General features: G+C 39.9%; 81 protein-coding genes, 1 tRNA gene and 7 pseudogenes. 62 read left to right on the top strand and 27 right to left on the bottom strand.

Annotated features, from left to right (window positions below; all coding sequences use genetic code 11):
• The 4 genes from C228_RS0103860 (at position 1) to C228_RS0103845 (ending at position 4,528) form a co-directional block, all read left to right on the top strand.
• Positions 1-76, top strand: a tRNA-Val gene (locus C228_RS0103860).
• A 253-nt stretch (positions 77-329) separates the two neighbouring features.
• Entirely contained in the window at positions 330-1,511 is a 1,182-nt protein-coding gene (gene rlmN, locus C228_RS0103855; RefSeq protein ID WP_018651381.1) for a dual-specificity RNA methyltransferase RlmN, read from the top strand.
• 54 nt (positions 1,512-1,565) lie between these two features.
• The gene (gene pilW / locus C228_RS0103850; protein WP_018651380.1) at positions 1,566-2,114 is read left to right on the top strand and encodes a type IV pilus biogenesis/stability protein PilW; all 549 of its coding nucleotides are present in this window, start codon (positions 1,566-1,568) and stop codon (positions 2,112-2,114) included.
• Between the two features lie 74 nt (positions 2,115-2,188).
• Positions 2,189-4,528, top strand: a complete 2,340-nt coding sequence (locus tag C228_RS0103845) for a Tex family protein (RefSeq protein ID WP_018651379.1) — start codon at positions 2,189-2,191, stop codon at positions 4,526-4,528.
• 195 nt (positions 4,529-4,723) lie between these two features.
• On the opposite strand, the gene C228_RS0103840 is transcribed toward C228_RS0103845, so the two are convergent.
• The 4 genes from C228_RS0103840 to sppA all read right to left on the bottom strand — a co-directional run bounded on the left by C228_RS0103840 (position 4,724) and on the right by sppA (position 9,382).
• Positions 4,724-6,004 carry an NAD(P)/FAD-dependent oxidoreductase gene (locus C228_RS0103840; protein WP_039770751.1) on the bottom strand — a complete coding sequence of 427 codons (1,281 nt, stop codon included), beginning with the start codon at positions 6,002-6,004 and terminating at the stop codon, positions 4,724-4,726.
• A 111-nt stretch (positions 6,005-6,115) separates the two neighbouring features.
• Complete coding sequence (locus C228_RS0103835; protein ID WP_026313180.1) at positions 6,116-6,634, bottom strand: SprT family zinc-dependent metalloprotease; 519 nt, start codon at positions 6,632-6,634, stop codon at positions 6,116-6,118.
• On the bottom strand, positions 6,635-7,405 hold the full coding sequence (locus tag C228_RS0103830; protein ID WP_018651376.1) for a ribonuclease T2 family protein: 771 nt from the start codon (positions 7,403-7,405) through the stop codon (positions 6,635-6,637).
• Positions 7,406-7,525: 120 nt separating this feature from the next.
• A complete protein-coding gene (gene sppA / locus C228_RS0103825) occupies positions 7,526-9,382 on the bottom strand; it encodes a signal peptide peptidase SppA (RefSeq protein ID WP_018651375.1) in 1,857 nt (618 codons plus the stop codon).
• 111 nt (positions 9,383-9,493) lie between these two features.
• Here sppA and C228_RS0103820 point away from each other — a divergent pair, with 111 nt between their 5' ends.
• Together C228_RS0103820 and C228_RS0103815 are read left to right on the top strand one after the other, a co-directional pair.
• Positions 9,494-10,057 (top strand): nitroreductase family protein, encoded by a 564-nt coding sequence (locus tag C228_RS0103820; RefSeq protein WP_026313179.1) that lies wholly within the window; start codon positions 9,494-9,496, stop codon positions 10,055-10,057.
• A 26-nt stretch (positions 10,058-10,083) separates the two neighbouring features.
• A complete protein-coding gene (locus C228_RS0103815) occupies positions 10,084-10,905 on the top strand; it encodes an SDR family NAD(P)-dependent oxidoreductase (RefSeq protein ID WP_018651373.1) in 822 nt (273 codons plus the stop codon).
• Positions 10,906-11,013: 108 nt separating this feature from the next.
• Here the strand turns inward: C228_RS0103815 and C228_RS0103810 are convergent, their stop codons facing one another.
• Complete coding sequence (locus tag C228_RS0103810) at positions 11,014-13,164, bottom strand: heavy metal translocating P-type ATPase (RefSeq protein WP_018651372.1); 2,151 nt, start codon at positions 13,162-13,164, stop codon at positions 11,014-11,016.
• Between the two features lie 85 nt (positions 13,165-13,249).
• A complete protein-coding gene (locus C228_RS0103805; RefSeq protein ID WP_018651371.1) occupies positions 13,250-13,450 on the bottom strand; it encodes a heavy-metal-associated domain-containing protein in 201 nt (66 codons plus the stop codon).
• 78 nt (positions 13,451-13,528) lie between these two features.
• Here C228_RS0103805 and C228_RS0103800 point away from each other — a divergent pair, with 78 nt between their 5' ends.
• The 18 genes and pseudogenes from C228_RS0103800 (at position 13,529) to C228_RS0103705 (ending at position 30,477) form a co-directional block, all read left to right on the top strand.
• Positions 13,529-13,915, top strand: coding sequence for a Cu(I)-responsive transcriptional regulator (locus C228_RS0103800; RefSeq protein WP_018651370.1), 387 nt, complete (start codon positions 13,529-13,531; stop codon positions 13,913-13,915).
• Between the two features lie 130 nt (positions 13,916-14,045).
• Positions 14,046-14,249 (top strand): annotated as a pseudogene (locus C228_RS15145) (phosphate ABC transporter substrate-binding protein PstS); the annotation flags it as partial.
• Positions 14,235-14,525: pseudogene (locus C228_RS15045) on the top strand (ATP-binding cassette domain-containing protein); the annotation flags it as partial. The pseudogenes C228_RS15145 and C228_RS15045, both read left to right, overlap by 15 nt.
• Before the next feature lie 127 nt (positions 14,526-14,652).
• Positions 14,653-15,086, top strand: a pseudogene (locus C228_RS13275) (response regulator); the annotation flags it as partial.
• A 92-nt stretch (positions 15,087-15,178) separates the two neighbouring features.
• Positions 15,179-15,697, top strand: a pseudogene (locus C228_RS13270) (ATP-binding protein); the annotation flags it as partial.
• A gap of 77 nt (positions 15,698-15,774) precedes the next feature.
• A complete protein-coding gene (gene parE / locus C228_RS0103765; RefSeq protein WP_018651365.1) occupies positions 15,775-17,688 on the top strand; it encodes a DNA topoisomerase IV subunit B in 1,914 nt (637 codons plus the stop codon).
• 241 nt (positions 17,689-17,929) lie between these two features.
• A complete protein-coding gene (locus tag C228_RS0103760) occupies positions 17,930-19,321 on the top strand; it encodes a DASS family sodium-coupled anion symporter (RefSeq protein ID WP_018651364.1) in 1,392 nt (463 codons plus the stop codon).
• 247 nt (positions 19,322-19,568) lie between these two features.
• Positions 19,569-20,966, top strand: coding sequence for an SLC13 family permease (locus C228_RS0103755; RefSeq protein WP_018651363.1), 1,398 nt, complete (start codon positions 19,569-19,571; stop codon positions 20,964-20,966).
• 258 nt (positions 20,967-21,224) lie between these two features.
• Positions 21,225-22,613, top strand: coding sequence for an SLC13 family permease (locus C228_RS0103750; RefSeq protein WP_026313176.1), 1,389 nt, complete (start codon positions 21,225-21,227; stop codon positions 22,611-22,613).
• Positions 22,614-22,769: 156 nt separating this feature from the next.
• On the top strand, positions 22,770-23,945 hold the full coding sequence (locus C228_RS0103745; protein WP_018651361.1) for a phosphoglycerate kinase: 1,176 nt from the start codon (positions 22,770-22,772) through the stop codon (positions 23,943-23,945).
• 150 nt (positions 23,946-24,095) lie between these two features.
• Entirely contained in the window at positions 24,096-25,172 is a 1,077-nt protein-coding gene (gene fbaA, locus C228_RS0103740; RefSeq protein ID WP_018651360.1) for a class II fructose-bisphosphate aldolase, read from the top strand.
• 124 nt (positions 25,173-25,296) lie between these two features.
• Complete coding sequence (locus tag C228_RS0103735) at positions 25,297-26,091, top strand: peptide ABC transporter ATP-binding protein (protein ID WP_018651359.1); 795 nt, start codon at positions 25,297-25,299, stop codon at positions 26,089-26,091.
• Positions 26,092-26,172: 81 nt separating this feature from the next.
• A complete protein-coding gene (locus C228_RS0103730; RefSeq protein WP_018651358.1) occupies positions 26,173-26,820 on the top strand; it encodes an AzlC family ABC transporter permease in 648 nt (215 codons plus the stop codon).
• Positions 26,820-27,113: an AzlD family protein gene (locus C228_RS0103725; protein WP_018651357.1), complete on the top strand. Its 294-nt coding sequence runs from the start codon at positions 26,820-26,822 to the stop codon at positions 27,111-27,113. The genes C228_RS0103730 and C228_RS0103725 overlap by 1 nt, the downstream gene beginning before the upstream one ends.
• Positions 27,114-27,272: 159 nt before the next feature.
• Positions 27,273-27,911, top strand: coding sequence for a nitroreductase family protein (locus C228_RS0103720; protein WP_018651356.1), 639 nt, complete (start codon positions 27,273-27,275; stop codon positions 27,909-27,911).
• Positions 27,912-28,065: 154 nt separating this feature from the next.
• Positions 28,066-28,300: pseudogene (locus C228_RS13265) on the top strand (YqhA family protein); the annotation flags it as partial.
• Positions 28,301-28,411: 111 nt separating this feature from the next.
• Complete coding sequence (gene gorA / locus C228_RS0103710) at positions 28,412-29,782, top strand: glutathione-disulfide reductase (RefSeq protein ID WP_018651354.1); 1,371 nt, start codon at positions 28,412-28,414, stop codon at positions 29,780-29,782.
• Positions 29,783-29,856: 74 nt separating this feature from the next.
• Positions 29,857-30,477: a hypothetical protein gene (locus tag C228_RS0103705; RefSeq protein WP_018651353.1), complete on the top strand. Its 621-nt coding sequence runs from the start codon at positions 29,857-29,859 to the stop codon at positions 30,475-30,477.
• Between the two features lie 47 nt (positions 30,478-30,524).
• Here C228_RS0103705 and C228_RS0103700 read toward each other — a convergent pair whose 3' ends face one another.
• The 6 genes from C228_RS0103700 to malE all read right to left on the bottom strand — a co-directional run bounded on the left by C228_RS0103700 (position 30,525) and on the right by malE (position 39,055).
• Positions 30,525-31,319, bottom strand: coding sequence for a TatD family hydrolase (locus C228_RS0103700; protein ID WP_018651352.1), 795 nt, complete (start codon positions 31,317-31,319; stop codon positions 30,525-30,527).
• A gap of 66 nt (positions 31,320-31,385) precedes the next feature.
• Positions 31,386-32,972 carry a carbon starvation CstA family protein gene (locus C228_RS0103695; protein ID WP_018651351.1) on the bottom strand — a complete coding sequence of 529 codons (1,587 nt, stop codon included), beginning with the start codon at positions 32,970-32,972 and terminating at the stop codon, positions 31,386-31,388.
• A 218-nt stretch (positions 32,973-33,190) separates the two neighbouring features.
• Positions 33,191-35,239: a 4-alpha-glucanotransferase gene (gene malQ / locus C228_RS0103690; RefSeq protein ID WP_281109861.1), complete on the bottom strand. Its 2,049-nt coding sequence runs from the start codon at positions 35,237-35,239 to the stop codon at positions 33,191-33,193.
• Positions 35,240-35,299: 60 nt separating this feature from the next.
• Entirely contained in the window at positions 35,300-36,190 is an 891-nt protein-coding gene (gene malG / locus C228_RS0103685) for a maltose ABC transporter permease MalG (RefSeq protein ID WP_018651349.1), read from the bottom strand.
• Between the two features lie 53 nt (positions 36,191-36,243).
• Positions 36,244-37,794 carry a maltose ABC transporter permease MalF gene (gene malF / locus C228_RS0103680; RefSeq protein WP_018651348.1) on the bottom strand — a complete coding sequence of 517 codons (1,551 nt, stop codon included), beginning with the start codon at positions 37,792-37,794 and terminating at the stop codon, positions 36,244-36,246.
• A 76-nt stretch (positions 37,795-37,870) separates the two neighbouring features.
• The gene (gene malE / locus C228_RS0103675) at positions 37,871-39,055 is read right to left on the bottom strand and encodes a maltose/maltodextrin ABC transporter substrate-binding protein MalE (protein WP_018651347.1); all 1,185 of its coding nucleotides are present in this window, start codon (positions 39,053-39,055) and stop codon (positions 37,871-37,873) included.
• Positions 39,056-39,386: 331 nt separating this feature from the next.
• Between malE and malK the strand changes: the two genes are divergently transcribed.
• The 4 genes from malK (at position 39,387) to malT (ending at position 45,656) form a co-directional block, all read left to right on the top strand.
• Entirely contained in the window at positions 39,387-40,526 is a 1,140-nt protein-coding gene (gene malK / locus C228_RS0103670; RefSeq protein WP_018651346.1) for a maltose/maltodextrin ABC transporter ATP-binding protein MalK, read from the top strand.
• Positions 40,527-40,594: 68 nt separating this feature from the next.
• Positions 40,595-41,866: a maltoporin gene (locus C228_RS0103665; protein ID WP_018651345.1), complete on the top strand. Its 1,272-nt coding sequence runs from the start codon at positions 40,595-40,597 to the stop codon at positions 41,864-41,866.
• A 69-nt stretch (positions 41,867-41,935) separates the two neighbouring features.
• Entirely contained in the window at positions 41,936-42,823 is an 888-nt protein-coding gene (malM, locus tag C228_RS0103660; protein ID WP_018651344.1) for a maltose operon protein MalM, read from the top strand.
• Positions 42,824-42,938: 115 nt separating this feature from the next.
• Positions 42,939-45,656: an HTH-type transcriptional regulator MalT gene (gene malT / locus C228_RS0103655; protein WP_018651343.1), complete on the top strand. Its 2,718-nt coding sequence runs from the start codon at positions 42,939-42,941 to the stop codon at positions 45,654-45,656.
• A gap of 169 nt (positions 45,657-45,825) precedes the next feature.
• Here malT and glgP read toward each other — a convergent pair whose 3' ends face one another.
• The 4 genes from glgP to serB all read right to left on the bottom strand — a co-directional run bounded on the left by glgP (position 45,826) and on the right by serB (position 49,987).
• Positions 45,826-48,225: a glycogen/starch/alpha-glucan family phosphorylase gene (glgP, locus tag C228_RS0103645; RefSeq protein WP_018651341.1), complete on the bottom strand. Its 2,400-nt coding sequence runs from the start codon at positions 48,223-48,225 to the stop codon at positions 45,826-45,828.
• Positions 48,226-48,332: 107 nt separating this feature from the next.
• The gene (locus C228_RS0103640) at positions 48,333-48,530 is read right to left on the bottom strand and encodes a DUF5363 domain-containing protein (protein ID WP_018651340.1); all 198 of its coding nucleotides are present in this window, start codon (positions 48,528-48,530) and stop codon (positions 48,333-48,335) included.
• A 48-nt stretch (positions 48,531-48,578) separates the two neighbouring features.
• On the bottom strand, positions 48,579-49,070 hold the full coding sequence (locus C228_RS0103635; RefSeq protein WP_018651339.1) for a YajQ family cyclic di-GMP-binding protein: 492 nt from the start codon (positions 49,068-49,070) through the stop codon (positions 48,579-48,581).
• A gap of 56 nt (positions 49,071-49,126) precedes the next feature.
• Positions 49,127-49,987 carry a phosphoserine phosphatase SerB gene (serB, locus tag C228_RS0103630; protein ID WP_018651338.1) on the bottom strand — a complete coding sequence of 287 codons (861 nt, stop codon included), beginning with the start codon at positions 49,985-49,987 and terminating at the stop codon, positions 49,127-49,129.
• Between the two features lie 93 nt (positions 49,988-50,080).
• On the opposite strand from serB, the gene C228_RS0103625 reads away from it, so the two are divergent.
• The 5 genes from C228_RS0103625 to infA all read left to right on the top strand — a co-directional run bounded on the left by C228_RS0103625 (position 50,081) and on the right by infA (position 53,683).
• Complete coding sequence (locus tag C228_RS0103625) at positions 50,081-50,752, top strand: YtjB family periplasmic protein (protein WP_018651337.1); 672 nt, start codon at positions 50,081-50,083, stop codon at positions 50,750-50,752.
• 619 nt (positions 50,753-51,371) lie between these two features.
• On the top strand, positions 51,372-51,551 hold the full coding sequence (locus tag C228_RS0103620) for a hypothetical protein (protein WP_018651336.1): 180 nt from the start codon (positions 51,372-51,374) through the stop codon (positions 51,549-51,551).
• Between the two features lie 315 nt (positions 51,552-51,866).
• Positions 51,867-52,331, top strand: coding sequence for a haloacid dehalogenase-like hydrolase (locus C228_RS0103615; RefSeq protein WP_169334417.1), 465 nt, complete (start codon positions 51,867-51,869; stop codon positions 52,329-52,331).
• Positions 52,321-52,845 carry a hypothetical protein gene (locus tag C228_RS0103610; protein ID WP_018651334.1) on the top strand — a complete coding sequence of 175 codons (525 nt, stop codon included), beginning with the start codon at positions 52,321-52,323 and terminating at the stop codon, positions 52,843-52,845. Before C228_RS0103615 ends, C228_RS0103610 begins: the two co-directional genes overlap by 11 nt.
• A gap of 619 nt (positions 52,846-53,464) precedes the next feature.
• Positions 53,465-53,683, top strand: a complete 219-nt coding sequence (gene infA / locus C228_RS0103600; protein ID WP_005598198.1) for a translation initiation factor IF-1 — start codon at positions 53,465-53,467, stop codon at positions 53,681-53,683.
• A gap of 157 nt (positions 53,684-53,840) precedes the next feature.
• Here the strand turns inward: infA and C228_RS0103595 are convergent, their stop codons facing one another.
• From C228_RS0103595 to C228_RS0103580, 4 genes are all read right to left on the bottom strand, one after another.
• Positions 53,841-55,028 (bottom strand): BaiN/RdsA family NAD(P)/FAD-dependent oxidoreductase, encoded by a 1,188-nt coding sequence (locus tag C228_RS0103595; RefSeq protein ID WP_018651332.1) that lies wholly within the window; start codon positions 55,026-55,028, stop codon positions 53,841-53,843.
• Entirely contained in the window at positions 55,028-55,378 is a 351-nt protein-coding gene (locus C228_RS0103590) for a DsrE/DsrF/TusD sulfur relay family protein (protein ID WP_018651331.1), read from the bottom strand. Before C228_RS0103590 ends, C228_RS0103595 begins: the two co-directional genes overlap by 1 nt.
• A 97-nt stretch (positions 55,379-55,475) precedes the next feature.
• Positions 55,476-56,771, bottom strand: a complete 1,296-nt coding sequence (locus C228_RS0103585; protein ID WP_018651330.1) for an NCS2 family permease — start codon at positions 56,769-56,771, stop codon at positions 55,476-55,478.
• 61 nt (positions 56,772-56,832) lie between these two features.
• Positions 56,833-57,834, bottom strand: coding sequence for an oxidoreductase (locus C228_RS0103580; protein WP_018651329.1), 1,002 nt, complete (start codon positions 57,832-57,834; stop codon positions 56,833-56,835).
• A gap of 89 nt (positions 57,835-57,923) precedes the next feature.
• Here C228_RS0103580 and ybaK point away from each other — a divergent pair, with 89 nt between their 5' ends.
• The 7 genes from ybaK (at position 57,924) to C228_RS0103545 (ending at position 65,278) form a co-directional block, all read left to right on the top strand.
• Positions 57,924-58,397, top strand: coding sequence for a Cys-tRNA(Pro)/Cys-tRNA(Cys) deacylase YbaK (ybaK, locus tag C228_RS0103575; protein WP_018651328.1), 474 nt, complete (start codon positions 57,924-57,926; stop codon positions 58,395-58,397).
• A gap of 208 nt (positions 58,398-58,605) precedes the next feature.
• Positions 58,606-58,899 carry a LexA regulated protein gene (gene ybfE, locus C228_RS0103570; protein ID WP_018651327.1) on the top strand — a complete coding sequence of 98 codons (294 nt, stop codon included), beginning with the start codon at positions 58,606-58,608 and terminating at the stop codon, positions 58,897-58,899.
• 10 nt (positions 58,900-58,909) lie between these two features.
• Positions 58,910-59,434, top strand: coding sequence for a flavodoxin FldA (gene fldA / locus C228_RS0103565; RefSeq protein WP_018651326.1), 525 nt, complete (start codon positions 58,910-58,912; stop codon positions 59,432-59,434).
• A 27-nt stretch (positions 59,435-59,461) separates the two neighbouring features.
• Positions 59,462-59,911, top strand: a complete 450-nt coding sequence (fur, locus tag C228_RS0103560; protein WP_014990964.1) for a ferric iron uptake transcriptional regulator — start codon at positions 59,462-59,464, stop codon at positions 59,909-59,911.
• Between the two features lie 178 nt (positions 59,912-60,089).
• On the top strand, positions 60,090-62,762 hold the full coding sequence (locus C228_RS0103555) for a PqiB family protein (protein WP_018651325.1): 2,673 nt from the start codon (positions 60,090-60,092) through the stop codon (positions 62,760-62,762).
• 56 nt (positions 62,763-62,818) lie between these two features.
• Positions 62,819-63,328: an S-ribosylhomocysteine lyase gene (gene luxS / locus C228_RS0103550; RefSeq protein WP_018651324.1), complete on the top strand. Its 510-nt coding sequence runs from the start codon at positions 62,819-62,821 to the stop codon at positions 63,326-63,328.
• A 105-nt stretch (positions 63,329-63,433) separates the two neighbouring features.
• Positions 63,434-65,278 carry an ABC transporter ATP-binding protein gene (locus tag C228_RS0103545; RefSeq protein ID WP_018651323.1) on the top strand — a complete coding sequence of 615 codons (1,845 nt, stop codon included), beginning with the start codon at positions 63,434-63,436 and terminating at the stop codon, positions 65,276-65,278.
• 76 nt (positions 65,279-65,354) lie between these two features.
• Here the strand turns inward: C228_RS0103545 and hxpB are convergent, their stop codons facing one another.
• Positions 65,355-66,005, bottom strand: a complete 651-nt coding sequence (gene hxpB / locus C228_RS0103540) for a hexitol phosphatase HxpB (RefSeq protein WP_018651322.1) — start codon at positions 66,003-66,005, stop codon at positions 65,355-65,357.
• Positions 66,006-66,217: 212 nt separating this feature from the next.
• Between hxpB and C228_RS0103535 the strand changes: the two genes are divergently transcribed.
• The 3 genes from C228_RS0103535 (at position 66,218) to C228_RS0103525 (ending at position 68,683) form a co-directional block, all read left to right on the top strand.
• Entirely contained in the window at positions 66,218-66,781 is a 564-nt protein-coding gene (locus C228_RS0103535; protein ID WP_018651321.1) for a flavin reductase family protein, read from the top strand.
• Between the two features lie 78 nt (positions 66,782-66,859).
• Positions 66,860-67,534: a UPF0149 family protein gene (locus tag C228_RS0103530; protein WP_018651320.1), complete on the top strand. Its 675-nt coding sequence runs from the start codon at positions 66,860-66,862 to the stop codon at positions 67,532-67,534.
• A gap of 108 nt (positions 67,535-67,642) precedes the next feature.
• Complete coding sequence (locus C228_RS0103525; protein ID WP_018651319.1) at positions 67,643-68,683, top strand: Gfo/Idh/MocA family oxidoreductase; 1,041 nt, start codon at positions 67,643-67,645, stop codon at positions 68,681-68,683.
• 168 nt (positions 68,684-68,851) lie between these two features.
• Here the strand turns inward: C228_RS0103525 and C228_RS0103520 are convergent, their stop codons facing one another.
• The gene (locus C228_RS0103520) at positions 68,852-69,745 is read right to left on the bottom strand and encodes a LysR family transcriptional regulator (RefSeq protein ID WP_018651318.1); all 894 of its coding nucleotides are present in this window, start codon (positions 69,743-69,745) and stop codon (positions 68,852-68,854) included.
• 202 nt (positions 69,746-69,947) lie between these two features.
• Between C228_RS0103520 and C228_RS13260 the strand changes: the two are divergent.
• The 8 genes and pseudogenes from C228_RS13260 to argH all read left to right on the top strand — a co-directional run bounded on the left by C228_RS13260 (position 69,948) and on the right by argH (position 76,537).
• Positions 69,948-70,243 (top strand): annotated as a pseudogene (locus tag C228_RS13260) (YciI family protein).
• Between the two features lie 10 nt (positions 70,244-70,253).
• Positions 70,254-70,460 carry a hypothetical protein gene (locus tag C228_RS0103510; RefSeq protein ID WP_018651317.1) on the top strand — a complete coding sequence of 69 codons (207 nt, stop codon included), beginning with the start codon at positions 70,254-70,256 and terminating at the stop codon, positions 70,458-70,460.
• Between the two features lie 79 nt (positions 70,461-70,539).
• Positions 70,540-71,223 carry a type 1 glutamine amidotransferase domain-containing protein gene (locus C228_RS0103505; RefSeq protein WP_018651316.1) on the top strand — a complete coding sequence of 228 codons (684 nt, stop codon included), beginning with the start codon at positions 70,540-70,542 and terminating at the stop codon, positions 71,221-71,223.
• A 191-nt stretch (positions 71,224-71,414) separates the two neighbouring features.
• Positions 71,415-72,437, top strand: a complete 1,023-nt coding sequence (locus tag C228_RS0103500) for an amidohydrolase family protein (RefSeq protein WP_026313173.1) — start codon at positions 71,415-71,417, stop codon at positions 72,435-72,437.
• A gap of 8 nt (positions 72,438-72,445) precedes the next feature.
• Positions 72,446-73,147: a carboxymuconolactone decarboxylase family protein gene (locus C228_RS0103495; RefSeq protein WP_018651314.1), complete on the top strand. Its 702-nt coding sequence runs from the start codon at positions 72,446-72,448 to the stop codon at positions 73,145-73,147.
• 45 nt (positions 73,148-73,192) lie between these two features.
• Complete coding sequence (locus C228_RS0103490; RefSeq protein ID WP_018651313.1) at positions 73,193-74,143, top strand: aldo/keto reductase; 951 nt, start codon at positions 73,193-73,195, stop codon at positions 74,141-74,143.
• 86 nt (positions 74,144-74,229) lie between these two features.
• Complete coding sequence (locus tag C228_RS0103485) at positions 74,230-74,925, top strand: putative quinol monooxygenase (RefSeq protein WP_018651312.1); 696 nt, start codon at positions 74,230-74,232, stop codon at positions 74,923-74,925.
• A gap of 235 nt (positions 74,926-75,160) precedes the next feature.
• Complete coding sequence (gene argH / locus C228_RS0103480) at positions 75,161-76,537, top strand: argininosuccinate lyase (RefSeq protein ID WP_018651311.1); 1,377 nt, start codon at positions 75,161-75,163, stop codon at positions 76,535-76,537.
• A gap of 142 nt (positions 76,538-76,679) precedes the next feature.
• Here the strand turns inward: argH and C228_RS0103475 are convergent, their stop codons facing one another.
• Complete coding sequence (locus C228_RS0103475; RefSeq protein ID WP_018651310.1) at positions 76,680-78,236, bottom strand: SulP family inorganic anion transporter; 1,557 nt, start codon at positions 78,234-78,236, stop codon at positions 76,680-76,682.
• Positions 78,237-78,500: 264 nt separating this feature from the next.
• Between C228_RS0103475 and C228_RS0103470 the strand changes: the two genes are divergently transcribed.
• From C228_RS0103470 to pnuC, 5 genes are all read left to right on the top strand, one after another.
• Positions 78,501-79,481 (top strand): RodZ domain-containing protein, encoded by a 981-nt coding sequence (locus C228_RS0103470; RefSeq protein WP_018651309.1) that lies wholly within the window; start codon positions 78,501-78,503, stop codon positions 79,479-79,481.
• 9 nt (positions 79,482-79,490) lie between these two features.
• Positions 79,491-80,603, top strand: coding sequence for a flavodoxin-dependent (E)-4-hydroxy-3-methylbut-2-enyl-diphosphate synthase (ispG, locus tag C228_RS0103465; RefSeq protein WP_018651308.1), 1,113 nt, complete (start codon positions 79,491-79,493; stop codon positions 80,601-80,603).
• 129 nt (positions 80,604-80,732) lie between these two features.
• Entirely contained in the window at positions 80,733-82,004 is a 1,272-nt protein-coding gene (gene hisS, locus C228_RS0103460; protein WP_018651307.1) for a histidine--tRNA ligase, read from the top strand.
• Between the two features lie 36 nt (positions 82,005-82,040).
• Positions 82,041-82,664, top strand: a complete 624-nt coding sequence (locus C228_RS0103455) for a YfgM family protein (RefSeq protein ID WP_026313172.1) — start codon at positions 82,041-82,043, stop codon at positions 82,662-82,664.
• A 125-nt stretch (positions 82,665-82,789) separates the two neighbouring features.
• Positions 82,790-83,482, top strand: coding sequence for a nicotinamide riboside transporter PnuC (gene pnuC / locus C228_RS0103450; RefSeq protein WP_018651305.1), 693 nt, complete (start codon positions 82,790-82,792; stop codon positions 83,480-83,482).
• A 95-nt stretch (positions 83,483-83,577) separates the two neighbouring features.
• On the opposite strand, the pseudogene purD reads toward pnuC, so the two are convergent.
• Positions 83,578-84,865 (bottom strand): annotated as a pseudogene (purD, locus tag C228_RS13255) (phosphoribosylamine--glycine ligase).
• A 277-nt stretch (positions 84,866-85,142) separates the two neighbouring features.
• On the opposite strand from purD, the gene rpsF reads away from it, so the two are divergent.
• From rpsF to rplI, 4 genes are read left to right on the top strand one after another with little or no spacing between them, the layout of a single operon-like run.
• Entirely contained in the window at positions 85,143-85,517 is a 375-nt protein-coding gene (gene rpsF, locus C228_RS0103440; protein ID WP_005598107.1) for a 30S ribosomal protein S6, read from the top strand.
• Positions 85,492-85,866, top strand: a complete 375-nt coding sequence (gene priB, locus C228_RS0103435) for a primosomal replication protein N (RefSeq protein ID WP_026313171.1) — start codon at positions 85,492-85,494, stop codon at positions 85,864-85,866. The genes rpsF and priB overlap by 26 nt, the downstream gene beginning before the upstream one ends.
• Positions 85,841-86,068, top strand: a complete 228-nt coding sequence (gene rpsR / locus C228_RS0103430; protein WP_005598105.1) for a 30S ribosomal protein S18 — start codon at positions 85,841-85,843, stop codon at positions 86,066-86,068. The genes priB and rpsR overlap by 26 nt, the downstream gene beginning before the upstream one ends.
• A gap of 17 nt (positions 86,069-86,085) precedes the next feature.
• Positions 86,086-86,535, top strand: a complete 450-nt coding sequence (gene rplI, locus C228_RS0103425) for a 50S ribosomal protein L9 (protein ID WP_018651304.1) — start codon at positions 86,086-86,088, stop codon at positions 86,533-86,535.
• 117 nt (positions 86,536-86,652) lie between these two features.
• Here rplI and C228_RS0103420 read toward each other — a convergent pair whose 3' ends face one another.
• Positions 86,653-86,868: an HP1242/YdcH family protein gene (locus tag C228_RS0103420; protein ID WP_014990986.1), complete on the bottom strand. Its 216-nt coding sequence runs from the start codon at positions 86,866-86,868 to the stop codon at positions 86,653-86,655.
• A gap of 193 nt (positions 86,869-87,061) precedes the next feature.
• Here C228_RS0103420 and C228_RS0103415 point away from each other — a divergent pair, with 193 nt between their 5' ends.
• A complete protein-coding gene (locus tag C228_RS0103415) occupies positions 87,062-87,988 on the top strand; it encodes a hypothetical protein (RefSeq protein ID WP_018651303.1) in 927 nt (308 codons plus the stop codon).
• A complete protein-coding gene (locus C228_RS0103410) occupies positions 87,988-88,926 on the top strand; it encodes a LacI family DNA-binding transcriptional regulator (RefSeq protein ID WP_018651302.1) in 939 nt (312 codons plus the stop codon). Before C228_RS0103415 ends, C228_RS0103410 begins: the two co-directional genes overlap by 1 nt.
• Here C228_RS0103410 and C228_RS0103405 read toward each other — a convergent pair.
• Positions 88,913-89,668 (bottom strand): class I SAM-dependent methyltransferase, encoded by a 756-nt coding sequence (locus tag C228_RS0103405; protein ID WP_018651301.1) that lies wholly within the window; start codon positions 89,666-89,668, stop codon positions 88,913-88,915. The two genes, C228_RS0103410 and C228_RS0103405, sit on opposite strands and share 14 nt — an antisense overlap.
• A gap of 1 nt (position 89,669) precedes the next feature.
• A complete protein-coding gene (locus tag C228_RS0103400; RefSeq protein WP_018651300.1) occupies positions 89,670-89,873 on the bottom strand; it encodes a glutathione S-transferase C-terminal domain-containing protein in 204 nt (67 codons plus the stop codon).
• Positions 89,874-90,128 lie beyond the last annotated feature (255 nt).

Genomic DNA, 90,128 nt, shown 5'->3' with positions numbered 1-90,128 from the left:
GGGCGATTAGCTCAGTTGGGAGAGCACCTCCCTTACAAGGAGGGGGTCACTGGTTCGAGACCGGTATCGCCCACCACTATTTCTTATCTTACTTCTTTAATTTATCATCAAATAACATTTAAAATTTGCTATTTTACCTTCTATCTTTGCATTTCATCACTTTTTTTGCGATCTTGATCGAAAATTTCAGATTAAAAACTTCCCATTTCGTTTAAAAATCACTAGCCTTAAACCCTATAGACGAGTAAAATTTGCGGTCTTTTTATTTTATCAACCTGCAAAACTAATCCTTTTGCCGTAAACCGTGTAACAACGAGGCTTTTACTCTCATGTCAGAACAAACCCAAACTTGTACGAGCGAAATTCAAGCAACGAATGCCGCAGTACAGCACCCTAAATCAGAAAAAATTAACCTCATGAACTTAACTCGCCAAGAGATGCGCGAGTTATTTGCCGAAATGGGTGAAAAAGCGTTTCGTGCCGACCAATTAATGAAATGGATTTACCATTTTGGTGAAGACAATTTCGATAATATGAGCAATATCAATAAAGTATTGCGTGAAAAATTAAAACAAATTGCAGAAATTAAAGCACCGGAAGTGTCTGTTGAACAGCGTTCAAGTGACGGCACAATCAAATGGGCGATGCAGGTAGGTGATCAGCAAATTGAAACCGTGTATATTCCAGAAGCGGATCGTGCGACTCTATGTGTTTCTTCACAAGTTGGTTGCGCATTAGCCTGTAAATTCTGTTCAACCGCTCAGCAAGGTTTTAACCGTAACTTAACCGTTTCTGAAATTATCGGTCAGGTATGGCGAGCTTCGAAAATCATTGGTAACTTTGGTGTGACCGGTGTGCGTCCGATTACCAACGTGGTAATGATGGGGATGGGTGAACCGTTACTCAACTTAAATAACGTGATTCCTGCAATGGAAATTATGTTAGATGATTTTGCGTACGGTTTATCAAAACGCCGTGTAACACTTTCAACTGCGGGCGTAGTGCCGGCGCTTGATATCATGCGTGAAAAAATTGACGTGGCATTAGCGATTTCATTACATGCACCGAACGATGAGTTACGTGATGAAATTATGCCGATTAACAAAAAGTACAATATCAAAATGTTAATGGATTCCGTGCATAAATACCTTGAAGTATCGAATGCGAACCACGGTAAAGTGACGATTGAATACGTTTTATTAGATCACGTTAATGACGGCACGGAACACGCACATCAATTAGCCGAAGTCTTAAAAAATACCCCGTGTAAGATCAACCTGATTCCATGGAATCCGTTCCCGGAGGCCCCTTACGGTAAGAGTTCAAATAGCCGGGTGGATCGTTTTCAAAAAACTTTAATGGAATACGGTTTTACGGTAATTGTGCGTAAAACACGTGGTGATGATATTGATGCTGCTTGCGGTCAGCTTGCCGGTGATGTCATTGACCGAACCAAACGTACCATGGAAAAACGTAAGTTTGGCAAAGGTATTGCGGTACAAAACCATTAACCAATTTCTCCCTAAGCAACTCAAGCGAAGGGAGTATATCTTGAGGAGAACAATATGAACCTTGCAAAATTTTTGCGAAATTTGACCGCTTGTATGCTGTTATCCGTGTTGTTCGGTTGTTCTTCTAATTCTCCGACCTCCCAAACTACTTTTAATCGCTCGGAAGCGGTTAAAGCCCGTATCAATTTAGCCTTAGCGTATCTCGATCAACATGATTTACCCAAAGCGAAAGAGAATATTGATAAGGCACTAAGCCACGATCAAAACGATTACTTACCCCACTCCGTTTTAGCTTATTACTATCAGCAAATCGGTGATCAAGTTCATGCAGAACAGGCTTATCAGCAAGCATTGAAATTAAGTGATAATCGTCCGGACGTATTAAATAATTACGGTACTTTTCTGTGTAAACAAGCCAAGTTTGATCAGGCATATCAGCAGTTTGAGCAAGCGGTGAAAAGCGAGCAGCCTTACTATCATCAAGCGGATAGCTTAGAAAATATTGTATTATGTGCCAAACAAGAGCCGAATTTAGCTAAAGTAAACGAAGCGTTAAGCCAATTAGAAAAGCTGGATAAAGCAAGAGCAGCGGTACTGCGCTAGCTCGAACTTTTATTTTTGGGCATTGTCTTTTTTACTGCTAAAATAAAGCGAATTTTATTTGTTAGGAAAACGCAATGTCAGAGCTCAATACACAAATTAGCCAGATTATTGCCACAGAACTTTCTGTTGGCTCACATCAAATTCTCGCTGCAATCAAATTACTCGATGAGGGTAATACCATTCCATTTATCGCACGTTATCGTAAAGAAGTCACCGGCGGTTTAGACGACACTCAATTACGTCATTTTGAAACACGTTTAATTTATTTACGTGAGTTAGATGATCGCCGTCAAACGATCCTTAAGTCAATTGAAGATCAAGGTAAATTGACAGATGAATTACGTGTCAAAATTGAAACGACTGAAAGTAAAACCGAATTAGAAGATCTTTATCTGCCTTATAAACCAAAACGCCGTACTCGTGGGCAAATTGCGATTGAGGCGGGGCTTGAGCCGTTGGCAGATAGCTTATGGAATGATCCGAGCCAATCACCGGAAGTGTTAGCAGAATCTTTTGTTGATGTGGAAAAAGGTGTAGCGGATGTTAAATCTGCGTTAGACGGTGCGCGTTATATTCTGATGGAGCGTTTTTCAGAAGATGCCGAATTACTTGCAAAATTACGCCAATATTTAACCGATTACGCAACGTTGGAATCAAAAGTGATTGAAGGTAAGGAAGAAGAAGGCGAAAAATTCCGAGATTATTTTGTCCATAGCGAACCGTTTAAATCAGTACCTTCGCACCGTGCGTTAGCGATGTTCCGAGGCAGAAATGAAGGTATATTATCGCTTTCGTTAAATGCGGATCCTGAAGCGGAAGAAGGCGCTCGAACAAACCATTGCGAAGAAATTATTCGCCAGCATTTAGGCGTGATATTCAATCAACAACCGGCAGACAAATGGCGTGAGCAAGTGATTGCTTGGACGTGGAAAATTAAAGCGGCACTTCATTTGGAAACCGAATTAATGGGTGCATTGCGTGAGAAAGCGGAAGAAGAAGCGATTGACGTATTTGCTCGCAATCTGTCTGCGTTATTAATGGCTGCGCCGGCAGGAGCAAAAAATACCATGGGTCTAGACCCGGGCTTACGCACCGGTGTGAAAGTGGCAGTGGTAGATAATACCGGTAAATTATTGGCGACCGACACCATTTATCCGCATACAACAGGCAAAGCGGCAGCGGAAGTTTCGCTGTATAAATTAATTAAGCAGCATAATGTTGAGCTGATTGCGATTGGTAACGGTACGGCTTCTCGTGAAACGGAGCGTTTTGCGAAAGATGTGTTAAAACAGATCAAGGAAAGTAAACCGGATATGTTGATTCCGCAAACTGTAGTGGTAAGTGAGGCAGGTGCTTCGGTTTATTCAGCTTCCGAATTAGCGGCAAATGAATTCCCTGAGTTAGATGTTTCATTACGTGGTGCAGTGTCGATTGCTCGCCGTTTACAAGATCCACTCGCGGAATTGGTAAAAATTGAACCGAAAGCGATTGGTGTTGGGCAGTATCAACACGATGTAAACCAGTCACAACTGGCTCGCAAACTGGATGCAGTGGTTGAAGACTGTGTAAATGCGGTTGGCGTAGATCTTAACACTGCCTCTGCGCCATTACTGGCTCGTGTTGCCGGTATGAGCAAAACATTAGCGCAAAATATCGTGGCGTTTCGTGATGAAAACGGACGTTTTAACGCACGTTCCGACCTGAAAAAAGTGCCTCGTTTAGGACCGAAAGCCTTTGAACAGTGTGCCGGTTTTATGCGAATTGTCGGTGGTAAAAATGCGTTAGATGCTTCAAGCGTGCATCCTGAGGCTTATCCGGTAGTAGAAAAAATTCTGCGAGCGACTGATTCGACTCTTACCGAATTAATGGGCAATACAACTCGTATTCATCAACTGAATGCAAAAGATTTTGTTGATGAGCAATTCGGTTTACCGACTGTAAACGATATTTTCAAAGAGCTGGAAAAACCGGGACGCGATCCACGTGGTGAATTTAAAACCGCAACCTTTATGGATGGCGTAGAAGATATTAAGGATCTGAAAGTCGGAATGATCTTAGAAGGGACGGTAACCAATGTTGCGAATTTCGGTGCTTTTGTGGATATTGGAGTACATCAAGACGGTTTGGTGCATATTTCAATGTTATCGAACAGCTTTGTAGAAGATCCGCATAAAGTGGTGAAAGTCGGTGATTTGGTGAAAGTGAAGGTCTTAGAAGTGGACGTACAGCGTAAACGTATTGCGCTAACTATGCGTTTAGAAGACAAGCCGACCGACAAACCGACAAGCGGTCGAAATCCGCAAGAAAATCGCAAAAATAGCGAAAAATCTGACCGCTTCTCTGGCAATAAATCACAACGTAATCAGTTCGCCAACAATGCGTTTGCCGATGCGTTAAAAGGTTGGAAGAAGTAATTCCCCTCCTCTCTCTGCTTGTTTTCGCTAAACGATTCAACAAGCTGTCTCTCTCCCACAAGGGGAGAGAGTAAGATATAGACCAAATAAAACCACGGAATACACTGATTACACAGAATAAAATTTCCGAGTAATCTGTGTATTCCGTGGTTAATTTTTTGCAACATTTTGCGGAAATATGACCGCTTGTTTTGCTTAATGTAACTTCATTGACGGTCTGAGGAAGCGGTTAATTTGACCGACTAATAAAATCAGACCGGTTTTTACCCAGCCGTGTAAAGCAACTTGGTGCATACGGTATAACGAGAGGTAAGCAAGGCGTGCAATTTTACCTTCGATAAACATATCACCGCTCATTAAGTTACCCATCAAGTTACCGACCGTACCGAAGTGAGAGAACGAAAGTAGAGAACCTTTATCATTGAATTTAAACGGTTTTTGTTCTTGGCCTTCAAGTACCGCCACAATGTTTTTACCGCATTGTGTCGCCATTTGGTGTGCGGCTTGCGCTCGTGGTGGAATCGCTTTGCCATCTTGGATAAGCGATGCGCAATCACCAATTACATATACCGAGTCATCTACCGTTGTTTGTAAGGTATCTTTGATTTCAATTTGGTTTAGACGATTAGTTTCAAAGCCGAATTCTTTTACAAAATCAGGCGCTTTAACACCGGCAGCCCAAACCATTAGGTTAGCTTCAATTTTGTCACCGTCTTTAGTGATTAAGCCGTTTTCTACCGCTTCAGTAATCATGGTATTTAAGCGAACGTCTACACCAGCTTTACGTAATTCAGCGAGGGCGGAAGCCGATACTTTTTCAGTTAATGCAGGAATTAAGCGTGAGCCAGCTTCAACTAAGGTGACTTTTAGACTCGCTCGATTCAATTTACCAAAACCGTATGAGTTTAAGTGTTTTACCGCATTATAAAGTTCTGCTGAAAGTTCAATACCGGTTGCACCGCCACCTACGATCGCAATTTTTACATCTTGATCTTCACTGTGAGAGAACTGTAGGAATAATTCCATCATACGCTTTTGGAATTGTTGCGCCTGTTCCGAACCGTCTAAGAAAATACAGTGTTCCGCCACACCTTTAGTATTGAAATCATTCGATTTACTGCCGATTGCAATCACTAATTTATCGTAAGCGATATGGCGTTCTTCCACTAACAGCTGATTTTGTTCGTTATAAATTGGCGCAAGCGCGACTTCTTTTTTATCACGACTTACTGCGGTGAGCGTGCCTTGTTGGAATTCAAAACCGTGATTTTTAGCGTGTGCACGATAGCTGAGTGCATCGGTGCCCTCATCTAAGGAGCCGGTTGCCACTTCGTGTAGCAGTGGTTTCCAAAGGTGGGTTGCATTACGATCGATAAGAATAACTTTTGCTTTATTCTTACGGCCTAATTTATTGCCGAGGTAGGTAGCAAGTTCTAAACCTCCAGCACCGCCACCGACAACAACGATAGTTTCCATTGTCATAAAATACTCCAAATGATAATAAATTGATAAAAGTCAAAAAATTGCGTTAATTTTAGGCGCTTATAGAATAATGTCTAGTACCTTTTAACGTTATTTTAACGCTTGTTACAAATTGTCTTTGGAAGTGAGGATTTGTTTACACTGCTTACAGAGGTAACGGCGACCGTCTCGTACGATGGCATTATGACGACGTAAAGAAAGTAGATGCGTTTGACAGCCGCATTGATAGGCAAATTGTTTGCCGATGACATTTTGTGTATCAAAACAGTGATAGGTTTCCGCCGGTACACCGAAAACTTGTTCCATCATCATTTTCCATTCTTTACCGTGTGGTTGGACTCGCCCGAATTGTTGATAAACCAAAGCGTGAGCAAGTTCATGCGGTACAACCTGCTGAATAAAAGATTGCCCGTTTTCTACCAATAAAACAGGATTGAAACGAATTTCATTACGTTGTAGATAAGCGACACCGGCTTTTACACCACGCACGGCATAGCTGACTGTCGGCGGTGTAAAAGTTTTATTGAAGTGAGTATTGGCTTGCTCCAAATTGCGTTTAAGCTGACGCTGAACCTGCATTTTGAGCTGACGCATGAGAGCAGTATTTGAGACTGATTCCGTCATTTATTTCGGGCAGTCCATTGGCTGCCATTGTTTATCGTAGCAAACGTAGAGTTCGGTCTTGCTTGCGCCTAAATAAACGCCGCGTAGCTGCGGATTATGTTTACGCATCCATTGGAATAAATCATTTCGGCGTAGATTTTTTGCCGGTAGTTTCAGGCTGTAAAACAACTCTTTTTGTTTGGCAAAATACCTTTCCGCACTATCGAAAGCGCAGCTGCCGTGTTTTTCCCATTCGCCTTGTAATAATGCAGCACCCGGTGATTCCGGTAGATATTGCTCAATAATTTTTGCTGACACTTCCGGTAAATCGCCTTGGCAATAGCGAGGATGCTGATCAACCGAACGTGCTTTAGCATTTTGTGGCCATAAACCGTGAATAACCCAGCCGAAGTTTTGACTGCCGGCGCATTGATAAGCTAAACGTTGCGGCACATCACCTTGGTTTTTATTGCGTTGTGATTCACAAAAAGCCGGTGACCAAGAAAGTACCAGCATATAGTAATCAACCGGTGCGTGCTTGTTTTGCCCAATTTTATCTTCATACATTTTGGCATCATAATTCATCGAAAGCGCTGCTTGAGTCGCTGAAGCGGATTGTGCCTGCGGTGCTTTGGCAATCGGCGTATCGGTTTCCGTTGCGTAGTCGTTTTGTTGCTGCTGCGGCTGTGGTTGTTTAACCGGTTCTGACTTATTACTTTGATTACCGAAAAAATAAGAGATTGCCGAAACAATCAGTAATACAGCTAATTTTATAAGTTGCTTTTGGTTCATATTTAATGGCGTTGGATCACTAGAAAGGGCGCTACTATAAACAAAAAAGAGAAGTGAGGGAAGAAAAAATAAGCGGTTAAATTTGTAAAAAAATTTGCAAATTTAACCGCTTGTAACAAGCTATTTTATCGTGCCGCAGCTGAGGCAATATAAATAGGCGTGTTTAGGATCGTTAAACTGTTGTAGTAACTCGAGTGATTGCTGAGCTTGAGTTGCAACTGGAAGTCCTAACCATGAACTCAATTGGAATTTGAGTTTAGAGCCTTTTAGGAATGAACCTAGTAGACTGTCATCACTGTCAATAAACCATTGCGCTCTAAAGTGTTCGATTGCGGCTTCGCCTTTCGCTTTGCGTTGTTGATTGACTAATTCGGTGATAACGTCATAAGCGGTGTCAAAATCACCTAATTCATCCACTAAGCCGTGTCTTAACGCATCTTCACCCGACCAAACTTGTCCTTGTGCCATTTTATCTACAGCCTGTTTAGGGATATTTCGCCCGCGGCTGACCAATTCTAGGAATCGGTCGTAGCCATTTTCAATGCTGATTTGAATCACTTCCGCTTGTTCTTTCGGCAATGTTTTTAACGAGCTGGAAGAGGCAAATGGTGAAAGTGAAATACCGTCTTCCGTTACACCTAAATTTTTAGCGGTTTTTTCAAAGCTAGTGGCTAAGCCGAAAATCCCGATAGAACCGGTAATGGTAGTCGGGCTGGCGATAATTTTATCGCTGGTTGCCGAAATCCAATAACCGCCAGAAGCCGCCATACCGCCCATTGATGTCACAACCGGTTTACCGGCAAGTTGAATCGCTTCTAATTCTTGGCGAATAATTTCCGAAGCCATTGCGCTGCCGCCGGGGCTATTTACTCGTAAAATAACGCCTCTCACATTTTTGTCTTCACGTGCTTTACGCAACTGTTTAACAATGGTGTCGCTGCCCGCTGAATTTTGAGAGCTTTTGCCACTTACGATTTGACCTTCTACGTTAATAATCGCAATTTTGTTTTCGGCTTTAACATGAAAACGATCTGTAAGCCCGTGAGCATAATCAAAATAATCAATGTGATTATAGTTACCCTCTTTATCTTCTCCGAATTGTTGAATTAAAGCGGTTTGAATTTGACTTGGTGTGGTAACTTCCGTAATTAATTTTTGATTCAATGCATATTGCGCATCATCGCCTTTTAGCTGTTTATATTTTTCGATATAAGTTTGGCTGTCCGGTAGAACTTGTTCCGGCTGAATTTGGCGATTGCGAGCAATGTCTTGGCGGACATTATTCCAAATTGATGTGAGCCATGTTTGTGTGTTTTGTTTTGCTTCTGGCGACATATCATCACGAATAAACGGCTCTACAGCCGATTTGTAAGTACCGACACGGAAAATATGTGGCACGGCTTCGATTTTATCGAGCAAGGCTTTGAAATAGATATTGCTATAGCTAAGTGCATGAATATCAACAAAACCGGCTTTATTCAGGTAAATCTTATCGGCAAAACTTGCCAAATAATATTGTGCTTGGCTGTATTGTTCGCCAATTGCAATAACCGGTTTGCCGGATTGTTTAAAATAGTTGATTTGTGCACCGATAAATTGTAATGATGCAATGTCCCCACCTTGGAAATAACCTAAATCAAGCACCAAGCCGGTAATACGCTCATCTTTCATGGCTTTATTGATACTACGAGCCACATCAAAGGTTGAGATTTTTATCGGCTCATTATTACCTAATTCGCTTTGAATTAAGCGGTGTAAATCACCGTATTCGTCATGATTATCGGCTAAGTAACCATCTAAATTGAGTTGTAATGCCCCTTTTTCGAAAAAAGGTTGTTGATTTTGATGTTTTGATTCTTGTTGTAATAATGTGGTAAGTGCAAAACAAATCAGTACGAAAATAATAAAGAATAGGCTTAAGACAAATTCTCGAATACAGCGGAAAATCTGATAAAGCCCTTTCAACATTTTTAACATAGTAGTCCTAATGAGTGTAAGTATTTTGTGGGATAAGCTACCATAAAAACGGCTTAGAATTAATAAAATATGTTATTCTTAATGCAATTTTTACATAAAGTACAGCAGACTATGGAAATTTTAGATTTATTACATCGCCGTCGTTCAAATAAAAAATTTGGTGAAATTGCGCCCTCTGCGGAGCAAGTTGAAAATATGATTAAAGCGGCATTGCGTGCGCCGGATCACGGCAAAATGAAGCCTTATCACTTTGTGGTGATCGAAAAAAGCGGAATGTCGAAATTACGAGAATGTTTAGCTGCTGCCGCAGTGGAATTTAATATGGATGAGAAAAATGCGGCTAAGGCGGATAAACTTTCCAGCCAAGCGCCGATGGTGATCGGCATTGTGGCAAAAATTGATCACGAATCACCGAAAGTACCTGCATGGGAACAAATTGTTAGTGCAGGTTGTGCAACTTATGCAATGCAATTAGCTGCTAACGCTCAAGGTTTTGAAACGGTTTGGATCAGCAAAAAATGGGTGGACGGAACGCTATTACGTGAAACGTTCGGTTGCCGTGTCGGTGATAAAGTGATCGGCTTATTGTTAGTCGGATCACCGAAAGAGGATGAAGGTATTTCGTTAGCCAGAGAAGCGGAAGCTACCGAAGGTTTTGTGAGTGTGATTCGTTAACGATTGCAGAAAGTATCGAGGAAAGTATGAAAACGATTCTAATCACCGGTTGTTCTTCCGGTATCGGTTATGCCACCGCTAAATTGTTGAAAGACAGTGGCTGGCGAGTGATTGCCAGTTGCAGAAAACTGGCGGATATTGACCGCTTGCAAGCGGAAGGTTTCGAATGTATTCAGCTTGACGTGCAGGATTCAGCACAAATTGTCGAGGCGTTTGACTATATAAAAGCAAGTGGCGGTTTAGATGCAATATTTTGCAACGCAGGGCAGGGGCAACCGGGCTGTGTGGAAGATTTACCGCGTGAAGCATTACGTGAATTATTTGAAATCAATGTGTTTGGCGTGTGGGAAGTGATGAATCATGCACTTAAAATTTTCCGCGCGCAGAACCACGGACGTATTTTACTTACCAGCAGCATTTTAGGCTTTGCCGCAATGCACTTTCGAGGTGCTTATAATGCCTCTAAATTTGCGGTAGAGGGAATGGCGGATACGTTACGTCACGAATTACACGGCTCAAATATTTATGTCAGTTTGATTGAGCCGGGCCCGATTTTAAGCGATTTTCGCTCAAATTCTTTGGATAAACTCACCAAATATATTGATGTGGAAAATACTGCTAAAACGGCATTTAACCAAAAGCAATATCAGCGTTTGGCAACTAAAAAGAATGATAATCCGTTTGCTAAACCAGCATCAGCAGTGGCGGAAGCCTGTCTAAAAGCGTTAACCGATCAAAAACCAAAAGCTCGCTATCAAGTCACATTCCCAACTAAACTGTTTTGGTGGCTAAGACGCATTTTACCAACTACATGGTTTGATTTTGTGTGCCGTAAGTCGGGGGGCTAGTGGCAGAATAAAACCACGGAATACACAGATTACACCGAATAATATTTCCGTGTTGTTCCGTGTATTCCGTGGTTAATTTTTTTTAGAATTTGACCGCTTGTTTATAAGCTACTTCAACAATCTCTGACTATTCAGTACTACGGTGATGGAAGACATTGTCATTGCAACGGCGGCGATCATTGGGTTGAGTAGCCAGCCGGTAAACGGATAAAGCACGCCAGCGGCAACTGGAATGGCGATCACGTTATACATAAATGCCCCGAGCAAACTTTGCTTCATATTGCGTAGTACGCGTTTGGCAAACGGCAGAATTTGTACTACCGGTGTTAAGCCGTGTTGCATCAGCGAGAGATCGGCGGTTTCGACCGCAATATCCGAACCGTTGTGCATCGCAATGCCCACATTTGCTTGAACGAGAGCCGGTGCATCGTTAATCCCGTCACCAATCATCGCCACTTTTTTGCCTTTGGCTTGTAGTTCACGAATTTTATCCGCTTTTTGTTCCGGTAAAACTTCGGCAATCACGCCGTCTAAACCGAGTTGTTGTGCGAAATATTCCGCAGTCGCTTGGCGGTCGCCGGTTAGCATTAAGCATTGATAGCCTTCTACTTTAAATTTTTCGATCATCGCTTTGGATTCATTACGTAACTGATCTTCCACCGATAAAATACCGGCTAATTGCTCATTTACCGCCACAAAAATTTGCGTGGCTCGAGAAGCGATTAAATTTCCGGAAAAATTGACAAACTTCGCATTACCCACCTTGATTTGATCTTCGCCTAAGTTGGCGATAATCCCTGCACCTTTTACCACTTGAACGTTTGTGACTTCACAAGTGGTCTGATTTTCAGCAAATTTCACAATCGCTTTGGCAATCGGGTGAGAAGCGTGGACTTCTAAGCTTTTTGCTAGTCGTAACACACGATTCAGATCGAAACCGTTAAAGGTTTGAATATCCGAAACCGTCATTTTGCCGGTGGTTAGTGTGCCGGTTTTATCGAATACCAGCGTGTCGATTTCAGAACCTGCTTGCAAAGCCTCGATATTCCGCACTAATACACCGAATTCAGCGGCTCTCGCCACGCCGGCAATGGTGGAAAGCGGAATCGCCAAACCGAGCGCACACGGGCAAGCGATAATTAACACGGTGGTAAAAATCGAGAGGACAAATGAAAATTCTTTGCCTAAAAACAGCCAAATCAGACCGCTTATCAATGCAATCGCAACTACAACCGGTACGAAAATACTTGCCACTTTATCGACAAATTGTGCGAGCGGCGGTTTACTTGATTGCGCGTGACGCACAGCATTAATTACACGGGCAAGGGCGGTTTGGCTGCCGACTTGTTCGGCGATATAGATGCCGGCTCCGTCTTGAATCAGCGTTCCGGCACGTACTTTATCGCCAACTTTTTTCTCAATCGGTAACGCTTCGCCGGTCAGCATTGATTCATCAACCCAAATAGAACCGCTTTCCAATCTGCCATCTACCGCAAGGCGGTCGCCGGTGAGTGCCTGCACACGCATTTCCGGTTTGATGCCTTTGACTGGAATGGTTTGAGTTGCATTATTTTGATCAAAAATGACCGCTTGTTGTGGAGCAAGATCGAGTAATTTTTCTAAAGCGAGTGAGGAACGCTGTTTGGCTTTTAATTCAAGAAATTTGCCAAGATTTATAAAGCCGATAATCATCACGCTGGCTTCATAGTAAACGTGTGCTTGCGGTTGGGGAAAAAGCGTTAGCCAGAAGGAGTAAAGCCAAGCGACACCGGTACTGAGTGTGACTAAAGTGTCCATGGTGGAGGCTTTATTTTTTAAGCTGATCCACGCACCGACAAAGAAATCTTTACCGGTAAAATACATGGTAAATAAACTGATCGCAGCGGCAATAAACCAATAGATTAAATTGGTTAAATTTGGGATCATGCCGATAACTAAACCCAATGCCACCAAACCAAAGCCGACAATTAACGCTACAATAAACTGCCATTTTTTATGGCTTAAGGTGCGTTGGGTTTGGGCTTGTTGTTTGGCTCGGCGTTCTTGTTCGCTTTCTAAAATTTCCGCACCGAAACCGATTTTTTCGACCGCTTGTACCATTGCATTTGGATCCGCTTCGCCTTGTACAAATGCAGTTTGATCGGCAAGATTGACCGAAGCAAAAGTGACACCTTCCACTTTCATCAAGATTTTTTCAATCCGACGCACGCAAGCGGCACAGTGCATTCCGTCAATTAAAAGTTGTTGTTCTTTAACCATATCTTTTATTTCTAGTGAATTTAACCACGAAATACACGGATTTCACGGAAATGTTCAGTGTTTTCTGTGTATTCCGTGGTAATAGTTAAATAACTTCCGCTTCAAAGCCAATGTCATCAACGGCTGCGATAAGGGCTTCGGCAGTGGCGGAACCTTCAACAATCGCTTGTTGCGGATCTAAAGTTACGGTCGCTTTGGTTACACCTTCCACGGCATTAAGCGCTTTTTCCACACTTTTTACGCAGTTACCGCAATGTAAGTCGTCAAGTTTTAAAGTAATACTCATATGAATTCTCCTATTTATAACTAAAGATTTTGGCGTATCATAGACCTTAACCCTAGGTTAAGGTCAAGAGGTAATAATATGAATATCAGTCAAGCTGCGGAGCATTCCGGATTATCGGCTAAGCAAATTCGTGATTATGAAAAAGCCGGTTTACTGCCACAGGCAGCCCGTTCAAGTAGTGGCTATCGAGTTTATTCGGCGGCGGATTTAGAATGTTTACATTTTATCAGTAATGCACGTAAGGTCGGATTTTCTTTAGTGCAGATCGGCGAGTTACTAAAGCTAAATGATTATCCGCATCGCACCAGTCGAGAAGTGAAACGGCTTACCGAGCAACATATTGAAGAACTTCAGCAGAAAATTGCTGATTTACAACAAATGCTTTCTTTACTGAAAAGTTGGAGTAAGTCTTGCTGTGGCAATGATAGCCCGGAATGCTCGATATTAAGCGGTCTAAAACGATAAATTTTTTGCAAATTGCTGGTTTTATTTATTTTTAAATTGTCATCAAACCGTCATATTGTTTTTTTAGAATGTGCATAAACTAAATAATCTATTCCAAACGGCTGTTTCAAACATCTATGAGGAGAGCAATATGTTATTGGTAAAAGCAGCTAAAAAATGTGTAGTATTCGGGCTTTCATTAGGCGTAATAGTATCAAGTTATGCGGAAATAATTACTGGTGCAGGTGCTCCATTTCCCTATCCGATTTATGCGAAGTGAGCTTCACTTTATGAAAAAGAAACGGGCAATAAAGTAAATTATCAATCTATCGGTTCCGGTAGCGGTCAGCAACAACGTTTATGTATTGCGCGCAGTATTACGGTTAAGCCGGAAGTCTTGTGGCTAGATGAGTTTTGCTAACCTCTTGCTCCAATTTCAACAATGAAAATTGAAGAATTGATTTGTGAATTAAAACACGATTACACGGTGGCGATTGTGACCCATAACATGCAACAAGCGGCACGCTGTTCGGATTATATGTATTTAGGCAAGTTAGTCGAATTTGGTGAAACAAAGCAAATCTTTGATAAACTGAGATTTCAACGTACCGAAGATTATATTCGAGGTTAAATGGGTTATTCTGCTGAAATTTTGTAAATTTTTTGCCAAATTTGGCCGCTTATTCGTAGCAAAAGGTTAGGAGCCGGAGATGAATGAAAAAATCTTGATTGTCGAAGATGAAAAAGCGATTCGAGAAATGATTTCACTGTTTTTAGGGCAGAAGAATTATCAAGCTATTGAAGCGGAAGACTATTAGAGCACGGTAAAAAAATTGGATGAAAAAACTAAACTGATTTTGCTGGATTGGATGTTACCGGGGCGTTCGTTCCGGTATCCAATTTATTCAATATTTAAAAAAATCGGAAGACGATTGCATTACTTGCCTTAATTCCGGTGTGGACGATTATGTGACCAAACCTTTTTCTCCCAAAGTGTTGATTGCTCGTATTGAAGCTTTGTTTAGACGTACCTATCAAAATAATGACATGATTAATATTGATGATTTGATTTTTTAATCAAAATGCCAAACGAGTGACTTTTTAGAAAAAAGAAATTAGTTTAAGCGGCACCGAATATAAATTATTACACTTCTTTATGATCCATCCGGAAAAAGTCTATAGTCGAGAACAATTTAATTGATTCAAACCGGAAAAGTAGCCGTAAAGTGTTCACCACTTGGGTACATATTTCGCAAGCTTTATGAAGAGTTTAAAAAGTATTTTCTGAATTTATTGGTGAAAATCGAAATGTCTTCCAGTAAAAAAACATTATGTAGTTGAAATGTCGGCAATGATTTTGGCATTACAAAAAATGCGGATTTTTTAAAGTACAGTAAACAACAAATTATTTTTAATATCACTCCGAATATTACCGTGTTAGGCGATGAAAGCCAGCTACAAAGTGCGCTTTCCAATCTAATTTATAATGCGGTTAAACACGCTGGTGATGGTTCGATTATTGAAGTGGATTGGCACTGGTGTAGCGGAGGAGCTGAGTTTAGCGTGCGAAACAATGGGGGTGGGATTGAAGAAACACACTTACCGCATTTGACCGAGCGCTTTTATTGAGTGGACGAATCACGCAGTAATCAAACCGGCGGAAGTGGTTTAGGGCTGGCGATTGTGAAATATACCTTAGAGCAACACGGCTCGCAATTACAAATCAAAAGTGAATTAGGTAAGGGGAGCCAGTTTAGTTTTATCATCAAAAAATCTTTGCTTGGCGAAACAAAAAATCATTAAAACAGTATTTTTTACTCAACAAATGGGGAATTTGCCAGTAAAATACCTGTTTTTCTGTCCATTAAGAGAGTTTAGTCATGTCTGATAAACGCTACGGTGCTGATGAAATTACCGTTTTAAAAGATCTTGAACCCGTCCAACTTCGTCCCGGAATGTACACGGATACCACTCGTCCGAATCATTTAGGGCAAGAAGTTATCGATAATAGTGTCGATGAAGCGCTATCCGGCTACGCCTCTCAAATTGACGTGATTCTCCATGCGGATAATTCGTTGGAAGTAATTGATAACGGCCGAGGAATGCCGGTTGATATTCACTCTACGGAAAAAATTTCCGGTGTGGAATTAATTCTCACTAAGCTACACGCAGGCGGTAAGTTTTCCAATAAAAACTATACGTTTTCAGGCGGCTTGCACGGGGTGGGTATCTCGGTAGTAAATGCCCTCTCGCAACGTGTGGAAATCAAAATTAAGCGTAACGGTGAAATTTATACGATTGCCTTTGAAAACGGAGTAAAAGTAGAAGAATTAACTGTAATTGGCAGTTGTCCGAAAAAACAAACCGGTACGACCGTTCGTTTCTATCCAAATCCGAAATACTTTGATTCGCCGAGATTTTCGGTAAGCCGTTTACGCCATTTATTACGTGCCAAAGCGGTACTTTGTCCGAAATTAACCATCAACTTCGTTGATCATATCAATAATAATAGTGAAACCTGGTATTACGAAGACGGTTTATCCGATTATTTAAGCGAAGCGTTAAAAGAATTCGAATGTTTGCCGAATCCGCCGTTTATTGGTGATGTTACCGCCGAAACTGAAGGGGTAAGTTGGGCGTTAACTTGGTTGCCGGAAGGTGACGAGTTATTAGCTGAGAGTTATGTGAACTTGATTCCGACTGCACAAGGCGGTACGCACGTAAACGGTTTACGTAATGGCTTATTAAAAGCAATGGTGGAATTCTGCGAAATTCATAATTTATTGCCGAAGAGTGTTAAATTAACCGCTGATGATGTGTGGAATCGCTGTGCTTATGTGCTTTCGTTAAAAATTCAAGAACCGCAATTCGCAGGGCAAACTAAAGAGCGTCTTTCGTCTCGTCAAGCGTCAAGTTATGTGGATGGTACAATCAAAGATGCGTTCAGTTTATGGCTAAACCAAAACGTGCAAACCGGTAAATTGATTGCCGAAATGGCGATTTCATCAGCGCAAAGTCGTTTACGTGCGGCGAAAAAAGTGGTGCGTAAAAAATTGGTGAGCGGTCCTGCGTTACCGGGTAAATTAGCTGATTGTACTTCGCAAGATTTAAGCCGTACCGAGCTGTTCTTAGTGGAAGGGGATTCTGCGGGTGGTTCGGCAAAACAGGCGCGTGATAAAGATTATCAAGCGATTTTGCCATTACGAGGTAAAATTCTGAATACGTGGGAAGTGTCTTCCGATCAAGTGCTTGCTTCGCAAGAAGTGCATGATATTGCGGTAGCACTTGGGATTGATCCGGACAACGATAATTTAGATGAATTGCGTTATGGTAAGGTATGTATTCTTGCCGATGCGGATTCGGACGGTTTACATATTGCGACTTTATTATGTGCATTGTTTTTGCGTCATTTCCCGAATTTAGTCAAAAACGGTCACGTTTATGTGGCAATGCCGCCGCTTTATCGGATTGATATCGGTAAAGATGAGGTGCATTACGCACTTGACGAAGCGGAAAAAGAAGCGATTTTAGCTCGCTTAGTCAAGAAAAAAGGTAAACCGAATGTGCAACGTTTTAAAGGACTAGGCGAAATGAATCCAAGTCAGTTACGTGAAACAACAATGGATCCGAGTACGCGCCGCTTAGTACAGCTTACACTTGATGAGTTGGATACAACCGAAGAAAATGAGCCGAATACGTTTGAAATTATGGATATGTTGCTGGCGAAGAAACGTGCGGAAGATCGTAAACAATGGTTACAAAATCGTGGTGACGAAGCGGATCTTAGTGTGTAGCACCCAATAAAAATAAGCGGTCGATTTTTACTGAATTTTTGCAATTTGGCAGGCTAAAATGATAGAGCCTTCCGCTTGTAAAATATTAGCGAAAATCGACCGCTTTTATTGTTATAGAAATGTTAATAAAAAGCTAAAAATATTTTTGATAAAGTTCACATTTTTATTACATATCTATTTCTTTCCTTAAAATTTTGTGTATAGTGCCTCTGAATTTTAATTGTCCGATTGTGGGGGCGCTATGGACGCAACTTCTTTATCTATCAAGAAAACCAATATGCGTAATAATGTGATTTTTATTGCAAATGTTGCATTGTTTTTCATTCTTCTCAATACATTACCTTTTGCGCCTGAAGCGAATAAAGGTTTAGCGCTGTTAATCTTTGTTGCTGTGTTATGGCTTACCGAAGCCTTACATGTAACCGTAACGGCGTTACTTGTGCCGATTCTCTCAATTGCATTAGGGCTGGTTAAATCTAAAGATGCGTTAGTAGCGTTTGCCGATCCAACAATTTTTCTTTTCTTTGGTGGTTTTGCCTTAGCGACCGCATTACATATTCAGCAATTGGATCGTCTCATTGCGAATAAAATTATGGCAATGGCAAAGGGTAAATTTTCTGTTGCGGTGATTTATTTGTTTACGGTGACGGCATTCCTTTCAATGTGGATGAGTAACACTGCAACCGCTGCAATGATGCTACCGTTGGCGATGGGGATTTTAAGCAAATTGGATCGCTCTCAACATCATAATACTTATGTATTCGTATTACTGGGTATTGCTTATAGCGCAAGTATTGGCGGAATGGGTACTTTGGTCGGCAGTCCGCCAAATGCGATCGCGGCGTCACAATTGCATATGTCATTTGCAGACTGGATGAAACATGGTTTACCGATTATGTTTATTTTGCTGCCATTAATGGTGGGTGTGCTATATGTGGTGTTTAAGCCTAAATTTAATGTACAGTTTGAGCAAACCTTTGAAAAGATTGAGCTTAATCGTGATCGTATTCTGACCTTGATTATTTTTGCCTTTATTGCTTTAAGTTGGGTATTTAGTTCACAGCTTAATCCGTTGCTTTCAGGCTTATTAGGTTTAAAAGGCAATATTGGTAGCTTTGACAGTATTATGGCAATGGTCGCTGCCGCATTAATTTGTATTACTCGTGTGGCAACTTGGCAACAGGTTCAAGAGAATACGGAATGGGGCGTGTTATTCCTATTTGGTGGCGGTTTAACCTTGAGTGCAGTGCTCGGGCAAACCGGTGCAAGTAAAATTATGGCGGATGGTATTGTCGCATTAATTGACGGCAGCCATTTTTATGTAATTGGACTTATTGTTGCCGCATTTATTATTTTCTTAACCGAATTTACTTCAAATACGGCAAGTGCAGCGTTATTAGTGCCGATCTTTATCTCGATTGCACAAGCACTTAATATGCCACCGCTTGGTTTAGCGTTAATCATTGGCTTAGGTGCAAGCTGTGCCTTTATGTTGCCGGTAGCAACGCCGCCGAATGCGATTGTATTTGGTACGGGGCAAATTAAACAAAATGAAATGGTTAAAGCCGGTTTCTGGTTAAATATCATCTGTATTATTGTGATCGCAACAGTCGGTTATCTATTTTGGTTATAAATATAGCATTACAAAAAGCTAGTTAAAATCAACCGATTACGCCTTATTACTTGGTTAAAATATAAACCGGAATAGGGCGTTTTTTTATATAAATTGGTAGTACCTATTTAAATTTCTTACTAAAAATTATGATATACCTCATATTTTTGTATTTTGGTTATTTTTTTGAAATGATTTTTTGATATAGTCACTTTGTTTTAAATAAATCGTAACATCCTAATCAAATTCGAAACATGAGGGACATTGAATGCCAGAAGCTAAGCAATTTAAAGAAGACGTGGCTAAAAATCGTCGGAATACCATCATTTATATTCTTGATGTTATTTTATTTTTAGCATTACTTAACTTTCTACCTTTTGATCCTGCTCCGACTAAAGCACTTGCTTTACTTGCTTTTGTTGCGGTGTTATGGCTTACCGAAGCAATGCACGTTACTATAACTGCATTATTTATTCCGGTTCTTTCCGTTTTGTTAGGATTAGTTGAATCTAAGCAAGCTCTCGTAGCATTTGCTGATCCGACAATCTTCTTATTTTTTGGTGGCTTTGCATTAGCTACAGCACTGCATATTCAAAAAATTGATAAATTAATTGCAAACAAAATTATGGCACTTGCCAAAGGTAATTTATTTGTCGCAGTACTTTACCTCTTCCTTGTAACCGCAGTACTTTCCATGTGGATGAGTAACACTGCAACGGCGGCAATGATGTTACCGCTGGCTCTCGGCTTATTAAGTAATATGGATAAAGAGCGTGATCATAATACTTTTGCGTTTGTGATTTTAGGTATTGCTTATAGTGCAGGTCTTGGCGGTATGGGGACTTTAGTGGGGAGCCCCCCGAATGCGATTGCCGCATCACAGTTAGGTATTGGCTTTGCCGAATGGTTACTCTATGGTTTGCCGATGGTGGCTATCCTATTACCAATGGCATTAGTGGTGTTGTATTTTAATTTCCGTCCGAAGTTTTCAGGTAGTTTCGAGTATCATGCAGAAGATATTCCAATGAACCGTAAACGTCTGATTACCCTAAGTATTTTCGTGGTGATTGCGCTTTGTTGGGTTTTCGGGCAACAAGTAAATAGTTTTATTTCGCCATTGTTAGGACTATCAAAAAATATCGGTAATTTCGATAGTATGGTTGCAATGGTGGCGGCACTTGCTTTATGTGCTTCACGTGTCACCACTTGGAATCAATTACAAGAGGGAACTGAATGGGGCGTGTTGTTCTTATTCGGTGGTGGTTTAACCTTAAGTTATGTGTTAAGTCATACTGGTGCGAGTAAAATTATGGCGGAAGGTATCGTTTCATTAATTGAAGGTAAACACTATTACATTATTTGCTTGATTATCGCAGCGTTTATCGTGTGTTTAACCGAATTTACGTCAAATACGGCAAGTGCGGCGTTGCTTGTACCGATTTTTATCTCAATTGCAGAGTCATTAAACCTTGACCCTCGTGCATTCGCTTTAGTTATCGGCTTTGGTGCTTCATGTGCCTTTATGATGCCAGTGGGGACGCCGCCAAATGCGATTGCATTTAGTACGGGTATTGTAAAACAAAGCGATATGTTACGTTCGTATAAACTCAGTATCGTTTGTATTCTAGTCATCTCTCTTATCGGTTATTTCTTCTGGTTGAAATAAATTGATTTAATTCTGAAAAGCGTAGCGTATCGGCTACGCTTTTTTGTTTTGTGAAATGAATATTTATTGGTTTATTTTGAGTTTATATTCAATTTTATAGTAAAAAGATAATTGTTTTTGCGTAATTAGTTAATTGAGTACTCTAGATAAAATAATTGGTTGATTTTCCGTTTTATCTCTTTACTTTTGATAAAAATACGCTATTGTCGAATTTAGCGTCTATAACAGACCAATATGCAAACAATAAGAGGTATAACTATGTCAAGAACAACCAAAAGCCCAATGAGGGGCATGATAATTTTATTGCTGGATCTGATACTATTTTTTACGTTAATTAAACTGCTACCCTTTAATCCGCAAGAGAATCAAGGACTGGCATTGCTTATTTTTGTCGGAATCTTATGGCTAACCGAAGCTTTCAATATTACTGTTACCTCTTTAATGGTGCCTATTTTTGCCATTTTCCTGAATGTCTTATCAACCAAAGCGGCTTTCGCTCCTTTCTCTGAACCTATTATCTTTATGTTTTTTGGTGGTTTTGTTATTGCTGCCGTACTTAATTTGCAGAAAATCGATTTATGGATCGCAAACCATGTGATTCGTTTAGCCAAAGGTAATTTAAAACTTACCGTTATCTATTTATTTGGTGTTACGGCAGGGCTTTCATTATTTATTAATAATACGGCGGTTGCGGCGTTAATGTTGCCTTTAACGCTTGGGATTTTGCATCAGTTAGATTTTCAACAACATCGCAGATTATATGTATTTGTATTGCTTGGCATTGCTTTTAGCTCAAGTATCGGTGGGATGGGAACATTAGTAGGTTCTGCGCCAAATGCGATTTTAGCCTCTTATATTAAAGTGTCATTTTCTGAATGGCTTGCGTATGGTATGCCTGTCGCTGTGTTATTAATGATTGCGATGGTGTTTTCATTATTAGTTGTGCTACGCCCGAACTTTAATGTGCCGTTTGAAGCAAAAGTTGAACAAATTCCATTAACGGCACAACGTTTAACGACATTAGCTGTTTTTTGCGTGACCGCAATTTTATTAACCTTTAGTAGCGTGATTGAACCTGTTGTACGCCAAGCTTTTGCATTAAAGGAATCAATTAAAAGTTTTGATGCGGTGATTGCAATGGTTGCAGTTGTCGTGCTTTGCATTACGAATACGGCGACATGGGCGCAAATTCAAGAACGCGCAGAGTGGGGGGTATTAATGTTATTCGGCGGCGGTTTAACCCTTGGGATCGTATTGAAAGATACCGGTGCAAGTAAAATTCTGGCTGACGGTATCGTAAATTATATCGGTAATAAGCATTGGCTGATTATGACGCTTTCTATGGCAGCGTTTATTGTGTTTTTAACTGAATTTACTTCAAATACCGCAAGTGCTGCATTGATGATGCCGATTTTTATTTCGGTAGCAAACTCTCTCGGTTTACCACCGATTTCACTGGCGGCAATTATTGCTTGTGGTGCTTCCGCTGCCTTTATGTTGCCGATTGCTACACCGCCAAATGCCATTGTGTTTGCTACCGGCTATATAAAACAAAGTGAGATGGTTAAAGTCGGGTTAATTATGAATTTCGCTTGTGTGTTAATTCTTGGCTGCTTGTCGTATTTCTTCTGGACCACTTGGTGGTAGTGCTCCATTTGGAGTGGAAGAGGTCAAATAAGCGGTCAAAAATCGATTGTTTTTTGCAAAATTGTGCAAGAATTTGATCTACATTCGCCCAAAATGGGTAGAAAATGATATAATCATGCTGTTTTATTTTTGAAACTTAAAAAAGAGGAACTTACTATGTCAGTTATTAAAATGGCAGACCTTGATCTTGCTGGCAAACGTTTATTTATCCGTGCTGATTTAAACGTACCGGTAAAAGATGGCAAAGTGACATCTGACGCACGTATCCGTGCAACCATTCCTACCTTAAAATTAGCATTACAAAAAGGTGCTAAAGTGATGGTAACTTCTCACTTAGGCCGTCCAACTGAAGGTGTTTTCGAAGAAGCAAATTCTTTACAACCTGTAGTTGATTATTTAAATGCATCAGATTTAGGTGTGCCGGTGCGCTTAGTACGTGACTACTTAGACGGTGTTGATGTTGCGGAAAACGAAATCGTAGTGCTTGAAAACGTACGTATCAATAAAGGTGAGAAGAAAAACGATCCTGAGCTTGCGAAAAAATATGCGGCGCTTTGTGACGTTTTCGTAATGGACGCATTCGGTACAGCACACCGTGCTGAAGGTTCTACTTACGGTGTTGCACAATTTGCACCGGTTGCATGTGCTGGTCCGTTATTAGCGGCAGAATTAGATGCTTTAGGTAAAGCGTTAAAAGAACCACAACGCCCGATGTTAGCAATCGTAGGCGGTTCAAAAGTTTCTACTAAATTAACTGTTTTAGACAGCCTTTCAAAAATCGCAGACCAATTAATCGTTGGTGGCGGTATCGCAAATACTTTCATCGCAGCAGAAGGTCATGCTGTAGGTAAATCTTTATATGAAGAAGATTTAATCGCTGAGGCAAAACGTTTAGCTGCAGCAACTAATATCCCAGTTCCAGTTGATGTACGTGTAGGTACAGAATTCTCTGAAACCGCTCCGGCAACAGAAAAAGCGGTATCTGAAGTTCAAGCAGATGAATCAATTTTCGATATCGGTGACAAATCAGCAGAAGAATTAGCAAATATCATCAAATCTGCAAAAACTATTCTTTGGAATGGTCCAGTTGGCGTATTTGAATTCCCTAACTTCCGTAAAGGTACTGAAGTGATTTCAAACGCAATCGCTGAAGCAACGGCAAACGGTGCATTCTCTATCGCAGGCGGCGGTGATACGTTAGCAGCGATCGATTTATTCGGTATTGCAGATAAAATCTCTTATATCTCAACAGGTGGCGGTGCGTTCTTAGAATTCGTAGAAGGCAAAGTATTACCAGCAGTTGAAATCTTAGAGAAACGTGCAAACGGCTAATGCTTAATGATAAGCGGTCAAAAATCGCAAAATTTTTGCAAAATTCGACCGCTTGTAGGGACATGAAATTTCGTGTCCGTTACAAAATTTAAGAAGGACGCAATGCTTTGCGTCCTACCAAATCTATCAAACACTATAGGAAACTTAAAAATGGCATTATTAGACATCGTAAAACCGGGTGTAGTAACAGGCGATGACGTTCAAAAAGTATTCGCTTATGCTAAAGCAAACAACTTTGCAATTCCGGCAGTAAACTGTGTAGGTTCTGACTCTGTAAATGCAGTATTAGAAACGGCTGCGCGTGTTAAAGCACCTGTTATTGTTCAGTTCTCTAACGGTGGCGCACAATTCTATGCAGGTAAAGGTATCAAACCAGCATCAGGTGCTCGTGCAGATGTTTTAGGTGCAATCGCAGGTGCGAAACACGTTCATGCATTAGCAGAAGAGTACGGTGTACCGGTAATTCTTCATACTGATCACGCTGCGAAAAAATTACTTCCATGGATTGACGGTTTATTAGATGCAGGTGAAAAACACTTTGCAGAAACAGGTAAACCTTTATTCTCTTCTCACATGATCGATCTTTCAGAAGAGCCAATGGAAGAAAACATGGCAATCTGCCGTGAGTACTTAGCTCGTATGGACAAAATGGGTATGACACTTGAAATCGAAATCGGTATTACCGGTGGTGAAGAAGATGGTGTAGATAACTCAGATGTTGAAGAGTCTAAATTATATACTCAACCTGAAGACGTTTTATACGTTTACGACCAATTAAACCCAGTAAGCTCACGTTTCACTGTTGCTGCGGCATTCGGTAACGTACACGGTGTTTACAAACCGGGTAACGTAAAATTAAAGCCTTCAATCTTAGGCGCATCACAAGAATTCGTTTCTAAAGAACGTAACCTTCCTGCGAAATCAATCGACTTCGTATTCCACGGCGGTTCAGGTTCATCACGTGAAGAAATCCGTGAAGCGATCAGCTACGGTGCGATCAAAATGAACATTGATACAGATACGCAATGGGCATCTTGGGACGGTATTCTTCAATTCTACAAAGCGAACGAAGCATACTTACAAGGTCAATTAGGTAACCCAGAAGGTCCAGATTCTCCAAACAAAAAATACTACGATCCACGTGTTTGGTTACGTAAAATGGAAGAATCTATGTCTAAACGCTTAGAACAATCTTTCGAAGATTTAAACTGTGTAAACGTTTTATAATTTCAGATTGTAAAAAGTTAACCAAAAAAGACCGCTTATCGGCGGTCTTTTTCATTGATAATTGAAAAAGGATAATCAATAATTATTCGTTCAAATTATCTTTTTTCTATTATCTATTACTGTTATGGCATTATTAGAAATTCAAAATCTCAGTAAACGTTTTACTGACCGAATAAGTTTATTTCGCAAGCAAGATTTTTATGCGGTAAAAGAAGTCTCTTTTAGTTTAAATAAGCGTGAGACGCTGGCGATTATTGGTGAAAATGGTGCAGGAAAATCGACTTTATCAAAAATGATTGTCGGCTTAACGAAACCGACTTCTGGAAATATGCTATTTCGTGGCAAAAAATTAAAATTCGGTGATTACCAATTCCGTACTCGTCATATTCGAATGATGTTCCAAGACCCGAATTACGCCTTTGATCCTAACTATAACATTGGGCAAATCTTAGATATACCGCTACGTTTGGCAACAGATCTCAGTGAAGCCGAACGTAATGAACGTATCTTTCATATCCTAAGATTAGTCGGAATGTATCCGGAACACGCCTTAATTCATATTAAAGACACCTCAAGCAGCCAGAAACAACGTATTGCTTTGGCTCGGGCGCTGATCTTAGAGCCTGAAATCCTGATTGCAGACGATACGCTAAGTACATTAGATTTTTCGGTGAGAACACAATTAACCAATCTGATGCTTACTCTTCAAGAGCGTCTTGGCATTTCAATTATCTATGTCGGACAGAATTTAGGTTTAATTAAACATATCGCTGATAAACTAATGGTCATGCACGAAGGGGAAGTGGTAGAGTACGGCAAAACCAAAGACCTCCTGTTAAACCCACAAAGTGCGATTACCGCCCGTTTAATTGAAAGCCATTTTGGCAAGCAACTTACATCAGAAGCTTGGGCTGAATAGCCTACTTTCATAAATTAATAAAATAAAAAATCACTTATGCAACATCATGAATTTTTACGCGGAGTAAAGGAAGTCTCTCCGATGACTCTTGGCTTTATTCCATTAGGGCTTGTGCTTGGTGCTCAAGCTTCACAAAAAGGTATGCCGTTTTATGAAATCGGGTTGTTAACCGGTTTGAATTTTGCCGGTGGTTCGGAATTTGCCGCCGTGAATCTTTGGACTCATCCGCTTGCCATCAGCGTTATCGTTGCTGTTTCAACGCTGATTAATAGTCGCCATATTATTATGGGGGCTGCATTATCTCTTTATATGAAAAATATCGGTCGTTTGAAATCGCTCGGTTTGCTCTTTTTTATGACGGACGAAGTATGGGCGATGAATTTAGCCGATGCGCAGAAACGCCCGCAAAAAGCAATTAGTATTCCCTATTATATGGGAACGGCAATCAGCCTTTATATCATGTGGGTGAGTTCCAGTATGTTAGGCGCTTATATCAGACCTTTTGTCGATGATCTGGAAAAATACGGTTTCGATATGTCTTTTACCGCCATCTTTTTAGTAATGTTAAAAGGAATGTGGAAGTCATTTTCATTTGCTCGACCATGGTTTGTCAGTCTATTGGTAGCGGGATTGGTTTTCCATACGGTTGAGGGTGCTTGGTATGTGTTGGCAGGAGCATTGTCGGGGATTTTATCCGCCTATTTCTTTGCATCAAGGGAGGATAAATAATGGCATCAAGCGTTTTCTTTACGATTATTTTAATGGCATTCTCGACTTATCTTACTCGCATCCTTGGTTTTCTAGTGTTACGAAATAGAAAGTTAAGTCGCACGACGGAGCAAGTGATGGAAGCTGTTCCAGGCTGTGTTTTAATATCCGTTATTGCTCCGACTATTATGTCTGGCGATATTGCCAATACGATTGCTGTAATCCTGACTTGCTTGGCAATGATGAAATTTTCTTTATTTCCAACGGTGATCATTTCAATTATCGCCACAGGACTGTTGCGAGCGGTCTTCTAGCTGAACAAGCGGTTAAATTTGCGAAAAAATTTGCAAATTTAACCGCTTGTTTGGTTTTTGATCTAGTTCATAAAAAGCTTTAAATACCTCATTTAGACTATTTCTCTTTATTTTAGCTAAACGTACACTGATAAAAATAATTTGTAGAAGGAATGAAAAATGGAACTCAAGAATGTTATTGAACAGCGCAAAACCATCAAAGTTTTTAATCCTAATGTGAAGATTGAGCGCCAAGAGCTGGAAGAAATGTTAGTACTGACACAGCTTGCGCCCTCTAAAGCGAATTTACAACCATGGCGCTTTGTAGTGGTGGACGATGCTGTGCAAAAAAATAAATTACTAGGTTCTGTTGCATTTAATGCACCGCCATGTGAAACGGCTTCAGTAGTGATTTTAGTACTAGCGGATTTACAATATCAGTTGTTACTGGATGATATTTTGGAACGTTCGATTGAGACAGGTTGTTTACACCCGCAATTTAAACAACGTTCATTGGATTTTCTGCTCGGTGTACATAATGCTTCGAGCGAACAAGATATTCGTGATCAAGTGATCACCGACACGAGTTTAGCCGCTATGCAGTTTATGCTGATTGCTAAAGATAAAGGCTATGATACTCATGCGATTGGAGTATTTGATCGTCCTGCCGTATTGGAAGCACTTGAGGTAGATGCCGAGCGCTATTTGCCGGTGATGTTATTAGCGATTGGTAAGGCGGCAACGGCAGCACTACCAAGTAGCCGTTTACCTTTGGAATATACGGTTTCTTGGAATAATGGGAAAGGCTTTAAAAAATAATTGTAATATTTGTTAAACAAGCGGTCTTTTTTGTTAAAACTTTTGCAAAAAGTTATTAAAATTAGTCCTCTTTTTTATTGATTGCTTATATTGAGGAAGTATGCAACCTGTGAATAATTCAATTTTGAATAAAATTATTTTTGCAAGCCGTTAGCTGCAATTAGCCAATTTATTTAGACTTAATTGTCGTGCAAGGCATTTATGCTTATAAGTTTATGAAATTACTTTATAGCTTAATCGTGAACATTGGGGTAATGGATGAAAATACGATTATGTTAACGGTATTAAACCTGATTGACGTGGTGATGATTGCTAATTTATTAATTATGGTAATTGTCGGCGGTTATGAAACATTCGTGTCAAAACTTCATGTGGATGATCATCTGGATCATCGGCAGTCAGTTCAAAGCAGCATTAGGCCTATCACAATAATTTAATGCATTTTTACAAAAAGCGGTTAGAATTAAACCGCTTTTATTTTATTTATAGTAGGGAAGATTATGACAAAACATTATGACTATTTAGCCATTGGTGGTGGTAGCGGTGGTATCGCTTCAATCAATCGTGCGGCAAGTTATGGTAAAAAATGTGCGATCATTGAAGCGAAATATCTCGGCGGTACTTGTGTGAATGTGGGCTGTGTGCCTAAAAAAGTGATGTTTTACGGTGCGCATATCGCAGAAGCAATTAACAGCTATGCGCCTGATTACGGTTTTGATGTCACGCTGAATAATTTCGATTTTGCGAAATTAATCGAAAGTCGTGAAGCCTATATTTCTCGTATTCATACCTCATACAACAATGTCTTAGCTAAAAATAATGTTGATGTGTTTAACGGCTTTGCTAAATTTGTTGATAGCAAAACAGTGGAAGTCACTTATGCAGACGGCAGTACAGAACAAATTACTGCGGAGCATATTTTAATCGCAACCGGCGGTCGTCCGTCGATTCCGGCGGTTAAGGGCGCGGAGTACGGTATTGATTCTGATGGGTTCTTTGCATTACGTGAATTACCGAAACGTGTTGCGGTAGTCGGTGCCGGTTATATTGCGGTTGAAATTGCCGGTGTATTAAACAGCTTAGGTTCTGAAACGCATTTATTTGTACGTCAACACGCTCCGTTACGTAATCAAGATCCTCTGATTGTTGAAACGTTAGTGGAAGTATTAGCGCAAGACGGTATCACGCTACATACTCAAGCGATTCCGCAAGAAGTAAGTAAGAATGCGGACGGTTCGCTAGTATTAAAATTAGCGGATGGCAGAGAAACAACCGTGGATTGCTTAATTTGGGCAATCGGTCGTGAGCCGGCGTGCGATCAAATCAATCTTGATGCAGTAGGTGTGAAAACCAACGCTAAAGGTCAGATTATCGTAGATAAATTCCAAAACACCAATGTGCCGAATATTTATGCGGTTGGAGATATTATTGAAGGCGGTATTGAATTAACACCGGTAGCAGTGGCTGCAGGTCGTCGTTTATCTGAACGTTTATTTAACAATAAACCGAATGAACATTTGGATTATAATTTAGTGCCAACGGTTGTATTTAGCCATCCACCTATTGGCACGGTCGGCTTAACTGAGCCTCAAGCAATTGAAAAATTCGGTGCCGAGAATGTGAAAGTGTATAAATCTTCATTTACGGCAATGTACACGGCAGTTACACAACATCGTCAACCTTGCCGAATGAAGCTAGTTTGTGTCGGTCAAGAAGAGAAAATTGTCGGCTTACATGGCATTGGTTTTGGGGTTGATGAAATGATCCAAGGATTTGCAGTAGCGATTAAAATGGGAGCAACAAAAGCTGATTTTGATAACACTGTGGCTATTCATCCAACAGGATCGGAAGAATTTGTAACTATGCGCTAATTATAATAATATATGAGGTAAGTAAACCTTTTGTTTACTTACCTTTTTTTGTCTTATTAGGAATGAAATTTAAAATGAAAAACTTATTAGCCGTTTTAGGGGTAAGTTTTCTCTTAGCTGGATGTTTTGATGATCCGAAAAAGCAGGATGCTGATTCTAGTCAAATGCCCGTAGAGCAAAAACAGCCTCAAACAGGAGAAAAATCTTTGGAGCAGAGGAGCGAAGAAAGTAAAATATCTTCGGAAAAAGTTGATAAATCTGAGAAAGTTGCTGAGGCAGAGCACGAGAAAGATAAATCAATAACTCATCTTGGAGAAGAAGAGAAAGCAGAATTAGTGAAAACCAATAAAACTGCTGGCTCAAATAAAATTATTGAAAAACGCCATAAGCCGGAAAAGAGCGTTACGAAAAAATCATTTGTTGCAGTATCTCATGAAAAGAAAGTTGAGAATAAAACGAAGCATTCAGTCGTAAAATCTAAATCAGCTAAGCGCCGTCAAGATGTTAATGGTACTTATGAGAACGATAAGTTAGTAAGTAACTTCTCTCCTGAGGAATTACGCGTAGGTGCGCAAGTACCTATGTCGGATAATGAAATTCGCCAACAAAAAATGCAATGTCGTTATCCGTTTATGTCTCAGCAAGAGGTCGCAGAGAATAATTGTGGCGTGAAAACCGTGACGATTTCATATTAATTGGTCCGTTATCGTATGAAAAAGAGGGCAAATTTTTGCCCTCTTTTTTATTTATACCAAAATAATTTCTCACTGGTTTGCCAGATGGTCTCTGCAATTTCTTGTGGCGATTCATGGCGTAATTCACAAAGAGATTGGAAAGTCACAGCCAATCGCTCCGGACGGTTTAGTTTTCCTTGAAAGCCACAAACAGGCATATCGGGCGAGTCTGTTTCCAGTAATAAACTTTCTAAAGGCAGCTTACGCATAGCCTCTCTAGTTTTATTGGCTCTTGCATAGGTGATTGTGCCGCCTACCCCGATTTTATAACCTAAATCAACAAAGCGTTTTGCTTGGTCATAACTTCCGGCAAACCCATGAATTACTCCCGTATGCGATAATTGGGCTTTTTTCAGAAAGACCGAAAGTTGGTCATGACTTTTCCGAGAATGTAAATTTACCGGCAAATTGAACAGCTTGGCAAAAGCAAGTTGTGCCTCTAAATATTCACACTGCTTATGCCAAAATTCGGGGGTACAAAGCGTTTCTACCGCTCTTTCTAAACCGATTTCTGCGATAGCAGTACATTGTGGGTCTTGTTGTGCTAATAACGATTCTAAATAATCTAAATGAACTGTTTGGTGTTGTTGAATATAAAGCGGATGTAACCCTAATCCATAAACTAAATTATGAGGCATTTGTTTGGCACAAGCGGTCACTTTTGCGAAATTTTTTGCAAATACAGACACAACTAAAACGCGAGTGACATTTGAATGTTTGGCATTTTTAACAAGTTGATCAACGGAAAGATTGAGGCTTTCTGCCACATAATCCAGATGAGTATGGGTATCAAAGAATTGCATATAAAAGAATGGTTAAAATAAAAAAGCGAGGAAATTATCCCCGCTTTTAAAATATCAATCAATGGATTAATTTGTTACATAAGCATCTTCATCACGTTCGCCTAGTGGTTTAAGCATTGTGAAGAACAATACGATACAAACAGCAGTTGTTGCAAAACCTAAGTAAACAGAAAGTTGATAATCTAAACCGAAGCCGATTTTGTTATAGAACAAGTAGGTTGTGCATACGGTTGTAATAAACCATGCTGGGATTGAACATACCCAGTGGGATTTTTTGTAACGATATAAATATGCCGCCGCAGTCCAAAGCATTACCATTGCTGTCATTTGGTTTGCCCAAGTGAAATAACGCCATAAGATACTGAAGTCAATTTTTGATACCACGAAGCCTAATGCAAATAGCGGTATCGCAATCATTAAGCGTTTAGTTAATGAACGTTGATCAATTTTAAAAAGTTCAGCTAATTGTAAACGAGCTGCACGGAATGCAGTATCACCTGAGGTAATTGGTAACACAACCACACCTAATACGGCGAAAATACCACCGATAAAGCCTAAGAAGTGTAATGAGCTGTCATAAACCACTTTAGACGGAGAACCGGCAGAAATTGCATCTTGTAACGCTTGTGGGTTTTCATAGAATGCAAGACCCACCATACACCATACTAATGCGATAACACCTTCAGTAATCATTGCACCGTAGAAAATAAAACGACCTTCGCTTTCATTTTCTGCACAACGAGCCATTAATGGCGTTTGTGTCGCGTGGAAGCCTGATAACGCACCACAAGAAATTGTTAAGAATAATAAAGGCCAAATCGGAACATCACCCTTCACTTGGAAGTTTTGTGTGAATTTTTCCCACGTCAAACCTTGACCGTCTGCATTAATTGTACGGAAGAATTCAATTGGATCCGTTGCACTGAAGTGTGCAGTGATTAAACCGTAAACCATACCTACAGACATAAACAGTAATAATGCACCGAAGAATGGGTAGATTCGGCCGATGATTTTATCAATCGGAAGTAAGGTTGCTAAGATATAGTAAGCAAAGATGATTAAGGTCCAAACAGAGATAACTGTTGCTTTATCCATACCCCAAACCGTTAAGCCGCCTGCTTCAACCGCGTGATGAAGCGCTTCCGCATCGTTTAGTTGTAATGTGCCGCCTGTCGCACCGAAGACATCCATTGTAATAGTTGCCATTAATTGTGCCGGACTCGCTACGAATACCACGCCAACAAGTAAAAGAAGAACAAGTGCCATCACGTTGATGAATACTTTAACCGGGCGACCTAAGAATTTACCTGCTAAGGCAGGCATTGTTGCGCCACCGTTACGAATACTTAACATACCACAGAAGTAGTCATGTACCGCACCAGCAAAAATACAACCGATTACGATCCAAAGCATTGCAACCGGACCATATAGTGCGCCGAGGATTGGACCAAAAATAGGGCCTGTGCCGGCAATATTTAATAATTGAATGAGCCAAATTTTTGTTTTTGACATTGGCATATAGTCAACACCGTCGTTCATCGCATAAGCCGGTGTTGTTTTTTTCGGGTTGATCACGAAGATTTTCTCAATGATCTTCCCGTAGATAAAGTAGCCTAGTACGAGAACTGCTACACAAAAGAAGAACCACAACATAGAAAGGTAACCTTATAAAAGTTTGAATAATTTGGATATTACAAATCGCCAAAAGGCGTTGTATTTTAGTGATATACGTGAATAAAGTAAATTAAGTTCGTTACGATAAGTGGGTGTTTATGTAATAAATGTGAATAACTTCAAAGTTTTATCCAAGTCCTCCTTTTTAAATAAGTTATAATTTATAAAAATAGCCACAATAATTTGTGGCTATTTTGTTATCTATTCCGTTTTTGTTCGAAAGCATCAAGTAGTTGATTGATTTGCTCGTGGTTAAAAATCTCATTAATTGTATGGCTTAATTTTCTACGCCAATTCGGATATTCATTACTTGTTCCGGGAATATTTACCGGCTCGAGCATATTTAGCCAATCTTCCGGCTGGGTGCCAAATAAGGCAGAATTGGTATCCGCTACATAGCGTTGTAATTGGTGCACAAATTGTAGGTTTACGCCTTCGCTATCTTTTGCAAGATCTTGGACTTTTTCGACCGCTTGTCTAATCGCTTCTTTATTGAAATGGCGACTCTGTTTCAGAATATTAAGCACTTTTTCACTTGGGTAAACACCAAATTTTTCGCCTAAATCAAAGTCGTAGCCTTTCCAGTAGCCTTGTACGGTCGGTAAATCATGCGTACTGAGTGTAGTCATCGCTTGGTATGGATAATTAGTTAATGGCTTACTGCCGTGCTGATCCCATTCAAAGTAGAAAATGTTATAAGCAAGAATTCCTTTGTTCTCTAATTTTTGTAGCATGCCTTTCGGAACGGTACCAAGCGCTTCTGCGATGATTAAACATTGGTTTCGTTGGCTTTCTAAGGCAAGAATTGCTAATAAATCTTCTAGTGGATAACGCACATAAGCGCCGTTTTTAGCCGAATCGCCTTTTGCCACCCACCACATACGTGCAAAACCAAGAATATGGTCGATACGCAATGCACCACAATCTTTCATATTGGCACGTAATAAATCAATAAACGGCTGGTATCCTCGGCTTTGCAATACTTCCGGATGCATTGGCGATAATCCCCAATTCTGTCCGTTTGGCGCCATAATATCCGGTGGTGCACCGACAGAGGCATCTAGCACAAATAACTCTTTATCCGCCCAAGTTTCCGCTCCATTATCGGCAACACCTACCGCTAAATCACGGTAGAAGCCAATAGGCATATTGAGTGTTTTTGCCAATTGATTACACGCTTTTAATTGTTGTTGAGCCACAAATTGCAACCACATATAGAACCGAACTAATTGGCTGTGTTCTGTTTGAAATGCTTGTACTGCATTTGAAGCATAGTCTTGATATTCCTGCGCCCAGAAATTCCAGCCCCATTGCTCGCTAAATTGGTTTGATAACCAATAATGTAGAGCATCAAATGTACCTTGTACTTTTAGGCTTTCGCCGTATTCATTGATAAAGCGTTCGAAAGCTTGTTGGTCTTGCTGAACGAAAGTGGCATAAGCTAAACGTAGTCCTTCGAGTTTTAAGCGCATCACTTGTGAATAATCTACATAGTCTTTTGCTCTTGCCTCAATAAGTTGTTGTTGAACTTCTGCGGAATGAAACCAAGCTTGTGCTTCGGCAGACTGCTGGAAGGCATCAATTGCCGTTACATCAATATAAATAATGTTTTGCCATAAACGAGAAGACGGGCTATAAGGGCTGGCACTTTCCGGATTTGCAGGGAAAATGGCATGAATCGGATTTAAGCCGACAAAATCTCCCCCCTTGGCTGCAAGCTGAGTGAGGAATATTTTTAGATCACTAAAATCGCCAATCCCCCAGTTATGTTCAGAACGAAGCGTATAGAGCTGTAAAATTGCTCCCCATAACTTTTGTTTTTGTTGTAATTCTTTCGGTTGGAAAGCGGTTTTGGGCGTAATAATAATACGGCAATTTAGTGAGTGATGTTCACTTTCAAGTTGTAATTGATGATAGCCCAGAGGCAGATCTTTAGGTAAATTGATCGCATTGCGTTTCACTTTACCGCTAAGGATTTCACCGCTTTCTAAGTGAAGTTGCCAGCATGCTTGTAAATTTTTATTACTATTTGCAAGATTTAATCGAATATAGACCGCTTGTCCTTCTGTCGTAACTTTTACAGGAGGGATAACTGGCTTGCTTTTAGGAGAACCTAAGCGCTTTGCAATTTTGCGACAGACCGCTTGGCTGGCATAACGGCGTCTGCCATATTCATCAGAGAAATAAGAATTAAGGTATGGGTGAAGCGATTTCATTGTGATCTTCCTTTTTTGCTTAGTGAGCATAGCCTCATAAGCGGTTATTTTTTACTTATTTTTTGCAAATCGGAGAAGTTCCTCCGATACTTATCCTTTTACACCACCAGCGGTTAAGCCGCCGACTAACCAACGTTGTGCTAGTAAGAATACTAATGTGATTGGAATCGCAGACAAGATGGCGGCAGCGGCAAAGTCACCCCAAAGATAGTTTTGCGGATGTAAGTACTGTTGCATACCTACTGCAAGCGTGTAGTTTTCAACATCTCGTAATAAGAGTGAGGCAACTGGCACTTCGATAATGCTTGAGATAAAGGAAAGGATAAACACAACCGCTAAAATCGGTACGGAAAGCGGCAGTAAAATTAAACGGAAAGTTTGCCACGGACTTGCTCCATCAAGCGCAGCCGCTTCTTCAAGCGATTTATCAATAGTTTCAAAATAACCTTTGATTGTCCAAACGTGCATTGCGATACCACCTAAGTAAGCAAAGATTACCCCGCCATGTGTATTTAACCCTAAGAATGGAATGTAATCGCTTAGACGATCAAATAAGGCATACAATGCAACTAATGAAAGTACAGCCGGAAACATTTGGAAAATTAACATTGATTTCAGTAATAAACTTTTACCGGTGAAACATAAACGAGCAAAGGCATAGGCAGCAGTTGTCGATAAAGCGAGAGTGATCATAGCGGTAATACCTGCAACTTTAACTGAATTCCATAACCAGAGTAAAACAGGGAATGGCGGTGGTGTTACACTTCCGTCCACATGAGTAACGCTAAGACCTAAGGCAAGTTTCCAGTGTTCAAGTGAAATTTCACTTGGAATCAATTCACCAATTGCTAAGTTTCCGGGGCGCAATGAAATCCCGATAATCATCAGCATCGGGAATAAGATAATTGCGCAGAAACAGATTAGAAAAAGGTGAGTGGAAAATAAACGCAATTTCATTGATTTAGGTTGAACAATAGCCATAGTTGATATCCTCTTTGCTCCTTCTGTGCAGAGAGAAGAAGGAGCAACTTCAATTAATCCTGTGATAATTTCGTCATTCTGATTTGGAATAATGCTAATCCGCTTACTAGCAAGAAGATGATGACAGCGATTGCAGCCGCTAAACCAAAGTCTTGTGTACCGCTACCTTCAAAAGCAATACGATAAGTATAACTGACCAGTAAATCGGTATGTCCTGCCGGTGTTGTTGTGCCTACCATATTTGGACCACCGTTAGTTAATAACTGAATTAATACAAAGTTATTAAAGTTAAAGGCGAAGCTGGCAATCATTAACGGCATAAGCGGTTTAATTAACAATGGCATGGTAATTTTCGTGAAATTTTGCCATACACTTGCGCCATCAATCGCAGAAGCTTCATATAAATCGTGCGGAATCGCTTTGAGTAAGCCCATGCAAACAATCATCATATACGGATAACCTAACCAAGTATTCACAATCAGTAACATTGCTTTGGCTAAGAACGGATCATTAAACCATTCCGGACGGATACCGAATAATTGGTTTAGAATGAGGTTGATTTCACCGAAACTTTGGTTAAATAACCCTTTAAAAACTAAGATTGAAATAAAGCCCGGTACGGCGTAAGGTAAAATTAATAACAGACGATAAATCGCTTTACCTTTTAATGCTTCCCATTGTACGAGCGAAGCAAAAATCATCCCGAGTAATGTAGTAAAAACAACGGTTAAAAGGGCAAATACGACAGTCCAAATAAAGATTTTAATAAAGGGTTCTTGAACACCGTCATCGGTTAAGATTTTGATGAAATTCTGCCAACCTACTGAAACGGTATAACCCGGTTCTAATCGATTGCCTGTAAAATTACCCTGTTCGTCAATCGGTTGGAAAAAGCCGATATCATCATTCGGTTTATAGCGTTCACCACTCTCATTATTTGTTAAGATCTGATTTTGTTCATCAAATGTATAGCGTGCTTTTTGTTCAGCAAATTGGCGGAGAGAACTCATCGTAACGATTTGTTCGCTTGGTAATAATACTTTTATTACCTGTAATCTAGTTCGGTTTTGCGTAATTGCTTTTAAAGGGGCAACTGATATGTTAGGGAGTTGCTCTACTTCAGTTACAGCCAATTCAGCAGGAAGGGTATCTAATACAAGCGGTTCAGAAAGATAATTTTTTTGCGAATTAGGGTTACTTAATGCAAGTTGATATTGATTTTCGTTGGTTTGCAGCAATTTGAAATTCAGATGATCACCTGCAGCGTAAGTTTGATTTTGTAATTGGCGGACGACTTGTTCAAAGTTAAGTTGATTGGAGCCACTATAATTTGTAAAGGCGATAACGACAGTACAAATTAACGGGAATAACACAAAAATCCCCATAGCAGAAACACCAGGGTAAACATAGCGCCAACGGTAGGTCGATTGATTTGAGAAAATATAAATACCTGTCGTTACTACGACTAAAACAAGTAATGCAAACAGTATTTCACCTTGCAGATAAATGGTAAAAACAAGGTAAAAAGATAATAGATAAAGTAATCCGATAAATAGACGTTTAGCCCAAAGCTGGGAAGGGGGTGTTGTATTTAATGTTGGCATAGTGTTTCCCCTAAATTGGTAAGCCGGAGGTATAGGACGCCTATTTGAGGCGTCCTAACAACGAGGTTAGCAAAAATTATTCTTTTCCAATTTTTGCTTGCGCTTCATCAAGCGCTGCTTTTACAGATTGGCGACCGCTGGTTGCATTACCGATAGCGGCTTTTTCTGAATACCAGAAACGGCTCATTTGTGGAATATTCGGCATAATTTCTCCGTTTTCCGCATTCGCCATCGTTGCAGCAATGCGTGGGTCTTTAGCCAGTTTAGCTTGGAAAGATTTCAAGGCTACAGCGCCTAGCGGTGCATCTTTATTAACAGTTGTTAAGCCTTCATCGGTTAATAAATGATTTTCTAAGAATTCTTTGGCTAAGTCTTGGTTCGGGCTAGAAGCATTTACCGCAGCACTTAATACACCAACAAATGGTTTAGAGGCTTTGCCGTTTAATGTTGGGAGAACGGCTACGCCATAGTTGATTTCGCTTTTCTCAATATTAGCCCAAGACCACGGGCCGTTAATCGTTAAAGCGGTATTTCCTTTATTGAATGCAGCTTCTGAAACGGCATAGTCCATATCGGCGTTAATCACTTTTTTATTTACTAAATCAACAACGAATTGTAAGCCTTTTTGTGCGCCTTCATTATTTACGCCAATATCTTTCACATTATAACCGTTTGGTGTGACTTTAAATGCATAAGCGCCTTGAGATGAGATAACAGGCCAAGTGAAGTACGGCTCTTGTAAATTCCACATAATGGCACTTTTGCCTTTAGCTTTTAACTCTTTATCAAGCTTTTCCACTTCTTCCCATGTTTTTGGCGGTGTTGCTACTAAATCTTTATTATAAATTAATGAGATTGCTTCAATTGCAATTGGGTAAGCAATTTGTTTACCGTTATATTTATTAGCTTCCCAGCCGATATCAGACAGCTTCGCTTTAAATTCAGCGCTCGGTTTTACTTCTGCTAATAAGCCTGCTTGAGCGTAGCCACCAAAACGGTCATGGGCAAAGATAATTACGTCAGGACCATCGCCGGTTGAAGCAACTTGTGGGAATAATTCTTCTAATTTCCCCGGATGTTCCACTATAACTTTAACACCGGTTTCTGCTTCAAATTTTTTACCTACTTCGGCTAAACCGTTATAACCTTTATCTGCACTAATCCAGATATTGAGTTGACCTTCCACAATTTTTGCATTGACACCTTGAGCAACACAAAGCCCTGTTAATACAGCTAATGCGGTTTTAGTGAGTTTTTTCATAGAGTTTTCCTCATTTAATTTTAGAGATAGACCGACTTTCTAGTCTTTTACACAGAGCATAATAAAAAATTTACCCATCATTTCATCATCCCCCATCCTCCTCCCCATAACCGAATTTATTGATATAGTTCACAGATTTTGGGGATATCTCAGTTTTTTGTGAAACAGATCACAAAACTTCAGGTATTTTTTGTGATCTGTTTCACAAAAAACAAGAAAAAATGGAATAAAAACATTGAGTTGCGTAAAGAAAAAATTTACTGAAAGTATGATGTGGAAAAAAGAGAAATGCGTAAACTACATAGCAAATTTAAAGCGAGAGGACAAAAACATGACAGATGTTCGATTAGTAAAGGTATGCAAATCGTATGGCAATGTACACATTTCTAAGGATGTTAATTTAGAAATTAAAGACGGCGAATTTGTTGTTTTTGTTGGTCCGTCAGGTTGTGGTAAATCAACAGTATTACGAATGATCGCAGGCTTGGAAGAAATCACCTCCGGTGATTTATTTATCGGGGATAAACGAATGAATGATGTACCGCCAGCGAATCGAAATATCGGTATGGTATTCCAATCTTATGCATTATATCCACACCTTTCAGTCGCAGAAAATATGTCATTCGGCTTAAAACTTGCTGGCGCTAGAAAAGAAGAAATCGACCAGCGTGTTAACCAAGTTGCAGAAATTCTACAACTCGCTCATTTACTAAATCGCAAGCCGAAAGAATTGTCGGGCGGTCAACGTCAGCGTGTTGCGATTGGACGTACCTTAGTTTCACAGCCCGAAGTGTTTTTATTAGATGAACCTCTTTCAAACTTAGATGCAGCATTACGTGTGCAAATGCGCGTAGAGATCTCAAAATTACATAAAAAACTTGGCAGAACAATGATTTATGTAACGCATGACCAAATCGAAGCGATGACACTCGCTGATAAAATTGTTGTTTTACAAGCGCTTTCTGCGGGCAGCAATCTTACAACGAACGTTGCACAAGTGGGTAAACCATTAGAGCTTTATCACTATCCGGCAAATCGTTTTGTAGCAGGTTTTATCGGATCACCTAAGATGAATTTCTTGCCGGTGCGAGTGATTGATGTGCGTGAAGGTGGGGTGAAAATTGAATTACCGGATTCAACCCATTTAAATTTCTGGGTACCGGTTGAAAGTGGTGGTGTAAAAGTAGGAGATAACCTTTCATTAGGTATTCGTCCAGAACATTTATTACCGTGTGAACAAAGCGAAGTTTGTATTTCCGGCACGGTCAAAGTGGTGGAACAACTAGGTAATGAAACGCAAATTCATATTGAAATGCCACCGATTAAACAGAGTTTGGTCTATCGCCAAAATGACATTGTATTAGTGAAAGAAGGCGATTTAATGTCGATTGGTATTAATCCGAATCGTTGTCACCTTTTCCGAGAAGATGGCACGGCATGTAAACGTTTATTTGTCGAGCAAGGTGTATAAATGTTCTTAAGGGTTTCCCTTAAATTTTAATAATGAAAAAACTGTCTGAAAAGAGAAAGGAGTTTCCTATGAACCTCAATAAAACGATGTTAGCAACTTTAGTTTCAAGTGCTTTACTCTCAACCAGTGCATTAGCGGTTGATTTCCATGGTTATGCACGTTCCGGTATCGGTTGGACTTCAGGTGGCGGCGAGCAATCGGCATTTACTGTGAATGGTGGCGGTTCAAAATACCGTTTAGGTAATGAAGCTGAAACCTATGCAGAATTAAAATTAGGTCAAGAGCTTTATAAAAACGGTGAGAAATCTATTTACTTAGATACCAATGTAGCTTATTCGGTAAATCAACAAGTAGACTGGGAAGCGACGAATCCAGCACTTCGTGAAGTGAATGTTCAGTTCAAGAATTTTGCAGACAGCTTACCGGGGGCAACCTTATGGGCAGGTAAACGTTTCTACCAACGTCACGATGTACATATGAATGACTTCTACTACTGGGATATTTCAGGTCCGGGTGCAGGGGTTGAAAATATTGATGTCGGTTTCGGTAAACTCTCTTTAGCGGTAACTCGTAATACTGAAAAAGATGGTGCATATAGCTGGAACTATAATCCTATTACTAAAAAATGGGAAAGCAGCCAAGATAAAAATAAAGATGTTTATAACGATGTATTCGATGTTCGTTTAGCAGGTATTGAAACGAATAAAGACGGTTCATTAGAAATCGGTTTTGACTTTGGTAATGCACATACTAAAGACGGTGCAATCTATGAAAAAGATGCGACGAAACGTGGCTATATGGCGACCATTGAGCACACTCAAGGTAACTTCTTCGGCGGTTTTAATAAATTTACCGCACAGTATGCCAAAGATGCAATGACATCATGGAATACTGGGCATTCACAAGGTGGGTTAGCGAATAATAAAGGCGATATGCTTCGTCTAATCAACCAAGGCGTTGTGCAAGCAAGTGATAAAGTAGAGGTAATGTATGCGTTAATCTACGAAAAAACAGACTTGGATAACAAACAAGGTAAAACTTGGTATTCTGCAGGTATTCGCCCGATGTATAAATGGAACGATACAATGAGCACCTTACTAGAAGTGGGCTATGACCGTATTAAAGATCAAGCAAGCGGTAAGAAAAATGATCTGATGAAATACACCATTGCGCAACAATGGCAAGCGGGGAATAGCATTTGGGCGCGCCCGGCAATCCGTGTATTCGGCACTTACGCACACTGGAATGACAAATTTAACACGGCACATCGCACAGACGCTGGTTATAAAGCGAAAGACGGCGAGTTTATCGGCGGCGTTCAATTTGAAGCATGGTGGTAATTAAATCATCTGGGGCGTATGTATTACGTCCCTTTGCGATGTAACAAATAATTTTTTAGAGAGGCATTTATGAAAACCAAAATTGCAGCATTTTTATCAAGTGTTTTATTTGCATCGGTTGCTATGGCAGCGACACCATCAAAGACAGAACTAAGCCGTTTTGGTTGGCAAGATGTTACTTTCTCACAAAAGATTGTTAATGAACTTTCAGAAAAACAAATCCGTACATTTAGCCAAATGCTAGCAGGCACAAATAGTGCGGTAATCGGTTATAAAATTCCGGCAAATCAAGGCACACTCAAGATTAAAATCAGCAGTTTAGTAGTAGATAATGACCATATTTTTGTACCGAATGTCTTAGTTTTGGATGCGAATTTTAATGAGTCTCTAACATACCCCGCTTCGCAATTTAAAGTTGTGGAAGAACGAGGTTTTGAAGGCGGGCAAATTCAAGCGGAATTAAGTTTAACGCCAGCAACCGGACAAGATTTTATTTATTTACTGCTCTACACCACTGAAAAAGATCTCGCAGGGCAAACGACATTTACCCACCCAGTGAAATTATATGAAAAAGCAAAAGGTAACCAACCACCTGCAATTGCAGATTTACTGGTAAAACATACTAATTCCGGACAAATTCAAATTAATGTAGATGGTATTCAGAGTACTCAATTTGTCGGTTTAGGTAATGTGGCTAATGGCGAGGCATTATTTGAAGCAAAACCGACAGTTGCCCAAACAGTGGGGGCTGAAATACAAGCGGTTAAAAATCCGCAAAAAAATGCAAAGCCGAAAGCAGTAGAGAAGACCACAGAACAATACTTTAATGAAGCAGTTACGCAAGCATTAAAAAATAATGATATTAGTAAAGCAATGAATTTAGTAACTGAAGCGGAGCAATTAGGGCTTTCTTCACCTCGTCAAATCTTCTTAAAACAAGTTTCTGCTAAAAAATAGATGTTTTTTTATCTTTATCCTTTTGCCACTGAATTTTCAGTGGCTTTTTTTATTTCCACTAACTAAATAAGGAGAAAATTGTTAGAATCTCCATATCGTATGTAATGGAGGAAACATGCAAGCAACATTTTCAAGATTGATTCCAACTAAGTTAATTTCTAGTAAAGTCAATCGAACCGTCAAAGAGACAGAAACCGTTGAACGAACATTACTCTTAAATGAATTAAATCGAGCGGAATTTTATCCGATGACGCTTGTTATTGCGCCGGCAGGCTACGGCAAAACAACGCTGGTTTGCCAATGGAAGGAAAAACAATTAGCGAAAAACCAGCGTATTGGTTGGTACTCACTTGACGAAAGTGACAATAAAATAGAACAATTCTCCGCGTATTTTACCGCTGCACTCTCGCAAGCGACCGACCTCTCTTTTTCCGGAATTGTTTACCAAAATAATTTGGTAGATTATTTCTCTCAGTTATTGATTCAGCTTTCTCAGGTGCGTAGCCACTTTTACTTAGTGATAGACGATTATCACCATATTGAAAATAGTAAAATTCACGATGCACTTCGTTTTTGGTTAAAGCATCAACCACAGACGATGAGCCTGATTGTCTTATCACGTTTAATTCCTCCGTTAAGTATTACTAATTTACGAATTCATGAACAACTCTTAGAAATTGATGTGCATCAGCTGGCATTCACGCCGACCGAAACTCGCCAGTTTTTAGCGTTAAAATTTAACGAGTCGCTGACAGATGATGAAGTTTTCTCACTTTGTGATCGTGTTGAAGGCTGGGCAACTGCATTACAATTAGTCAGTTTTGCCGTGAAGCAAAATCCTGAATTATTGCGTTCGCCGGAAAAATTATTTGCCAAGCTCAATCAACAACATATTGCCGATTATCTGAATGAAGAAGTATTCCATTACGTTGAGCCGGAAATTAAGTTATTTATGCAACGTTGTGCGATTTTACGTTCAATGAATGAAAAATTAGTACTGGCTCTCACTAAGGATGAAAACGGCGTGAAAAAGCTTGATGAATTAGAAAAAATGGGGCTTTTTATTCAACGGATATTGCATGACGATGGTGAAATTTGGTGGAAATTTCATCCGATCTTAGCATCTTATCTTGCGCAAAGTTGTCGTTTAGAACTGCCTTGTGAATGGCAAGAGCTACATAAAATCGCAGCGATGATGTGGCTGAAATTAGGCTATGGATCCGAGGCACTTTATCATGCGCAGATGTTGGAAGATTCTCAAACGCTTTATACCATTTTGCAAGAACATGGCTGGTCGTTATTTCATCAAGGTCAGCTTAAGTTATTGGAAGATTGTTTGGCATTACTTTCAGCACAGCAACTTTGGCAAGATTCAAACTTAGTGCTGTTAAAAGCGTGGCTTGCACAGAGCCAGCACCGTCATCAAGAAGTGTCGGGTATTTTGCAAAAGTTTCAGCCAAATCAACCACTTGTTGCTGATTTACAAGCACGTTTTGATGCATTAAAAGCACAGGTAGCAATTAATGAGGGCAATGATGAGCAGGCCTATAACTTAGCAAAACAGGCGCTTGTTCATTTGTCGTCCGATTTCGGTTATGCGCAAATTGTTGCAAATTCCATTATTGGAGAAGCACAACATTGTCGGGGTTATTTGAAAGAAGGTTTGGCTCAAATGCAGAAAGTGGAGAAAATGGCATTAGAGCAAAGAGCCTATCATCAGTGGTTATGGTCGAAACTGCAACAAGCAGAAATTTTATCGGCACAAGGCTTTTGGCAGTCTGCCTATGACTTGCTAAAAGACACCACGTTACAAGCGCAGCATTTGCACCAAATTCCGATGCACGAATTTTTATTGCGTTTAAAAGGGCAGATCCTATGGGAATGGCATCATTTAGACCAAGCGGAAGCGATGGCAAATGCTGGTATTGAAGTCTTAGAAAAAGAGGGCGAGCAAGCGCATTGTTTGGCTTTGTTGGCAAAGGTGTCTCTGACCAAAGGCGATTTAAATAACGCCGGACGTTTGATAGAACAATGTCGCAATTTAATTATTGCTCAGGCGGTGCATTGGGATTGGCGTTCAACTTTTGACGAAGTACAAATACTGTATTGGCAAATCAGTGATGATAAGTTGCATTTAGAAAGCTGGTTAACGCAAGTCAGTTTTCCTGAACAAGACAATAATCACTTTTTGCAACGTCAATGGCGTAATATTGCTCGTTGTTATTTGCTACAGGATAATTTTGAACAAGCGTTGAATATTTTGAATCGCCTGTTACAAACTTCTGCAACCTTTAATTTGATCAGCGATACGCAACGAGCGCTGATTTTGCGTAACCGAGTGTTTTATCGTCAGGGAAGAGCAGATCTGGCACAAAAAGATTTGATCCGAGCGTTAAATCTAACTCAACAAACCAATTTTATTAGTGCTTTTGTGATTGAAGGTGATTTGATGGCACAGCAAATTCGCCAATTGCTACAAATCAATGTATTGGATGAACTTTCAACCCATAAGGCACAATTTATTTTGCGGAGTATTAATCAGCACAATCGCCATAAATTTGCCCATTTTGATGAAGAATTTGTCGCTAACTTGTTGAAGAATCCACAGGTGCCGGAATTACTTAAAATCAGTCCGCTTACAGCGAGAGAATGGCAGGTGCTCGGCTTAATTTACTCAGGCTACAGTAATGAACAGATTTCACAAGAATTGGTGGTGGCGATCACTACGATTAAAACGCATATTCGCAATCTGTATCAAAAAATCGGAGTGGCAAATCGTAGCGAAGCGATTGAATATACACGCAGTTTATTGAGAATGATGGGGTATAGTTAATTTTTTCGAAAAATACATTCGCTAATGAGAACCCCCTCTTTGTGGGAAAGAGGTGGGAAAATTTGCAAAATTTCGTACATTTTTAACCGCTTGCCCCTCTTCCTGATTTTTCTTCTAAACGAAGAAAAATCTGTCCCTCGCCCACAAGGGGCGAGGGTTATTTCTTTCATTATCTTTTCCAAATTCTTGTTTGGTAATCACGAATTGAACGGTCTGAGCTAAAGCTGCCGAGACGAGCGGTATTCAGAATCGTAGATTTCAACCAAGCGGTCTGATTTTGGTAACGTTTTGCAACTTCTTGCTGTGCTTCGCGGTAGCTTGCAAAATCGGCTAATACGCAGAAATAGTCTTTGTTTAGCAAATCATAAACCAATGGTTCGAAGATTTCTTTATGACCGCCGGCAAATGAGCCATCCGCTAACGCATCAATCGCTTTACGTAACGCTTCATCTTGTTCGTAATATTCACGTGACACATAACCTTTTTCTCGTAATTCACGTACTGATTCAACCGTATGACCGAAAATCACGACATTTTCCTCGCCGGCAAATTCGGCAATTTCCACATTCGCACCGTCAAGCGTACCTAAGGTAATCGCACCGTTTAGGGCTAATTTCATATTACCAGTACCGGATGCCTCTTTACCAGCAAGGGAAATTTGTTCTGAAATGTCTGCCGCCGGAATGATTTTTTCCGCCAGACTTACACTGTAGTTCGGTAAAAATGCCACTTGTAATTTACCTTGTATTTCCGGATCGTGATTGATGACGTGCGCCACATTATTAATCGCTTGAATAATTTGCTTCGCCATAAAGTAGCCTGGAGCTGCTTTGCCAGCAAAAATAAAGACGCGCGGCACAAATTCCATATCCGGATTCACTTTCAGCTCTTGGTAAGTGGCAATAATATTCAATAAATTTAGGTGTTGGCGTTTATATTCGTGAAAGCGTTTGATTTGTACGTCAAAAATCGCGTTTTGAGTGACTTGAATACCTAATGTATCTTCAATCACTTTTGCCAATGCTTGTTTATTTTGTTGCTTAATCTCAGCGTAAGCGGTCTGAAATGCTGGATTTTCTGCAAGCGGTTCAATTTGGCGTAACAGCTCTAAATTTTGTGTCCAGTCGCCTTCAATATGTTGATCGAGTAATGCGCTTAATAATGGGTTAGCTTGACGGATCCAACGGCGTGGAGTGATACCGTTCGTCACATTGTGGAATCTGCCGTTAAATAATTTCGCATAAGCAGGGAATAAATCGCTAACCACTAAATCAGAGTGAATTTGTGCCACACCGTTAACCGCAAATGAGCCGACCACGCAAAGGTTCGCCATACGTACACGGTTATTGGCTATGATTGCCGTTTCGTCCCATACGTCCGCTAATTCATCTTCGCCAAAGCAGGCTTTGACTTGTTGGTAAAGCTCAAGGTTGATACGTTCAATGATGAGCAAATGACGAGGCAATAATTTTGCTACAAGGTTGTGATCCCATTGTTCTAAGGCTTCCGGTAATAAAGTGTGGTTGGTATAAGCGAATACTTTTGAACAGATCGCCCATGCCTTTTCCCAACTGTAATCGTATTGATCGAGCAATAAACGCATTAACTCAGGAATCGCAATCGCAGGGTGGGTGTCATTTAATTGAATCACTTCAAATTCAGCTAATTGATCAAGTGTTCTGCCTTTTGCTAAGTGATTTTTGAGAATATCCGCTACCGAACAAGCGCAATGGAAATATTGTTGCATTAGGCGCAGTTCTTTGCCGTTTTGGTGGTTATCGTTCGGGTAAAGCACTTTGGTAATTTTTGAGGCATCAATTACCATTGATTCCGAATCTAAATAATTGCCGTCATTGAATTTTGCTAAATCAAAAGCGGTTTCACTATAGCCTTGCCATAAGCGTAATGGTTGTTGTACGCCTTTATAACCGACCACAGGTAAATCAAACGCTTCACCGTAAATTGTCCATGCTGGTTGCCATTCGTATTTATCGCCAGCAATATGACGAACTTCTCCGGCAAAGCCGACTGGTTGGCGGAAGTCCGCACGGTGTGATTGTAACAGGAAAAAATCACGTCCCCACGCATCGCCTTCTTCATGTTGTCTGCCCGCCCAGTCAAAGCTTTGTTTAAATAAGCCGTATTGATAATGTAAGCCATAACCGACCGCAGGTTGCGCAATACTTGCCATTGAGTCTAAATAGCACGCAGCTAAGCGTCCTAAGCCGCCGTTACCGAAAGCTGGATCAGTTTCTTGTTCTAAAATATCGGCTAACGTTTTGCCGTATTTCGCCACTTCATCTACCACATATTGATATACGCCGAGATTCTGTAAGTTATTACCGAGTAAGCGCCCGACTAAAAATTCCATTGAAAGGTAGTTGACCTTACGGGTATCTGCAAGCGGTGCGTTTTTCGGGAAAAATTGCAAAGCAGCTTGGTGTGCGACTTGTGCCACCAGCTGATACCATTGTTGGTCGGATAATTGGGTTGGATTTAAAGAACGTTCTTCGCAGTAAGCTTGTAAACTACGTTCGAATAATGCTGAAAATTGTGCTGTGAGCGCCATACATTTTCTCCAGAATGAAAGTAAGAAATTTTTCGCTATTATCAAAAAGCCACTAAATAAAAAAATCCTCCCCGCTAAAATTAGTCAGGGAGGATTCAGTAGTAGGACTAGCTTGAGTGTTGTTCTGTCGCGTTTTTATCTTGTGATTTTGCCGGTTTCGGTTCTTTTTCAGGATCGAACTTCACCACTGGCACACAGCCACGGCAAGCACCTTGGTTTACACCGAGTTCTTCACAAAATTTATCATATTTCGCCAGCATTTTTTTGAACCAGCTTTGTGATGTATCTGATGATTTACCAGACATAGTTCACCTCATAAAATTTGCAAAAAAATTGCAAAATTTAACCGCTTGTTAGTCACGGAAGTTATTAAATTGGAACGGTTGACCAAGTTCTGCGCCTTTTACCAGCTGGATTACCGCTTGTAAATCATCACGAGATTTACCGGTTACACGCACTTGTTCGCCTTGAATTTGGGTTTGAACTTTAATTTTTGAATCTTTGATCAGCTTTGTGATTTTCTTCGCCATTTCGGCTTCGATACCTTGTTTAAGTTTAATCTCTTTTGAGTAGAGTTTACCGTGGTGTTCCGCATCACTTGGAATATCAAGCGAGTTGTGTTCAATGCCACGTTTTACACAAGAACCGATTAAAATCTCGATTAATTGCTCTAATTGGAAATCGGATTCTGTCGTCAATTTTACGCTTTCGTTTTTTTCATTAAGTTCAATAACAGCTTCTACACCACGGAAATCATAACGTGTGTTTAAGACACGGTTGGCATTTTCAACAGCGTTACGCACTTCGTGCATTGTAATTTCAGAAACAATATCAAAAGACGGCATTTTTTATTCCTCATTTTTAAAACCACGCAAATATACTTACTATTAACGCAGTCGGATTATTCATAAAGATTTTTCGCATTAAGCAGAACGCATAATGCGGTTAGGTCGCCAAAGTTTATCACAAATTTAGCCTGTTCTTGAACTTTTGGTTTAGCGTGCAATGCAACACCTAATGCTGCGGTTTTGATCATCGGTAAATCATTCGCCCCGTCACCAATTGCAACCCACTGAGTTTGCGGAATATTAAATTGTTCGCCCAATGAGGTTAAGGTTTGCGCTTTATATTGTGCATCCACCACTTTACCTAGCACGACACCAGTTAACTTGCCGTCAATAATTTCTAACTGATTCGAAACCGCATAATCCAACTGATATTTCTCTTTTAAATAGTCGGCGAAATAGTCAAAACCGCCCGAGGCAATTGCAAGTTTCCAACCGTATGCTTTGAGCTCGTTGACCATTTGTTCAAAACCGTCCATCAGCGGTAGCTTTTCTCGTACGGTTTGCAAAATACTTTCCGGTGCATTTTCCAGCGTACCAACCCGTTTACGTAAACTTTGCTTGAAATCTAATTCGCCGCGCATGGCACTTGCGGTGATTGCTGAGACGATCTCTCCGGAGCCCGCTAGTTTGGCAATTTCGTCAATACACTCGATTTTGATTGCGGTAGAGTCCATATCCATAACCAATAAGCCTTCCTCAGCAAGATTCGGCACAATCGCTAAATCGGCTACATCAGCTGTTACTTGGCTTGCTGCTTCACGTAACTCACAAGCGGTTAAATTTGTTTCGAAAAATGCAAGGTTATAGCCTAAATAGACTGCTTGTTTTAACAATTTTGCATCGGTTTGTAGTGAGAATTTCTGAATTTGCTGTTCGCTTAGTTGCTTGGCAAAGATAAAAATGGTGTTTGGCATAGTGTTCTCTTTTTAATAGACATTTTGGAATTGTGCATAGATAATGCGTGTTTGAATTATCTATTATCGACCATTTATTAGCAATTAATCTATATGTATTTACCCCGTGAAAAACTTGTGAAAATCGGTTTACTTGCCGGAATTAGTGCCTTATGCGTTATGGTTGTGAGTGTGATTTTAAGCGGCGTTAACCAGTTTAAATTAGGTTCACAACTGGCGAGTGTAAACCAAGTTTCCAATCTTTCGCATTTATTGGTACGCCAACAAGCAAATCTATTTTCGTTGATGTTAGTAAAAAATGTGAAAAACGAAGATTTGATCGAAGCATTGGATACATTTTCAAAAGAAGATTTTGTGATTGATGCTAGTCTGCATTCACCATCAGGCACTTTAATTGCACAGAGCCACAATGCTTTAGAATTTAAATCGTTACTTAAGCAAGAATGGAGTACAGCAACCCAGCCGTTAATCTCTCAACAAATTGTAGAGCCAATTTTTTCTCAGCAAGATTTAGTCGGTTTTTTACGTGTCACGTTTGATGCGCAATACGGGCAAACGACAAAGAGTAAAGTTGAACGTATTTTCCATCGATTATATGCGCAGCTCATTATTTTAGTTCTGATAGGCGCTTTATTAGCAAGTAGCTATCATTATTTCTTCCATCGCAAAACAGTGACGATGTATTCGACGATTAAGTTACCTACAACAACGCCCAAGACTCAAACCCAGCGTTTTCATTCGCGTCGTCATACATTTAGACGTTAAGACAATCGTATATTTTTATCAACCCGAAACAGCGGTTGTTCTTTAAAACTATCTGACCTGTCCGCAGATTTTAGCTTGCCTCACATACTGATCTTACTTGGGGAGGAAAGAAAAATTCAAGGGAAAGTGGCGTAAAATCGCTCTACATTCTGCATCATCGTCTTTTGCGATGATGCATCTTCTTTATAAACTACATCAGTACCCAATGCGCTTTATTTTCGACTTCCTTATACCCTCAAATACCACCAGCCAAAATATGGCAGCCTGAGCTTATCCTACTGACATAAAATATTTTTTCATTACTTCACTTCTCGTTATCTTCTCAGATATGAGTGACTTCCAGCACACTTTTATCCTTACCCATTGTGCTGCTTCACTCAGTTATTTATGGGCAGTTTGCGATAAATTTGTTGGTTTATAAGGCTTCGCTTGGTATTTACTTCCTAAAAAAGTTTGATTTTTTCTGAAATTTTTTCTGGGTATTCATCGTATCGACATTAATCACTGTATTTTTCATCAGAATCAAACAATTGGTCATACCTTATTGATAAATTGAAATGATCTAATATTACATCCTTATTCTTGGTAGTGTTATTGATTATAGTCAATAGGAGGTGTCATGAATTTTAATAATAAAGTTTATCCAGAACCAAGAAATGATTTTATTAATAAAATCCCACTTCATTTAAATGAAAATTTATTATCATCTAATTTAGAATATATTATTAAATTTAAAATCGAGTCAGATATGATTAATAAATACCCTTGTATGTCAAATTTGTTGCTGGAAAAAAGTTAGCAAAAAAATTTAATGTTATGAAGGAAAAAAATTCATTATACGAACAATTAGGATTTGAACCGACCTCCCCTAAAATTGTGGAGGATAATTGCATTTTTCAGCCTATGCAACTGTTAAGAAGTAAGTTTGAACAATCACGACATTTTAATTTGTTAAAAAGAAAATTCGGAGATAAAGGATGAAAGTATTTTTTGATATTGATGGAACCTTGCATAAGGAAGATCTCTTCTTAGGATTCATATTATTCTTATTTAAAAAAAGATGCTTAATTTATTATTTTTCTTCCCTTTTATTCTTTTAGGTGGGTTTATTCACATGATTAATCCATTAGGAAAATCTGGGCTAAATATGATTATATATTTTCTACTTTTGGGGACTAGCCGTAGAAAATATGACATTTTGATTAATAATTTTATTCAAAAATTTAAAAAGATTTATACACCCTACAGTGTGGTTCTAGATAGATTAAGACTGCATAAGGAAAATGGAGATGAAATAATATTTATATCCGGTAGCCCATATGAATTAATAAATCCGATTTATGGAACTATGATTTCTAGCGACACACTTATTGCTTCAGAAATAAAAAGTTGGTGTTGCTCATTTTTTATTTCAAAACGGTGTGTATCTCACAAAAAGATGGAATACCTTAAAGAGAAAATGAAATTCATCACAGAATTTGAATATGGGTATACAGATAGCCTCAGCGATATGCCAGTTCTTAAATTCTGCAAAAATAGGTTTATTGTAAATAAAAATGGTGACATAAATGAAATTTGAATTAAGTAATATTTATGTAGAGAATATTCTTTTTATCGTTTTTTTCGGTGCTTTTATTATAGGTAATGATTCCTTTTATTTGAAGAAAAAAGGAGTAGCTAGTTCCTACACGAGAAAAATAAATCACTTTGGATTATCATTGGTATCTATTATTGCATTTTCAAATATTCCTCTGGAAGATACAACAAAAAATGCGATATTATCTTCAATACTAATATTATTTGTGTATATGTTATCCTCAATAAGCAAATATCGCTGGATAAGTGCAATAATGGAAAGTAATGTACGCGAAAGAGATATGCCAAACGGGAAGTTTTTTGTTTTTTTACCTCTCATTACGGGGCAGATAGCATTATATATTAGTCTCATTTATTTAAATCCGGTTTTTGCAAAAATTGCTTTTTGTTCTATGGGATTTAGCGATGGTTTGGCTGAACCAATAGGCGTACGATTTGGGAAACACAAATATACAGTTAGAGATTTTCTATGGAAAAAAGGAAATACGAAATTATAGAAGGTAGTTTAGCAGTATTGTTAGTTTCTTTTTTTGCAAGTTTGGTTTTTATAATGATGAATTATGAAATTTCTTTTCTTAAGGTTATTATAGTTAGTATTATATATGCATTTTTAATTAGCATTATAGAAGCATTTTCTCCTAGGGAATTAGATAATTTTTTAATTATTTTTGGTGGTAGTATGGTATTGTATATATTAATGTCTTTTATTAATATATACTAATAAATCCTATTTATAAAAAGATTAATTTTTAATTAGGTAAAAGTTTTATAAAGGTAATTTTCTTGTTTATGCTAATTGCAGTAATGATATTTGACTAAAATAACTAGGCGACGAGCGTAGGATCTTGTAAGGAAAGATTTCAGTGACCGACCCTTCGAGGGTAAAACCGCTTAATTTTTCGGGAAAATTGCATCTTTACTCATGTTATGTGGATTTCTCGTCTAAAAAACAATTAATAATTAAGGCGTTATTAGAGCATCTTCTGAAGAAAAGTGTAAGCTTGCCTTGATTTAGATGTAAGTAATCACTTGGAAGTGATTGTAATTTAGGCTGATGAGAGTATAATAAACCCCGTTTTTTTATTTATATCCAAACCCTAATTTAAAGAGGAATCAATGGCTAAAGAAGATTGCATTGAGATGCAAGGTACAATTTTAGAAACCTTACCAAATACAATGTTTCGTGTGGAATTAGAAAACGGTCACGTTGTTACCGCACATATTTCAGGTAAAATGCGCAAAAACTATATCCGTATTTTAACCGGTGATAAAGTAACGGTAGAAATGACGCCATACGATTTAAGCAAAGCACGTATTATTTTCCGTGCACGTTAATTGAAAGCTTAAAACAAAAAACGGAAGTTGAGAAATCAGCTTCCGTTTTTTGTTTTATCCCGTTTGGCTTGAGGTCATTTTATTTTTACTTTGTGTAACATTTATTTCCACATCACACACCGGTGTTCTCCGTGTATTCTGTGGTTAATTATAAACACTATTTTTCAATAATCGCTTCCGCACACGCAAAAGCGGACGACCATGCCCACTGGAAATTATAGCCACCGAGCCAGCCGGTCACATCCAACACTTCGCCGATAAAATAAAGTCCTTCGGTATGTTTCGCTTGCATCGTTTTGGACGAAATAAAATCAGTATCTACGCCCCCCATTGTTACTTCGGCGGTGCGGTAGCCTTCCGTTCCGTTGGGTAAAAATTGCCAATGGTGAATCAGTTGCCCTAACTGAGCTAATTCCGCTTTGCTTAGCTGAGCAATCACATTATCTTTGAAATCACCTTGTTCCAACCAAAGCTCGACTAATTTTTTCGGTAAGTAACGACTTAATACGGTTTTTAGCTGTAATTTCGGCGAAGATTGACGCAATTCGGTTAAGATTGCTGAAATGTCATCATAAGGTAACAAATCAATTTCTACCGTTTCACCCAAGTCCCAATAATTAGAAATTTGCAAAATTGCCGGGCCGGATAAACCTCGATGAGTAAACAGCATTTGATTACTAAAACTTTGCTGTCCGCAAGTAGCGCGAATCGGTAACGCAATGCCGGAAAGTGTCGCAAAATGTTTGTCCGAGTCTTTCCAAGTAAAAGGCACAAGGCTTGCTCGTGGCGGAATCACCGGAATATTGAATTGCTCGGCAATTTTATAACCGAATGGGCTAGCACCTAATGCTGGCATAGATAAGCCACCGGTGGCGATGACTAAATGCTCGGTTTCAAAGGTTTCGCTAGCGGTCTGAATTTGGAAATTTTTTGCAAATTTTTCGACAGAAATGACCGCTTGTCGTAAAAAGATTTCCACTTTGCCTTTATCACATTCAGCTTGCAGTAAATCGACAATTTGCTGTGAGCTTTCGTCACAGAATAATTGCCCTAATTCTTTTTCGTGATAGCTGATCCCGTATTGTGCCACTAAAGCGATAAAGTCCCAGTTGGTATAACGAGCCAGCGCCGATTTTACAAAGTGTTTATTTTGGCTGAGGTAATGATTCGCCGTAACCTCTAAATTAGTAAAGTTACAAAAACCACCGCCGGATATTAAAATTTTACGTCCGATCTTTTTACCTGAGTCTAAAACAGCGACACGTTTGCCGGCTTGTCCAAGTTGTGCGGCGCAAAATAAACCGGATGCGCCGGCGCCAATGATAACGACATCAAAATGTTGCATTAGAAATTTAATACCTTGTCTGCTTCGATTGTCCAATCCGCCAGCTCAATCAGTGTGCCGATTTCTATACCGTCTGCCAGTGGTAATTCAGTAATGCCACGTGCATTGGTACAGGTTTTACAAAGTTTAACCGTTGCGCCTTGTGCGGTGAGAATTTCTAGCATTTGTTGTAGGTTGTAGCCTTCCGCCGGATTTTGTTTTTTCAAACCCGCAGTAACCGAATCGGACATTAAGAATAATTTGATTTGAGCTTTATGCTGTTCTTGGATTTGTAGCGCTAAACGTAAACCGCTGAAGAATGATTCGTCGCCGTAGGGGGCGGAATTGAAGATAAAGAGGAGTTTTTGCATAAGTGTTCCCTAAAAAGACGGAATACACAAAACAAGCGGTCTAATTTTGCGTATTTTTACCAAAGTTGCTGTTTGTGTATTCCGTGGTTAAGCGTTATTAGCCAACCCAAACAAATTTTGCGATAAACAATAATGATACTACCGCAACAGATGGATTGATTTCTTTCCAACGACCGGTACAAGCTTTCATCACGCAATATGAAATAAAGCCGAATGCGATACCTTCTGTAATTGAATAAGTAAACGGCATCATTGCTGTAGTGATAAACGCTGGAGTCGCTTCGGTTAAGTCATCCCATTTCACTTCAATTAAACTTGAAGCCATTAAAATGCCCACGAAAACTAATGCACCGGCAGTTGCATAAGCCGGAACTACACCTGCAAGCGGCGAGAAGAAAATGGTTAATAAGAATAAGATACCTATGGTAACCGCAGTTAAACCGGTACGACCGCCAACGGATACGCCGGAGCCGCTTTCGATATAAGTACTGATTGCCGACGTTCCCATAAATGACCCCGCCATTGCTGCAGTACTGTCCACTAATAATGCTTGCTTCATACGAGGGAAGCAGCCTTGTTCATCAGTAAAGCCGGCTTTGGTGGTTACCGCAATTAATGTACCTGATGAGTCGAACAGGTTCACTAACATAAAGGAGAAAATAATGCCGAGTAAACCAACGTCTAGTGCACCGGCAATATCCACCTGACCGACTACCGCATCTAAACTTGGAGGCATAGACATTACGCCGTTAAAGCTTACCGCAGGGTCAAAGATCAACGCTAATGCAGTGATTACGGCAATTGAAATAAGTACGCCAGAGTGAATACCTTTTGCAGCTAACACTACGATAATAAAGAAGCCTAAGATACCCATTAATACTTTGGGATCGTGCAGATCGCCCAGTGCAACAAGTGTTGTTGGGTTTGCCACTACTAAGCCCATATTTTTAAAACCGATAAGGGCGATAAATAAGCCGATACCCGCACCGATACCGACACGTAAACCGAGCGGAATTGCCGACATAAACCAATAACGAATTTGTAAAATCGTTAATAAGAATAAACCGACCGAGCCTAAGAAAATTGCGCCCATACCCACTTGCCATGAGTAACCTAATTTTTGTACAACCACAAAAGCGAAAAACGCATTTAAGCCCATTGCTGGTGCAAGTGCGATAGGAAGATTGCTGAATAAGCCCATCGCAATCGTACCGAATGCGGCGATTAAACAGGTGGTAACGAAAACCACTTGGGTATCCATACCGGCAACGCCGAGAATAGATGGGTTAACGAAAACGATATAAACCATGGTGAAGAAGGTGGTAATCCCCGCCACGATTTCTGTTTTGGCATTAGAGCCTTTTGCAGATAATTGGAACAAACGTTCTAACATAAAAACCTCAAATAAAAGGGAAGAAACCACGGAATGATCTACTGATTCCGTGGCGGATAAATTAATATTCCAGCACTAAGTTGAGCAGCTGAATCGCTAAAAACGCTAAGCTGAATTTCTGTTCGTCAGCGACAGACCAGAATTGCACTTCGTTTTCCGATTTCGCTAATAATTGGCTGATTTGAAGTTGATTTTCTTCTTCGTTTTCACCGTTTTTGACAGGTGTCATCACGCTTTCTTCATGGAAGCGTAGCCAATTTTGTTGTTGCCATTCTGCGCTAACACTCTCAACGTCTAATTGATATTCCGAATGTAAGGTGACCATTTGTGAAATACCGTAAAAGACCGGTGTTTGCACCGAATGGAATGTGGTGGAAGCGGTTAAATTTGGTAAAACTTTTGCAAGTTGTAATTCAAAGACACGAGAGAACGGTAATTTTTTCTCTTCGCCTTGCACGTTTGCTGGAACGGTATCAAATGCGATACGTTCTGCATTTTCATCAAACGGAATACCGTTTAACAAACGAGCGGTTTGACCGGCAAGTTCTTTAACTTTTTCATCACCGAAATATGCCGCCGGTAATAAAGACGTGACAAAAATATGGTTTAACGGTTGAGCTAGAAACGGCCTGAGTGCTAGAGCTAATTGTGAAATTTGCGGGTTAGCCAGTGCAACGATATTACGTTCACGTAAGTTTGCGATCGCTTCATCATTTACGCTAGGTACCACCACCGGCACATTCGCAATTAATGCGGTAATGCCGTAAAGATCAAGTACGATACAACCTGCTTGCACCGCCTGTGCCAAAATTTCGGCTTGCGCCATTTTTCCAGCAAAGAAAACGTGGCTGAAATTTGCCCAATTTACTTCATCCAGTGCAATTTGCTCGATCGCTTTACTGCCCATATAAAGTGATTGTTCTTCACCAAAAGGTTCGATTTCGATGGCGGAAATATTGTGTAAACGCAAATCACTTTCTGTTAATGCTTCAAGTAATTTTGATGACAAGGTAAAATCAGCGGCAATCGCTAAACGGATATCTGATGTAATTGAATTCAGCATAGATGGGTTGCTCCTTTTTTATACGCTTAATTTAGCGTAACGCACACACAAAAGGAGCAATTGTACAATATTTTTAAGAGGAAAAACTAATGACTCCGGCAATAAATTTATTAAAAAAGCAAAAAATTGCGCATGCGCTTCATCCTTATGAACATGATCCGAATAACACCAATTTCGGGCAAGAAGCGGTGGAAAAATTAGGCATTGATGCCAATCAGACATTTAAGACGTTATTGGTGGCGGAAAACGGTGATCAGAAAAAATTAGCGGTGATGGTTGTGCCGGTTTCGCATACGCTGAATTTAAAACGCGCGGCGAGTGCGCTCGGTGTGAAAAAAGTGGAAATGGCGGATAAAGATATCGCCCAAAAAACGACCGGTTATTTGCTGGGAGGAATTAGTCCGCTAGGTCAGAAAAAACGTTTAACCACCGTGATTGACAGCTCCGCACAACAATTTGCCACGATGTTTGTTTCCGGCGGTAAGCGAGGCTTAGACGTGGAGCTTACACCGCAAGATTTGGCAAGTTTGTTAAATGCAACTTTTGCTGATATTAAAGAGTAACAAGCGGTTGATTTTGGACGGAATTTTGCAAAGCAAATAAAAATCTACTCTTTCTGAAAAGTTCCGCAAATCCAATGTAAATTTAGGGTGTGCAATTTCCAAGACTAAATTAGTATGGTATAGTTCACACCTCATTAGTTAGTAGCGTCTCATTCTCAATTAGAATTATCTATTAGAATGATAGGCAAATATCTCTCGTGTGGAACAAATGGCAAAACAGGACGCAGATTGTATAACGCTAGATCTGTTCGAAACCGTGCCAAAAGTTGGGCGACCACGCACTAATCCTTTAAGTCGGGAACAACAAGTTCGAATTAATAAACGGAACCAGCTTAAACGAGATCGCTCGTCTGGGCTTAAACGTGTTGAATTAAAACTACATTCGGACTTAGTGCAGACTTTGGAAGAGGAAGCTTCCCAACGTGGAGTGACACGCGGACAGTTAATCGAAATTATTTTAAATGATTATATCGGCAACAATTTAGCCGACTTAGAAAAATAGGTAAATTCAAATGGCAGTGGTAGGTTTATTCTACGGTAGCGATACTGGTAACACAGAAAATATTTCAAAAATGATTCAGAAAGAACTTGGTGCGAATTTAGTGGATATTCGTGATATCGCGAAAAGTACCAAGGAAGATATTGAGGCTTACGATTTCTTATTATTAGGTATTCCGACTTGGTATTACGGCGAATCTCAAGCAGACTGGGATGACTTTATGCCAACTTTAAAAGAGATTGATTTTAGCGGTAAAGTTATCGGTATTTTCGGTTGTGGTGATCAAGAAGATTATGCGGAATATTTCTGCGATGCAATGGGAACTATTCGTGAGGTAGTAGAACAAAATGGTGGAGTAATTGTTGGTCATTGGTCAACAGAAGGCTATAGTTTTGAAGTTTCACAAGCGTTAGTTGATGAAAATACATTCGTTGGTTTATGTATTGATGAAGATCGCCAACCTGAATTAACCAGTGAGCGCGTAAGCCGTTGGTGTAAACAACTTACTGAAGAAATGTGCTTAGATCAATTAGCATAGTAATTGGATAGACAGAGGGTGACAGTTATGTCTGAAGAGAATACAAAACTTCTTAAAAGTGTTGGCTTAAAAGTAACCGAGCCTCGCTTAACCATTCTTGCGTTAATGCAACAACATCGCGATCAAATGCAGCACTTTTCTGCAGAAGATATTTACAAACTCTTATTGGAACAAGGTTCTGATATCGGTTTAGCAACGGTTTACCGTGTATTAAACCAATTTGAAGAGGTTGGTATTTTACTTCGTCATAACTTTGATGCGAACAAAGCGGTATTTGAGCTTAACGTAGAACAAGAACACGATCACATTATCTGTATGGATTGTGGCAAGGTATTTGAATTTAAAGATCCGGATATCGAGCGTCGCCAGCGTGAAATCAGTCAACAACATGGTATGGAATTAGCGACCCACAGCTTATATCTCTATGCTAAATGTAATGATATTGCACACTGCGATTCATCAAAAGATAAAAAATAATTGATTTTAAATCCGTGAAATCAATAAATTATATGTGTATCTAGCAAAATATACCGAAGGTTTTGAAACCTTCGGTTTTATGCTATTTAAGGGAAGCTAAAAATCGCTTACAAACGGTCATTTTTAGTTTGTTTTTTGCAAAAGTAAACCACTAAAGTTGTCAAGATAAACGATAGATATGACAGATGAAAACGCTTTAAGCTCCGTACCTGCAAAGGTGCGTCAGCCTCGTAAAATTTCGCCATTTTGGTTGTTGCCGATTGTTGCATTTGCTATCGGTTGTTTGCTCTTTTTCCAGATTTTGAAAGAAAGAGGCGAAACAATTACGATTCGTTTCAATGAAGGCGATGGTATTACCGCCGGTAAAACGGTGATCCGTTACCAAGGTTTACAAATCGGTCAGGTGAAAAAGGTATATTTCGTAGATGATCTGAAAAAGGTAGAAGTGCAAGCTGAGATCAATTCGGAGGCTAAGAGCGTATTACGTGACAATACAAAATTCTGGTTGGTTAAACCGAGTGCTTCGATTGCCGGCGTTTCTGGATTGGATGCATTGGTTTCCGGTAACTACATCACGCTTTTACCGGGCGAAGGCAAAAGTGCGAATGAGTTTATTGCAGAAGAAGAGCCGCCAGCGGTGACGGTAACCGACGGTGATTTATTGGTTCGTCTGATTTCGAATGATCTCGGTTCAATTACGGTGGGAGCGAGCGTTTACTTCCGTAAAGTGCCGGTCGGGAGCATTGCTGATTACCGTTTTACCAGTGATCAGAAGAAAGTTGAAATTGATGTCGTTATTGATAAAAAGTATGCCAATCTTGTGAAACAAAACTCGCATTTTTGGAATATCAGCGGCATTAATGCGAATGTCGGTTTTGGTGGCGTATCGGTGAACGTGGATAGCCTTGCCTCAGTTGTACAAGGGGCGGTTGCATTTGATTCGCCTGATGATTCGTTACAAGCGGAACAAGGACAAAAATTCCAATTGTACGAAAATTTAAGTTCGGCAAAACGAGGTACGGAAGTTAAGGTGACTTTACCAATTATGTCGAATCTTAAAGTGAATGAAACGCCGGTATTTTTCCAGAATATACAAGTTGGTGTGCTATCGAATCTAGAGCTTTCGGTGCCGCTTGATAACAATAATGCACCAACACAAGCCACAAATTCTCAAGAGAAAGGCATGATGAAAGGCACATTATTGATTGATCCTAATCATGTCGATTTATTGCGCCAAGGCAGTAAAATTTTGCTAAAGGAGCCTAAATTTAATTTAAATAAAGAGCAAATTAGTAAGATTAATGAGCTTTTCCGAGGAATCTATTTTGATATTGAAGCTGGTAAAGGTGAACCTAAACTTGAGTTTGATGTACAAAAAGAAGCGGATTATTTACTTTCTCGCCCGAATTTACTGGCGTTAACCTTTACTGCGCCGCAATCGTATGGCGTTGATCAAGGGCAGGGGATTTACTATAACGACGTACAAATCGGTGAATTGCTGAAACGTAAGTTAACTTTGGACGGGGTAACTTTCCAAGGCATTATTTATCCGCCATATCGCCATTTAGTTGTAGGTAACAGCAAATTTGTTGCGATTTCAAACTTAGATGTATCGGTAGGTTTAGACGGAATGCGAGTACAAGCTGGTTCGCCAAGTGACTGGCTAAAAGGCGGTATTCGTTTACTGACGGACAAAGCACAGGGCGAGGCGAAAAAGCAGTATCCGCTTTATAAAGATGTTGAAAGTGCTGAAGCTGGTATTATTGATGATGAGAAAAAAACGACATTAACCTTATCAGCTAACGATTTGTCCGGTATTGATAAAGGTTCTGTGGTACTTTATCGAAACTTCCAAATCGGTGAAGTGCTGAAAGTGCGTCCGCAAAAAAGCAAATTTGATGTCGATTTATTTATTGAACCGGTGTATCGTCATTTACTCAGTGATAAAAGCCGTTTCTGGATTGAGCCGGCTGTTTCTGCCGAGCTTTCTATGAAAGGTTTGAATGTGCAAGCCGCACCGCTTATGCGCACTTTGAAAGGCGCAATCAGCTTTGATAACGGCGGTACTAAAGGTGATAAAACTTTATATGCCAGCCAAGCAAAAGCGACTTCGGGCAATACTCGTATTACGTTAATTGCGAAAGATGCATCCAAACTGTCGAAAGGGATGGACATCAAATATATGGGGTTAACCATCGGTCAGATTGAATCGCTTGAATTGCAAAATGCAAAAAAACAGATAAAAGTGACCGCTTACATTGATAGCCAGTATTATGCTTTGGTGGCAAAAGAGGGCAGTCGTTTTAGTGCGATCTCACCGGAAATTACCACCAGTGGCGTTAAAAATATTGATGCGGCACTACAAAATTACATTAATGTGGATGCAGGGAATGGAAATCGCAAAACGCAATTTAGTTTAAGCGATACAGATACCAATAAAACCATTTATGCGAACGGTTTCCCAGTAATTGTTGAAACCAGTGATGCACGTGGAATCGAAGTGGATGCACCGGTACTTTATCGAGGTATGCAAGTGGGGATCGTTAAACGTCTAAATTTAAGCGAATTAGGCGATAGAGTAATGATTCATTTGAGTATTGAAAGTAAATACCAACATTTGGTGCGTAATAATACCGAATTCTGGGCGGCGTCCGGTTATACCATGGATATCAGCCTACAAGGGGTGAGTATGAATTCGGGAACTATGTCGCAGTTATTAAAAGGCGGTATTGAATTCTCAACCCCATCGGGCAGAGTGGTTCAGCCACAAGCGAAACCGAATCGCCATTTCTTATTACAACGTAAGATTCCGCAAGAAGCCCTTGAATGGGATCAAGGAATCGCAGAATAATTTCAGAATATGGGGGAATTATCGTTACCCTCTCTAAATTTTAAATTGGAGTAAAAATGCCCTTATTAGATAGCTTTAAAGTTGATCATACTCGTATGAATGCACCGGCAGTGCGCGTAGCAAAAACGATGACCACCCCGAAGGGTGATACTATTACCGTATTTGATTTACGTTTTTGCCGTCCGAACATTGATATTTTACCGGTACGTGGTATCCATACGATGGAACACTTATTTGCCGGCTTTATGCGTGATCATTTAAATAGCGAAAATGTGGAAATCATTGATATTTCACCGATGGGTTGCCGTACCGGTTTCTATATGTCATTAATTGGTACGCCAAGCGAAGCGGAAGTCGTTTCAGCGTGGACCAAATCAATGGAAGACGTATTACATAAAGTGCCGGATGTGTCAAAAATTCCGGAATTAAATGAATATCAATGTGGCTCTTACAAAGAGCATTCGCTTGAAGAAGCGCACCAAATTGCTCGTGATGTATTAGCCAAAGGTATTGGTGTAAATCGTAACGAGGATTTGGCGCTTGATGAGAAATTATTAAATCCATAGTCATTCAAAAAGGCGTAATTTTTTATTACGTCTTTTTCTTCTGCAAAATATATTCTAATTTTGACAGACGCACATTGCGTCTTTTAGTTTTTTCAGGAAAGTAAGATGTTAAACAAAATTTTCAGCTGGTTTGAGGCGAGAATCGAAACCTATCCGGAAGAAGCGCCTAAAACACCGAAAGTTGGGATTATTCCGTTTATTTTTGAAGCGACCAAAGGCATGCGAGGCTATTTAGTTATGCTGACTGTGTCAGTCGCTGCGGTCGGGATTATCGAAGCGGTATTGTTTCAGTTTATGGGCGAATTGGTTGACTGGGTGGCACAATATTCTCCGGCACAACTTTGGGAGGAAAAAAGCAGTAGTATTATTGTGATGTTCTTGATTGCCTTACTCGGTATTTTATTTGTATTCCTTGCCAGCAGTATCCGCTTCCAGTCGCTACAAGGTGTGTTCCCAATGCGTTTACGCTGGAATTTCCATCGTTTAATGCTCGGTCAGAGTATGGGTTTTTATCAAGACGAATTTGCCGGACGAGTTTCGGCGAAAGTCATGCAAACCGCTTTAGCCGTACGTGATGTGATTATGACCTGTGCGGATATGTTGGTTTATGTTGCGGTTTACTTAACTACCTCAAGTGTGATCCTATTGCAGTTTGACGGTTGGTTATTTGTGCCGTTTATTCTATGGGTTATTGCATTGGCGGTGACGATTCGTATTTTTGTACCGAAATTGGCGGCAGCGGCACAAGAACAATCTGATGCACGCAGCTTAATGACCGGTCGTATTACTGATGCTTATTTAAATATCGCCACGGTAAAACTGTTCTCACACAGCAACCGTGAGTCGGCGTATGCGAAAGAATCGATGCAAGAATTTATGGTCACTGTGCATAAACAAATGCGTCTGGTGACAATCATCGAAACCCTTACTAATGCGATGAGTATCGGTTTAATCGTTGCAACCGCCGGGATCGGTTTGTGGCTATGGGGCGCTGAATTGGTTACTGCCGGTGCGATTGCGACTTCAACCGCATTAGCGTTACGTATCAAAGGCTTATCACAATGGATCATGTGGGAGTTTGCCCGTTTATTTGAAAACTTAGGCACGGTGCAAGATGGTATGCAAACTTTATCAAAACCGCATACGGTGGTAGATAAAGCGGATGCAAAACCACTTGAAGTCAGCAAAGGTGAAATTAAATTCGAGCATGTCAATTTTGCGTATGACCCGAAAAAACCGTTACTTAAAGATTTTGAATTAACCATTAAAGCCGGTGAAAAAGTCGGTTTAGTCGGACGCAGCGGTGCAGGTAAATCGACACTCACTAACTTATTGCTACGTTTTTACGATATTCAAGGCGGTTCGATTACGATTGACGGACAAAATGTACGTGATATTACCCAAGAGAGTCTTCGCTCACAAATTGGCTTAGTGACACAAGATATTTCGTTATTACATCGCTCAGTGCGTGAAAACTTACTTTATGGTCGCCCGAATGCAACCGAAGAAGAAATGTTACAAGCGGTAGAAAAAGCAGCGGCAGCGGAATTTATTCCGAATCTACAAGATGCAAAAGGCAGAGCCGGTTTTGATGCGCATGTGGGTGAGCGAGGTGTAAAACTTTCCGGTGGTCAGCGTCAACGTATTGCGATTGCGCGAGTGATGTTAAAAGATGCGCCGATTCTATTACTGGATGAGGCAACCAGTGCGTTGGATTCGGAAGTGGAAGCGGCTATTCAAGAAAACTTAACCGAGTTAATGGACGGCAAAACGGTAGTGGCAATTGCTCACCGCCTTTCAACCATTATGGCGATGGATAGACTGATTGTGTTAGATAAAGGTGAAATTGTTGAACAAGGCAGCCACGAAGAATTACTGGCACAAAACGGTGTTTACGCCAAACTTTGGGCACACCAAAGCGGTGGTTTCTTAGCTGAAGATATTCACTAATTCTTCATACATAACAAGCGGTAGAATTTGCAGAAAATTTTGCAAATTTTACCGCTTGTCATTTATATGCTAGCCATTAAAGCTGTGCTAAAAATGGCTGATTAATCGCATTCATTTGTGCCAATTTAAAGTCCGCTAATGCCCAGTAATTTTCATAAAATTCTAATGGATTTGGGATCACAATACAGCTCATCGAAGCGGCTTTCACCGAGATCATGCCCGTTTTAGAATCCTCAACCCCAACACATTCGGCAGGAGCGATTCCTAATTCTTGTGCCGCTTGTAAATATACTGCTGGATGCGGCTTGCTATAAGGCAGCTCCGCACCGGAAGCGATGTAATTGAAATAATCGGCTATGCCACAACTTTTGACAATGTTTTCCAACATATAGCGTGGTGATGCGGAAGCAATGGCGATTTTTATGTTATTTTGTGCAAGTAATTCCAAGGTTTCTGGTACGCCATTCATCAGCGGTTTCGCTTTTAAAATATTACTGATTGCCACATCTAGTAGTTCTTGAGCGACTTTTTCGATATCCAAAGGTTTTTGGTACAATTCACTGGCATATCGTAATACTGGTGCGGAGGGCATTCCTCGAGTACAGGCGAGTTCTTGTTCGGTAATCGGAATACCATAGTGATGTAAAAGATCTAACTCCGTTTGTTGCCATAAGGGTTCTGAATCAATCAACACACCGTCCATATCAAAAATAAATGCTTTTTTCATAATTTTTCCTTACTTGTAAACATAGAGCTAAATATTGTATAAGATTTAATCTTTTCGATTGAAATAATTATTTCATTTCTCTTAGCAATGCTCAAAAAGCGGTGAGATTTGCCTGATTTTTTACAATGCTAAAATCAGGATGTTTTATGCTAAAACCGTATGTACAATATAGCTTATGTTTTATTAATTAGCTTATTTACGAGGAGAAAAAAATGGCGATTGTTTCTGTTCCGGTTGAAAAATCATACCGTTTACTCAATATCGGCCCAACAACGTTAGTTTCGGCAAAAGCGGATAACATTGAAAACATCATGGCGGTGGCTTGGTCTTGTGCCTTGGATTACGGCCCGCTTTCTAAGGTTACAACCGTATTAGATAAGCAAGCTTTTACACGAGGTTTAGTTGAGAAAAGCGGTTTATTTGCGATTCAAATTCCGGTAGTAAATCAGGCGGAATTGGTACTAAAACTCGGTTCGACTTCACGTCATAGTGACCCTCATAAATTGGATAATGTTGAGCTTTTTTATCAAGACGGTTTTGATATTCCGTTGGTAAAAGGTTGTGCCGGTTGGATTTTATGTGAATTAATCCGAAACCAAGAGAACCAGCAGGATCATGATCTTTTTATTGGAAAAGTGTTAGCGGCGTATGCCGATGATCGTGTGTTTAAAGATAACCATTGGATTTTTGAGCAAGCAGAAAATGACTTACGCACACTGCACTACGTTGCCGGAGGACAGTTTTATTTGATTGGAGAAAGTTTGGAAGTGAAATAGCGCTTTCATGCTAGTGGCTAATTCGCTCGCCAAAAAGTAGAATAATACGCCCCTTAAATTTTATCAGTAGGAGAGACAATGAGCGATAAATTAGCTGCACCTTTAACCAGTGAAGAATTTGAGCAACTTGATGAGCTGCTATTTTCGTATGCCAATAAAGGTGATGAAGAGGCGATTTTATTAAATGTGTCGGAATTAGACGGTTTTTTAACTGCTATTCTATCATCGGTGAATGTGCCAGCAATGACGGATTGGTTACCGATTTTGTTTAATAATGACGTGCCTAATTTAGAAGATAAACGTTCGAAGCAATTTATTGAGTTGGTTTCTCGTCATTACAATTCATTAGCTCAAACACTTCTCTACGACAAAAAAGAATATCATCCGATCTTTTGGGAAGAGCGTGTCGGTCGCCGTAAATTAGTGGTGGTTTCTCCTTGGTGTGGCGGCTATATTGTTGGCACAATGGCAGCAAATTGGCAAAATCTCTCAGCCGAAATTCAGCCGCATTTCGATTTAATCGAACAGCACGCCAAATCAAGTTATGTTGAGCAAATGCCACCGTTGGAAGAGCAGCGCAAAATTGAAAAAGCGCTTCGTAATGCAGCATTAGCCATTTTTGAACAGGTTAATGAAGCTGCACCATTACTTGAAAAGCCACAGCCTTATGTGAATCAAAACAAAGTGGGCGTAAATGAGCCTTGTCCGTGTGGAAGTGGTAAAAAATACAAAAAATGTTGTATGAATAAATAATCACTAAGTCGTATCTTGTTATGCAAGATACGGCTTTTTTGCAAAAAAAACGGTAAATTTAACCGCTTTCTTTTAGAATAGATTCAAGATTATATTTAGGAGAAAATAATGAAAATGATAAATGTTGCGCTTGCCGGTGCCGGCTATTCCAGCCGAGTTTTTCATGTACCTTTTTTTAAACAAGATGCTCGCTTTCAAATTGTGAAAGTTTTTGAACGTACCACAAATAATGCCCAGCTTTGGCTACCTGAAGTCGAAATCGTACGTAGCTTTGATGCCTTATTGAGTGATGAAGTAGATTTAGTGGTGATCACCACGCCAAATCAAACGCACTATGAGATGGTGAAAAGTGCGTTATTAGCCGGCAAACACGTTTTAGTTGAGAAACCGCTTGTGGCGAGTGTCGCAGAAGCATTAGAACTAGAACAGTTAGCTAAACAGCAAAAGGTGGTGTTATATGTCTATCAAAATCGCCGTTGGGACAGCCACATTGCGACCGCAAAAGAGATTCTAGATAAGCATTTAGTTGGTGAGGTAGTGGATTGTGAAATTCGCTTTGATCGTTATGCCAAAGGTAAAAATGCCAAAGTATGGAAAGAAGTGGGCGTTCGTGGTACTGGGCTAGTTTATGACTTAGGCGTACATTTGATTGACCAAGCAGTTTATCTGTTTGGCAAGCCGCAAGCAGTATTCGCTGATATTCGTTATCAGCATGATGAAGCGTTGGTGGACGATAATTTCGATGTACATCTCTACTATGCAAACGGCTTAAAAGTTGCCTTACAAGCGTCTAAATATGCTCGGGAACCAAGCCCTGCGTTTGTATTGCACGGCAAAAATGGTTCTTATATGAAACAAGTAACAGACAGCCAAGAAGCGCATTTAAGCAAAGGTGTGCAGCCAATTGGCAACTGGAATACAGAATCTGAAACTGAATGGGGTGTATTACATACGGAAATTGACGGTGAAGTAATTCGTAAGCCATACTCTAATGCCCAAGCTAGCTATCAAAATTTGGTGGATGATTTATACCAAGTAGTAACTACCGGAGCGGAACCGATCGTAAAATTGGAAGAAGTCACTTTAGTTTTGCGCATTATTGAAGCTGCATTTGAAAGTGCGAATAAAGGTCAGAAAATTACGCTATAAGTAAAGCGGAAGATTTACAAGCGGTTGGATTTGTAAAAAATTTTGCAGATTAGGCCGCTTTTTTTGTAAGGTTTTAATTATATATTCTAACTTATATGTTGTTATAAAAAATCTGCACTTTAATCCGTTTTCTTATTAAGCTTAACTATTAAAGTGCAGTTTATTTTTCTATTCAGTTGTTGTAAAAAACTCAATCACCGCTCTAATCCGCCCTACTTTCTGGCTGTGTTGCATAAAGTAAAGATACAATGCTCCAAAACTTTGCCAATGTTTTTCTAATACAGGTATAAACTTTTGTCTATCAGGCTGAATTGCCATAAGCGGTTCAAAAAAGCGACCGATGCCTACCCCTTGTAAAATGGCAGATTTTGCGACCACCAAGCTATTGACGATCATAGGCATTGGCATTTCTATACGGAGATTTTCTCCTTTATCTTGTAATGTTAATGGCATAATGCGATTACTGGTTACAAAGCGAAAACCAATCAGTTTATGTTGTTGTAACGCATTGATTGTTTTAGGTAATCCATATTTCTGCTGATAAGTTTTTGAAGCGTAAATGCCTAAGCGAAAAGGCTCGGTCAGCTTTTTGGCAACCATTTGCTCTTCAACCTGATTCTCAAAACGAAATCCCAAATCAAAGCCTTGTTTCAGAATATCCACCGTGCCATCGTTTATCGAAATTTCCAACTGAATATCTGGAAATTGCTCAGCAAATTCCCCTAATCTCGGTTCGATCAACAACCAGTAAGCAATATGTGGTACGGTCATGCGTACTAATCCTTTCGGCTTCTCACTCAAATCTTGCACTGTTTCCACCGCAGTTGAAAGCGATTGTAAGGCATTTTGAGTGCTGTCAATTAAACGATGTCCTGCTTCGGTTAATTCCATTTTTCGAGTTGTGCGATTAAGAAGAGGCAAACCAATATGGTTTTCAAGTAATTTTAATGATTGACTCACCGAAGGTGGTGCCATTTGCAATCTCCGTGCCGCCCCCGCGATAGATCCTTCAACAACAATAGTATGGAAAATGGTAAGTGCGTTATAGATTGAGCTGTTCATTGTATTTCCTCTTAGCCCTACATGAGTCATGTAGAGTTACTTAAACTGAGCCACAGAGTGGCTGGGATTAAAGAATCACATACGGCTCGTATGTGGCTTGATTATTTGTTTTTACCTAACAGTAAATTATAAATTACTCATCTTATCATAATAAATCCTTTCGCTATAATGACCGCACTTTCAACGAATAGAGGAATACAAAATGTATATCATCAACATTGCAGTAAGTGAAAACATAACCACCGAACAACAAGCGAAACTGTTTGCTGAACACGCAGAATGGTTCAAGAAATACTTTCAAGCGGGCAAATTTTTAATGCTTGGGCCATTCAAAGACCAAACCCACGCAGGCGTGATTTTGCCCACACTGAAAGTCGTGCGGAGTTGGAGCAAATTTTAGCGGAAGATTGTTACTACCCAAACTTAGCCAGCTACGAAATCCGTGAATTTGAGCCAAAGCTTATTGCAACGAATATTAGTGAATTTACAGGCAAATAAGTAAAACAGCATGAAAAACGTACTCATTTCCCCTGAAGAGCGTGCAAACCAGCACGAAAACATCATTTATTTCGTGGCGGACGTACTGAAATCGGAAGATATTGCTCATATTATGCCGTGGATGGTGGATTTGGGATTTAATTCAGGTTTTTTACAAGTGGTTCAATTTTCATTTATTTTTATTTTGCAAATTTTTTCTGAATTATTTTATTGTTAGTTTAAGGCTAATTATTTATTAGGTAATATTAGCCTTTTTTGAATTTTTAGACTTAATACATTTAAAGAAGGAAAGTAATATGGCAACTTCAATTAAACCCGTTTTATGTGTCGTAACAAGTACGCCGATTAAAGGTAAAAGTGGTATTCCGACAGGTTTTTTCTTGGCGGAATTAACGCACGCTTTAGATGAAATTGAAAAAGCAGGGCTTAAAACCGTTATCGCTTCTGTGCGTGGCGGTATTCCACCGATTGATGGCTTTGATTTAACCGATACCATAAATGCTAAATATTGGAATGAATTAGATTTATATAGTCGTTTGGAAAATACACCAGCATTATCCGAATTAAACGGAGCAGACTATTCTGCTGTATTTTTTGCAGGTGGGCACGGCACAATGTGGGATTTCGCACAAAGTGAAGAAGTGCACCGTATTATTAGCGAAGTTTATACATCTGGTGGTGCTGTTTCAGCAGTTTGCCATGGTCCTGCAGCGTTTGTTGGGGCGAAATTACCAAACGGTGAATTTGTGGTAAAAGACAAAAATATTGCGGCATTTACCAATGCAGAGGAAGTGGAAGTCGGTGGTGATAAATTAGTACCTTATATGTTACAAACCGAGCTTGAAAAACAAGGTGCAATCCATCACGTTGCGCCAAACTGGGCAGAAAATGTGATTGTTGATGGGCAACTCGTAACAGGTCAAAACCCTGCTTCAGCTAAAGGTGTTGGAGCCGCACTAGTAAAAGTGTTATTAGGCTAATACGTTAATTTGTAGGGTCGTTGAGCGTACAGCAACTCCCTTATTACAAATCTCATGGCTTTCGCTACCTACAGATTATGATTTCTAGACGTAAATTTCTTGCTTACTCAGGCTTGCTCGCAAGCGGTGTAATTTTAGAAAAATTGGCAGAAATTTCTGCTAATCCTTATTTACATACAAAGGATACTCGAATGAAAATTATCTCTGTTGAAGAACATATTCAAAGCCCAGCATTGGCAAAAGCGATGATGCCAGAAATGCTGAAAAAAGCACCGTTTTTACTTGATTGGGGCAAAGATGTAACTGATAAAATTACTGACCTTTCACGTCCCCAGGTGATTGTCTCTCGTGATTCCACTGCCAAGTTGATGGAAGTTGGTGATGGGCGTATTGCTGAAATGGATGAGCACGGTATTGATATGCAAATGCTTTCTTATGCGGGACTCCCTCAATTAGTGCAAGGGGAAGCAGGCGTACAAGCAATTCGTGATGCTAACGATTATCTAATTGAAAAGGTGCGTTCAAATCCAAGTCGCTTTGGTGGTTTTGCCTATTTGCCGTGGCAAGATGTAAATGCGGCGATTGTTGAAATCGAACGAGTGCATCAACAAGGCATTAAAGCGGTACTGATTAACGGCCGTCCGAGTGAAAAATGGCTTGAACACGCTGATTATGAGCCTGTTCTGCTAAAACTCAATGATTTGGAAATGCCGCTTTTCTTGCATCCAGGCTTACCGTTTGAGCAAGTGCAGCAGTCTTATTACACTGGTTTCAGTCGTGAAGTTTCAGCACGTTTTTCAATGTTTGCGTGGGGTTGGCACAATGAAGCTGGCATACAATTAATCCGTATGATTTTGGCAGGTGTGTTTGATAAATTCCCAAAACTCAACGTCATTATGGGGCATTGGGGCGAGCTTGTGCCATATTATCTGCAACGCCTTGACGATAGTATTCCGCAAGAAGCCACTGGCTTGAAACGCACTATTGTGCAAACTTTTCAAGAGCAAGTTTATGTTACCCCAAGCGGTATGATGAGTAATTCACATTTTGCCTTTAACCAAGCTTTAGTTGGCGTGGATCGCATTCTATTTTCGGTGGACTATCCTTACCTATCGCTCAATGGAGCGAGAGCTTGGTTAGAAAACCTGCCAATTTCTCAAGAAGATAAAGAAAAAATTGCGTATAAAAACGCAGAAAAATTATTCAAATTATAGGAGCTATTATGTCTTATAAATCGGCATTATCGCCAGAACAAATTTACAGTGTGTCGCCAACACTTGCGACTTACACTAAAACGTTGATTTCCGAAGATATGTGGAATCGTCCAATTTTAAGCAAGCATGATCGTGCGGTAATTACAGTAGCAGCACTGATTGCACGTCAACAAACTTTAGGTATGAAGCATTATTTCAACCTAGCAATGGATTTAGGAGTAACCGCTAAAGAAATGTCGGAAATTGTACTCCATATGGCATTCTACGCAGGTTGGTCAAATGCTTTTGCAGCGGTGGACATTCTAAAAGATATTTTTGCAGAACGAGGGATTACACCAGACCAACTGCCTGAACTTACCCCTGAGCCATTGCCATTAGAAAACGCTTTACCAGATAACGAGTTTTTTATGAGCTTGATTGACCAAAATATTCGTTTATTTACTCCGAAATTAGCGGATAATTCAACTGATGTACTTTACCACCAAGTGTGGCAACGTCCTGATTTAAGTATTCGCTCACGCAATTTAATCAGTGTTACTGCTTTAATCGCTCAAGGCTTGTATGACTTTGTAACCGTTTACACATTGCGTGCAAAAGCAGTTGGTATCAGCAAAGAAGAAATGCAAGAGTTGCTTGCACATCTTGCCTTTTATGCAGGTACACCGTATATCGTGCCAGCGATTGCTCACGTAGCAAAAGCTTATGAATAAAAAGTGGTTAAAAAACACAAACTTTTTACTAAAAAGGACAACAAAATGAAAAACGTAAACTTGCCAAAAATTATGCTCGGCACTTGGTCTTGGGGGGTAGGAATGTATGGTGGTGATCAGGTATTCGGTAATAGCATTTCGGCTCAAGATATGAAAGGCGTATTCAAGGCTGCAATCGAAAATGGTTTAAATGCTTTTGATACCGCAACCGCTTACGGTTTAGGTGCTTCGGAAGAGATTTTGGGCGAACTGATGGCAGATTATAAGCGTGAAGATCTTGTCATTTCAACGAAATTCACCCCTCAATTAGCAGAGATGTATGATAATTCAGTTGAAAAAATGGCTAAGGCAAGTATGGCTCGTTTCCATACTGATTACATTGATATTTATTGGATTCATAATCCAATTGAATCAGACCGTTGGGTAGCAGGTCTAATTCCATTGCTTAAAGCAGGCAAAGTAAAAGCGGTAGGGGTTTCTAACCACAATCTTGCTCAAATCAAACGTGCAAATGAAATTTTAAATGCCGAAGGCTTCAAAATTAACGCTGTTCAAAACCATTTTAGTCTACTTTATCGTTCATCAGAAAAAGCTGGGATTTTGGATTACTGCAAACAAAATAGTATTACATTTTTTGCCTATATGACTTTAGAACAAGGTGCCTTGAGCGGAAAATATAGCCCTGAAAACCCGATGCCTGTGGGCTCAGGGCGTGGCGAAAGCTATAATAAAGTATTGCCACAATTAGTGAAATTAACCGATAAAATGCGTGAAATTGGTGAACGACAAAGGGCTAGTGTGGCACAAATTGCTATCGCCTATGCTATTGCCAAAGGCACATTACCAATTTTAGGTGTCACTAAACTACATCATGTTTCTGACGCATCAAAAGCGATTAATCTCTTGTTAACCACTGATGAGGTAGCTGAGTTAGAACGCTTAGCCGAAGAAACCGGTGTAGACACTAAAGGTGTTTGGGAAGAGTCAATGGCGTAATTTGATAATAAATTTTGGCTGCTTATGATTTGTTCGTAAGCAGTTTCTTTTATCTAAATCTGCAAAACCATACCTCAGGATAAAAAATGAAACGAATTTTAACCTCACTTTTACTGGGAGTTGCAACAATGGCACAAGCTGAATACCGAATGAGCCTATTTGAACTAACAGTCAAACCAGAACAACAGCAAGCGATTGATGCGGTGGGTAAAACGAATCTTGGTACGTCAATTCAAACTGAAGCAGGCACGTTAGCGATGTTTCACACCGTGCAAAAAGATAAACCAAACCAAAATGTGATTTTGGAAATTTACCGAGATGAAGCAGCTTATCAAGCACATACTAACGCATCACATTTTAAACAGTTTGTTGAAATCGCCAAAACTGCAGTGGTTGGTCGTCAAGTAGTGCCGCTGGATTCGCAAATTTTATTGGAAAAACAACCGCTTACAGCATTTGAAAACGGCGACTATCTCATTAATTTAGCTGAAGTTAGCGTGAAACCGACACAAAATGAAGACTTTAAAGCGATAGTGTTAGATGAAATGCAACAGTCGATGGCAAAAGAAAACGATGTGATTTTAATGTACGCTGCTACACTTAAAGATCAGCCGAATGAGTGGCGTTTTTTTGAAATCTATGCGAATGAAACCGCTTACCAACAGCATCGTAATACACCGCACTTTCAAGCCTATTTAAAGCAAACTCAAGCAATGATCGAACGTAAAAATGTCACAGCTTTAGTAGGTAAAACATTAGCTAGTAAAGGTCTGTTTAAGTAAAAATTGACAATTTTTATTTTCCGAGAATAGTCGTTAAAGTGCTTGATCCCTGCCCCCAACTCGCCTACATTTATAAATCTTTGTATATAAATAATACAAATGGTAAAAAAATGGGGAAATTTAACCGCTTGCAACAAATGATTATTGAATAATTTTGCATATTTATGCAAAATATCCCTATTCAGATGTACAGGACATCTTTTAATAAGATTAAAGAAGCGAAAAGGAACACAATATGGCACTTTGGGGTGGACGTTTTAAACAAGAAGCTGATGCGAAATTTAAGTTTTTCAATGACTCGTTACGTTTTGATTATCGTTTAGCATTACAAGATATTGATGGTTCAATCGGGTGGACGAAAGCAATTACTTCGGTCGGTATTTTAACCGAGCAAGAACACCAACAATTAGTGGTAGCATTAAAAGAATTACGTGCGGAAATCGAGCCGAATATTGCGATTATTTTACGTGATGATGCGGAGGATATTCATAGCTGGGTTGAGTCGAAACTAATCGAAAAAGTTGGCGATTTAGGTAAAAAACTCCACACCGGTCGTAGTCGTAACGACCAAGTTGCGGTGGATATGAAAATGTGGTGTAAAGTACAGGCGGTCGTATTACAAGAGCGTATCCGTAACTTACAACACAAATTGGTTGAAACCGCCGAAGCAAACCAAAATGCGGTAATGCCGGGTTATACCCATTTACAACGTGCGCAGCCGATTACTTTTGCCCATTGGTGTATGGCGTATTATGAAATGTTAGAACGTGATTTCAGCCGTTTAACCGATGCTTATAAACGGATGCACACTTGTCCGTTAGGTTCAGGCGCATTAGCCGGCACGGCATATTCTATCGATCGTGATGCACTGGCACAGGACCTCGGTTTTAGCATTGGAACTCGTAACAGTTTGGATTCGGTTTCGGATCGTGATCACGTGTTGGAACTGCTCTCAACTGCTTCGATCAGTATGGTGCATTTATCACGCTTTGCTGAAGATTTAATTTTTTTCAATAGCGGTGAATCGGCATTCTTGGAATTATCGGATCGTGTCACCTCTGGTTCTTCATTAATGCCGCAAAAGAAAAATCCGGATGCGTGCGAATTAATTCGTGGTAAATCAGGACGTGTATTTGGGGCGTTATCAGGCTTACTCACCACCTTAAAAGGCTTACCGCTTGCTTATAACAAAGATATGCAAGAAGACAAAGAAGGTATTTTTGATGCGATGGAAACCTGGCAGGCTTGCTTAGAGATTGGGGCGTTAGTGCTTGAAGATATCAATGTGAACGTGGAACGTACTCGTGAAGCGGCGCAGCAAGGTTATTCGAATGCGACCGAGCTTGCGGACTATTTAGTGGCGAAGGGTATTCCATTCCGTGAAGCGCATCATATTGTAGGTGAAACGGTAGTTTATGCGATCAGCAAACGTCAACCTCTAGAAGCATTAAGCGTGGCGGAATTTAAACAGTTCCACCCAGTGATCGATGAAGACGTTTACCTGATTCTTTCGCTAGAATCTTGTTTAGAAAAACGTAGTGCGAAAGGCGGGGTGAATCCGGAACGTGTCCGTGAAGCGATTGAAGTGGCTAAAGCCAATTTAGGTGCATAATTGAATTAATATTTAGATAAGAACAAGCGGTCTGATTTGGTAAAATTTTTGCAAAATCAGACTGCTTGTTTATTTGCAGTCCACGCACGGCAATTCCTGTGTATTCGGTGTTTTCCGTGGTTTAAAATAATTTCAGATTTATCTAAATTCGGCTACCGTGTTCCACTTTAACGTGGCTGGCGTGATCGATTTCTTGGTTATTGTAATCGGATTTAAACCCTTTTAAATAAACACGAATATGATTTTCTCGAGCGGTAATATTGGCGAAATCTTCAATCAATTCTAATACGTCCGAAGCAATATAAGAGGTGCAAGAAGCATCAATAATGACTTTAGAGTTTGGGCGAATATTTTTTAAGGTCTTTTTAATTGCCGCTTTGTTTAAAAACGATACTTCTTCGGAAAGTTGCATTTTGATGTAACTTGCGTTTTCCAATTCTTCACGGCTTAAATAGTAAGCACGTTTCATATTACCTTGCAGTAAGAAGATAATACTGATGACTAAGCCTAATCCGACTCCCTTGAGTAAATCAAACACAACCACTGCCGCCGCTGTTGCGACAAACGGGATAAATTGATAAATCCCTTTATACCAAAAGTGTTTGAAAATTGTTGGGCGAGTTAATTTATAGCCGACCAAAATGAGAACTGCAGATAAAGTGGCGAGTGGAATCTGGTTTAAAATGGTCGGAATTGCCAGCACACAAACAAACAGTAAAATACCATGAATAATACTAGAGAGTTTGTGGGTTGCGCCAGCATTGGCATTAGCGGATGAACGTACAATGACAGCAGTAATTGGTAAGCCGCCCAATACGGAAGAAACGATATTGCCTATACCTTGTGCTCGTAATTCTTGATTGGTATCGGTAATCCGGCGTTTGCTGTCTAAACGGTCGGCGGCTTCAATTGATAACAACGTTTCAATCGAGGCGACGATCGCCATAGTTGCTCCAGTTACCCATACGACAGATGAGCCGAAACCGCTAAAATCTGGTAGGCGGATTAGATGGCGCATTTCTTGCCAATTTTGAGCAATCGGTAATTGCACAAGCTGATTAGCCGGAATCGCTAAATGGCTACTGGTTGCGATAAATAGTTGGTTGATGCTGATACTGACGATAACGGCAACAAGCGCGGAAGGTAACATTTTAAATTGTTTCAAGCGAGAGGAACTATCCCAAGCCAACATAATAAACAGCGAAATAAGCGCAATTAGTAATGCGCCTAAATGAATATTTAAATGGTGTTGTGTAAGTTCTGCGAAAACCTGCTTATTGCCTAAGGCGTAGGGCAGTTGCGAAAAAATAATCAGAATACCGATCCCTGCTAACATTCCTTCAATAACCGCTACCGGTATATAGTTGGTAATGCTACCGGCACGCAAAAAACCGAGAGCGAGTTGAATAGCGCCCGCCACGATACCTGCACACAAGAACAGTTCAAAGCTACCGAGTTGATTAATCGCTGCCAGCACAATGGCAACTAATCCAGCGGCAGGTCCGGCAACACTAATATGTGATGTGCTTAGAAAACCAATGACGATACCGCCAATAACTCCCGAAATAACTCCCGACAATGGCGGAGCGCCTGATGCAAGCGCAATACCTAAACATAAGGGTAAAGCGACTAAAAATACGACTAAACCGGAGGCAAAATTTTGCTTAAACAATCGTTCTTTATTTCTTTCGGAAATCATTGCGAATACCATATGTAAATTTATTTTGAGAAAAGCCGTTGTTTTGCTAAAACAACTCAAATGTTATTTTACGCTGGATTGTTTCGATAAACTTTGGTTTATGTCAGAGAAGTTGAAATTTATTTTAAAATTTGCAAAGAAATGACTGAATTTAACCGCTTGTTAAAAAAATTTGCTTGAATTTGCTTGTTAAGATTGCAAAACAAGCGTTACATCTTTAAACTTCCGAATAATTTTCTGTAATTTTTAACCAAGAGCTTAGTTATGACTGAATCAATTAATCCGACACAAGAAAATCAAGATATTCGTTCACTAGGACAAAAAATAAAACAAGCACGTGAGGCCTTAAATTTAAGTGTTGAAGATGTTGCTAAAAAAACAAATTTAAAGAAATCACATATCGAAGCATTAGAGAACGATATTTTCATTTTACAGGACGTAGCGCCGACTTTTGTTCGTGGCTATGTGCGTAATTATTTACGTTTTCTTCGTTTACCGGAAGAGTTAGTTTCAAGTGTTAATTATGGTGAAGTAACTATTCCAAAAGAAGCAGTTAAAACCCCCTCGCCGAAAGCTGTACAAAAATCACAAACACAATGGATGAAGTATTTAACCGTATTAGTATTATTAGCTGCGGCAGGTATGACATTACTTTGGTGGTGGCAAGATTATCAAAAAGAGCAAGAAAATCGTGAGCAATTTGTGATTAGTTCTGTACCAGCGGAAGTTACACAGAGCGTGCCTGTTACTCCAGCTCCGATAACTGTAGCTCCACAACCAGCACAACCGATTGAGTCGGTTGCGCCAGTTGTTGTTGAAGAAGTTAAAACTCCGGAAGCTACAGCGCCTGTTGTGAATACACCTGTAGTGGAAAGTGCGCCGGTAACTGTTCAATCGGAAGCTATTGCAGCAGAACAACCGGCAGAAGCAGTGAATGTGTTACAACAAACAGTGGAAACTGGCATTACTGAAGAAACTAGCGAACCGGCAGCGATCGGTAATGATGAATTACGTATTGAAGTCATTGGCAAAGAAAGCTGGATTACAGTAAAAAATACCAAAAGCAAAAGAAGCTTAGCGGAAAAATTATATAGCAACGGAGAAGTGTTAACCTTTAACGGTAACGAACAATATCGTTTAACGATTGGTGCACCGGCAAATGTAAAACTTTACTATAAAGGTCAAGAAGTGCCATTAAAAATTGATGGTCGTGTCGCTCGAATTCGTTTACCTTTAGCACAATAAGGATTGGAAATGTCAATTCATCAATCGCCAATTAGACGTCGTGAATCGAAGAAAATTTGGGTGGGTAATGTCGCAGTCGGTGGAGATGCACCGATTTCGGTACAATCGATGACGAATACCCGTACAACTGACGTAGAAGCAACGGTTGCACAGATTAAATCACTGGAACGTGTTGGGGCGGATATTGTACGAGTTTCTGTGCCGACTATGGATGCGGCAGAGGCATTTAAAGTGATTAAACAACAAGTGAATGTGCCGCTTGTGGCGGATATTCACTTTGATTATCGTATTGCTTTGAAAGTGGCGGAATACGGTGTTGACTGTTTACGTATCAATCCGGGTAATATCGGTAATGAAGAGCGTATTCGTGCGGTAGTGGATTGTGCAAAAGATAAAAATATTCCGATTCGAATTGGGGTGAATGCGGGATCACTTGAACGTGATTTGCAAGAGAAATACGGTGAGCCGACTCCGCAAGCGTTATTAGAATCGGCATTACGTCATGTGGATATTTTAGATCGCTTTAATTTTGAGAACTTTAAAGTGAGCGTAAAAGCATCTGATGTATTTCTAGCGGTCGAATCTTACCGTCTTTTAGCAAAACAAATCGTGCAGCCGTTACATTTAGGTATTACCGAAGCAGGCGGTGCGCGTGCCGGCTCGGTTAAATCGGCAATTGGTTTAGGTTTATTACTTTCGGAAGGTATCGGTGATACATTACGTGTGTCTCTTGCAGCTGATCCGGTTGAAGAAGTCAAAGTCGGTTTCGATATTTTAAAATCGTTACGTATTCGTTCTCGCGGTATTAACTTTATTGCTTGCCCGACTTGCTCACGTCAAGAAATAGATGTGATTGCAACGGTGAATGCGTTAGAACAACGTTTAGAAGATATCTTAACTCCGATGGATGTTTCTATTATCGGCTGTGTAGTGAATGGTCCGGGTGAAGCACTTGTATCGGATCTCGGTGTGACCGGTTCAAATAAAATGAGCGGTTTTTATCTTGATGGTGTGCGCCAAAAAGAGCGTTTTGATAACGAAAAACTCATCGACCAATTAGAAGCCAAAATTCGTGCTCGTGTTGCAGAGCAACACAATCGAATTCAAATCGAACAAGTTTAATTTTAGTAACCACGGGTTACACAGGTTTTACGGATATTGTGCAAAACAAGCGGTCAATTTTCTTCAAAAATTTACCAGCCGTACTATTTTGTGTTGTCCGTGGTTTTAGCGTAATAAAAGGAAAATAAAGTGGCTAAAAATATTCAAGCAATTCGTGGGATGAACGATTGCTCCCCAACAGAATCACTATTATGGCAATGGATCGAAAATAAAGTACGTAATGTATTAGCCGGTTATGGCTATTCTGAAGTGCGTATGCCGATTGTAGAAAGTACGCCGCTTTTCGCACGTGCGATTGGCGAAGTAACAGATGTGGTTTCAAAAGAAATGTACACATTCTGGGATAATGACGAACAATTAACTCTTCGTCCGGAAGGAACGGCAGGTTGTGTGCGTGCAGCAATTGAACGAGGTTGGATCTATAATAATGAACAACGTTTATGGTATATGGGCCCAATGTTCCGCCACGAGCGTCCGCAAAAAGGTCGCTATCGCCAATTCCACCAAGCTGGTGTTGAAATTTTCGGTATTTCAAATCCGGAAATTGATGCGGAACTCATTATTTTAACTGCGCGTTTATGGAAAGAGTTGGGTATCGATCAACATGTTTCTTTACAACTAAACTCAATTGGTTCGCTTGAAGCACGTGCGAATTATCGTTCGGCATTGGTAAAATTCTTAGAAAATCATACCGCTTTAATGAGCGATGAAGAAAAAGAGCGTTTAGTTAAAAATCCGTTACGTATTCTTGATACCAAAAACCAAGCGTTACAAGAAGTACTGAATGACGCACCAAAATTATTAGATTATTTAGATGATGACAGTCGTGAACATTTTGCGCAGCTTTGTAGTCTATTAGACGCAATGGGTATTGCTTATGAAGTTAATCCAAAACTGGTACGTGGTTTAGATTACTATAATAAAACCGTGTTTGAATGGGTAACTTCAGCATTAGGTTCTCAAGGCACGGTATGTGGCGGCGGTCGTTATGACGGTTTAGTTGAGCAACTTGGCGGGCATGCAACGCAAGGTGTTGGTTTTGCAATGGGTTTAGAGCGTTTAGTTTTACTTGTTCAAGAAGTGAATAAAGAGATCAGCTTACCGAAAGCCGTTGATGTGTATGTCGTTTATTCAGGTGAAGGTGCTACTTTAAATGCGTTCCAAATTGCCGAGCAAATTCGTAGTGAATTACCGCAATTACGTGTGATGACACATTGCTCAGGCGGTAATTTCAAAAAGCAATTCAAGCGTGCAGATAAAGTAGAGGCACAAATTGCATTAGTTATCGGTGAAAGCGAAGTGGTTGAGCAAAAAGTGGTTGTAAAAGATCTACAAAGCGGTGCGGAACAAATTACTATTGCACAAACAGATCTTATTTCAGAACTTACTAAACGTTTTTAAGTTATTCCCCTGTTTGGGGTAAATGGAGAAATCATTATTATGAGCGATTATTTAAATAAAACGGAAGAGCAGCAGTTTGAAGAGGCAAAAGGCTGGTTTAAAGAAAATGGTACACCGATTTTGGTTGCGATCATTATTGCCTGTGCTGCAACTTTCGGTTGGAATTTTTGGAAAAATCACCAAATTGAAACGGCACAACAAACTTCTGCAACTTACCAAAATATTATGGAAAGTTATTTGCAAGATCCGAGCAAAAATGCACCGCTTGTAGAAAAGTTTATTGCGGATCATAAAGACTCAAGTTATGCCGTTTTTGCACAGTTAGAAGAAGCAAAACAAGCCGTTAAAAAAGCGGATTTTGCCCGTGCTAAAAGTTTATTAGAGAATGCGTTGGCGGTAGCAAGTGATTCAACATTACAAACAGTAATTCGTTTCCGTTTAGCTGCGGTGGATTACCAACTAAAACACTACGATCAGGCGTTAGCGATGCTCGCTCAGATCCAAGATCAAGTGTGGGAACAACGTAAGCTTGTGCTAAGCGGTGATATTCTTGTTGCTAAAGGCGATAAAGATGCTGCAAAGAGCGCTTATGAAAAAGCAAAAGAGGTTGCACCGGCACAAGATAAAGTGTTAATTGATGTACGTTTAAATAATCTGTAATCGAAATAGGACTGTTGTCTAGACAGTCCTATTTTTTTATCTGACACATGAGAATGTAATTTATATTTTACATTCTATGCTAATCTGACTTACACTTTCCTCAGTATCATTACATTGGAGGTTATATGAATACACAAACTGTTTCGAATTTTGTTAAACAAGAGCTTTCCGGCTGGAAACCTTTTGAAGTGATTTGGCTTGTTGCCTTTATTGCCGCCCAAGTTTGGGCTTACGTACAAGCACCGGATTCTATTTTGGCGATGATTTCTGGTATCGCCGGTATTATCTGTGTTGTTTTAGTAAGTAAAGGCAAAGTAAGTAATTACTTGTTCGGTTTAATTTTTGCTTACACCTATTTTTATGTAGCATGGGGCAATAATTTTATCGGTGAAATGAACAGTGTGCTTTATGTGTATTTACCGGCGCAGTTTATCGGTTACTTCGTTTGGCAAGCGAATATGCAAAAAGACAGCCAAGGCGGTGGTGCGGTGATTGCTAAATCGTTAACTGTCAAAGGTTGGCTCGTATTATTAGCAACGATTAGTATCGGTACTTTACTTTTTATTCAAGCACTTAAAGCAGCGGGCGGTAGTTCAACCGGCTTAGATGGAGTGACAACTATCACCACGGTGGCGGCACAATTACTGATGATTTTACGTTATCGTGAACAATGGTTGTTATGGATTGTGCTTAATGTGTTATCAATCGCTTTATGGGCAGAAACACCGGCGATGTATTTAATGTATGGTGCATATCTGCTTAACTCGCTTTACGGTTTCTATAACTGGACGCAATTAGAGAAAAACGCTCAGCGTTAATATTCTTCGCTAGCTAATAACAAGCGGTCTAATTTGCAAAATATTTTACAAATTAGACCGCCTGATTTTTTACTATCGGCTAACTTAAAAGCAAATTACGCTTTTTCTCTTGCTACGGCACGGTAGCCAATATCACGGCGGTAGAAACGTCCTTGCCATTGAATTTGTTCGGCAAGTTTTAAGGCTTGCTGCTGCGCATCAAATACAGAATGACCTAATGCGGTTGCGCATAAAACACGACCACCGTTTGTCACTAATTTACCGTCTTTTTGCTCAACACCGGCAAGGAATACTTTCTGTGATTTTTGTGCTTGAGTTGGAATACCGCTGATTTCATCGCCTTTACGATAATCGCCTGGGATAACCTTCCGCTGCAAGTACGATGCCTAATGCTGCTTGTTCACACCATTTAGATTTAATCGTATCAAGTTTTTCATCGCAAGCGGCTAAACAAAGTTGTACAAGGTCCGATTTTAAGCGCATCATAATCGGTTGGGTTTCCGGATCACCAAAACGGCAGTTAAATTCGATCACTTTAGGTTGTCCGTTCGGCATAATCATTAAACCTGCATAGAGGAAACCTGTATATGGATTACCTTCTGCTGCCATACCTCTTACTGTTGGGTAAATGACTTCTTGCATAACACGATTGTGAATTTCTTGTGTGACAACCGGTGCCGGTGAATAAGCGCCCATACCACCGGTATTTAAACCTTTATCACCTTCGCCGACACGTTTGTGATCTTGACTGGTTGCCATTGGCTCAACGTTTTTACCGTCTACCATCACGATAAAGCTTGCTTCTTCACCGTCTAAAAATTCTTCGATAACTACAAGGCTACCGGCGTCACCGAATGCATTGCCTGACAGCATATTTTTTACCGCTTCTTCCGCTTCTTCGAGCGTCATGGCAACAATTACGCCTTTACCGGCAGCTAAACCATCCGCTTTAATTACAATCGGCGCACCTTTTTGTTTTAAATAGGCAAGTGCCGGCTCAACTTCTGTGAAGTTCTGATATTCAGCGGTTGGAATTTGATGACGGGCTAAGAAATCTTTAGTAAATGCTTTTGAACCTTCTAATTGTGCGGCAGCTTGGGTAGGTCCAAAGATTTTTAAGTTGTTCGCACGGAATGCATCAACTACACCGATAACGAGCGGTGCTTCCGGTCCAACAATCGTTAAGCCAATTTGGTTTTCTTTCGCAAAAGCCACTAATGCAGGAACATCGGTTGCGGCGATTGCCACATTTTCGATACCTTCTTCCAGTGCGGTACCGGCATTCCCCGGTGCGACAAAAACTTTTTTGACTAAAGGCGATTGACGAACTTTCCAAGCTAAAGCGTGTTCACGACCACCGTTACCAATAATTAATACATTCATTTGGATTCCTTATAAATTAACAAAAGCAAACGTTTGCGCAATTGTACTAGAAGATCACAAAATACTGAACTATTATTCGTATTTTTATCTGATAAAACCTATTTTCATATTTAAGCGATAAATTATACTTAAAAGACAGCATTAACAATAAATTTTGCTTGCAAAACCAACAAGTTTACGTATAATTCCGCCGTTCAGTCACATTTGTTTTTAATCCTTGCTTCCACAAGTTGGTGACTGGCTAAAGTTGGAGGCTGCTAACCCGTAAGGATAGTCAATGCGTCACTACGAAATCGTTTTTATGGTTCACCCGGACCAAAGCGAACAAGTACCAGCAATGATTGAGCGTTACACAGCATCTGTAAAAGAAGCTGGCGGTCAAGTTCATCGCTTAGAAGATTGGGGTCGTCGTCAATTAGCATACCCAATCAACAAACTTCACAAAGCACACTACGTGTTAATGAATGTAGAAGCACCTCAAAGTGTAATCGACGAGTTAGAAACTAACTTCCGTTATAACGATGCAGTTCTTCGTAACTTAATTGTTCACACTAAAGCGGCAGTAACTGAAGCTTCACCAATGGTGAAAGCGAAAGAAAGCAAAGTTGCTGAAGCGGTAGCTGAAGTTGAATCAGAGGAAGCTGGCGAGTAATTCGCCAATTGATAATTGCTTAATTCTGAGCGGCTCGGTCGCTTCAATGGTTAAGCAAAGCCAAAACCCGTTAGGGGTTCCGAATTATCGTTTTTGGCTTGAACATCGTTCAATCCAAACCGAAGTGAATTTAGAACGTCAGGCGTGGTGTAAAATTCAAGTGATTTTAAATGGCAGTCAATTTAGTTTAATAACCCAACAAATAAAGCTCGGTGATAAAATTAGAGTTCATGGATTTATCCACACTCACAAAGACTATAACGGTTTAAACCAATTAGTTGTCCACGCCGAACATATTGAATTTATAGATCAGGAGAAGCCAAATGGCACGTTATTTCCGTCGTCGTAAGTTCTGCCGTTTCACAGCGGAAAATGTTGTTGAGATCGATTACAAAGATATCGCTACATTAAAGAACTACATTTCTGAAAGCGGCAAGATTGTTCCTAGCCGTATCACTGGTACTCGTGCGAAGTATCAACGTCAATTAGCTCGCGCAATCAAACGCGCTCGTTACTTAGCGTTACTTCCATACACTGACAACCATCAGTAATAGAGAGGTCGAGTACAATGCAAGTTATTTTATTAGATAAAGTTGCTCACTTAGGTTCTGTGGGCGACCAAGTAACTGTTAAATCAGGTTTTGCACGTAACTTTTTAATCCCACAAGGTAAAGCAGTTATGGCAACAGCAGCAAACATTGCTCACTTTGAAGCACGTCGTGCTGAATTAGAAGCGAAAGCGGCAGCAGCATTATCAGCAGCACAAGCTCGTGCAGCTAAAATTGCTGAGATCGCAGCAGTATCAGTATCTGCAACAGCAGGTGATGATGGTCGTTTATTCGGTTCTATTTCTGCAAAAGATATCGCTGATGCATTAACAGCAGCAGGTGTTGAAGTAGCTAAATCAGAAGTTCGTTTAGGTGAAGGCCCACTTCGCATAATTGGCGAACACGAAGTTAAAGTTCATTTACACGCTGAAGTGAATGCAACTGTAATTGTTAACGTAGTTGCTGAATAACCTTTAGATTATTAGAAAACCCAGCCTTAGGCTGGGTTTTTTTGTTTTTGATAACTATTGAAATTCAATGGCTATTAAAATACCCACCTTTTAAAGGTGGGTACTGTGATTAATTTATTAAGCTGATTTTTTCTTTAAGATAGCATAAAGCTCATCTTTTATATGTAACTTCTCTTTTTTGAGAAGCTCTACTTCATCATTGGTTGCAAGCTCTATATTTGACTCCATGTTTTTAATGCGTTGGTCTAGCTCATTATGTCTCTCAAATAGGCGAGTAAAATGCGCATCACTATTTTTTAATTTGGTGATTAGCTCACGAAATTCTGGGAACATATACAACTCCTATAATGTCTTAGTTGAACCTTAGGTTTAACTTGATACTACTCTTTTTTAGCTAAGTTGGGATAACTTTATTTTAAATCTTTGAAGTCGATCACAAAATTTTCGTGAAACAGAGATTGATGAATTTACTCTATACTTGGCTCAGGTATAATACAGCCTCTTTTATTTACTGGGGACAATAATAATGCGCTACAAAGCTCTCTTGTCTTTTTTCTTCGCAGTATTGAGCAGCACTGCGGTTGCTAAGTGGGAAAAAATCAATGATGTGGATTACACTTGGGGACCGTTCAAAATTTATAATATTTCCCTATTTACAGAAACGGGCGAATATAAAAATACAGAACGCCCGGTAATGTTGACATTAAAATACAGTAAACCGGTTGATGGTCGAGATTTTGCGATTTCAGTGGCGAAATCATGGGCTAATTTGGGTATTACACTTCCTGAACAAGATGAAGTGATCGATCGTCTTCGTAAAATCTTACCAGATTTAAAACCGGATGATTCATTAAGCTATATTGCATTAGCTGATCGTGGCTATTTTGTTTTAAATGATCAAGTTATTGAGCAAGATTTTAACGCAGAATTTAATGATGCGATGCTGGCTATTTGGTTAGATCCTAAAGTTGAGCTCAGTTATAAACTAATCGCTAAGAAAGTGGAAGGCGCAGAGCAAGAAGTACACCAGTCAGCAGAATATCGCCAAAGTTTAGAAGAAATTTCAATTGAACCGAAACAACAGAAGTTATCGACTAAAGCTGAATTAACTGATCAGCCGGCATCAACCGAACAAGCAGTGGATTCTGAATTACAATCGACAAAATTAGAATCACCGAAACCGACTAAAAAAGTGGATATTGCAAAAGTTGCAGAAATTAAACCGGCAAATAGTGAAGTTGAAAAAGTACAAAATAAAACAGCGGCAACAGCTCCTGAAACAGCAGTAGAACCGGTTCAAGAAAAAATAGAAACACCTGTGGCAACGCCAGAAGCAGAACCTCAGCCGGTCGAGCAGAAGACAGAACCAACGAAGGAAGAATTAGAAAATCCGGAGAAGGAAGTCTTACCGGAATCTGACCCTACTCCTGCTTTTCAACTACCTGTATCCTAATGAAATTAACGATTAAAGATATTGCCGCACGTTGTAATGTCGGTAAATCCACCGTGTCTCGAGTGCTGAATAATGACCCTAAAGTGAGTGTTCAGACTCGAGAACGAGTGCAAGCAGTCATTGATAAATTAGGATTCCAGCCGAATCAAAGTGCCAGAGCAATGCGAGGAGCATCGTCTCCCGTTGTTGGTATTATTGTTACTCGCCTTAATTCAACGGCAGAATCTCAGACGTTAAGTATGATTTTGCAGCAATTATATGCGCAAAATATTATCCCCCTTATTGTGGAGAGCCAATTCCAACCTGAATTGGTTATTCGACATTTTGCATTATTTCGCCAGCGCCGAGTGGATGGGGTTATTTTATTTGGCTTTTCACAACTCTCACTTGAAATTGTTCAGCAATGGCGAGGTTCATTGGTGACTGTTGCTCGTGCTTATCCCAATATTCCTGCGATATATTATGATGATGAGAATGCGATTCGCACATTAATGACGAAATTGTATCAGCAAGGGCATCGCAACATTGCCTATTTAGGCGTAAATGATCAAGATGAAACAACCGGTCATGATCGCAACCGCAGCTATTTGGCTTTTTGTAATTCTCACCAGATTCCCGCTAATTTAGTGGAAGCGGAATTGACGATTGAAAGCGGCTATTTACAGATGCCGAAATTAATGCGTAAACCGGTATCGGCGATATTGTGCGCCAGCAGCTCGCTAGCGATTAGTGCATTAAAATATTTGCAAGAAAATCAGCAAAATCTACCGCTTGCTTGTATCGGGCAAAATGTATTATTGCAGTGTTTTGCAACCAATTTGCTTACGCTGGATTTCGGTTATCCTCAGGCGGGGAAATGGGCGGTGGAATTGTTATTAACACAGCTCGGCGGCAAAACAACCACCGAGCAACGCAAAGTACCGGTTAACCTTTCTTAACCGCTTTAATAAACAGTAATGGCGGACGATGTTGTAGATCTTTAAACTCGTTATGCCATTGCGGTTGTTCCGCCAGCATCGGCTCTTCCACTTGCACGATTTCAAAGCCGGCTTGAATTAGCTGATTGCAAATCGTTGCCATCGTGCGATGATAGGTTTTGAATGCTTGTTGGAACCAACTTCTATCGCGTTCACCTTCATCTCGATAATAATTTAAACGATAGGCAACTTGTTGTTTTTGCTCATTTTTCTCCCAACGATAGCCGTCTCTATAACAAGTAACAATAGGGTGTTCTTGGGAAAAAATCAGTGTGCCGCAAGCGGTCATTTTTGCGGAAATTTTTGCGAGTAAATCGGAAAAGTCCTTAATATAGTGAAACGCAAACGAGCTAGTGACCACATCAAAATGATCTTCCGGAATTTTATCTAATTGTTCCATTGGCAGGCAATGCAACGAGAAAGCGGTCGATTTTTGCCAATTTTTTGCTAAATCACTTTCCGCCTGTTTTAGCATGAGTTCCGATAAATCCAGCCCGACAACTTTACTTGCACCTAATTCTAAATAATGTGCCAAATGCACGCCGGTACCACAGCCCAAATCTAACACTTTTTTATTGGTGAGCTCAGGTAAAAGTGAAAACATGGTAGGCTTTTCCACCACTTCATTCATACTGATTGGGTTTTCACGTAATTGTTGATAACGTTCAAAGAAAATCGGGGTATCGTAAATACTTTTTTTCATTTTATCCTTTTAACCATTCTTGATATGCTGGTAATGCTAACATTTGTTGCAGGTATATCCGCACATTTTCATCAAAATAGTGTGCTAATCCGTAAGTCTGAATTCGTGCCGCCACCGGCAACAAAAACGCATCTGCCGCAGTGAAGAGTGAACCTGTTAAATATTTGCCAGCAAATTGTAATGCCGCGCGAGATAAATTATCCATAAAAAGCGCGATAAATTAGAAAAATAATTTTTTCATATTCTGTAAAAGGTTTTCAAAAAATAAACTTATTGCAGACATCCATACCTCCCCAGCTTAAACTGACCGCAGTTAGTTGTTATTTCCTCAATCAAGACTTGCTATGCTTACCGAACAGAGTAATTCTGTGACCACATTAAGCTGAACAGGGAAACCATAGTATGACCACATTTAAAATGAGAACTGAACAAGAAATAATGCAAGAATTAGCACTTATTG

Source organism: Actinobacillus capsulatus DSM 19761 (assembly GCF_000374285.1).
Lineage (GTDB): Bacteria > Pseudomonadota > Gammaproteobacteria > Enterobacterales > Pasteurellaceae > Actinobacillus > Actinobacillus capsulatus.
The sequence above is the reverse complement of the archived record's forward strand: the minus strand, read 5'-3'. Positions and strand labels throughout refer to the sequence as shown.

Excerpts from the sequence above, each read along its gene's own strand:
- rlmN (WP_018651381.1), top strand. The coding sequence starts at position 330 with ATGTCAGAACAAACCCAAACTTGTACGAGCGAAATTCAAGCAACGAAT.
- pilW (WP_018651380.1), top strand. The coding sequence starts at position 1,566 with ATGAACCTTGCAAAATTTTTGCGAAATTTGACCGCTTGTATGCTGTTA.
- C228_RS0103845 (WP_018651379.1), top strand. The coding sequence starts at position 2,189 with ATGTCAGAGCTCAATACACAAATTAGCCAGATTATTGCCACAGAACTT.
- C228_RS0103840 (WP_039770751.1), bottom strand. The coding sequence starts at position 6,004 with ATGGAAACTATCGTTGTTGTCGGTGGCGGTGCTGGAGGTTTAGAACTT.
- C228_RS0103835 (WP_026313180.1), bottom strand. The coding sequence starts at position 6,634 with ATGACGGAATCAGTCTCAAATACTGCTCTCATGCGTCAGCTCAAAATG.
- C228_RS0103830 (WP_018651376.1), bottom strand. The coding sequence starts at position 7,405 with ATGAACCAAAAGCAACTTATAAAATTAGCTGTATTACTGATTGTTTCG.
- sppA (WP_018651375.1), bottom strand. The coding sequence starts at position 9,382 with ATGTTAAAAATGTTGAAAGGGCTTTATCAGATTTTCCGCTGTATTCGA.
- C228_RS0103820 (WP_026313179.1), top strand. The coding sequence starts at position 9,494 with ATGGAAATTTTAGATTTATTACATCGCCGTCGTTCAAATAAAAAATTT.
- C228_RS0103815 (WP_018651373.1), top strand. The coding sequence starts at position 10,084 with ATGAAAACGATTCTAATCACCGGTTGTTCTTCCGGTATCGGTTATGCC.
- C228_RS0103810 (WP_018651372.1), bottom strand. The coding sequence starts at position 13,164 with ATGGTTAAAGAACAACAACTTTTAATTGACGGAATGCACTGTGCCGCT.
- C228_RS0103805 (WP_018651371.1), bottom strand. The coding sequence starts at position 13,450 with ATGAGTATTACTTTAAAACTTGACGACTTACATTGCGGTAACTGCGTA.
- C228_RS0103800 (WP_018651370.1), top strand. The coding sequence starts at position 13,529 with ATGAATATCAGTCAAGCTGCGGAGCATTCCGGATTATCGGCTAAGCAA.
- parE (WP_018651365.1), top strand. The coding sequence starts at position 15,775 with ATGTCTGATAAACGCTACGGTGCTGATGAAATTACCGTTTTAAAAGAT.
- C228_RS0103760 (WP_018651364.1), top strand. The coding sequence starts at position 17,930 with ATGGACGCAACTTCTTTATCTATCAAGAAAACCAATATGCGTAATAAT.
- C228_RS0103755 (WP_018651363.1), top strand. The coding sequence starts at position 19,569 with ATGCCAGAAGCTAAGCAATTTAAAGAAGACGTGGCTAAAAATCGTCGG.
- C228_RS0103750 (WP_026313176.1), top strand. The coding sequence starts at position 21,225 with ATGTCAAGAACAACCAAAAGCCCAATGAGGGGCATGATAATTTTATTG.
- C228_RS0103745 (WP_018651361.1), top strand. The coding sequence starts at position 22,770 with ATGTCAGTTATTAAAATGGCAGACCTTGATCTTGCTGGCAAACGTTTA.
- fbaA (WP_018651360.1), top strand. The coding sequence starts at position 24,096 with ATGGCATTATTAGACATCGTAAAACCGGGTGTAGTAACAGGCGATGAC.
- C228_RS0103735 (WP_018651359.1), top strand. The coding sequence starts at position 25,297 with ATGGCATTATTAGAAATTCAAAATCTCAGTAAACGTTTTACTGACCGA.
- C228_RS0103730 (WP_018651358.1), top strand. The coding sequence starts at position 26,173 with ATGACTCTTGGCTTTATTCCATTAGGGCTTGTGCTTGGTGCTCAAGCT.
- C228_RS0103725 (WP_018651357.1), top strand. The coding sequence starts at position 26,820 with ATGGCATCAAGCGTTTTCTTTACGATTATTTTAATGGCATTCTCGACT.
- C228_RS0103720 (WP_018651356.1), top strand. The coding sequence starts at position 27,273 with ATGGAACTCAAGAATGTTATTGAACAGCGCAAAACCATCAAAGTTTTT.
- gorA (WP_018651354.1), top strand. The coding sequence starts at position 28,412 with ATGACAAAACATTATGACTATTTAGCCATTGGTGGTGGTAGCGGTGGT.
- C228_RS0103705 (WP_018651353.1), top strand. The coding sequence starts at position 29,857 with ATGAAAAACTTATTAGCCGTTTTAGGGGTAAGTTTTCTCTTAGCTGGA.
- C228_RS0103700 (WP_018651352.1), bottom strand. The coding sequence starts at position 31,319 with ATGCAATTCTTTGATACCCATACTCATCTGGATTATGTGGCAGAAAGC.
- C228_RS0103695 (WP_018651351.1), bottom strand. The coding sequence starts at position 32,972 with ATGTTGTGGTTCTTCTTTTGTGTAGCAGTTCTCGTACTAGGCTACTTT.
- malQ (WP_281109861.1), bottom strand. The coding sequence starts at position 35,239 with ATGCTCACTAAGCAAAAAAGGAAGATCACAATGAAATCGCTTCACCCA.
- malG (WP_018651349.1), bottom strand. The coding sequence starts at position 36,190 with ATGGCTATTGTTCAACCTAAATCAATGAAATTGCGTTTATTTTCCACT.
- malF (WP_018651348.1), bottom strand. The coding sequence starts at position 37,794 with ATGCCAACATTAAATACAACACCCCCTTCCCAGCTTTGGGCTAAACGT.
- malE (WP_018651347.1), bottom strand. The coding sequence starts at position 39,055 with ATGAAAAAACTCACTAAAACCGCATTAGCTGTATTAACAGGGCTTTGT.
- malK (WP_018651346.1), top strand. The coding sequence starts at position 39,387 with ATGACAGATGTTCGATTAGTAAAGGTATGCAAATCGTATGGCAATGTA.
- C228_RS0103665 (WP_018651345.1), top strand. The coding sequence starts at position 40,595 with ATGAACCTCAATAAAACGATGTTAGCAACTTTAGTTTCAAGTGCTTTA.
- malM (WP_018651344.1), top strand. The coding sequence starts at position 41,936 with ATGAAAACCAAAATTGCAGCATTTTTATCAAGTGTTTTATTTGCATCG.
- malT (WP_018651343.1), top strand. The coding sequence starts at position 42,939 with ATGCAAGCAACATTTTCAAGATTGATTCCAACTAAGTTAATTTCTAGT.
- glgP (WP_018651341.1), bottom strand. The coding sequence starts at position 48,225 with ATGGCGCTCACAGCACAATTTTCAGCATTATTCGAACGTAGTTTACAA.
- C228_RS0103640 (WP_018651340.1), bottom strand. The coding sequence starts at position 48,530 with ATGTCTGGTAAATCATCAGATACATCACAAAGCTGGTTCAAAAAAATG.
- C228_RS0103635 (WP_018651339.1), bottom strand. The coding sequence starts at position 49,070 with ATGCCGTCTTTTGATATTGTTTCTGAAATTACAATGCACGAAGTGCGT.
- serB (WP_018651338.1), bottom strand. The coding sequence starts at position 49,987 with ATGCCAAACACCATTTTTATCTTTGCCAAGCAACTAAGCGAACAGCAA.
- C228_RS0103625 (WP_018651337.1), top strand. The coding sequence starts at position 50,081 with ATGTATTTACCCCGTGAAAAACTTGTGAAAATCGGTTTACTTGCCGGA.
- C228_RS0103620 (WP_018651336.1), top strand. The coding sequence starts at position 51,372 with ATGAATTTTAATAATAAAGTTTATCCAGAACCAAGAAATGATTTTATT.
- C228_RS0103615 (WP_169334417.1), top strand. The coding sequence starts at position 51,867 with ATGATTAATCCATTAGGAAAATCTGGGCTAAATATGATTATATATTTT.
- C228_RS0103610 (WP_018651334.1), top strand. The coding sequence starts at position 52,321 with ATGAAATTTGAATTAAGTAATATTTATGTAGAGAATATTCTTTTTATC.
- infA (WP_005598198.1), top strand. The coding sequence starts at position 53,465 with ATGGCTAAAGAAGATTGCATTGAGATGCAAGGTACAATTTTAGAAACC.
- C228_RS0103595 (WP_018651332.1), bottom strand. The coding sequence starts at position 55,028 with ATGCAACATTTTGATGTCGTTATCATTGGCGCCGGCGCATCCGGTTTA.
- C228_RS0103590 (WP_018651331.1), bottom strand. The coding sequence starts at position 55,378 with ATGCAAAAACTCCTCTTTATCTTCAATTCCGCCCCCTACGGCGACGAA.
- C228_RS0103585 (WP_018651330.1), bottom strand. The coding sequence starts at position 56,771 with ATGTTAGAACGTTTGTTCCAATTATCTGCAAAAGGCTCTAATGCCAAA.
- C228_RS0103580 (WP_018651329.1), bottom strand. The coding sequence starts at position 57,834 with ATGCTGAATTCAATTACATCAGATATCCGTTTAGCGATTGCCGCTGAT.
- ybaK (WP_018651328.1), top strand. The coding sequence starts at position 57,924 with ATGACTCCGGCAATAAATTTATTAAAAAAGCAAAAAATTGCGCATGCG.
- ybfE (WP_018651327.1), top strand. The coding sequence starts at position 58,606 with ATGGCAAAACAGGACGCAGATTGTATAACGCTAGATCTGTTCGAAACC.
- fldA (WP_018651326.1), top strand. The coding sequence starts at position 58,910 with ATGGCAGTGGTAGGTTTATTCTACGGTAGCGATACTGGTAACACAGAA.
- fur (WP_014990964.1), top strand. The coding sequence starts at position 59,462 with ATGTCTGAAGAGAATACAAAACTTCTTAAAAGTGTTGGCTTAAAAGTA.
- C228_RS0103555 (WP_018651325.1), top strand. The coding sequence starts at position 60,090 with ATGACAGATGAAAACGCTTTAAGCTCCGTACCTGCAAAGGTGCGTCAG.
- luxS (WP_018651324.1), top strand. The coding sequence starts at position 62,819 with ATGCCCTTATTAGATAGCTTTAAAGTTGATCATACTCGTATGAATGCA.
- C228_RS0103545 (WP_018651323.1), top strand. The coding sequence starts at position 63,434 with ATGTTAAACAAAATTTTCAGCTGGTTTGAGGCGAGAATCGAAACCTAT.
- hxpB (WP_018651322.1), bottom strand. The coding sequence starts at position 66,005 with ATGAAAAAAGCATTTATTTTTGATATGGACGGTGTGTTGATTGATTCA.
- C228_RS0103535 (WP_018651321.1), top strand. The coding sequence starts at position 66,218 with ATGGCGATTGTTTCTGTTCCGGTTGAAAAATCATACCGTTTACTCAAT.
- C228_RS0103530 (WP_018651320.1), top strand. The coding sequence starts at position 66,860 with ATGAGCGATAAATTAGCTGCACCTTTAACCAGTGAAGAATTTGAGCAA.
- C228_RS0103525 (WP_018651319.1), top strand. The coding sequence starts at position 67,643 with ATGAAAATGATAAATGTTGCGCTTGCCGGTGCCGGCTATTCCAGCCGA.
- C228_RS0103520 (WP_018651318.1), bottom strand. The coding sequence starts at position 69,745 with ATGAACAGCTCAATCTATAACGCACTTACCATTTTCCATACTATTGTT.
- C228_RS0103510 (WP_018651317.1), top strand. The coding sequence starts at position 70,254 with ATGAAAAACGTACTCATTTCCCCTGAAGAGCGTGCAAACCAGCACGAA.
- C228_RS0103505 (WP_018651316.1), top strand. The coding sequence starts at position 70,540 with ATGGCAACTTCAATTAAACCCGTTTTATGTGTCGTAACAAGTACGCCG.
- C228_RS0103500 (WP_026313173.1), top strand. The coding sequence starts at position 71,415 with ATGAAAATTATCTCTGTTGAAGAACATATTCAAAGCCCAGCATTGGCA.
- C228_RS0103495 (WP_018651314.1), top strand. The coding sequence starts at position 72,446 with ATGTCTTATAAATCGGCATTATCGCCAGAACAAATTTACAGTGTGTCG.
- C228_RS0103490 (WP_018651313.1), top strand. The coding sequence starts at position 73,193 with ATGAAAAACGTAAACTTGCCAAAAATTATGCTCGGCACTTGGTCTTGG.
- C228_RS0103485 (WP_018651312.1), top strand. The coding sequence starts at position 74,230 with ATGAAACGAATTTTAACCTCACTTTTACTGGGAGTTGCAACAATGGCA.
- argH (WP_018651311.1), top strand. The coding sequence starts at position 75,161 with ATGGCACTTTGGGGTGGACGTTTTAAACAAGAAGCTGATGCGAAATTT.
- C228_RS0103475 (WP_018651310.1), bottom strand. The coding sequence starts at position 78,236 with ATGATTTCCGAAAGAAATAAAGAACGATTGTTTAAGCAAAATTTTGCC.
- C228_RS0103470 (WP_018651309.1), top strand. The coding sequence starts at position 78,501 with ATGACTGAATCAATTAATCCGACACAAGAAAATCAAGATATTCGTTCA.
- ispG (WP_018651308.1), top strand. The coding sequence starts at position 79,491 with ATGTCAATTCATCAATCGCCAATTAGACGTCGTGAATCGAAGAAAATT.
- pnuC (WP_018651305.1), top strand. The coding sequence starts at position 82,790 with ATGAATACACAAACTGTTTCGAATTTTGTTAAACAAGAGCTTTCCGGC.
- rpsF (WP_005598107.1), top strand. The coding sequence starts at position 85,143 with ATGCGTCACTACGAAATCGTTTTTATGGTTCACCCGGACCAAAGCGAA.
- rpsR (WP_005598105.1), top strand. The coding sequence starts at position 85,841 with ATGGCACGTTATTTCCGTCGTCGTAAGTTCTGCCGTTTCACAGCGGAA.
- rplI (WP_018651304.1), top strand. The coding sequence starts at position 86,086 with ATGCAAGTTATTTTATTAGATAAAGTTGCTCACTTAGGTTCTGTGGGC.
- C228_RS0103420 (WP_014990986.1), bottom strand. The coding sequence starts at position 86,868 with ATGTTCCCAGAATTTCGTGAGCTAATCACCAAATTAAAAAATAGTGAT.
- C228_RS0103415 (WP_018651303.1), top strand. The coding sequence starts at position 87,062 with ATGCGCTACAAAGCTCTCTTGTCTTTTTTCTTCGCAGTATTGAGCAGC.
- C228_RS0103410 (WP_018651302.1), top strand. The coding sequence starts at position 87,988 with ATGAAATTAACGATTAAAGATATTGCCGCACGTTGTAATGTCGGTAAA.
- C228_RS0103405 (WP_018651301.1), bottom strand. The coding sequence starts at position 89,668 with ATGAAAAAAAGTATTTACGATACCCCGATTTTCTTTGAACGTTATCAA.
- C228_RS0103400 (WP_018651300.1), bottom strand. The coding sequence starts at position 89,873 with ATGGATAATTTATCTCGCGCGGCATTACAATTTGCTGGCAAATATTTA.